The 115,343-nt window shown below is 70.2% G+C and carries 104 protein-coding genes and 1 pseudogene (2 of these 105 cut by a window edge); 70 read left to right on the top strand and 35 right to left on the bottom strand.

What is annotated here, in order from left to right; genetic code table 11:
• From OG246_RS02030 to OG246_RS02005, 6 genes are all read left to right on the top strand, one after another.
• Positions 1-963: the 3' portion of a hypothetical protein gene (locus tag OG246_RS02030; RefSeq protein WP_266454908.1), read on the top strand. It extends 126 nt beyond the left edge of the window; the window shows 963 of its 1,089 coding nt (coding positions 127-1,089); its start codon lies off the left edge, out of view; the stop codon is at positions 961-963.
• Positions 964-1,016: 53 nt separating this feature from the next.
• Positions 1,017-1,880 (top strand): DUF3592 domain-containing protein, encoded by an 864-nt coding sequence (locus tag OG246_RS02025; protein WP_266454905.1) that lies wholly within the window; start codon positions 1,017-1,019, stop codon positions 1,878-1,880.
• A gap of 152 nt (positions 1,881-2,032) precedes the next feature.
• The gene (locus OG246_RS02020) at positions 2,033-2,962 is read left to right on the top strand and encodes an ABC transporter ATP-binding protein (RefSeq protein WP_266454902.1); all 930 of its coding nucleotides are present in this window, start codon (positions 2,033-2,035) and stop codon (positions 2,960-2,962) included.
• The gene (locus tag OG246_RS02015) at positions 2,962-3,798 is read left to right on the top strand and encodes an ABC transporter permease subunit (RefSeq protein WP_266454899.1); all 837 of its coding nucleotides are present in this window, start codon (positions 2,962-2,964) and stop codon (positions 3,796-3,798) included. Before OG246_RS02020 ends, OG246_RS02015 begins: the two co-directional genes overlap by 1 nt.
• Positions 3,799-3,821: 23 nt before the next feature.
• Positions 3,822-5,177, top strand: coding sequence for a sensor histidine kinase (locus tag OG246_RS02010; protein ID WP_266454897.1), 1,356 nt, complete (start codon positions 3,822-3,824; stop codon positions 5,175-5,177).
• The gene (locus OG246_RS02005; protein ID WP_266454894.1) at positions 5,174-5,842 is read left to right on the top strand and encodes a response regulator transcription factor; all 669 of its coding nucleotides are present in this window, start codon (positions 5,174-5,176) and stop codon (positions 5,840-5,842) included. Before OG246_RS02010 ends, OG246_RS02005 begins: the two co-directional genes overlap by 4 nt.
• A 3-nt stretch (positions 5,843-5,845) precedes the next feature.
• Here the strand turns inward: OG246_RS02005 and OG246_RS02000 are convergent, their stop codons facing one another.
• Positions 5,846-7,045, bottom strand: a complete 1,200-nt coding sequence (locus tag OG246_RS02000; RefSeq protein WP_266454891.1) for a serine hydrolase — start codon at positions 7,043-7,045, stop codon at positions 5,846-5,848.
• A 228-nt stretch (positions 7,046-7,273) separates the two neighbouring features.
• On the opposite strand from OG246_RS02000, the gene OG246_RS01995 reads away from it, so the two are divergent.
• Positions 7,274-9,496 carry a DEAD/DEAH box helicase gene (locus OG246_RS01995; RefSeq protein WP_266454888.1) on the top strand — a complete coding sequence of 741 codons (2,223 nt, stop codon included), beginning with the start codon at positions 7,274-7,276 and terminating at the stop codon, positions 9,494-9,496.
• On the opposite strand, the gene OG246_RS01990 is transcribed toward OG246_RS01995, so the two are convergent.
• Entirely contained in the window at positions 9,493-10,596 is a 1,104-nt protein-coding gene (locus tag OG246_RS01990) for a pyridoxal-phosphate dependent enzyme (protein ID WP_266454885.1), read from the bottom strand. The genes OG246_RS01995 and OG246_RS01990 overlap by 4 nt on opposite strands.
• Before the next feature lie 258 nt (positions 10,597-10,854).
• Here OG246_RS01990 and OG246_RS01985 point away from each other — a divergent pair, with 258 nt between their 5' ends.
• The gene (locus OG246_RS01985; protein WP_266454882.1) at positions 10,855-12,423 is read left to right on the top strand and encodes a S8 family serine peptidase; all 1,569 of its coding nucleotides are present in this window, start codon (positions 10,855-10,857) and stop codon (positions 12,421-12,423) included.
• 28 nt (positions 12,424-12,451) lie between these two features.
• Here the strand turns inward: OG246_RS01985 and OG246_RS01980 are convergent, their stop codons facing one another.
• Complete coding sequence (locus OG246_RS01980; protein ID WP_266463770.1) at positions 12,452-13,651, bottom strand: serpin family protein; 1,200 nt, start codon at positions 13,649-13,651, stop codon at positions 12,452-12,454.
• A gap of 118 nt (positions 13,652-13,769) precedes the next feature.
• Here OG246_RS01980 and OG246_RS01975 point away from each other — a divergent pair, with 118 nt between their 5' ends.
• The 6 genes from OG246_RS01975 to OG246_RS01950 all read left to right on the top strand — a co-directional run bounded on the left by OG246_RS01975 (position 13,770) and on the right by OG246_RS01950 (position 20,485).
• Positions 13,770-15,059: a DUF4190 domain-containing protein gene (locus OG246_RS01975; RefSeq protein WP_266454879.1), complete on the top strand. Its 1,290-nt coding sequence runs from the start codon at positions 13,770-13,772 to the stop codon at positions 15,057-15,059.
• 147 nt (positions 15,060-15,206) lie between these two features.
• Positions 15,207-15,959 carry a GntR family transcriptional regulator gene (locus tag OG246_RS01970; protein ID WP_266454876.1) on the top strand — a complete coding sequence of 251 codons (753 nt, stop codon included), beginning with the start codon at positions 15,207-15,209 and terminating at the stop codon, positions 15,957-15,959.
• Between the two features lie 373 nt (positions 15,960-16,332).
• Positions 16,333-16,515: an SPOR domain-containing protein gene (locus tag OG246_RS01965; RefSeq protein ID WP_266454873.1), complete on the top strand. Its 183-nt coding sequence runs from the start codon at positions 16,333-16,335 to the stop codon at positions 16,513-16,515.
• A 53-nt stretch (positions 16,516-16,568) separates the two neighbouring features.
• Entirely contained in the window at positions 16,569-16,985 is a 417-nt protein-coding gene (locus OG246_RS01960; protein WP_266454871.1) for a (deoxy)nucleoside triphosphate pyrophosphohydrolase, read from the top strand.
• A gap of 163 nt (positions 16,986-17,148) precedes the next feature.
• On the top strand, positions 17,149-17,580 hold the full coding sequence (locus OG246_RS01955) for an ATP-binding protein (RefSeq protein WP_266454868.1): 432 nt from the start codon (positions 17,149-17,151) through the stop codon (positions 17,578-17,580).
• A 265-nt stretch (positions 17,581-17,845) separates the two neighbouring features.
• A complete protein-coding gene (locus OG246_RS01950) occupies positions 17,846-20,485 on the top strand; it encodes a SpoIIE family protein phosphatase (protein WP_266454865.1) in 2,640 nt (879 codons plus the stop codon).
• A gap of 177 nt (positions 20,486-20,662) precedes the next feature.
• On the opposite strand, the gene OG246_RS01945 is transcribed toward OG246_RS01950, so the two are convergent.
• Entirely contained in the window at positions 20,663-22,051 is a 1,389-nt protein-coding gene (locus OG246_RS01945) for a hypothetical protein (protein WP_266454862.1), read from the bottom strand.
• Between the two features lie 711 nt (positions 22,052-22,762).
• Here OG246_RS01945 and OG246_RS01940 point away from each other — a divergent pair.
• The 4 genes from OG246_RS01940 to OG246_RS01925 all read left to right on the top strand — a co-directional run bounded on the left by OG246_RS01940 (position 22,763) and on the right by OG246_RS01925 (position 26,231).
• Positions 22,763-24,259: a hypothetical protein gene (locus OG246_RS01940; protein WP_266463767.1), complete on the top strand. Its 1,497-nt coding sequence runs from the start codon at positions 22,763-22,765 to the stop codon at positions 24,257-24,259.
• 42 nt (positions 24,260-24,301) lie between these two features.
• Complete coding sequence (locus tag OG246_RS01935) at positions 24,302-24,613, top strand: hypothetical protein (protein WP_266454860.1); 312 nt, start codon at positions 24,302-24,304, stop codon at positions 24,611-24,613.
• Between the two features lie 93 nt (positions 24,614-24,706).
• On the top strand, positions 24,707-25,030 hold the full coding sequence (locus OG246_RS01930; protein WP_266454858.1) for a hypothetical protein: 324 nt from the start codon (positions 24,707-24,709) through the stop codon (positions 25,028-25,030).
• A gap of 259 nt (positions 25,031-25,289) precedes the next feature.
• Positions 25,290-26,231 carry a class I SAM-dependent methyltransferase gene (locus OG246_RS01925; protein WP_266454857.1) on the top strand — a complete coding sequence of 314 codons (942 nt, stop codon included), beginning with the start codon at positions 25,290-25,292 and terminating at the stop codon, positions 26,229-26,231.
• A 28-nt stretch (positions 26,232-26,259) separates the two neighbouring features.
• Here the strand turns inward: OG246_RS01925 and OG246_RS01920 are convergent, their stop codons facing one another.
• From OG246_RS01920 to OG246_RS01905, 4 genes are read right to left on the bottom strand one after another with little or no spacing between them, the layout of a single operon-like run.
• Complete coding sequence (locus tag OG246_RS01920) at positions 26,260-27,036, bottom strand: succinate dehydrogenase/fumarate reductase iron-sulfur subunit (protein ID WP_266454856.1); 777 nt, start codon at positions 27,034-27,036, stop codon at positions 26,260-26,262.
• Positions 27,033-28,973, bottom strand: coding sequence for a fumarate reductase/succinate dehydrogenase flavoprotein subunit (locus tag OG246_RS01915; RefSeq protein WP_266454854.1), 1,941 nt, complete (start codon positions 28,971-28,973; stop codon positions 27,033-27,035). The genes OG246_RS01920 and OG246_RS01915 overlap by 4 nt, the downstream gene beginning before the upstream one ends.
• A complete protein-coding gene (locus tag OG246_RS01910; protein ID WP_266454852.1) occupies positions 28,973-29,794 on the bottom strand; it encodes a hypothetical protein in 822 nt (273 codons plus the stop codon). The genes OG246_RS01915 and OG246_RS01910 overlap by 1 nt, the downstream gene beginning before the upstream one ends.
• Positions 29,795-29,845: 51 nt before the next feature.
• Positions 29,846-30,133: a hypothetical protein gene (locus OG246_RS01905; protein WP_266454850.1), complete on the bottom strand. Its 288-nt coding sequence runs from the start codon at positions 30,131-30,133 to the stop codon at positions 29,846-29,848.
• 520 nt (positions 30,134-30,653) lie between these two features.
• On the opposite strand from OG246_RS01905, the gene OG246_RS01900 reads away from it, so the two are divergent.
• The 8 genes from OG246_RS01900 (at position 30,654) to OG246_RS01865 (ending at position 42,729) form a co-directional block, all read left to right on the top strand.
• Positions 30,654-32,897, top strand: coding sequence for an ABC transporter family substrate-binding protein (locus OG246_RS01900; RefSeq protein WP_266454848.1), 2,244 nt, complete (start codon positions 30,654-30,656; stop codon positions 32,895-32,897).
• A 127-nt stretch (positions 32,898-33,024) separates the two neighbouring features.
• On the top strand, positions 33,025-33,681 hold the full coding sequence (locus tag OG246_RS01895) for a hypothetical protein (protein ID WP_266454845.1): 657 nt from the start codon (positions 33,025-33,027) through the stop codon (positions 33,679-33,681).
• Positions 33,682-33,839: 158 nt separating this feature from the next.
• Positions 33,840-35,747, top strand: a complete 1,908-nt coding sequence (gene typA, locus OG246_RS01890) for a translational GTPase TypA (protein ID WP_266454843.1) — start codon at positions 33,840-33,842, stop codon at positions 35,745-35,747.
• A 692-nt stretch (positions 35,748-36,439) separates the two neighbouring features.
• Complete coding sequence (locus tag OG246_RS01885; RefSeq protein ID WP_266454840.1) at positions 36,440-37,468, top strand: ABC transporter permease; 1,029 nt, start codon at positions 36,440-36,442, stop codon at positions 37,466-37,468.
• A gap of 102 nt (positions 37,469-37,570) precedes the next feature.
• Complete coding sequence (locus tag OG246_RS01880) at positions 37,571-39,367, top strand: ABC transporter substrate-binding protein (protein WP_266454837.1); 1,797 nt, start codon at positions 37,571-37,573, stop codon at positions 39,365-39,367.
• Between the two features lie 86 nt (positions 39,368-39,453).
• On the top strand, positions 39,454-40,431 hold the full coding sequence (locus OG246_RS01875) for an ABC transporter permease (RefSeq protein ID WP_266454835.1): 978 nt from the start codon (positions 39,454-39,456) through the stop codon (positions 40,429-40,431).
• A 100-nt stretch (positions 40,432-40,531) separates the two neighbouring features.
• Complete coding sequence (locus OG246_RS01870) at positions 40,532-41,596, top strand: ABC transporter ATP-binding protein (RefSeq protein ID WP_266454832.1); 1,065 nt, start codon at positions 40,532-40,534, stop codon at positions 41,594-41,596.
• A 35-nt stretch (positions 41,597-41,631) separates the two neighbouring features.
• A complete protein-coding gene (locus OG246_RS01865; RefSeq protein WP_266463765.1) occupies positions 41,632-42,729 on the top strand; it encodes an ABC transporter ATP-binding protein in 1,098 nt (365 codons plus the stop codon).
• Here the strand turns inward: OG246_RS01865 and OG246_RS01860 are convergent.
• Entirely contained in the window at positions 42,677-43,513 is an 837-nt protein-coding gene (locus OG246_RS01860; protein ID WP_266454829.1) for a bifunctional 2-polyprenyl-6-hydroxyphenol methylase/3-demethylubiquinol 3-O-methyltransferase UbiG, read from the bottom strand. The two genes, OG246_RS01865 and OG246_RS01860, sit on opposite strands and share 53 nt — an antisense overlap.
• A 99-nt stretch (positions 43,514-43,612) precedes the next feature.
• On the opposite strand from OG246_RS01860, the gene OG246_RS01855 reads away from it, so the two are divergent.
• From OG246_RS01855 to OG246_RS01840, 4 genes are read left to right on the top strand one after another with little or no spacing between them, the layout of a single operon-like run.
• The gene (locus tag OG246_RS01855) at positions 43,613-44,245 is read left to right on the top strand and encodes an HAD family phosphatase (RefSeq protein WP_266454825.1); all 633 of its coding nucleotides are present in this window, start codon (positions 43,613-43,615) and stop codon (positions 44,243-44,245) included.
• A 41-nt stretch (positions 44,246-44,286) separates the two neighbouring features.
• Positions 44,287-44,793: a DinB family protein gene (locus OG246_RS01850; RefSeq protein WP_266454822.1), complete on the top strand. Its 507-nt coding sequence runs from the start codon at positions 44,287-44,289 to the stop codon at positions 44,791-44,793.
• An 11-nt stretch (positions 44,794-44,804) separates the two neighbouring features.
• On the top strand, positions 44,805-45,197 hold the full coding sequence (locus OG246_RS01845) for a VOC family protein (protein ID WP_266454820.1): 393 nt from the start codon (positions 44,805-44,807) through the stop codon (positions 45,195-45,197).
• Between the two features lie 2 nt (positions 45,198-45,199).
• A complete protein-coding gene (locus tag OG246_RS01840) occupies positions 45,200-45,676 on the top strand; it encodes a GNAT family N-acetyltransferase (RefSeq protein WP_266454817.1) in 477 nt (158 codons plus the stop codon).
• 626 nt (positions 45,677-46,302) lie between these two features.
• Here OG246_RS01840 and OG246_RS01835 read toward each other — a convergent pair.
• The 5 genes from OG246_RS01835 to OG246_RS01815 all read right to left on the bottom strand — a co-directional run bounded on the left by OG246_RS01835 (position 46,303) and on the right by OG246_RS01815 (position 52,444).
• Entirely contained in the window at positions 46,303-47,349 is a 1,047-nt protein-coding gene (locus OG246_RS01835) for an ABC transporter ATP-binding protein (protein WP_266454815.1), read from the bottom strand.
• A gap of 26 nt (positions 47,350-47,375) precedes the next feature.
• On the bottom strand, positions 47,376-48,413 hold the full coding sequence (locus tag OG246_RS01830) for an ABC transporter ATP-binding protein (protein WP_266454813.1): 1,038 nt from the start codon (positions 48,411-48,413) through the stop codon (positions 47,376-47,378).
• 52 nt (positions 48,414-48,465) lie between these two features.
• Positions 48,466-49,446, bottom strand: coding sequence for an ABC transporter permease (locus OG246_RS01825; protein WP_266454810.1), 981 nt, complete (start codon positions 49,444-49,446; stop codon positions 48,466-48,468).
• A gap of 129 nt (positions 49,447-49,575) precedes the next feature.
• Positions 49,576-51,336, bottom strand: a complete 1,761-nt coding sequence (locus OG246_RS01820) for an ABC transporter substrate-binding protein (protein WP_266454808.1) — start codon at positions 51,334-51,336, stop codon at positions 49,576-49,578.
• Between the two features lie 79 nt (positions 51,337-51,415).
• Positions 51,416-52,444 (bottom strand): ABC transporter permease, encoded by a 1,029-nt coding sequence (locus OG246_RS01815; protein WP_266454805.1) that lies wholly within the window; start codon positions 52,442-52,444, stop codon positions 51,416-51,418.
• Between the two features lie 523 nt (positions 52,445-52,967).
• On the opposite strand from OG246_RS01815, the gene OG246_RS01810 reads away from it, so the two are divergent.
• From OG246_RS01810 to OG246_RS01790, 5 genes are read left to right on the top strand one after another with little or no spacing between them, the layout of a single operon-like run.
• A complete protein-coding gene (locus tag OG246_RS01810) occupies positions 52,968-54,605 on the top strand; it encodes an ABC transporter substrate-binding protein (RefSeq protein WP_266454802.1) in 1,638 nt (545 codons plus the stop codon).
• A 55-nt stretch (positions 54,606-54,660) separates the two neighbouring features.
• Complete coding sequence (locus tag OG246_RS01805) at positions 54,661-55,584, top strand: ABC transporter permease (RefSeq protein WP_266454799.1); 924 nt, start codon at positions 54,661-54,663, stop codon at positions 55,582-55,584.
• A gap of 31 nt (positions 55,585-55,615) precedes the next feature.
• Positions 55,616-56,599, top strand: coding sequence for an ABC transporter permease (locus OG246_RS01800; RefSeq protein ID WP_266463762.1), 984 nt, complete (start codon positions 55,616-55,618; stop codon positions 56,597-56,599).
• A gap of 5 nt (positions 56,600-56,604) precedes the next feature.
• On the top strand, positions 56,605-57,591 hold the full coding sequence (locus tag OG246_RS01795) for an ABC transporter ATP-binding protein (RefSeq protein WP_266454797.1): 987 nt from the start codon (positions 56,605-56,607) through the stop codon (positions 57,589-57,591).
• Entirely contained in the window at positions 57,572-58,666 is a 1,095-nt protein-coding gene (locus tag OG246_RS01790) for an ABC transporter ATP-binding protein (protein ID WP_266454794.1), read from the top strand. The genes OG246_RS01795 and OG246_RS01790 overlap by 20 nt, the downstream gene beginning before the upstream one ends.
• Positions 58,667-58,907: 241 nt before the next feature.
• On the opposite strand, the gene OG246_RS01785 is transcribed toward OG246_RS01790, so the two are convergent.
• Entirely contained in the window at positions 58,908-61,025 is a 2,118-nt protein-coding gene (locus OG246_RS01785; RefSeq protein ID WP_266454792.1) for a S9 family peptidase, read from the bottom strand.
• A 188-nt stretch (positions 61,026-61,213) separates the two neighbouring features.
• Here OG246_RS01785 and OG246_RS01780 point away from each other — a divergent pair, with 188 nt between their 5' ends.
• From OG246_RS01780 to OG246_RS01740, 9 genes are all read left to right on the top strand, one after another.
• Positions 61,214-61,408 carry a hypothetical protein gene (locus OG246_RS01780; RefSeq protein WP_266454790.1) on the top strand — a complete coding sequence of 65 codons (195 nt, stop codon included), beginning with the start codon at positions 61,214-61,216 and terminating at the stop codon, positions 61,406-61,408.
• A 28-nt stretch (positions 61,409-61,436) separates the two neighbouring features.
• Positions 61,437-62,363: an N-acetyl-1-D-myo-inositol-2-amino-2-deoxy-alpha-D-glucopyranoside deacetylase gene (gene mshB, locus OG246_RS01775; protein ID WP_266454788.1), complete on the top strand. Its 927-nt coding sequence runs from the start codon at positions 61,437-61,439 to the stop codon at positions 62,361-62,363.
• Positions 62,363-62,782: a DUF6113 family protein gene (locus OG246_RS01770; RefSeq protein WP_266454785.1), complete on the top strand. Its 420-nt coding sequence runs from the start codon at positions 62,363-62,365 to the stop codon at positions 62,780-62,782. Before mshB ends, OG246_RS01770 begins: the two co-directional genes overlap by 1 nt.
• Positions 62,783-62,942: 160 nt before the next feature.
• A complete protein-coding gene (locus OG246_RS01765) occupies positions 62,943-65,417 on the top strand; it encodes a hypothetical protein (protein WP_266454782.1) in 2,475 nt (824 codons plus the stop codon).
• A gap of 55 nt (positions 65,418-65,472) precedes the next feature.
• Positions 65,473-66,084, top strand: a complete 612-nt coding sequence (locus OG246_RS01760; protein ID WP_266454780.1) for a hypothetical protein — start codon at positions 65,473-65,475, stop codon at positions 66,082-66,084.
• A gap of 97 nt (positions 66,085-66,181) precedes the next feature.
• The gene (locus OG246_RS01755) at positions 66,182-67,117 is read left to right on the top strand and encodes an ABC transporter ATP-binding protein (protein WP_266454778.1); all 936 of its coding nucleotides are present in this window, start codon (positions 66,182-66,184) and stop codon (positions 67,115-67,117) included.
• Positions 67,114-67,884 (top strand): ABC transporter permease, encoded by a 771-nt coding sequence (locus tag OG246_RS01750; protein WP_266454775.1) that lies wholly within the window; start codon positions 67,114-67,116, stop codon positions 67,882-67,884. The genes OG246_RS01755 and OG246_RS01750 overlap by 4 nt, the downstream gene beginning before the upstream one ends.
• Positions 67,881-69,065: a sensor histidine kinase gene (locus tag OG246_RS01745; protein ID WP_266454772.1), complete on the top strand. Its 1,185-nt coding sequence runs from the start codon at positions 67,881-67,883 to the stop codon at positions 69,063-69,065. The genes OG246_RS01750 and OG246_RS01745 overlap by 4 nt, the downstream gene beginning before the upstream one ends.
• The gene (locus tag OG246_RS01740) at positions 69,062-69,676 is read left to right on the top strand and encodes a response regulator transcription factor (RefSeq protein ID WP_266454769.1); all 615 of its coding nucleotides are present in this window, start codon (positions 69,062-69,064) and stop codon (positions 69,674-69,676) included. The genes OG246_RS01745 and OG246_RS01740 overlap by 4 nt, the downstream gene beginning before the upstream one ends.
• Before the next feature lie 107 nt (positions 69,677-69,783).
• On the opposite strand, the gene OG246_RS01735 is transcribed toward OG246_RS01740, so the two are convergent.
• Both OG246_RS01735 and OG246_RS01730 read right to left on the bottom strand, forming a co-directional pair.
• On the bottom strand, positions 69,784-70,635 hold the full coding sequence (locus OG246_RS01735) for a transglutaminase-like domain-containing protein (RefSeq protein ID WP_266454767.1): 852 nt from the start codon (positions 70,633-70,635) through the stop codon (positions 69,784-69,786).
• 329 nt (positions 70,636-70,964) lie between these two features.
• Positions 70,965-71,951: pseudogene (locus OG246_RS01730) on the bottom strand (GNAT family N-acetyltransferase); the annotation flags it as partial.
• A 141-nt stretch (positions 71,952-72,092) separates the two neighbouring features.
• Between OG246_RS01730 and fdxA the strand changes: the two are divergent.
• Both fdxA and OG246_RS01720 read left to right on the top strand, forming a co-directional pair.
• The gene (fdxA, locus tag OG246_RS01725; RefSeq protein WP_019058397.1) at positions 72,093-72,413 is read left to right on the top strand and encodes a ferredoxin; all 321 of its coding nucleotides are present in this window, start codon (positions 72,093-72,095) and stop codon (positions 72,411-72,413) included.
• A 165-nt stretch (positions 72,414-72,578) separates the two neighbouring features.
• Positions 72,579-73,676: a bifunctional succinyldiaminopimelate transaminase/glutamate-prephenate aminotransferase gene (locus tag OG246_RS01720; RefSeq protein ID WP_266454761.1), complete on the top strand. Its 1,098-nt coding sequence runs from the start codon at positions 72,579-72,581 to the stop codon at positions 73,674-73,676.
• A gap of 111 nt (positions 73,677-73,787) precedes the next feature.
• On the opposite strand, the gene OG246_RS01715 is transcribed toward OG246_RS01720, so the two are convergent.
• The gene (locus OG246_RS01715) at positions 73,788-74,258 is read right to left on the bottom strand and encodes an ATP-binding protein (RefSeq protein WP_266454758.1); all 471 of its coding nucleotides are present in this window, start codon (positions 74,256-74,258) and stop codon (positions 73,788-73,790) included.
• Between the two features lie 352 nt (positions 74,259-74,610).
• Positions 74,611-75,594, bottom strand: coding sequence for a heavy metal transporter (locus OG246_RS01710; RefSeq protein WP_266454755.1), 984 nt, complete (start codon positions 75,592-75,594; stop codon positions 74,611-74,613).
• 85 nt (positions 75,595-75,679) lie between these two features.
• Here OG246_RS01710 and dapE point away from each other — a divergent pair, with 85 nt between their 5' ends.
• Together dapE and OG246_RS01700 are read left to right on the top strand one after the other, a co-directional pair.
• Positions 75,680-76,759 (top strand): succinyl-diaminopimelate desuccinylase, encoded by a 1,080-nt coding sequence (gene dapE / locus OG246_RS01705; protein WP_266454753.1) that lies wholly within the window; start codon positions 75,680-75,682, stop codon positions 76,757-76,759.
• 118 nt (positions 76,760-76,877) lie between these two features.
• A complete protein-coding gene (locus tag OG246_RS01700; protein WP_266454751.1) occupies positions 76,878-77,636 on the top strand; it encodes a TIGR00730 family Rossman fold protein in 759 nt (252 codons plus the stop codon).
• Between the two features lie 116 nt (positions 77,637-77,752).
• Here OG246_RS01700 and folP read toward each other — a convergent pair whose 3' ends face one another.
• Positions 77,753-78,613 (bottom strand): dihydropteroate synthase, encoded by an 861-nt coding sequence (folP, locus tag OG246_RS01695; RefSeq protein ID WP_266454749.1) that lies wholly within the window; start codon positions 78,611-78,613, stop codon positions 77,753-77,755.
• Between the two features lie 182 nt (positions 78,614-78,795).
• Between folP and OG246_RS01690 the strand changes: the two genes are divergently transcribed.
• Both OG246_RS01690 and OG246_RS01685 read left to right on the top strand, forming a co-directional pair.
• Entirely contained in the window at positions 78,796-79,152 is a 357-nt protein-coding gene (locus OG246_RS01690; RefSeq protein ID WP_266454746.1) for a DivIVA domain-containing protein, read from the top strand.
• The gene (locus OG246_RS01685; protein WP_266454743.1) at positions 79,149-79,724 is read left to right on the top strand and encodes a DNA-3-methyladenine glycosylase I; all 576 of its coding nucleotides are present in this window, start codon (positions 79,149-79,151) and stop codon (positions 79,722-79,724) included. The genes OG246_RS01690 and OG246_RS01685 overlap by 4 nt, the downstream gene beginning before the upstream one ends.
• A gap of 56 nt (positions 79,725-79,780) precedes the next feature.
• Here OG246_RS01685 and OG246_RS01680 read toward each other — a convergent pair whose 3' ends face one another.
• Positions 79,781-80,587 (bottom strand): enoyl-CoA hydratase/isomerase family protein, encoded by an 807-nt coding sequence (locus OG246_RS01680; RefSeq protein ID WP_266454740.1) that lies wholly within the window; start codon positions 80,585-80,587, stop codon positions 79,781-79,783.
• Positions 80,588-80,959: 372 nt separating this feature from the next.
• Between OG246_RS01680 and OG246_RS01675 the strand changes: the two genes are divergently transcribed.
• Complete coding sequence (locus OG246_RS01675; protein WP_003966491.1) at positions 80,960-81,127, top strand: DUF3117 domain-containing protein; 168 nt, start codon at positions 80,960-80,962, stop codon at positions 81,125-81,127.
• A 121-nt stretch (positions 81,128-81,248) separates the two neighbouring features.
• Here the strand turns inward: OG246_RS01675 and OG246_RS01670 are convergent, their stop codons facing one another.
• On the bottom strand, positions 81,249-81,950 hold the full coding sequence (locus OG246_RS01670) for an O-methyltransferase (protein ID WP_323178306.1): 702 nt from the start codon (positions 81,948-81,950) through the stop codon (positions 81,249-81,251).
• 215 nt (positions 81,951-82,165) lie between these two features.
• On the opposite strand from OG246_RS01670, the gene sigE reads away from it, so the two are divergent.
• The 5 genes from sigE (at position 82,166) to OG246_RS01645 (ending at position 87,330) form a co-directional block, all read left to right on the top strand.
• A complete protein-coding gene (gene sigE / locus OG246_RS01665; RefSeq protein ID WP_266463759.1) occupies positions 82,166-82,867 on the top strand; it encodes an RNA polymerase sigma factor SigE in 702 nt (233 codons plus the stop codon).
• Entirely contained in the window at positions 82,864-83,856 is a 993-nt protein-coding gene (locus tag OG246_RS01660; protein ID WP_266454734.1) for a zf-HC2 domain-containing protein, read from the top strand. The genes sigE and OG246_RS01660 overlap by 4 nt, the downstream gene beginning before the upstream one ends.
• Positions 83,857-83,995: 139 nt before the next feature.
• Positions 83,996-85,861, top strand: a complete 1,866-nt coding sequence (locus OG246_RS01655; RefSeq protein ID WP_266454732.1) for a trypsin-like peptidase domain-containing protein — start codon at positions 83,996-83,998, stop codon at positions 85,859-85,861.
• A 191-nt stretch (positions 85,862-86,052) separates the two neighbouring features.
• Entirely contained in the window at positions 86,053-86,487 is a 435-nt protein-coding gene (locus OG246_RS01650; RefSeq protein ID WP_266454729.1) for a sec-independent translocase, read from the top strand.
• Between the two features lie 186 nt (positions 86,488-86,673).
• Positions 86,674-87,330 carry a hypothetical protein gene (locus OG246_RS01645; RefSeq protein ID WP_266454727.1) on the top strand — a complete coding sequence of 219 codons (657 nt, stop codon included), beginning with the start codon at positions 86,674-86,676 and terminating at the stop codon, positions 87,328-87,330.
• A gap of 169 nt (positions 87,331-87,499) precedes the next feature.
• On the opposite strand, the gene OG246_RS01640 is transcribed toward OG246_RS01645, so the two are convergent.
• The 3 genes from OG246_RS01640 to OG246_RS01630 are packed head-to-tail and all read right to left on the bottom strand — an operon-like array spanning position 87,500 to position 90,541.
• Positions 87,500-88,636, bottom strand: a complete 1,137-nt coding sequence (locus OG246_RS01640) for an Mrp/NBP35 family ATP-binding protein (protein WP_266454724.1) — start codon at positions 88,634-88,636, stop codon at positions 87,500-87,502.
• A gap of 44 nt (positions 88,637-88,680) precedes the next feature.
• Positions 88,681-89,265, bottom strand: coding sequence for a DUF1003 domain-containing protein (locus OG246_RS01635; protein WP_266454721.1), 585 nt, complete (start codon positions 89,263-89,265; stop codon positions 88,681-88,683).
• A complete protein-coding gene (locus OG246_RS01630; protein ID WP_266454718.1) occupies positions 89,255-90,541 on the bottom strand; it encodes a CBS domain-containing protein in 1,287 nt (428 codons plus the stop codon). The genes OG246_RS01635 and OG246_RS01630 overlap by 11 nt, the downstream gene beginning before the upstream one ends.
• Before the next feature lie 175 nt (positions 90,542-90,716).
• On the opposite strand from OG246_RS01630, the gene OG246_RS01625 reads away from it, so the two are divergent.
• Complete coding sequence (locus OG246_RS01625) at positions 90,717-91,475, top strand: hypothetical protein (RefSeq protein WP_266454715.1); 759 nt, start codon at positions 90,717-90,719, stop codon at positions 91,473-91,475.
• A gap of 14 nt (positions 91,476-91,489) precedes the next feature.
• On the opposite strand, the gene OG246_RS01620 is transcribed toward OG246_RS01625, so the two are convergent.
• Positions 91,490-92,032, bottom strand: coding sequence for a hypothetical protein (locus OG246_RS01620; protein ID WP_266454707.1), 543 nt, complete (start codon positions 92,030-92,032; stop codon positions 91,490-91,492).
• A gap of 24 nt (positions 92,033-92,056) precedes the next feature.
• The gene (locus OG246_RS01615) at positions 92,057-93,169 is read right to left on the bottom strand and encodes a magnesium and cobalt transport protein CorA (RefSeq protein WP_266454704.1); all 1,113 of its coding nucleotides are present in this window, start codon (positions 93,167-93,169) and stop codon (positions 92,057-92,059) included.
• 583 nt (positions 93,170-93,752) lie between these two features.
• Here OG246_RS01615 and OG246_RS01610 point away from each other — a divergent pair.
• Positions 93,753-94,337: a suppressor of fused domain protein gene (locus OG246_RS01610; RefSeq protein WP_266454701.1), complete on the top strand. Its 585-nt coding sequence runs from the start codon at positions 93,753-93,755 to the stop codon at positions 94,335-94,337.
• A gap of 50 nt (positions 94,338-94,387) precedes the next feature.
• On the opposite strand, the gene OG246_RS01605 is transcribed toward OG246_RS01610, so the two are convergent.
• Positions 94,388-95,641 (bottom strand): MFS transporter, encoded by a 1,254-nt coding sequence (locus tag OG246_RS01605; protein ID WP_266454699.1) that lies wholly within the window; start codon positions 95,639-95,641, stop codon positions 94,388-94,390.
• A gap of 183 nt (positions 95,642-95,824) precedes the next feature.
• Here OG246_RS01605 and OG246_RS01600 point away from each other — a divergent pair, with 183 nt between their 5' ends.
• From OG246_RS01600 to OG246_RS01590, 3 genes are all read left to right on the top strand, one after another.
• Positions 95,825-96,466: a DUF6758 family protein gene (locus tag OG246_RS01600; RefSeq protein ID WP_266454696.1), complete on the top strand. Its 642-nt coding sequence runs from the start codon at positions 95,825-95,827 to the stop codon at positions 96,464-96,466.
• Between the two features lie 115 nt (positions 96,467-96,581).
• Positions 96,582-97,448: a PHP domain-containing protein gene (locus tag OG246_RS01595; RefSeq protein ID WP_266454693.1), complete on the top strand. Its 867-nt coding sequence runs from the start codon at positions 96,582-96,584 to the stop codon at positions 97,446-97,448.
• Positions 97,449-97,508: 60 nt separating this feature from the next.
• Positions 97,509-98,114 (top strand): MarC family protein, encoded by a 606-nt coding sequence (locus tag OG246_RS01590; RefSeq protein WP_266454691.1) that lies wholly within the window; start codon positions 97,509-97,511, stop codon positions 98,112-98,114.
• A 72-nt stretch (positions 98,115-98,186) separates the two neighbouring features.
• Here the strand turns inward: OG246_RS01590 and OG246_RS01585 are convergent, their stop codons facing one another.
• A complete protein-coding gene (locus OG246_RS01585) occupies positions 98,187-98,339 on the bottom strand; it encodes a hypothetical protein (RefSeq protein WP_105968294.1) in 153 nt (50 codons plus the stop codon).
• Positions 98,340-98,591: 252 nt separating this feature from the next.
• Between OG246_RS01585 and OG246_RS01580 the strand changes: the two genes are divergently transcribed.
• The gene (locus OG246_RS01580) at positions 98,592-99,488 is read left to right on the top strand and encodes an NYN domain-containing protein (RefSeq protein ID WP_266454689.1); all 897 of its coding nucleotides are present in this window, start codon (positions 98,592-98,594) and stop codon (positions 99,486-99,488) included.
• Here the strand turns inward: OG246_RS01580 and OG246_RS01575 are convergent.
• Both OG246_RS01575 and OG246_RS01570 read right to left on the bottom strand, forming a co-directional pair.
• Positions 99,485-100,357: an alpha/beta fold hydrolase gene (locus OG246_RS01575; RefSeq protein WP_266454687.1), complete on the bottom strand. Its 873-nt coding sequence runs from the start codon at positions 100,355-100,357 to the stop codon at positions 99,485-99,487. The two genes, OG246_RS01580 and OG246_RS01575, sit on opposite strands and share 4 nt — an antisense overlap.
• 498 nt (positions 100,358-100,855) lie before the next feature.
• Positions 100,856-103,360, bottom strand: coding sequence for a DEAD/DEAH box helicase (locus OG246_RS01570; protein ID WP_266454680.1), 2,505 nt, complete (start codon positions 103,358-103,360; stop codon positions 100,856-100,858).
• Between the two features lie 276 nt (positions 103,361-103,636).
• Between OG246_RS01570 and OG246_RS01565 the strand changes: the two genes are divergently transcribed.
• Positions 103,637-104,398, top strand: a complete 762-nt coding sequence (locus OG246_RS01565) for a ferritin-like fold-containing protein (RefSeq protein WP_266454677.1) — start codon at positions 103,637-103,639, stop codon at positions 104,396-104,398.
• Between the two features lie 103 nt (positions 104,399-104,501).
• Here OG246_RS01565 and OG246_RS01560 read toward each other — a convergent pair whose 3' ends face one another.
• The 4 genes from OG246_RS01560 to OG246_RS01545 all read right to left on the bottom strand — a co-directional run bounded on the left by OG246_RS01560 (position 104,502) and on the right by OG246_RS01545 (position 106,440).
• A complete protein-coding gene (locus OG246_RS01560) occupies positions 104,502-104,771 on the bottom strand; it encodes a hypothetical protein (protein ID WP_266454675.1) in 270 nt (89 codons plus the stop codon).
• Positions 104,772-105,007: 236 nt separating this feature from the next.
• Complete coding sequence (locus OG246_RS01555) at positions 105,008-105,235, bottom strand: DUF3107 domain-containing protein (RefSeq protein ID WP_028801993.1); 228 nt, start codon at positions 105,233-105,235, stop codon at positions 105,008-105,010.
• Between the two features lie 158 nt (positions 105,236-105,393).
• Positions 105,394-106,035 carry a TetR/AcrR family transcriptional regulator gene (locus OG246_RS01550; protein WP_266454671.1) on the bottom strand — a complete coding sequence of 214 codons (642 nt, stop codon included), beginning with the start codon at positions 106,033-106,035 and terminating at the stop codon, positions 105,394-105,396.
• A gap of 183 nt (positions 106,036-106,218) precedes the next feature.
• Positions 106,219-106,440, bottom strand: a complete 222-nt coding sequence (locus OG246_RS01545) for a hypothetical protein (RefSeq protein ID WP_266454664.1) — start codon at positions 106,438-106,440, stop codon at positions 106,219-106,221.
• A gap of 297 nt (positions 106,441-106,737) precedes the next feature.
• Between OG246_RS01545 and OG246_RS01540 the strand changes: the two genes are divergently transcribed.
• From OG246_RS01540 to moeZ, 7 genes are all read left to right on the top strand, one after another.
• The gene (locus OG246_RS01540; RefSeq protein ID WP_266454662.1) at positions 106,738-107,733 is read left to right on the top strand and encodes an alpha/beta fold hydrolase; all 996 of its coding nucleotides are present in this window, start codon (positions 106,738-106,740) and stop codon (positions 107,731-107,733) included.
• A gap of 8 nt (positions 107,734-107,741) precedes the next feature.
• Positions 107,742-109,346 (top strand): DUF3152 domain-containing protein, encoded by a 1,605-nt coding sequence (locus OG246_RS01535; protein ID WP_266454659.1) that lies wholly within the window; start codon positions 107,742-107,744, stop codon positions 109,344-109,346.
• Between the two features lie 323 nt (positions 109,347-109,669).
• Positions 109,670-111,463, top strand: coding sequence for a DUF3492 domain-containing protein (locus OG246_RS01530; protein ID WP_266454657.1), 1,794 nt, complete (start codon positions 109,670-109,672; stop codon positions 111,461-111,463).
• Positions 111,463-112,905, top strand: coding sequence for a hypothetical protein (locus OG246_RS01525; protein WP_266454654.1), 1,443 nt, complete (start codon positions 111,463-111,465; stop codon positions 112,903-112,905). The genes OG246_RS01530 and OG246_RS01525 overlap by 1 nt, the downstream gene beginning before the upstream one ends.
• Before the next feature lie 285 nt (positions 112,906-113,190).
• Positions 113,191-114,150: an NAD(P)-dependent oxidoreductase gene (locus tag OG246_RS01520; RefSeq protein WP_266454651.1), complete on the top strand. Its 960-nt coding sequence runs from the start codon at positions 113,191-113,193 to the stop codon at positions 114,148-114,150.
• On the top strand, positions 114,138-114,887 hold the full coding sequence (locus tag OG246_RS01515) for a spherulation-specific family 4 protein (protein WP_266454648.1): 750 nt from the start codon (positions 114,138-114,140) through the stop codon (positions 114,885-114,887). The genes OG246_RS01520 and OG246_RS01515 overlap by 13 nt, the downstream gene beginning before the upstream one ends.
• A 63-nt stretch (positions 114,888-114,950) precedes the next feature.
• On the top strand, positions 114,951-115,343 hold the start of the coding sequence (moeZ, locus tag OG246_RS01510) for an adenylyltransferase/sulfurtransferase MoeZ (protein WP_266454646.1). Its footprint extends 786 nt past the window's final position; the window shows 393 of its 1,179 coding nt (coding positions 1-393); its start codon is at positions 114,951-114,953; its stop codon lies beyond the right edge, outside the window.

Here is a 115,343-nt window from a genome sequence, read left to right as displayed (position 1 = left end):
GTGGCGCTGATCGTCACGGGCCTGGCCCTCCCCGCGGTCTACGGGCTGCTCTACTTCCTGGCCGGCATACCTCGGCGTGCCCGGGAGGCGGCCGTCGTACCCCGCACGGCCCTCGCGATGATCGAGAGCCTGGAGGCCATCGGGAGCGAGTCGAGCGACGTACCGGTGCGGTTCGACCTCACCGTCGCGCCGGACGACGCACCGGCGTACCGCGTCGAGATCTCGCAGAGCATCAACCTCGTCGAGCTGCCCGACTACCGGCCGCGCGGCATCGTGGTGGTCCAGTACCCGCCGGACCGGCCGTGGCGGGTGCGGATAGTGAAGCGGCCGACGCCCGAGTGGGAGGGCCGGCTGGCCGGGGCACACCTCGACTCGGCGCCCGCGTCGGCCAGGGTGAGCGCGCCCCCGGAGGGCTGTGCCGTCGGTTTCGTCGGGCTCCTGGGGCTACTCCTCGGCGCGGCCGCCGTGATCCTGCTCTTCCGCGCCGACCTGTTCGGCCAGGAGACCACCGCGCAACCGCCCTCCTCCACGCCGTCCGTGTCCTCCACCTCCTCGACCACCGTCGTGACGTCGGCGTCCGGCACCGTCACCCTCGGCCCGGGCCAGTCGTTCCTCGACAAGGGCGAACTGCGCCGCGCCATCGACTCGCTCACCCAGGGCAAGGACTCGCGCCAGGCGCTCACCGTCGTCGTGCAGGAACGCCTGCTGTCGGTCGTATTCGCTCCCACCGGCACGCAAGCCCCGCAGTTCGACCCCGATTCCCTGCCCTACGAACGCTTCCCCGCCCTGATCGAGGAAGCCAGAACCACCCTCGGCATCCACTCCCCGGGGACCTGGCAGCTCACCGCCGACCGCCTCACCGGCACCCTCACCATCAGGGTCGGCGTGACCGGCTCCGAGGGCACGGCCTCACTGGAGGCGGACGGACAGGGCGAGGTGGTGCGGCGCACCCCGGCACGCTGACCGTCGATCGGTGTGTTCGGCAGGCCGTTCCCGAAGTGGCAGGAGGAAGACGCATGGGCTGGCACGGGTATCTGGCGTTGTGGTGCGGGGTGTTCGGCGCGGTTGCGCTGATCGGGTACGGGCGGTCGTTGGCCGGAGTGACCCGGACCCAGCGGATGGTCCGGGTCATGGGACGGATCGAGCAGGTGCGGGAGCCCAGACACGGCAGCTCCGGGAAGGACGGGATACCCGTGGTCGTCTCCTTCCAGGACCCGTCCACCGGGCAGGAGTTCACCGTGACGAACGACGGTGAGCACGGCGAGAGGATCACCACGGCCTGGACGGGCCGGGAGATCGGAATCCATTACCCGCGCGGGAGACCCCATGCCTTCCGGTTCACCGGCGACCTCTGGGGAGGGCGGTACGGACTCGGCCTGCCGAACTTCGCGGTCTTCCTGATCTACGCCGGGCTGGTGGCCGTCGCCGCGATCGACTGGGGCTGGCCGTGGGCTCTGATCGGCTTCGGCGTGCCCTGGACCATCTCCGGCGTGTACCACGTGCCCGCGAACGCGCGTGAGATGAGTCGCCGTATCGACAGGCTGACCTCCGCGGCCCCCGTCCCGGGCCGAGTCGTCGCCGTACTCAAGGACGTCAGCGTCGACGCGGACGACGGCCACGTCCGCACCAGCCACACACCGGTCGTCACCTTCACCACCCACGAGGGCACGGCCGTCACCGCGTACTGGCCGACCGGGCTGACGGCCCCCGCCGGCCCGCACGGCCGGGACGTCACGATCCACTACGCCGCCGACGACCCGGTCGTCTTCACCCCGGCCCTCGCAGACGAACACCACTCCCGGAAAGTGGACATCGTCTCCGGCGTCCTGTTCCTTCTCATCGGAGTTGCGGCGGTCGCCGTGGGAGCGATCATGCTGTGACCGGCGGGGGTGTGGGTGAGTGGTACCGCGGTACCACTCACCCACCGAAGATTCCCCCTGGGGCCCACGGTCCGGGACCGTCCCGCTCTTAGCGTCGAACACAGACACCGCGGCGTATCCGCGGCCGAGTTCGACGCGGGAGAGGCGCCCCCATGATCGAGGCACGTCAGCTGACGAAGCGGTACGGCGACAAGACGGTCGTCGACAATCTGAGCTTCACCGTCAAGCCCGGTGAAGTGACCGGCTTCCTCGGGCCCAACGGCGCGGGCAAGTCCACGACCATGCGCATGGTCGTCGGCCTGGACTCGCCCAACACAGGCTCGGTCACCGTGAACGGCCGCCCCTACGCCCGGCACCCGGCGCCCCTGCACGAGATCGGCAGCCTGCTGGAGGCCAAGTCCGTCCATCCGGGGCGCACCGCGTTCAACCACCTGATGGCGCTCGCGTACACCCACGGCATCGCCCGCAGCCGGGTGGACGAGGTCATCGAACTGGCGGGGCTGACCAGCGTGGCCGGCAAGCGCGTGGGCGCCTTCTCCCTCGGCATGGGCCAGCGGCTCGGCATCGCCGCGGCCCTGCTCGGTGACCCGGCGATCGTCATGCTCGACGAACCGGTCAACGGCCTCGACCCCGAGGGCGTGCTGTGGGTGCGCAACCTCCTGCGTCGACTGGCCGACGAGGGCCGCGCCGTGATGCTCTCCTCGCATCTGATGAGCGAGACCGCGCAGATCGCCGACCATCTGGTGATCATCGGACGCGGTCGGCTGCTCGCCGACACCACCGTCGACGACTTCATCAGGGACGCAGGCAGCGGAGGGGTGAAGGTCGCCACCGCCGACACCGCCAGGCTGCGCTCACTGCTGGTCGGCCCCGGCGTCACGATCACCTCCACCTCCACCGATGAGCTCATGGTCCACGGACGCGAAGCCCGGGAGATCGGCGCCATCGCGGCCATGCACGGGGTGGCGCTCTACGAACTCACCCCGCAGGCCGTCTCCCTGGAAGAGGCGTTCATGGACCTCACCCGCGACTCCGTCGAGTACCAGAGCGCTCCGGCCGACACCGCACGAAAGGCGGCGTGATGACTGTCACCGACCTGTCCCCGGCCCCGCCCCGCACGATCGTGCGCAAGGTGACCGGACCTCGCGTGCTGCGCTCGGAGTGGGCCAAGTTCTGGACACTGCGCTCCAGCTGGATCACCCTGGGCGTCGCCGTGTTCCTGCTCATCCTCTTCGGGACCATCGCGGCCCACACCTACAGTCCCCAGGAAGTCGGGGACGGCGGCGGACCGCTCGGTCCCGACGCGGGCAGCACCGACGCCGTGAGCCTGGCCCTGACCGGCGTGACCTTCGGGTCGCTGGCCATCGGCGTGCTCGGTGTGCTGCTCTCCGCGGGCGAGTACAGCACCGGCATGATCCGCTCCACGCTCACCGCGGTCCCGCGCCGGCTGCCGGTCCTGTGGGCCAAGGCCGCCGTGATCGCGCCCGTCGTCCTGGTCCTCGCCACCCTGGGCGTCCTGGCCGCGTTCCTGCTCGGAGCACCGGGCCTGGACGGCGAGAGCATCTCCCTGTCCCTGGGCGACGACGGTGTGCTGCGCAGCCTGGCCGGCGCCGGCGTCTACCTCGCCCTGGTCGCCGTGTTCGGTGTGGCGCTGGGCATGCTGATCCGCTCCTCCGCCGGGGCCATCGCGACCCTGGTCGGCATCCTGCTGATCCTGCCCGGGCTGGCCTCCCTGCTGCCCGATTCGTTGTACGACACGCTCAGCCCGTACTTCCCCAGCACCGCGGGCCAGGCCGTCTACGCCCTGGAACAGTCCTCCGACGCCCTCTCGCCGGGGGCGGGGCTCGCCGTCTTCGCCGGCTGGGTGGCCCTGGCCCTTGCCGGGGCGGCCTACCGGCTCGTCCGCACCGACGTCTGATCGGGTACGGGACAATGGTGGTCATGAGCCCGCACCACGCGGCAGCTGCCACGGACACCGGCCGGGGAGTGGCAGAGGCGTCGCTCTCCGGGTTCGACGCCGTGTGGGCGCGCCCGCTCCTGGACCGGCTGCTGGGCGACCGAAGCCGCCGGCCGGGTCTTGGCGGCCGGCACCCGTGGCTGCTCGACACCGCGTTGGTGCTGTTCATCGTGGCCATCTCCCTGCCCAACCTGATCCACAACAGCTCAACCCCGACGTCTCCCTTCGGCGACACCGAACCCGGTCCCCAGCTGTCGACCGGCATCCTGTGCCTGCTGGCCGCCGCGCAACTCGTTCCCCTGTGGTGGCGCCGCAAGGCCCCGACGACCACGTTCCTCGTGATCGCGTTCGTGTCCGTCGCGCAGTGGTCGCTGGGTGTGTGGCTCCCCACGGGGATCGCCGGGCTCGTCGCCCTGTACACGCTGGCCCGCTACGGTTCCGTGCGGGTACTGGGCTGGGCCGTCGCGCTGGCGGCCGTCGAACTGCTCCTTGCCGCCTTCGTGCTGGTCCCCGGCAGGGCCGATCACCCCATGGTCGGCGGCTTCTTCCTGCTGGCGACCGCGACGGCGGCCGTCGCGGTCGGCCTGGCGGTCCGGATCCTGCGGATGTACCTGGTGGCTCTGGAGGACCGTGCCAGACGTCTGGAGGTCGAGCAGGAGCAGCGTGTCCGGCTCACCGCCGCCGCCGAGCGCTCCCGGGTCGCCCGGGAGATGCACGACATCGTCGGCCACAACCTCTCGGTCATGGTCAGCGTCGCCGACGGCGCCGCGACCCTCGCCGCCAACCGGAGCGAGCGGTCGGCCGAGGCGCTGCGCGTCCTCGGCGACACCGGCCGTCAGGCCATGAGCGAACTGCGCCGGGTGCTGGGCGTGCTGCGCGAGGAGCAGGAGGGCGAACGCCTGCTCGGCCCGCAGCCCGGGATCCGTGAGCTGGACCCCCTCATCGCACGGGTGCGCACGGCCGGACTGTCCGTGACGTACCGGACGGTGGGTGATCTCGACGCCCTGGGCAGCGGCGTGCAGCTCACCGTGTACCGCGTCGTCCAGGAGTCTCTGACCAACACCCTCAAGCACGCGGGAACCGGTACGTCCGCCGAGGTGACCATCGCGGTCGAGGCGGGGCAGGTACGGATCAGGATCGCCGACACGGGCGTACCGCCGGGGGCGCCTCCGCGCGCGAGGCCGGAAGGGCACCACGACAATTCAGGCCACGGCCTGGTCGGGATCCGCCAGCGGGCCGCCATGTACGGCGGGACCGTCGTCCTGGGGCCGGGTGACACCGGCCACGGCTGGACGGTGGATGTCGTGCTCGACGTACCGCCGGGAGAGCAACTGCCATGACCACCGTGCTCATCGCCGACGACCAGCCCCTGCAGCGCATGGGCGTCCGCATGCTCATCGAGGGGACCCCTGGCCTGGACGCGGTCGGCGAGTCCGAGCACGGCGCCGAGGCCGTCCGCATGGCCGCCGAACTCCGCCCCGACGTCGTCCTCATGGACATCCGCATGCCCGGCATGGACGGCCTCGAGGCCACCCGCCGCATCGTCGCCGCGGGCGGCCGCACCCGCATCCTCATCGTGACCACCTTCGACCTCGACGAGTACGCCTACGAGGGCCTGCGGGCCGGTGCCAGCGGCTTCCTGCTCAAGGACGCCCGCCCCGAGGAACTCGTCGCCGGCATCCGCGCGGTCGCCACCGGCGACGCCGTCGTGGCCCCCCGCCTGACCCGCCGTCTGCTGGACGCCTACGCCCACCAGGTCCTCGCACCGGCCGGCGAGCCAGCCCCGGACGATCCCCGGCTGCGGACCCTGAGCGACCGCGAACGAGAGGTCCTCGTCGCCGTCGCCCAGGGCTGGACGAACACGGAGATCGCCGAGCACCTCGTCCTCACCGAGTCCACGGTCAAGAAGCACGTCGGCCGCGTCCTCGCCAAGATCGGCGCCCGCGACCGCATCCAGGCCGTGATCATGGCGTACGACGCCGGGCTGGTCAGGGCGAAGCCGTAGGGCCTAGCGCGGGGGGACCGGGCGGTCGTAGACGTTGTCCGGGGTCACGATCTCGGTGATTGCGCGGCCGAGGAGTGAGGACGGCTCGGCGCCCTCGTGGGTGATGTCGGTGTTGATGAGGATCACCAGGGTGGCCTTCTTGGAAGGCAGGTAGACGGTCACGCTCTCGTATCCGGGGATGGAGCCGTTGTGCCCGATCCAGCCGTCGGAATTGAGGATGCCGAGGCCGTAGCCCGTGCCGGGGTAGCCGGTCGGCAGCGTCTTGAGCCGCTCCTTCTGGGTCTCAGGGCTGAGCAGCGTCCCGGTGGCGACGATCCTGGCCCAGCGGCGCAGGTCGTGCAGGTCAGAGATCATCGCCCCGGCCGCCCAGCCCCAACTGGGGTTCCAGTCCGTGGAGTCCTCGACCTCGCCGCTCAGTGTCTGGTTGGTGTAGCCGCGCGGGTGCGGCTCGGGGAACTCGGCGCCCTCGGGGAACAGCGTGCGGCTCAGGTGGGCCGGGCGGAGCACCTCCCTGTCGAGGAAGTCGACGAAGCGGTGACCGCTGACCTTCTCGATCACCAGGCCGAGCAGGACGTAGTTGCTGTTGGAGTACTGGAACTGCGCACCCGGCTTGAAGGTGTTCTTGTGCTTGTAGCCGTACGCGAGCAGCTCCTGCGGGGTGAACGAACGGCTCGGGTCGCTCAACAGGTCCTGCACGAAGCCGGGGTCGGCGCTGTACGGGAACAGTCCGCTGCGCATCTCGGCCAGATGACGCAGCGTGATCCGGCGGCCGCCCGGCACGCCGTCGATGTACTTGGAGATCGGGTCGTCCAGCCGGATCCGATGGTCGTCGAGCAGCTTCAGCAGCGCGGTGACCGTGAAGGTCTTGGTCTCGCTGCCGATCCGGAAGAACGGACCGGTGGTCATCGGCTCGCCGGTGGCCTTGTCGGCGACCCCGGTCGCCCGGACGTAGTTTCCTTTGCCCGGCATCCACAGTCCGACGACGACGCCGGGGATGCCGGCCTCCTGGCGGACGTCCTCGATGGCCTTGTCCAGCCGGGCGGTCAGCTCGGGACCGAGACCGTCCTGCGGGCACTTGTGCTTGTCGCACCGGTCGACGCCCGCGGTGTCGACGGCCGTTGCGGGAATCGCTGTCATCGGGGCCAGCACCGACGCCACGAGCAGCGTTGCGGCGAACAGACGGCGGGAGGGGGTACGTCGCATGTCGGGGCACCTCTTCCAGGTCAAGGGTTCGGACGGCAACGTCACCATCCGGACCCCAGCTGGAGACCTCCGTCCGGTAGGCCTTCCCGCGAGTCCACTCGTTCGGCGCCACCCGGGTTTCGGGGGCGGCCCCGGCCCGGCCCCCCGGCGGGCCAGCAGGACCACTGGCTGTCAGTGCTCCGTGGAAAGATGCGCGCATCGGGGCGGATGGCACAAGAGGGGCGCGGCATGGCGGGTGTCGAGGGGAGTGGAAGGCCGGGGAGCGGCGGCGAGGCCCCACCGGTCGGGCGGCGGGTCAGAGAGCTGGTCTCGGTGGGTGCGCGGTTGTACGAGGCCGCGCGGGCGGTGCTCGCCGATCATGCGCGGGCGCTTGACGCGGTTCGGGCGGCTCTGGCGCCGATACATGCCGAACTCGTCGGCGTGGAGCTCGAGTCCATCCCCGTCTCGCGGCTGAAGGACGTCACCGAGGGGCGGCTGCGGCTCAGCGCGCTCGAGGCGGCCGGGTTCGCGTCGGTGGGGGCGGTGTACGGGACGAGCCGGTACGGGCTGCGCCAGGTGCCGGGGGTGGGGGCGCAGACCGCCGACCGGGCGCTCGCCGCGGCGCGCCAGATCGCGCGGGCGGTGGAGGACACCGTCTCCGTGCGGATCGACGTCGATCACCCGGAGCCCCGGACGACCGCGCTGGTCATCGCGTTGCGCACACTCGTCGAGGCCGGTCCGGAACTGCGCCGGGCCGTGGACGCCGCCACCCGGCTCGACGAGCGGCTGGGTGCACTGCTGCCGGTGGCCTGGCCTGCCAGAGGGCGGCTGCGGATGGCGCTCACCGGGAGGGAGCGGCGCGAGAGAGCGCTCGCGGCGGTCGCGGAACTCCGTGAGCTGACCGCCGACGCCGCCGCCAAGGACGTACGACTGCTGCTGGCCCAGGCGTCGGCGGACCTGCTGCGCGAACCCGCCTCCGACATCGAGGCGTGGGTCGACTTCGAGCTGCGTTCCGCGGAGTACTACAGCCAGCTCGCCGAGATCTCGCGGCAGCGTCCCGATGTCGAGGCCTCCGAGGGGTTCCTGCCATCGGAGGTCGCCGAGCGGGTGCACGCCCAGGAGCTGGACGACACGCATCGGCGGGTCTCGCTGCGCGGCTATCAGGCCTTCGGCGCGCGTTTCGCGCTGGCCCAGCGGCGGGTCGTCCTCGGCGACGAGATGGGGCTCGGCAAGACCGTGCAGGCCATCGCGGCGCTCGCCCATCTCGCGGCGGACGGGCACAGCCACTTCCTGGTCGTCTGCCCGGCCAGCGTGCTGATCAACTGGACGCGGGAGATCGGCGCGCGCAGCACCCTGCGGGCCCTGCCGGTGCACGGCTCCGAACGGCTCGACGCGTACGAGGAGTGGCGTGAGCGCGGGGGCGTCGCGATCACCACGTACGACGTGCTGCACCGACTGCCCGAGCCTGACGGCAGCAAGGGCGGCAAGGGCACCAAGCCGGGGATGCTCGTCGTCGACGAGGCGCACTACGTGAAGAACCCCGACACCCGTCGCTCCAAGGCGGTCGCGGCCTGGACCGGACACTGCGACCGTGTCCTCTTCCTCACCGGTACGCCCATGGAGAACCGCGTCGAGGAGTTCCGCACCCTCGTCCGCTACCTCCAGCCCGGCCTCCTCCCCAGCATCCACAACGGCACCGCGGCCGCGGGCCCGCACGCCTTCCGCAGGTCCGTGGCCCCCGCGTATCTGCGCCGCAACCAGCAGGACGTCCTCACCGAACTCCCCGCCCTCCTCCAGGTCGACGAGTGGGAGGAGTTCGGCGCGGCGGACCGGCAGGCGTACCGGAAGGCCGTCGAGGAGGGGAACTTCATGGCGATGCGCCGCGCCGGGTACGCCGGCGCGGAGAAGTCGGCGAAGCTGCAACGGCTGCGGGAGCTGGTGGCCGAGGCGGCCGAGAACGGGCTGAAGGTCGTCGTGTTCTCCTACTTCAAGGATGTTCTGGCGACGGTTGAACAGGCTTTGGGGGAGCGGGTGTTCGGCCCGATCTCCGGTGCTGTTCCGGCCGCGCGCAGACAGCGACTGGTGGACGACTTCACGGCCGCTCCCGGGCACGCGGTGCTGCTCTGCCAGATCGAGGCCGGCGGCGTCGGCCTCAACCTGCAGGCGGCGTCGGTGGTCATCCTCTGCGAGCCGCAGGTCAAGCCGACCATGGAGCACCAGGCCGTGGCCCGCGCCCACCGCATGGGGCAGGTCCGCCCCGTGCAGGTCCACCGCCTCCTCGCCACCGACAGTGTCGACCAGCGCCTTCTGTACATCCTCAAGAACAAGACCCGGCTCTTCGACGCCTACGCCCGCCGCAGCGACACCGCCGAACACACCCCGGACGCCGTCGACGTCTCGGACAGCGGCCTCGCCCGCCGGATCGTGGAGGAGGAACAGCAGCGCCTGGCCGGCGGGGTTTCCCGTACCTAAGCGGCCAGCCCCGTCTTCACCCCCGCCCCGCACAACGGCACCACCGCCGACCGCTCCCCGAGCACTCCCTCGCGGACAGCCGCCCAGCACGCCACCCCCGTCGACTCCACGTACAGTCCCCGCGACGCCAAGTCCGTCTGGGCGTGCCGGATCTGGTCCTCCGTCACCGTCAGGAACGTGCCGCCGGAGTCCCGTACGGCGCGCAGGATCTGGCGGGCCCGGGGCGGGCGCGGGATCGCGATGCCCTCGGCGAAGGTGGGGGCCGCGGGGGTTACGCCGACCAGGTCGTCGGCTCCCGCGCGCCACGCCTCGGCGAGCGGGGCGACCGCGGCGGCCTGGACGGCGTAGAGGGCCGGCCGCCGGTCGATGAGGCCGGCGGAGTGGAGCTCCGCGACGGCGAGGGCGGCTCCCAGGAGCAGCGTGCCGTTGCCGACGGGGACGACGATGACGTCGGGGAGGCGTCCGCCGAGGTCCTCCCAGAGTTCGTGGACGTAGGTCTTGGTCCCGGCCAGGAAGTAGGGGTTGTAGACGTGGGAGGCGTAGAACACGCCCTCCTCGTCCGCCGCCTCCCGCGCGGCCGCCGCCGTGGCTTCACGGTCGCCGTCGATCACCCGCACCCGCGCCCCGTGTGCCCCGATCTGCTCCAGCTTCTTCGGTGAGGTGCCCTCGGGGACGTATACGGTGCACGGCAGCGCGGCCCGTGCGCAGTACGCGGCGATCGCCGTCCCCGCGTTGCCGCTGCTGTCCGCGAGCACCTGCCGGGCCCGCAGCCGCAGGGCCAGCTCGGCCAGGAGTACGGCGCCGCGGTCCTTGAAGGACAACGTCGGCATCAGGAAGTCGAGCTTGGCGGAGATGCCGTCGCGGAGCGGGACCAGCGGTGTGCGGCCTTCACCCAGGCTGACCGTGGGGGCCGTCAGGGGCAGGCACTCCGTGTAGCGCCAGAGTGAATTGACCCGCCCCGCAAGGGACTTGAGGGACGCCGGGGTCGGGGCGAAGTCCAGGTCGAGCGGGCCGCGGCAGGCCGGGCAGCACCAGGCGAGCGAGCCGGCGGGGACGCGTGTGCCGTCCACCGGGCAGAAACAGTCCGGCAAAGATGTCATGTGCGCAGGTTAGATGCGCCGTTTGGTGACGTTGTGTCATGGCTGGCATATGGCACCTGTGTTACGTCCCTGCAGGGCTCTTGTGCAATTCCTGTGGAAGCCGCAATCTTTCGGCTGACGCACAGGGAACGCACAGCAGGTTGACATGACCCTGCCTCTATTGCTGTCTCTTTCGCGTCTGTGCACCCCCCACCAGCGCACCACCGATTTCTGTACCACCCCCCACCAGCGCACCACCGATTGAGGAGGATCCCTCAGATGGCAGTGATGCGTCACACCCGCCGAAGACTGGCCGGCATAGCAAGCGCGGCCCTCGTCCTCGGAGTCGTCTCCGCTCTCCCCGCGAACGCGGCACCGGAGCGAGTAGGACAGATCCAGTACGCGGGCGCGGCCAACGCGGTCGCCGACAGCTACATCGTGACCCTCAAGGCGGACGCCGCGAAGGCCGGTTCCACCGAGGGCAAGGCTCTCGCCAAGGAGTACGGCGCCACGATCGAGCGTACGTACAAGAAGGCGCTCAACGGCTACGCGGTCGAGGCCACCGCGGCCGAGGCGAAGGCGTTCGCCGCCGACCCGGCCGTCGCCTCCGTGGTCCAGAACCGCACCTTCCACATCAATGCGACGCAGCCCAGCCCGCCCTCCTGGGGCCTGGACCGCATCGACCAGAAGACCCTCCCGCTCAACAGCAGCTACACCTACCCGGATTCGGCCGGGACCGGCGTGACCGCGTACATCATCGACACCGGCGTACGCATCACCCACAGCGACTTCGGTGGCCGCGCCTCCTACGGCTACGACGCGGTCGACAACGACAACACCGCGCAGGACGGCAACGGCCACGGCACGCACGTCGCGGGCACGGTCGCCGGAACCTCGTACGGTGTCGCGAAGAAGGCGAAGATCGTGGGCGTCCGCGTCCTCGACAACGCCGGCTCGGGGACGACCGCGGGTGTCGTCGCGGGCATCGACTGGGTCACCCAGAACGCGGTCAAGCCGGCCGTCGCCAACATGTCGCTCGGCGGCGGCGCGGACAGCGCGCTCGACACGGCCGTCCGCAACTCCATCGCATCCGGCGTCACCTATGCCATCGCGGCGGGCAACAGCAACGCGAACGCGTCGAGTTACTCGCCCGCGCGCGTCACCGAGGCCATCACGGTAGGCGCGACCACGTCGACCGACGCCCGCGCCAGCTACTCCAACTACGGCTCGGTCCTGGACATCTTCGCGCCGGGCTCCTCGATCACCTCGTCCTGGAACACCAGCGACACGGCCACGAACTCCATCTCAGGTACGTCGATGGCGACGCCGCACGTGGCGGGCGCGGCGGCGGTCTACCTGGGCGACAACCCGACGGCCACGCCCGCCCAGGTGGCGACGGGTCTGATCAACAACTCGTCGACCGGTGTGGTCACCAGCCCCGGCACCGGCTCGCCGAACCGGCTGCTCAACGTCGTCGGCGGTACGACGACTCCGCCGCCGACCGGGCCGCGCTTCGAGAACACCGCGGACTACGCGATCGCCGACAACACCACGGTCGAGTCGCCGATCACGGTGAGCGGCGTCACCGGCAACGCTCCCGCGGCGCTGAGTGTGCCTGTGAACATCGTTCACACGTACATCGGTGATCTGCAGGTGCAACTGATCGCGCCCGACGGTACGGCGTACACGCTGAAGGCGTACAGCACCGGCGGCAGCTCCGACAACATCAACACCACGTACTCCGTGAACGCCTCCTCCGAGGTCGCCAACGGCGTGTGGAAGCTGCGGGTCAGTGACAACGCGGCGCAGGACGTGGGGCGGATCGACTCCTGGGCCCTGCAGTTCTGATTCTTGAACCCTGATCAGCGGTAATCGATCACTCGTCCTCGCGGTACGGCTCCGGGTCCGTGACCCAGCCCGCCGCGAGGACGAGGCGCGAGGTGCGGTGCAGGGCGAGGAAGCCGAAGGGGCGGTCGAAGACCGCGTCGATCTCCGTCGTCACATGGCGCGGTGCCGGGCGCTCGGAGGGCGCCGCGCCGCCGACTGCGGAGATCGCCGTCACGGCGGCGGCGTGGAAGCCCTTGTCGTTGAAGGAGGTGGTGGCCGCCTGCCTCGCGGAGCCCACCGCCAGAGGCTCGGCGCTGATGCCGGGGAAGTGCCCTCGGGAGTCGTCCCTGGCCGTGCCGAGTCCGAACAGCCGGGGCTGCTCCAGCAGATCGTGCTCGGCGGAGAAGTCGAAGGCGACGGTCGCGACGGTCAGGCTGGGCGGTGTCGGGCGGTGGCGGCGCACCCGCCGGACGTCCAGCCCCGGACCCGCCTCCCCGTACGGCAGTTGGTCACCGGGTACGGCCCGATGGCGCCGTCCGAGGATGTCCACGCCTGCCGCGAGCACCTGGCCCGCGCTCATCCGTTCCTCGCCGAGGAGCAGGTGGATGTCGACGCCGGTGGTGCCGAGCACCTTGAGCTCGGTGACGGCTCCCTCGGGGGTGTCCGCCACACCGATCCGGTCCAGCAGGCTGGTCGTCCTCCAGAGCCCGGCCAGTCGCCGGTCCTTCCAGGGACCCGAAGCGGCCGACATGCATTCGGGCTCGAAGGGCCGCAGCCACTGCGTACGCAAGGCCAGCGCACTCGCGAGCACCAGCAGGGTTTCCTCGTGCAGCGGTACGGGCATCCGCTCGATCAGCCCGCCCGTCCGCTTGGCCGCCCACGCGTCGAGCGCCGCCTTGTCCGCCGCGACGTCCCCGCTGAGCACACCGAAGGTGTCCGCGGGCAGCCCCGCCGCCCACTCCTCCCGCACCGGCAGTGTCCGCCGGGTCCACAGCCCCAGCGCCGCGTCCACGCCCCGTATGCCGCCCAGGGCGCCCAGCAACTCCCGTCCCGCACCGGCCGCTTCACCGGCCGGCAGACCCACCGCCTCCGCCAGCTCCGCCCGGGCCGCGCCGCCCGCTCCGTCCGCGAGGAAGGCGAGCAGCGGCCACACCCCGGCCGCCGAGAACACCGTGCCACCCGAAGTCTGCCCCGCCCATCGCGCGGTCAGCCCGTTGACCGCCCGAATCGTCGCGTTGGTGACCCGCATTCCGCCCCCGCCCGTGCCGCGCTTACGATGCGCCCAGCCGTACGACAGTTCGCACGGAAGTCCGTACGACAGCTCGTACGCAACTCCCGCACCCGCCTGGACTAGGAGCAAGGTACTCGTGGCCATACCCCCGCCGCCCGGCCCCCAGCAGCCTGAGGGCCAGTACCCGCCTCCGGGGATGCCTCAAGGAACGCCACAGGGGACCCCACCGGGCCCTTACCCGCCGCCGTACCCCCAGGGCCCGTACGCCCAGGGCCAGTACCCGCAGGGCCCCTATCCCCAAGGCCCGTACCAGCAGCAGCCGTTCCAGCAGCCCTACCAGCCCTGGGGCTCCGGCTACTCGCCTTACAACCGCCCGGTCCCCGTCAACGGGCTCGCGATCTCCGCGCTCGTGCTCGGGGTCCTCTGCTTCCTGCCCGGCGTCGGGCTGCTCCTCGGGATCCTCGCGCTGGTGCAGATCAAGAAGCGGGGCGAGCGCGGCAAGGGGATGGCGATCGGGGGCATGGTGCTGTCCTCGCTCGGCATGGTGCTGGCGCTGCTCGTGGTCGCCACGGGCGGTGCGGGTGAGTTCTGGGACGACTTCAAGGACGCGGCACGCGACTCGGGCGGCAGCGCCTTCTCGCTCGTCAAGGGCGATTGCTTCGACGTGCCGGGCGGTTCGCTGGAGGGCATGACGTACGACGTCGACAAGGTGCCGTGCGCCGGGGAGCACCAGGGCGAGGTGTTCGCGAACTTCGAGATGAGCGAAGGCGACTACCCGGGCGACAGCACCGTCACGGACACCGCCGACGACAAGTGCTACACGCTCCAGGACGCGTACGCGATGGACACCTGGGCCGTCCCGGACGACGTCGACCTGTACTACTTCACGCCGACCCGGCAGAGCTGGCGCATGGGCGACCGGGAGATCACCTGCGTGTTCGGGAACGTCGACGCGGAGACGAGCCTGACCGGCTCGCTGCGCGAGGACGGCACGACGCTCGACCCGGACCAACTCGCCTATCTGGAGGCCGCGCACGTGCTCAACGCGGCGATGGACTCGGCGCCCGCGACGGAGTACGTCGAGGACGATCTGCCGGGCCACCAGAAGTGGGCGACCAGGGTGTCGGACGCGCTCACGGAGCAGGCGGGCATGCTCCGCGGCCACACGTTCGCCCCGGATGCCGCCGAGCCCGTCGCGACCCTCGTGAAGGACCTCGAGGCGGCGCAGAAGGAGTGGGCGAAGGCGGGGGAGTCGGAGGACGCGGACACCTTCTACGTGCACTACGAGAAGGGGCTGGACCTCACCGACCCCGAGAAGACGGTCACCACGCGCGAGGCTCTGGGCCTCGCCACCACCCCGCCGACGTACGGCACGGACGACGGCTCGGTGGACGACGGCGGAGATGGCACCGGCCAGGAGGTGTGACGGCCGCTATAACGGGGAGAAAGTGCCTGGGTAAAGCCCTTGGGGGGCGCAAGTCATCACATCGAGTGATTCTCTGGCCTTTGCTTGCATGGCACAACCCACGGTTGCCAGGCTGTTGCTGTCTGTACAACCTGATGGGAGCGGCCAGTGACTTTCGGTGAGCAGCCGGCGTACCTGCGTGTCGCGGGTGATCTCCGCAAGAAGATCGTCGACGGTTCGCTGCCACCGCACACCCGCCTCCCCTCGCAGGCCAGAATCCGAGAGGAGTACGGCGTCTCGGACACGGTCGCGCTGGAGGCGCGGAAGGTGCTGATGGCCGAGGGCCTGGTCGAGGGCCGTTCCGGGTCGGGCACGTACGTGCGGGAGCGTCCGGTGCCGCGCAGCGTCGCCCGCACCGGGTACCGCCCGGACAGCGGTGCGACCCCGTTCCGCCAGGAGCAGGCCGACGTCACCGCGCGCGGCACCTGGGAGTCCCACAGCCGGCAGGTCGAGGCGAGCGTCGCGATCGCCGAGCGGCTCTCCCTCCGGCCCGGCGACCGCGTGATGTGCACGAACTACGTCTTCCGGGACGCGGGCGAGGCGATGATGCTCTCCACGTCCTGGGAGCCCCTCGCCGTCACGGGCCGTACGCCGGTGATGCTCCCCGAGGAGGGCCCGCTCGGCGGCATGGGCGTGGTCGAGCGCATGGCGGCCATCGACGTGATCGTGGACAACGTCACGGAGGAGGTGGGGGCGCGCCCAGGTCTCGCGGAGGAACTCCTCGCGCTGGGCGGTGTTCCCGGGCACGTGGTCGTCGTCATCCAGCGGACGTTCTTCGCGTCGGGGCGTCCGGTCGAGACGGCGGATGTCGTCGTGCCGGCGGACCGGTACCGGATCGCGTATCACCTGCCGGTGAAGTAGTCGCCTGTCGGTGATTCAGCGGCCTGTCGGTGAAGTGGCCGCCTTCGTGAAGTAGCCCTCCAGTAGGGCCCGGTCTTCGTGAAGTAGTCCTCAGTAGGGCCCGGTTGGAATCTGGCCTTTCTCAATGGCCTTGCCCCGCTTTGGCTTTGCCCTGCTGAGGGGCGCGTGGAGAGTGGTCGACGGCGCGTTCGACGGCGTGCGCCCCCGTGCTCAAGTCCACATCCTGGCTTGTTGCGTACCCCGTTGTGTACCTCTTTGTGAAAAGCCGTATTCGCTGCGTGAAGGTTAGGCGTAGGCTCGGGCATATGCGGATTGCGGTTTCGTTAGAGGGCGGGGCACGGCGGGGGCCCGGGGCGGGAAGTGGAGGGGTTTGATGAACGACGGCACGATCACTCTTCCCTGGCTCGTCATACGACAGGACGACAACGGCAATCGCTACCGCGTGGGCAGGTATGCGACCAGGGCCGAAGCCCAGAAGATCGCGGACAGCCTCGACGACCGCGGACACAAGCAGTTGTACTGGGTCGAGCGGATCGGGCAGAACGGAACCAGGTGATCCGGCAGGGCGGGCGCCCGGGAGGCGGGGGCCGCTCCCGTAGGCTCCGGCGCATGACCGAACGGATCGTGGTGGTCGGAGCCGCTCTGCTGAACGGCGGTCGACTGCTGGCCGCCCGCCGGAGCGCGCCCCCGGAGCTGGCCGGACGCTGGGAGCTCCCCGGCGGCAAGGTCGAACCGGGCGAGACCCCCGAACAGGCTCTGGCACGCGAACTGCACGAGGAACTCGGCATCGCGGCGGCACCGGTCGGCCGCGTCCCGGGGGAGTGGCCCCTGAGGCTGCCGTACGTCCTCCAGGTGTGGACCGCGCGACTGCTCCCCGGTTCGGACGATCCGAAGCCGCTCCAGGACCACGACGAGCTCCGCTGGCTGACGCCGGACGAGATCTGGGACGTGGACTGGCTGGACCAGGACGTGCCCGCGGTGAAGGCGACGCTGCTCGGGTGGGGCAGCGGGGCCCAGGCGTACTGACCCCCTCGCGGAGTCGGCCTCCGTCCGCGATCGGGAGGTGAGCGGGCGCGTTCGGCGGCCTTTGTTCGTCGGTTCGTACGCCGTTCGTGCCACAGTGCGCCATCGAGTGCGGTAAGGCTTCCCGTATATCGGGTATGTGCCCATTAACCCCACGAAACCGGACATGGGTGTATTCCAGGCCTGGGAAGTGATCGGCGTGATCGACACCGAAGGCGACTGCGCCGAGTGGAGCTTCCCCGCGGAGCCGGGTGCCGTCCGCACCGCTCGCGCCGTCGTCCGGGGCCAGCTGCGCGACTGGGAGTTGGAATCCCTCGCCGATATCACCGCGCTGCTGGTCAGCGAGCTGGTGACGAATTCCCTCCGGCACGCCACGGGCCCCATCGGCGTACGCCTGGTGCGGCCCGCCGGAATGCCGGACGCCCTGCTGGTGGAGGTCTCCGACCCGCTGCCGGACCCGCCCCGCGAACGGTCCGCCGACGCCGACGACGAAAGCGGCCGCGGACTCCAGCTCGTGGCCCGTTCCTCGCGGCGCTGGGGCACCCGTCCCGGGGACACCGGCAAGACCGTCTGGTTCGAGCTTGCGGTGCCCGGGTGATGGGGATCGATGTCTGGGTGAGTGTGATCGGTGCGGGGAGCCGGGTGACCGAATGGTTCAGGCCACTGGAACTGGCCGGACTCTTTGATTCGACGGGGTGCCACCTGGTTAGAAGACTGGGAGTATGTCGCGGCCGGTCCAAAAACCATCGGGACCGTGCTGTGATCGTGAACACCGTGTTGTGCGGCGCCGTAGTGCTGGATACTGCGGGCAGCCGCCCCCGGTGACCGGTGCCGGACGCGGTGAGCTGGAGGGGACGGTTCGCGTGAGCGAGATACCAGCGAAGGCCACGGAGTCCGAGGACCCGTCGGGCGGCGCGAGGGCTGACGCCGTGGGCGATTCCGCCGTGGGTGACTCCGTTGTGGGCCGATCCGCCTTGGACGAGGGGATGGGCGACGCCAGAGGCGACAGGGCGGGCGACGCGATGTGGCAGAGCAGTCCGCCCGGCTCGATCTACGACTACATCAAGGTCGCGTCGTTCTCCATAGGTGCCGACGGGCTGGTCGACCAGTGGAGTCTGCGTGCGGAGCAGCTCTTCGGGATATCCGCGGAGCACGCCGTCGGCATGGACCCCATCGCCGCGTTCGTCGCACCCGACCGGCGTGACTTCGGGCACCGCAAGATGGCGGAGATCCTGGACGGCCGCGAGTGGACCGGCGTGGTTCCCTTCCGGATGCCCCCCACCGAGGGGGACCAGGAGGGCGCCGAAGGCCTCGCCGAGGTCTATGTGATGCCTACCACTACGGAGGACGGTGAGCGGGCCGCCGTATGCATCGTCGTCGACGTCCGCACCCTCCGGCGGATCGAGACCGACCTCGCCGCATCGCAGGCAATTTTCGGCCAATCTCCGTTCGGCTTCCTCCTGATCGACACGGACCTGCGGGTCCGCCGCGCCAACCAGCGGTTCGCCTCGACCTTCGGCGGCACTCCCGCCGACCACCGCGGGCGCGGCGTCCACGACTATCTGCCGCGTGCGGAGGCCGAGCGGGTCGCCGCCACGCTGCGCCGGGTCCTGGAGACCGGCGACTCCATCACGGACATGCACGTCACCGGCCATGTGCCCGGATCCGACGAACGCCGGCACTGGTCCATCAACCTCTACCGCGTGCACAGCGGCAGCGGCCGCCCCATCGGCATCGCCTGGCTCGGAACCGACATCACGGCCCGCCGTGCAGCAGCCCGTGAAGCGGCCTCCGCGCGGCGCAATCTCGCCCTTCTGAACGAGGCCGGCGCCCGCATAGGCAACTCCCTCGACCTGGAGACCACCGCCCGCGAACTCCTCGACGTCGTCGTCCCCGGCTTCTGCGACCTCGCCACCGTCGACCTCTACCAGGGACTCCTGGCCGGCGACGAGACCCCGCCCGGGCTCGCCGACGGCAGCGCCGAACTGCGCCGCGTCGCCTTCGCCAGCGCCGTCGGCGACCCCGTCGCTGGCGGACCCGCGCCCGGCGCCGTCCATCACTTCCCGTTCAACTCGCCCTGCGCGGACGCCCTGCGCACCGCCCGGCCCCAGCACATCCCCGCCGAAGAGGGCGGCCTCATCCAGTCCACGCTCGCCGTGCCGATGGTCGCCCACGACACCGTGGTGGGCCTCGTGCAGTTCTCGCGTACGAAGGGCAGCGAGCCGTTCGGGGAACGGGACCGGTCGCTCGCGGTGGAACTCGCCGCGCGCGCCGCGGTCTGTATCGACAACGCGCGCCTGTATCGCCGTGAGCACGAGCGCGCGCTGATCCTGCAGCGGTCCCTGCTGCCCCCGGGCGACCCCGAGGCCTCCGGCCTGGACATCGCCTGCCGGTACCTGCCCGGCAACGCGGCCACCGAGGTCGGCGGCGACTGGTTCGACGTCATCGAACTCCCCGGCCACCGCACCGCGTTGGTCGTCGGCGATGTCATGGGGCGCGGTCTGCGTGCGGCCGTGGCGATGGGCGAACTGCGTACCGCCGTACGGACTTTGGCCCTTCTCGACCTCGAACCGGCCGAAGTCCTCTCGGCGCTGGACGAGATCGCCCGCGGGCTCGGTACGCCGGGCGGTGTCCAGCAGGCCACCCGTACGGCCCGGACGTCCCGCGACGCCGATCTCTCCGAGGTCTACCTCGCCACCTGCGTGTACGCGGTCTACGACTCCGTCACCCGCCGGTGCACCTTCGCCAACGCGGGGCATCTGCCGCCGGTCCTGGTGGAGCCCGGTGAGGCCGCGCTGATGCTCGACGTGCCGCCCGGGATGCCGCTGGGCGTCGGCGGCGAGCCCTTCGAGGAGGTCGAGGTCGAACTTCCCGAGGGTGCTCTTTTGGCGCTCTACACGGATGGACTGGTCGAATCGCGCGACCATCCCCTCGACGAGGGCCTGCAAGCCTTCGTCGGCGCCCTGACCGACCCCTCCAGCCCCCTGGAGGACGTCTGCGACCACGTCCTCAACACCCTCGACACCCACCACGGCGAGGACGACATCGCCCTTCTCATGGCACGTGTCCAGGGGCTGCCCGCCGACTCCGTCGGCGACTGGACCCTGCCTCGTGAGCCGCGCAGCGTGGGGCGCGCCCGTGAGTACGCGCGCACGCAGCTGGTGGCCTGGGGCCTCGAGCCGCTCGTCGACACCGCCGAACTGCTCGTCAGCGAACTCGTCACCAACGCCCTCCGCTACGGCGAGGGCGAGATCAGACTCCGCCTGCTCCTCGACCGGACGCTGGTCTGCGAGGTCTGGGACGCCGGGCTCGTCCAGCCGCGGCGGCGCCGGGCGCGTGACACCGACGAGGGCGGGCGGGGGTTGCAGCTCGTCGGGCTCCTGTCCGCCGGGTGGGGCTCGCGGCGGACGCCGCGCGGCAAGACGGTGTGGTTCGAACTTCCGTTGCCTGATGGGGGAGCGGGGCTGGCAGATCCGGCGGAGGCGTTGCTGAGCCTGTTCTGACTCGGGGGTGGGTTTTTCGCCCCCTCCGCCCCTGCCCGTCCCGATCCTGGGGGGGGCTGCCGGGGTGAAGGTGTTCAGCCCCTCCGGCGTTTGAGGAGCGGGGGCTTGGGGGCGGAGCCCCCAAGGGACGGGAATGGGTAGGGGCGGAGGGGGCGAAAAACCCACCCCCGGCCCCCTCTACGGCGCCGCCCTCCGCCCCCGTGTCCGGCGTCCACCGAAGCTCGCGGGCCCACCGCCCGGCAACAGGATCCCCCCGAGCACGGCCCCACCCACCCCGGCCCCCTCCAGCAACGGATGCCCGTACGCCCGTACATCCCGCTCGGCGAGCACCCGCGCCCGCAGGGCGAGAACATCGGCAGCCTGAGCCTCGGAGAGATCACGCCCGAGGCACCGCTCCGCCTCGGCCAACCGGACACGCGCCTCACAACCCACCGCCCCTCGATGCGTACTGACGAAGTCGGCCGCACCGGCAACCGCACTGCGCGCCGGAATGAGGGCACGGTCGACGACCCCGTCGGCGAAATCCGCACCGGCCCGCACCACGCGGCGCAACGCGTCGAGCGGATCGTACGGATCCCCGGCGGACAGCGAACGCCGCACGCCGGCGACGACCGACTCGGCGCGTGCGACACGGCCGGGCAGCTCGGGCGAACCGACGGCGGCGCTCTCCAGGTGGCCGCGCGCCTTCGCGAGCCCGGTCTCCACCGCGGCGAGAGCGGCGGGCAACTGCTGATCGGCCACGGCCAGTTCGCCGGCGAGCCGGTCGATGCCGTCGACGAGGACCGCCGCCTGCTCGATGGCCCCCTCCGCGGCACGCAGATACGCGGCGGCCCGATCCCCGTCGCCCCGGTCGAGCGACTGCCGCGCCTGGTTGAGGTGCGTCGTCGCGAACAGGAGCCGGTCCTTGGCCTGTTCGACGTGGCCCAGCACGGGGAGGGACGCGGAGGGGGCGTACCGATTGTGGAGTTCGCCGAGCGTCGCCTCGGCGGCCGGCGTGCGCGCGGCGAGCTCACGGAAGCGGGTCTCGGCGTACGCCAGCGCGGCCGGTGCGTTCCGCTCCAGGGCGCGCAGCTGGTCGAACCCGGCGGCCTCCGCGTCCAGCCGTCGCCCGGCCTCCGTGCAGCGCGCGACGACCTCCTCCAGCAGGCGCCGGGTCTCGTCGGGCTCCGGTGCCGCGTCGACCGTCCGCAGCCGCAGCCGGAAGGCCACCGCCAGCTCGGCCTTCGCGAACGCCAGCGCGTCCGTGTACGGCTTCACCGCCTCGCCGCCGAACTGGGCTGTGACGTAACCGAGTTCCTCGGCGCTGGTGTGGACGCAGTCGTCGGTCTCCACCAGCAACTGCTGGGCCTGCCGGTCGAGTTCGGCAAGGGGTACGACCCGTGGAGTCACCCCGCCCGGTGTCGTACGGGTCCGCGCGCGCCGCCTGCGCCGCGTGTAGGTGTACGCCGTCAGCACCCCCGCCGCACCCACCGCGACGACCGGCAGCACGAGATCGCCGGAGTCCGTCGCGTCGTCGCCGGGGGCGGCCTCGTGCGTCGGCGCCCCCGCACTCCGTGCCGCGGTCACCCGATCGTGATCATCGGCATCCACTCGCGCAAGCGGCAGTACCAGCCACCCCACGGCCACCAGCCCGCCGACCACGCCATATACCCCTCGCGCGGCTATGTGCGACGCCGCTCGGCGCGACCGGTTCCGACTCTGGGACGACGTCACATTTGGGAGCGTATGACCGCCCGCCCGCCGCCGCGACCGGGGTGCGCCGAGGTGGGGATGCTTAGGGTACGGAGGATGCGGGGGCGTACAGGAGGGGGCGCGGGGATGGACACGGGGCGGGTGGAAACCGAGGCGGAGGACCGGGCGGGGAGGCCCGGGACGACGGCGGAAACGGGGGCGGGGGCCGAGCCCGAGGAGCAGGCTCGGGAGAGCGGGGGTGGGCCGGACGCGCCGGGGCCAGTCGCACGGCCGGATGCTGCTGTCGAGGGGGCGCCTGATCCCGAGTCCGGTCCCGAGTCCGGTCCCGAGTCCGGTCCCGAGTCCGGTCCCGAGTCCGGTCCCGGTCCCGAGTCCGAGTCCGGGTCCGGGTCCGGGTCCGGTCCCGAGTCCGGGCCCGAGGCCCAATCCGAGCCTGCGCCTGTACCTACACCTGCGCCTGACTCCGAGTCCGTGCCGGACTCCGACTCGGAGTCCGCGACCGCGGCTGCGCGCGAGATTGCGATCGGGCCTGCACCTGCGCCCGACCCTGGGGCCGGGCCTGCACTCGAGCCTGGGCCTGTGCCTGTGGCCGAGCTCGGGTCTGCGTCTGCGTCTGCGCCTGCGCCCGAGCCTGGGCCTGTGCCTGCGGCCGAGCCCGGGCCTGCGCCTGCGCCTGCACCCGAGTTTGCGACCGGACCTGCGCCTGAGCCCGGACCTGAGGCCGGGTCCGAACCTGAGGTCGAGCCCGATCCTGAGGTCGAGCCCGATCCTGAGGCCGGGCCCGACCCTGAGACCAGGCCTGCACCCGAGCCTGGGCCTGCGCTTGAGGCCGGGCTTGCGCCTGCGCTTGCGACCGGGCCTGAGCCCGAGCCCGAGCCTGCGACCGGGCCTGAGCCCGGGCCTGCGCTTGCGGCCGGGCCTGAGCCTGCGCCCGAGCCCGGACCTGCGACCGCACCCGCCCCCAACCCCACCCCCCAAGCCACCCACCCCACCCCCAACTCCGACCCGGACCCCGACACCCCCGAAGCCCAAACCCCCGACCCCGACCCCCACCCAGCCCTACGCGCCTGGCGCCACCCCCGTCTCCGCTGGCCCAAGCGCATAGCCCTCGGGCTTGTCCTCCTGCTCCTCCTCCCGGCTCTCGGGGCCGGGATCGCGTTGCGGGTGAACTACGCCGGAGACCCGGGTCCCGGTACGCAGACCAGGAACCGTGACGCTCTCTGGCTGGGCCATGCCTGGATCGACGGGCGGAAGGTGGACGCGGATGTCGAGGCGCTCGCGGAGCGGTTGCGGGACAGTGGGATACGGGATCTGTATGTGCACGCGGGGCCGTTGGAGCATGACGGGACCTTGCCCGAGTCGGCGTACCCGCAGGCGGGTTGGCTGATCGAGGCCGTGCATCGTGAGTTGCCCGGCGTACGGGTGCAGGCATGGCTGGGGGATGTGCTGGCGAGTGAGGGGCCGGACGGGCTGCGGCTGGAGCGGGCGGAGACGCGGGCCGCCGTGGTCGGGTCCACCGAGCAGATCCTCGAGGCCGGCTTCGACGGTGCCCACTTCGACCTGGAGCCGTTGCACTCGGACGACCAGGACTACCTCTCCCTCCTCGACGACCTGCACGCGGTCACCCAGGACCGCGGGGTCCCCCTCTCCGTCGCCGCCCACCAGATCGACCCCTTCCCGGCGGCCAACTCCATCAGGGGCACCCTCACGGGCCACCCCAAGTGGTGGTCCCAGGCCTACTTCGGCCAAGTCGCCCGCCGCGTCGACCAGATCGCCCTCATGTCGTACGACACGGCACTCCCGTTGGAGAGCCTGTACGGCGGCTACGTCGCCCAGCAGACCTCCCTCGCCCTCGAAGTCACCCCGGAATCAACGGACTTGCTGATGGGCCTGCCGTTCTTCCACGAGGACGACCTGAGCCACCACGAGAACGCAGAGACGGTCGAGGCGGCCGTACGCGGCACCCGTCTGGGCCTCTCCCGCACGGACCGCGACCGTGAGCGCTTCGGGGTCGCGCTGTACGTGGACTTCGCCGCGAAGGAGTCGGACTGGGCGGCGTACAGGGAGGGTTGGGTGTCATGATCGGACGGCGTGCGTGACGTACGCCGGTTCGGGGGAGCTTGGATGGACCAGTACTGGTACTGGGCAGCGACTGCGGTCCTGCTCGCCTCGTTGAGTTCGGGCCTGTTCGGAGTGCTGGCGATCGCGACCGGTCGGATGCCGTCGTGGCTGCGGCGCCGTACGCCCCGCCGGCCGCGGCTGTGGGGCTACGGCACGGTCTGCTCCAGCGCGGGGCCGGTCCTGTGGTCCGTGTCGTTCATGGTGATCGACTCCGATATCGCCTTCAGTGTCGTCGCCCTTGTCGGATTGGTGCTCATGATCGGGGGCGGCCTGCTCCAGTTGCTCGCCGAGCAGCCCGCCCCGGCCCAGCCATGACGGGCGAAGGCTCAGCAGACCCTCCCGCTCCTGGAGGCCCACCGCCCCGCGTGTCATCCTCGGGTTGAGAACGGGCGCACGAGAGGCGGGGCCATGGACTGGCGTTACATGTTGGGACTGGCCGAGGGAGTGGTCCTGGGTGTGTTGTTCTCCGCCGGGATCGCCGCCGTGCGTGGCGGCTGGGTGCCAAGGGCGACGCGGGGGCGTGTCATCCGGCGACGCTTGTGGGGTCAGGGGCTCCTGGTGCTCACCGCTTCCCTCGCGCTTCCGCTGATCGCCCTGGCCCTGCTCGGCGCCGGCGCTCTCTACTTCGCCGCCTCCCTCGCGGGCGGCACCGGAATGATCACCGGTGCCGTGCTGATGCACCGCGCGACCCGCGACCGCCGCCGCGGCCCGGCCACGGCTCGCGCTTCCTGACCTCCCACCCCGGCTCCGCCACGACTCGCCCCACCCAACGCCCCCACACCGACCGGGTAACCGCCCCGTCGCCCAGACGTCATGCGAGGTTTCCCTGATCAGTCGCTCGTGTTTGTTGTGACTCTGCTGTGGGCGCCCTACGTTCCTTCGAACACCGCGCCTCCACCGTGCCTGTACGTCGCACCACGGGCGTGCGCACTCCGCCCCCTCGCGCAGGCACCGCAGCACCTCTTCCTATTCCTGTGAGGATCACGGATTCATGCGAGCGTTACTGACCAGCAAGGCTGCCCGGCGCACTCTGCGCCCGATCCTCGAGCTCATCGACCAGCGCATCGAGCGCCAGGTCCGCCGGGCCGTCGCGGACCGCCCCACCGTCGCGCTGAAGAGCGAGAACGGCGCGCTGCAGCGGGAGTTGCAGACGCTGCGCAACCGCCAGCGCCCACTGGAGCTGTTCTTCGACGGGACCGGACGCGGCGCGTCACGGCTGCCGTCGGCGCCCCATCTCAACCGCACGATCAAAGAACTGGCGGAGGTGGCCGGCGGGGACAAGGCCGACGCGGAGCGCAATGTCGCGCAGGCGTTCCGGCTGCTGATAGCCCTGGAGGCGCTCGGGGTCGGCAGGATCGCGGGCGGCACCATGAACATCGTCGGCAAGCTCGCCGCCGTACCCCTGCTCGACCCGCCGAACGACGAGATGCTGGAGATCGGCACCCTGTACGGAATGTTCGGCGCGGGCCTGATCCGGATGATGGAGCGCGCGGGCCGCGACCCTAGCCTCACGATCGTCGACCCGCTCGCGGGCCTTCAGTTGCAGCCCGGCACCACCATGGGAGGCGATGTGACGGGCACGCCGGTGCGCGAAGCAGCCGTGCGCACCAATCTGGCCATGGCGGGTGCGGCCGGCGCCGCCGCCCGTATCCAGCAGGGCTTCTCCGAGGACCCCGAGGTGCGCGCCCAGGTCTCCGACCGCTCCTACGGAGTGATCATCGTCGACGGTGACCACTCCGCCGCCGGTGTCCTCGCGGACCTGGAGTGGGCCGAGCAGATCGTCGCCCCCGGCGGCATCGTCGTACTGGACGACTTCGGGCACCCCAAGTGGCCCGGAATCAAAGAGGCCTTCGAGAAGCACATGACCACCGACACCCGGCTGAAGTTCCTCGGCCAGGTGGCGCACTCGGGCTATCTGCGGGCGGCGGAGTGAGGGCGCGCACCTGAGAGGGGCGCGCGCCTCAGGGTGACTTGGGCCGTCGGGCGATCTTCGACCCCAGCCACACCAGCGGGTCGTACTTGCGGTCGATGGCCCGCTCCTTCAAGGGGATCAGCGCATTGTCCGTGATCTTGATGCCCTCGGGGCAGACCTCGGTGCAGCACTTGGTGATGTTGCAGTAGCCGAGGCCGTGTTCGTCCTGGGCGGTGCGTTTGCGGTCCAGGCCGGACTCGGCAGCGGCGTCCAGTGGATGCATGTCGAGCTCGGCCACGCGCATCAGGAAGCGCGGGCCCGCGAACGCCGTTTTGTTCTCCTCGTGGTCCCGGACGACATGGCAGGTGTCCTGGCACAGGAAGCACTCGATGCACTTGCGGAACTCCTGCGAACGGTCCACGTCCGCCTGCTGCATCCGGTACTCGCCCAGGCCCAGTCCGGCCGGCGGTACGAAGGCCGGGACCTCGCGCGCCTTGGCGTAGTTGAAGCCCACGTCCGTGACGAGATCCCGTATGACGGGGAAGGCGCGCAGGGGAGTGACGGTGATCGTCTCCTCGGGCGTGAACACCGACATCCGCGTCATGCACAGCAGTCGCGGGCGCCCGTTGACCTCGGCGGAACACGAACCGCACTTGCCCGCCTTGCAGTTCCAGCGCACGGCGAGGTCCGGGGCCTGGGTCGCCTGGAGGCGGTGGATGATGTCAAGGACCACCTCACCGTCGTTGACCTCGACCTCGAAGTCCTTCAGGCCGCCGCCCTTCACATCCCCGCGCCACACCTTGAAGCTGGCCTTGTAGCTGCTCACTCGTAGAGCTCCTCTTCGGCGAGGTACTTGACCAGCTCCTCCTTCTCGAAGAGGGCCAGCAGGTCGGGGCGGATCGGTTCGGTGGTGTCGCGGGTCAGGTCGATCTGGCCGTGCACGGGGTCGGTCGCCGCCAACCCGCCTGTCGGGTCGGTCAGTTGGCACAGGAGGTTGATGCGGCGCCAGGCCCGGTCCATCGCCGGGTGGTCCTCGCGGGTGTGGCCGCCACGGGACTCCGTGCGCTCCAGGGCGGCTCGTGCGACGCATTCGCTGACCAGCAGCATGTTGCGGAGGTCCAGGGCCAGGTGCCAGCCCGGGTTGAACTGGCGGTGCCCCTCCACCCCGGCCCGGCGTGCCCGTACCCGCAGATCCGCGAGTTTCTCCAGGGCCGACTCCATCTCCGCCTCCCGGCGGATGATGCCGACGAGGTCGTTCATCGTCTGCTGGAGCTCCTGGTGGAGGGTGTACGGGTTCTCCGGCGGGCGCCCGTTCTCCTGTCCCGGTTCGGGGCCCTCGGCCGAGAAGGGCCGCAGCGCCTCCGCCGCCGCCGTGTCGACCTGGATCTCGTCCACCGGGGGCCGCTCGCCCAGATCGGTCGCGTACTGCGCCGCGTGCAGTCCCGCCCGGCGCCCGAACACCAGCAGGTCCGAGAGCGAGTTGCCGCCGAGCCGGTTGGAGCCGTGCATGCCGCCCGCGACCTCACCGGCCGCGAAGAGCCCGGGTACGCCGCGTGCCGCCGCCGTGTCCGACTCGACCGCGATGCCGCCCATGACGTAGTGGCAGGTGGGGCCGACCTCCATCGCCTCGGCGGTGATGTCGACGTCCGCCAGCTCCTTGAACTGGTGGTACATGGAAGGGAGTCGGCGCCGGATCAGCTCGGCGGGCATCCGGGTGGAGACGTCCAGGAAGACCCCGCCGTGGGGTGTCCCGCGGCCGGCCTTCACCTCGGAGTTGATGGCGCGCGCCACCTCGTCCCGGGGCAGCAGTTCGGGGGGACGCCGGTTGTGGTCCGGGTCCTCGTACCAGCGGTCGCCCTCCTCCTCGGACTGCGCGTACTTCTCCTTGAAGACGTCCGGGATGTAGTCGAACATGAACCGCTTGCCCTCGGAGTTCTTGAGCACTCCGCCGTCGCCGCGCACCGACTCGGTGACAAGGATGCCCTTCACCGACGGAGGCCAGACCATGCCCGTCGGGTGGAACTGCACGAACTCCATGTTCAGGAGCGGGGCGCCCGCCAGCAGGGCCAGGGCGTGCCCGTCGCCCGTGTACTCCCACGAGTTCGACGTCACCTTGAAGGACTTGCCGATGCCGCCGGTGGCGATCACGACCGAGGGCGCTTCGAGGACGAAGAAGCGGCCGGACTCGCGCTCGTAGCAGAAGGCCCCGGAGACACGGCTGCCGTCCTTCAGGATCCTTGTGACGGTGCACTCCTGATACACCTTCAGGCGACTCTCGTAGTCACCCGTCTCCTTCATGTCCTCCTGCTGGAGGGACACGATCTTCTGCTGGAGGGTCCGGATCAGCTCGAGGCCCGTACGGTCGCCGACGTGCGCGAGCCGCGGGTACTCGTGCCCGCCGAAGTTGCGCTGCGAGATACGCCCGTCCTTCGTACGGTCGAAGAGGGCACCCCAGGTCTCCAACTCCCATACCCGGTCCGGGGCTTCCTGCGCGTGCAGCTCGGCCATCCGCCACTGGTTGAGGAACTTCCCGCCCCTCATGGTGTCGCGGAAGTGGACCTGCCAGTTGTCGCCGGAGTTGACGTTGCCCATGGCGGCCGCGATACCGCCCTCGGCCATCACCGTGTGCGCCTTGCCGAACAGGGACTTGCAGATCACGGCCGTACGGGCGCCACGCTCGCGCGCCTCGATGGCGGCACGCAGTCCGGCGCCCCCGGCACCGACCACGACGACGTCCCACTCCTGGCGATCGACCACGGACATCAGAAGAACCTCGGATCGTCAAAGGCGCCGGACGCGAGCAGGAAAACGTAGAAGTCGGCGAGCGCCACGCTCACCAACGACGCCCAGGCGAGCAGCATGTGATGGCCGTTCAGTTTCCCGACCCACTGCCACATCCGATAGCGCACGGGATGCTTGGAGAAGTGCTTGAGCTGCCCGCCGACGATGTGCCGGCAGGAGTGGCAGGACAGGGTGTACGCCCAGATCAGCACGATGTTGAGCAGGAAGACCAGGGTGCCGAGGCCCATGTGGCCCCAGTTGTAGTTCTCGTCGCGGAAGGCGAGCACCGTGTCGTACGTGAGGATCCCGGCGACGAGGATCGCCGCGTAGAAGAAGTACCGGTGCAGGTTCTGGAGCACCAGCGGGAAGCGGGTCTCGCCGGAGTACTTCTTGTGCGGCTCGGCGACCGCGCAGGCCGGCGGGCTCGCCCAGAAGCCGCGGTAGTAGGCCTTGCGGTAGTAGTAGCAGGTCAGCCGGAAACCGAGCGGGAAGATCAGGATGAGGACGGCGGGGGAGATGCCCCACCAGCTCCCGAAGAGGTCCGCGTTGGGTCCGGCGTGCATGGGCTCGCAGCGGTCCGCCAGACACGGTGAGTAGAACGGCGAGACGTAGGGCGCCGCGTAGTAGTCCGTGTCCGCGAACGCCCGCCATGTCGAGTAGACGATGAAGGCCAGCAGACCGGCCGTGGTGGCGGCGGGCGCCAGCCACCAGCGGTCCGTCCGCAGGTGCGGGGCGGTGATCGCGGCGCGGGTACCGGCGCGTACGCCGCCGCTTTTGGGATGGGGTTCCGTACCAGTGGCCAACTCATGACTCCGGTCGGGTTCGCGTTCGGGTTCCGGATCTCGGGTTCCGGTTCAGGGGGCGTGGCGGTCGCGGGCGCCGAGTCCCTCGTCGTCCGAGTCCGTCCACAGGGTCGTGTCGTACGGGGTGTCGGGGATCGTGACGAGGTCGGGGCGCCGGGAGGTGGTCAGGCCTGGGGCGGCCTCCTTCAGCAGCGCGACGCTCTCGCGCAGGTGGTCGGCGTCGGTGCGTACGCGGCGCATCTCCAAGCCGCCGCCTATCTGCTGCTCCAGGCGTCCTACCGACCTCGCGAGGTCGTCTAGGCAGCGCTGGACTGACGTCAGGTCGTCTTGCACGGACATGACTTGCCCTCACTTCCGGGGCGGGTCGGCCCGTTGGCGGCAACGTTCATGCGCCTGCGAGTGTTGCGCGTCACATGAGCCCGTGTGAAGGCGTGTGCATGGATTGATGGATCGCGCGCCTCCGTGCGCCGGGGCCGGGGGTGGGTTTTCTCGCCCCCTCCGCCCCTTCCCGTCCCGTTCCTGGGGGCTGCCGCCCCCAGACCCCCGCTTCGGCCTGAACGGCCTCGTCCTCAAACGCCGGACGGGCTAGGAGTAGCCCCTCCGGCGTTTGAGGAGCGGGGTCTGGGGCGGAGCCCCAGGAACAAGGGACGGGTAGGGGCGGAGGGGGCGAGCACCCCCAAGCCCGGCCCCGCCCCCGGGTTCGTTGCGCCGCACGGGTGGGGTTCCGTCCTCCTGTCGCCGTGTCGCGGCCGACGCACCGCCCCCCTCCCCTTCAGTGGGCGCATACATCTGATCAGCTCCATATACCGCCAAACGTGATCAGAAGCCGACAGTAGAGCGTCCCCCGGAGGTTGCAGTGATGTCCCACGACGGCGTCGGACTGCGCGCGGTGATGCGCTCGGTCGCGTTTCTCACCGCGGGCGCGCTCGCGGTACCCCTTCTCTCCGCGTGCAGCGCGGAGGACCCGGCGGGGAAGCCGGTCGCGGGGCAGGACATCGGGCCCGCGACCCGCGACCTGATCGCAGACGGCGGGACCCTCCGCTGGGCCGTGGACGCCGTACCGGAGACGCTGAACACGTTCCAGGCGGACGCGGACGCCGCGACGTCGAGGGTCGCCGGCGCCGTACTGCCCTCGATGTACCGGCTCGACCAGAACGGGCGCCCGCAGGTCGACACCGACTACCTGGAGACCGCGAAGGTCGCCGAGCGCGAGCCCAAGCAGGTCGTGCTGTACAAGCTCAACCAGCAGGCGGTCTGGAGCGACGGCCGCGAGATCGGCGCCGCCGACTTCGCCGCCCAGTGGCGCGCCCTGTCCGGCAAGGACACCGCGTACTGGACGGCCCGCAACGCCGGCTACGACCGCATCGAGAAGATCGAGCGCGGCGCCAACGACCTGGAGGTCAAGGTCACCTTCAGCCGCCCGTACGCCGACTGGAAGTCGCTGTTCTCCCCGCTGTACCCGAAGGACGTCATGGGCACCCCGGACTCCTTCAACGACGGCGCGCGCCGCAAGCTGAAGGTCACCGCGGGCCCCTTCGCGCTGAAGAAGGTCGACCGCGAGGACGGCAAGGTCACCCTCACCCGCAACCCGCGCTGGTGGGGCCGCCCCACCAAGCTCTCCGAGATCGTGCTGCGCGCCGTCCCCCGCGACGAGCGGGCCGCCGCGCTCGCCGACGACAAGGTCGACCTGGCCGAGATCGACCCCGCCGAGGCCCAGCGGATCACACTCGCCGCCCGCGCCAAGGGCAGCACGCCCCTCCAGGGTCCCGGCGCCGCGCTCAGCCCCGCCAAGTCGCTGCGTTCCTGGGCCCGCGCGCACGGCTCCGACGAGGAGGCCGCGGGCGAGGAGATCAGCGCCCGCGAGAAGCGGCGCGAGGCGATGGCGGAGTACGCCGACCAGCAGTCGGCCCTGCGCGGTTTCGTGGTCCGCAAGTCCCTCGAACCCGCCTACACACAGCTCGCCCTCAACGGCTCCGAGGGCCCCCTCGCCGACGAGCGCGTCCGCCGCGCCGTGGCCCGTGCCCTGGACCGCGAGGAACTCGCCAAGGCCGTCCTGGAACCGCTCGGGCTGCCCGCCGTCCCCGTCGGCAGCCACCTCGCGCTCTCCGGCCAGCAGGCGTACGCGGACAACAGCGGCGCCCTCGGCGGGCAGGACACCGCGGAGGCGCAGGCGCTGCTCGCGGACGCCGGGTGGGTGCCCGGCGGGCCGGTCAAGGAGCAGAAGAAGAAGGAGAAGGCGGCCGGGTCCGAGGGCGAGAAGGCGGACGCGGACTCCGAGGAGGGCTCCGGCGACGGGACGTACATCGTCGGTGACGACAACAAGCCCGCCGAGGCCGACCGGGAGAAGAAGAAGGACCCCAAGGACCACTCCAAGAAGCAGTCGGGGCAGTACGCGGACGAGCGCGCCGGCAAACACCTCGACGGCAAGCAGTACGGGCGCAAGGAAGCCAAGCAGGGCGGAGCGCCCGGCGCGTACGCCCCCAAGGGCACGGCCGCCCCTGCTGGCGCCGCGGCCGCAGCGCTCGCCAAGGACGGCAAGCCGCTGACGCTCCGCTTCGTGGTGCCCTCGGGCCCCGGTTCGGAGTCGCTGCGCACGGTCGCCGACCGCATCTCGCGGATGCTGGAGCGCATCGGCATCCGTACGGAGATGACCAGGGTCCCGGACGACAGCTACTTCAAGGACCACATCGCGTCCGGCGAGTACGACCTGGCGCTGTACTCCTGGCCCGCCTCCGCCTTCCCGGCCACCGACGCCCGCCCGATCTACTCCAAGCCGGTACCGGCCGCCGACGGCTCCCTCACCGTCGAGCAGAACTACACCCGCGTCGGCACCGACCAGGTCGACCAGCTCTTCGACCAGGCCATCGCCACCCTCGACGAGGCCGAGGGACGCTCCCTGGTCCGCAAGGCCGACGCCCGCATCTGGGCCGCCGCCGGATCGATTCCCCTCTACCAACGCCCCCAGCTGACAGCCGCCCGCACCAACCTCGCCAACACCGGCGCCTTCGGCTTCCAGACCCCCGTCTACGAGGACATGGGCTTCCTGAGGAAGGGCGCGAAGCCCGCGGAGAAGTCACCGGGGGCGGAGAAGAAGGACAAGTAGTCCTCCACTCTCAGTTTCTCCTCGCTCAGATCATCCTCAAGCCGAGTGCCGGGCGGGACCCGGCTGGGCAGAGTGTCCCCGACGGCCAGTGATCACCACCGGCCGCGGGGGACACCGGGGGATCACCATGCGCGAGCACGCTCTCAGGAACACGGCGGCGGGTCTCGCCGCAGCGGCGCTGCTCGTCGGCGCCGCGGGCTGTTCGAGCGGCGGGGCGGGCGATGACAAACAGGACAAGGCCGCGTCGTGCACACAGGGCACGTACGCCTGGTCCGGCATCGAACGCGAGCAGAAACTGACCGGGCTCGCCGACCCGATCCGGCTGAAGAAGAAGACGGACTCCGTGTCGGTGGACCTCGAGCCGCTGAGGGGCGTCAGTTACAAGCCCCACATGACCTCCATGGCCCCTGGGGTCCGCGCGGCCGACGCCATCAAGGCGCTGGGCCGGCATCTCAAGGCGGCGCAGCCCCTCGCGGCACCCTCGGAGCCGGCCGTGCCGAGCGAAGTCGGGGAGCACTTCGAGGCACATACAGGTGACCTCCAGGGGGCGTACTACGCATGGACGTACGTCGATCTGGTCGAGGCCGATTTCACGTACACCTGTCGCGGCGGCGGCGCCGACCCGGTCACGGGCCATGTACTGACCTGGGAGACCACCGGCACCGGGTTCCTGACCTGCGGCGACCCCATCGACGCCGCAGACCTCGCCTCACCGGACGCCGCCGAGCGCAGCGCCGCCCGGCAGACCTGCCCCGCAGATTCGCCCGCCGCGAAGACCGCCTGACCAGGAGCCCGAGACCGCGGCCGCGGGCCCGCGCGCACGGGCCCGCGGAGGCCGTCCCTGTCAGGGCCACGTACGATGGGGTAAGGCCGTGGCGTGTTCAGCCCGGCAGGCCCCGCACAGCGGAGGCCGTCCACTCACTCCGGGAGAAGCGCCTCAATATGGCCACGCGCCACGACATCCGCAACGTTGCCATCGTCGCCCACGTCGACCACGGCAAGACCACTCTGGTCGACGCCATGCTCAAGCAGGCCGGTGCCTTCGCCGCGCACGCCGCCGAGTCGCTTGACGACCGCATGATGGACTCGAATGACCTGGAGCGTGAGAAGGGCATCACGATCCTGGCCAAGAACACGGCCGTGAAGTACCACCCGAAGGATGGCGGCGACGTCATCACGATCAACATCATCGACACCCCCGGCCACGCCGACTTCGGCGGCGAGGTCGAGCGCGGTCTGTCGATGGTGGACGCGGTCGTGCTCCTCGTCGACGCCTCCGAGGGCCCGCTGCCCCAGACCCGCTTCGTGCTGCGCAAGGCGCTGCAGGCCCGCCTGCCCGTCATCCTGTGCATCAACAAGACGGACCGCCCCGACTCGCGCATCGACGAGGTCGTGAACGAGGCGTACGACCTCTTCCTCGACCTCGACGCCGACGAGGAGCAGATCGAGTTCCCGATCGTCTACGCGTGTGCGCGTGACGGCGTGGCCTCGCTGACCAAGCCGGAGAACGGCACCGTCCCGGCCGACAGCGACAGCCTGGAGCCGTTCTTCTCCACGATCCTGTCGCACGTCCCGGCTCCGGAGTACGACGAGGCGGCCCCGCTCCAGGCGCACGTCACCAACCTGGACGCCGACAACTTCCTCGGCCGTATCGCGCTGCTCCGCGTCGAGCAGGGTGAGCTGCGCAAGGGCCAGACCGTCACGTGGATCAAGCGCGACGGCACGATGTCCAACGTGCGCATCACCGAGCTGCTGATGACCGAGGCGCTCACCCGCAAGCCGGCCGAGAAGGCGGGCCCGGGTGACATCTGCGCGGTCGCGGGTATCCCGGAGATCATGATCGGTGAGACCCTCGCCGACCCCGAGAACCCCATCGCGCTGCCGCTCATCACGGTCGACGAGCCCGCGATCTCCATGACCATCGGTACGAACACCTCGCCGATGGTCGGCCGCGGCGCCACCGGCAAGGGCGCGGACGCCAAGGCCGCGGTCAAGGACCGCAAGGTCACCGCCCGTCAGGTCAAGGACCGCCTGGACCGCGAGCTGATCGGTAACGTCTCGCTGCGCGTGCTCGACACCGAGCGCCCCGACGCCTGGGAGGTGCAGGGCCGTGGTGAGCTGGCGCTGGCCATCCTGGTCGAGCAGATGCGCCGTGAGGGCTTCGAGCTGACCATCGGCAAGCCGCAGGTCGTCACGCAGATCGTCGACGGCAAGGTGCACGAGCCGGTCGAGCGCATGACGATCGACGTGCCCGAGGAGCACATGGGCGCCGTCACGCAGCTCATGGGCGTCCGCAAGGGCCGCATGGACAACATGTCGAACCACGGCTCCGGCTGGGTCCGCCTGGAGTTCGTCGTCCCCTCCCGCGGCCTCATCGGCTTCCGTACCGAGTTCCTGACCGGTACGCGCGGCACGGGCATCGCCCACTCCATCCACGAGGGCCACGAGCCGTGGTTCGGCACGCTGACGACCCGTAACAACGGCTCGCTGGTCGCCGACCGCTCGGGCGCCGTCACCGCGTTTGCGATGACGAACCTCCAGGAGCGCGGTGTGCTCTTCACCGACCCCGGCACCGAGGTGTACGAGGGCATGATCGTCGGCGAGAACTCGCGCGCCGACGACATGGACGTGAACATCACCAAGGAGAAGAAGCTCACGAACATGCGGTCGGCCGCGGCCGACTCGTTCGAGGCGATCGTCCCGCCGCGCAAGCTCTCCCTGGAGCAGTCGCTGGAGTTCTGCCGCGACGACGAGTGCGTCGAGGTGACCCCGGAGGCCGTTCGCATCCGCAAGGTCGTCCTCGACCAGAAGGAGCGCGGTCGCTCCGCCAGCCGCGCCAAGCACGGCTGATCCTTCGGCCGTCCTGTACGTCCGGTACGGCTTTGTCCGTACCAACTGAGCCCGGGTTCCCCCATGATGGGGAGCCCGGGCTTTTTTGCTGCGAAGGGCGCGCAAAGGGTGCGCGAAGGGCGAGGTGGTGGCTGTCGCGGCGGCCACCGCGAAGGACGCTGCGCAAGATCTAGCCGTCCCGGATGTCGCTCGCAACCGGTTTTCCCGTCGCCGCGTGTCCGAAATGCGGTTCGTCCCGCCCGATACGCATGTAACAAGTCCGTTTCGCGGGCTTCTCTCTCAGATCATTTTGTCCAGATTTTGGAAGATGTACGCGTCAGCTGTGATGGAACCGAGACCTAAAGGCAGTGGTCGGTATCTGGCTCATGTCAGATAGTTAGCCGCGTAACGCTCGGGTCAATGGGTCATGCGCTGCACGGGGCAGCGCCGACTCACGAGCACAGTGGGGTGCTTGACCCTCCGTCAGGGGTGTCGGAGGTCAAGCAAGAGCCCCTCCTGTCCGTGCACCGGTTGAGTCATGAGGAGGCACAAGATGCCAACTACGCGTGTTCACCTGCGAGTTGTCGCTTGCCGGGCCCTGGCGCCCAGCGACCACTAGGCATACGTCTCTCCTGATCCGCATGGTCCGAACCGTGGCCGCCCAAACTCTGTGGCGGCCCGCGGACTCGGCGTACCCATGAAATGGACGAATCATGACCAGTCCGATCGAGATCGAGGGCGCGGAAGCCTCCACCGACGTCGACGAGAAGGCCGAGCCGAAACGTTCCGAGCAGCCGGAGAAGCTGGAGGGGCGATCGCCCGGCCAGCTGATGTGGCGCCGGTTCAAGCGTGACCGCACCGGTGTGGTCTCCGCGTACATCGTGCTCTTCTTCTTCCTGATCGCCGCTGTGGCTCCGCTGATCTCGAAGGTGTACGGCAAGAATCCGTACACGCTCTACGGGCAGGAAGACCCCACGCTCCTGAACGACTTCAACATGCCGGCGGGTCCCAACGGCGGCATCACGTCGGAGTACTGGTTCGGGATCGAACCCACCCTGGGTCGCGATGTGTTCATGCAGCTCCTGTACGGCATGCGCACCTCGCTGTACACGGCGCTCGCGGCGACCGTCGCCATGGTGGTGATGGGCATTGTGATCGGCCTGGTCGGCGGGTACTTCGGCGGCAAGGTGGACTACTGGCTGGGCCGGTTCACGGACTTCATGCTGGCCTTCCCCAACCAGCTGTTCATGATCGCGGCGATGCCCGTGATCACGGTGGTCTTCGTCGCCCCCGACGAGGAGACGCCCACCTACATCCGCACGCTCGCCATCGTCGGCGTGCTGTGGTTCCTCGGCTGGATGGGGCTCTCCCGGCTGATCCGGGCGGTCACCCTGTCGCTGCGCGAGCGTGAGTTCGTCGAGGCCGCGAAGGTCGCCGGCGCCTCCCCGTGGCGGATCATCCGCAAGGAACTGCTGCCCAACCTCGTCACACCGATTCTGGTGCAGGGCACGTACATGCTGCCCAGCACCATTCTCTCGGTCGCGTTTCTCTCTTTCGTCGGCGTCGGGTACACCGAGCCGACGCCCGACTGGGGCCGGATGTTCGCCATTGGGTCGGACATCTACGAACAGGACCCCGTCTACATGTTCTTCCCGGGTGTCGCCATGGTCGTCTTCGTCGTGGCGTTCAACCTCCTCGGGGACTCCGTCCGGGATGCCTTCGATCCCAAGACGGGCCGCTGATTCCAGCGAGGGCCGCTGCCACCCGGGAGCCGGCGACGAACCGGCCGTGCACTGCAAGGCAGCACCAGTGATCACTACTCACAGGCAGGTGGACTCAACTCCATGAGCATCCTCAGTTCCCGCAGAGGGCGGACCGCAGTCGCCGCGGTCGCGGTCGGCGCCCTGGCGCTGGCCGGCTGCAGCAGCAGTGACAGCGGCAGCAACAACGACAAGAGCCAGCAGAAGGAAGACGCCGCCGCACAGTCCAACGCGGTGAAGATGGGCACCGCCGCGGACTCCACGGGTCCCGCCGAGGAGGTCGCGGGTGCCAAGTCCGGCGGCACCATACAGGTCTACAACGAGACCGACTTCTCGCACCTGGACCCGGCGCAGATCTACGTCAGCGACGGCGGCCTGCTCTCGAAGCTGATCTACCGCGGTCTGACCACGTACGTGGAAGACGGCAAGGGCGGCATCACCGTCGTCGGCGACCTCGCCACCGACCCGGGCAAGGTTTCCGACGGCGGCAAGACCTGGACGTTCACGCTGAAGGACGGCGTCAAGGACGAGACCGGTCATGTGATCGACTCGGCCGACGTCCGGCACACCTTCGAGCGGCTCTACGACCCGTTCATCACGGACGGCCCGTCCTACATCCAGCAGTGGCTGTCGGGCTCCGGCACCGCCTACCGCGACGCGTACGAGGGTCCGTTCAAGGGCAAGCACCTGCCGGACACCGTGCTGGCCACGCCCGACGCCAAGACCGTCGTCTTCAAGTTCAAGACCCCGCAGCCCGACCTGGCGCAGGCCCTGGCCATGGCCGGCTACTCCATCGTGCCCGAGAAGACGGACACGAAGGAGAAGTACGACACCGACCCGGTCGCCGTCGGCCCGTACAAGATCTCGGAGTTCAAGCCCGGCAAGAGCGTGACGCTGGTCAAGAACACCAACTGGGACCCGAACACGGACCCGATGCGCCACCAGTACGTCGACGGCTTCGACATCGAGGTCAACCACGACGACGAGGACCAGACCAAGACGCTCCTCGCCGACCGCGGCGACGCCAAGAACGCGATCATGATGACCGGCCAGGTCGCCACCACGCAGGTGCAGAAGGTTGTGGCCGACCCCGCGGCGATGAAGCGCACGGTCCAGGGCTACGCGCCGTACGTCTGGCAGCTGAACTTCAACCTGGACCGCATCAAGGACAAGAAGATCCGCGACGCGATCACCCTGGCCATGCCGGCCACGTCGGTCTTCAGGGCCGACGGCGGTAACTACGGCGGTGAGGTCGCCAACAGCCTGATGTCGCCGACCACTCCGGGTTACGACAAGGCGTACGACCCCTTCAACCGGGCCAAGAAGCCCAACGGTGACATCGCGGCGGCCAAGAAGCTGATCGAGGAAGCCGGCGCCACGGGCAAGAAGGTCGTCTACGCCTACTCCAACACCCCGGTCCGCCAGCAGCAGGCCCTCCTCATCGAGGACGCCCTCACGAAGATCGGCCTGGACGTCCAGAAGAAGGAGATCGACTCCGCCACCTGGTACGAGCAGGTCGGCAAGGTCGACAACGGTCTCGACCTCTACATGACCGGCTGGGGCCAGGACTGGCCGTCCGCCAGCACGGTCTTCCCGCCGCTGTACGACGGCACGCAGATCCAGGACGGTTCGTCGAACTACGCGCACATCAACGACGACCACGTGAACTCCGAGATCGTCCGCATCCAGAAGATCACGGACGCGGTGGAGGCCACGAAGGCCTGGAACGCCCTCAACCAGTACATCAGCGAGAAGGTCAATCCGGCCGCCCCGATCTACTACACCAAGGTGTTCCAGATCGCCGGCTCCAACATCGGTGGCCTGCGCTACTCCACCGTGACCAGCTACACCGACCCGACTCGGGTCTTCCTCAAGAGCTGACCACGGTCCCGGGGGCGCACTCAGCGGAGTGCGCCCCCGGGTGCTCCTGTCCCTGGCCGCAGCCGTCCTGAGAGCAGCGTTCCGCCATGCTTCGATTCATCCTTCGCCGGACGTTCGGCGCGATGCTCATCCTTCTGCTGATCAGCGTCGTCACGTTCATCATGTATTACGCCATCCCCCAGGACCCGGCGACGCTTTCGTGCGGCAAGAACTGCACTCCGGACGCCCTGGCGATCATCCACAAGAACCTGGGCATGGACGATCCGCTGCCCGTGCAGTACTGGAAGTTCCTCTCCGGCGTCTTCGTCGGACGTGACTTCGCCGTGGGGCACTGCCCCGCGCCCTGCTTCGGCGTCTCCTTCCGCGACCAGCAGATGGTCTGGGACACGATCATGGACCGCTTCCCGCTGACGCTGTCCCTCACGGTCGGCGGACTGGTCGTCTTCCTCATCGTCGGTCTCGGCACCGGCATGATCGCCGCCCGTTTCCGTGGCACCTGGCTGGACAAGGCCGTCAGCACCTTCTCGCTGGTGCTCAGCTCGTTCCAGATCTACTTCCTCGGCCCGATCGTCCTCGGCATCTTCGTCTACAGCACGGGCTGGCTCGACAAGCCCAAGTACGTGCCGCTGACCGAGGATCCGTGGGGCTGGTTCATGGGCCTGCTGATCCCCTGGCTCGTGATGTCCGTGATCTTCACCGCCAACTACACGCGTATGGCACGCTCGACGATGATCGAGCAGCTCCAGGAGGAGCATGTGCGCGCGGCCCGGGCGAAGGGCATGGCGGGCAGATACGTCTTCCTGCGGTACGCCTGGCGCGGCTCGCTCATCCCCATCCTCACCATCCTCGGCATGGACCTCTCCGCACTGCTCGGCGGCGCCATCGTCACCGAGTTCACCTTCGGCCTCGCGGGCCTCGGCCGGCTCGCGGTGGACTCGGTGGTCGGCAAGGACCTGCCGAAACTGATGGGCGTGATGCTCGTCAGCGCGGCGTTCATTCTTCTGCTCAACGTCATCGTGGATGCCCTGTACGCGGTGGTCGATCCGCGCATCCGGCTGGCGTAGTCCCGTAGTTCCGAGTTCTGTAATTCCGTAGTAGCTCTGCCGTAGTAGCTCTGCCGTAGTCCTGCTCGTCGTCCTGCTCGTAGTACCGGGAGAAACCGCAGTGACCACTCTCACCAAGCCGGAGGACGCGCCGGCTCCCACCGGATCCGACGCGTTCCTCTCGGTCCGCGACCTGCACGTGCGGTTCTCCACGGAGGACGGCGACGTCAAAGCGGTCGACGGTCTCTCCTTCGATCTGGAGCGCGGTACGACCCTCGGCATCGTCGGCGAGTCCGGGTCCGGGAAGTCCGTCACCAACCTGACCATCCTGGGCCTGCACAGCCCGCTGAACACCACCGTCGAGGGCGAGATCGTCCTCGACGGCAAAGAGCTGACCACCGCCACGGAGCACGAGCTGGAGAAGCTCCGCGGCAACAAGATGGCGATGATCTTCCAGGACGCGCTGACCGCCCTTTCGCCGTACCACACGGTCGGCCGACAGATCGGTGAGCCGTTCCGCAAGCACACCGGGGCCTCCAAAAGGGAGGCGAAGGCGCGGGCGATCGAGATGCTGACGAAGGTCGGCATCCCGCACGCCAAGGAGCGTGTGGACGACTATCCGCACCAGTTCTCCGGCGGTATGCGCCAGCGCGTGATGATCGCGATGTCCCTGGTCTGCAACCCGGATCTGCTGATCGCCGACGAGCCGACGACGGCCCTCGACGTGACCGTGCAGGCGCAGATCCTGGACCTCCTGAAAGACCTCCAGCAGGAGTTCGGCTCCGCCATCATCATGATCACCCACGATCTCGGGGTGGTCGCGAACATGGCGGACGACCTGCTGGTGATGTACGCGGGCCGGGCGGTGGAGCGCGGCACGGTCCGCGAGGTGCTCAAGTCCCCGCAACACCCGTACACCTGGGGACTGCTGGGATCCATGCCGCGCCTCACGGCCGACGTCGACGAACCGCTGACCCCCATCCCGGGCGCGCCCCCGTCGCTGCTGAACCCGCCCTCGGGGTGCCCGTTCCATCCGCGGTGCACCTTCACGCGTGAGGTCGAGGGCTCCGACCGGTGCGTGGACATCCGGCCCGAACTCCCGGTGGGGCGTGGCTCGGCCTGCCATCTGACACCGGACCAAAAGAGCCACATCTTCACCGACACGATTCGGCCCAGGCTGGGCTGAGGGGACTGACTGTGAGCGACGAGAAAACCGCGGTCGTGACCGACGCGATCCCCGGGCAGCGGGAAGAGACACGCGAACCGCTGCTGAGTGTCACCGACTTGAAGAAGCACTTCCCGGTGAAGGGAGGCTTCCCGATCAAGCGCACGGTCGGCGCCGTCCAGGCCGTGGACGGGGTCTCCTTCGACGTGTTCCCCGGCGAGAGCCTGGGCCTGGTGGGCGAGTCCGGCTGCGGCAAGTCCACCACCGGACGGCTGCTGACCCGGCTCCTGGAGCCGACCGGCGGCACGATCTCCTACCGCGGAAAGGACATCAGCCGCTCCACCCGGCGCCAGCTGCGCCCGATCCGCTCCGAGATCCAGATGATCTTCCAGGATCCGTACGCCTCCCTGAACCCCCGGCAGACGGTCGGCACGATCATCTCCGCCCCGATGGAGATCAACGGCGTCAATCCGCCGGGCGGCCGCGAGGCCCGGGTGCGGGAGCTCCTTGAGACCGTCGGCCTCAACCCCGAGCACTACAACCGCTTCCCGCACGAGTTCTCCGGCGGACAGCGGCAACGTATCGGCGTGGCAAGGGCGTTGGCGCTCGCACCCAAGCTGATCGTGGCGGACGAGCCGGTGTCCGCGCTGGACGTCTCGATCCAGGCGCAGGTCGTGAACCTGCTCCAGGAGGTCCAGCGGGAGATGGGCATCGCGTTCGTCTTCATCGCCCACGACCTGGCGATCGTCCGGCACTTCTCGCAGCGCGTCGCGGTCATGTACCTCGGCAAGATCGTGGAGATCGCCGACCGTACGTCGCTGTACACCGGCCCGCGCCACCCGTACACCCACGCGCTGATGTCGGCCGTCCCCGACGCCGACATCGATGCCGAGAAGAAGGAACGCATCCGCCTCGAGGGTGACGTGCCTTCCCCCATCAACCCGCCGTCCGGCTGCCGCTTCCGCACCCGCTGCTGGAAGGCGCAGGACAAGTGCGCGCAGGAGGAGCCGCCGCTGGTCCGCCTTTCGGGTAACGCCGAGGGGCATTTGACGGCCTGTCACTTCCCGGAGGACCCGACGACCGGGGCCCGCGCGCAGGACATCATCCTGGATCCGGCGCTGGCGGCGCTGGAGGAAGAGATCGCGAAGGACTGAGGAGACCGCGGCCCGTCGGGCGGGCCACGGTGATGATCTCCGGGGCGGTGGGGGTGAGCGGCCCCCGCCCCCAGTCCCCGAACCGTTCGGCCACGGCGAAGCCCGCCTCGGTGAGGAACCCGTCGAGTGCGTCCGGGTCCAGGAACCGCAGAGTGCTGCTACTGACCCGCGGGTGCTCCCACCCCGGGTGGTCGAAGGTCTCGGTGAACGTGACACGGTCCCCGGCCTCGGGTGTCTCGGCCTCGTGCCAGACGCGTACGACTTCGCCGTGGGCGTCCGTCACCTCGCGGACCTGCTCCGGAGTCCACCTCTCCCAGGCGCGGGCGGCGGGGTTGCGGGTCTCGAAGACGAAGTGGCCGTCGTCGGAGAGTGCCTGGCGTATCGCGGCGAGGGCGCCGCGTAACTCCTCATCGCCCAGCAGTACTTGAAACGCGTGGCCGGTCATCACGACGAGGTCGAACTCCCGCTCCCAGTGCGCCGCTGTGAGATCGCCGAGCACCCACTCGACGGCCGCTCGTCGATCGCGGCCAGGGCCCCCGCCTCCCGCGCCCGCCCGCCGCCGCGCCTGCACCAGCATGGCCGCGGCGGGATCGAGCCCGCACAGCCGCCCCTCGTGCCCGGCCTCCAGAGCCCGCCCGAGCAGCCGACCCGTGCCGCACCCGACATCGAGCACGGACCGCGCGGACAGCACAAGGTCCAGGTAGAAGTCGTCACTTCGTCCCCACGGATTGAGGGCGTCGTACAGGGCGGCCAGTGAGAGGTCACTGAACGAACGGTCAGCCATCGAAGCAGTCTCTCAGCCCGTAGGTTCGCCCGAACCACTGATGGGGACACTGGCGGCCGCTCGCGAGACTGCCGGTAACTGCGGGGAGGAACGCGGGAGTTGGCAGAGAGCGCGGTGGGGGCCGTCCTCTTCGACGTGGACGGCGTACTGATCGACACCGCGGACGCGCACGGACGGGTCTGGCGCGCCTGGGCCCGGCTGCGCGGCCTGGACCCCGAGGAGGTCTGGGAGGCCACGCAGGGCCGACGCCGGACGGACATCCTCCGGCTTCTCGCCCCGCAGCTGGATCCCGCTGGGGAACACCTGGTCCTGGACCGGCTGATGGCCGCCGAGGAACCCGGGTTCCGTGCCTTCGACGGCGCTGCCGCGCTGCTGCGGTCCCTGCCGCCGCACCTGTGGGCGGTCGTCACCTCCAGCCGCGCGCACCCCACCGCGGCCCGCCTCGCCCGTACCGGGCTGCCCGTTCCCGGCGTACGGATCTGCGCCGAGGACGTCTCCGAGGGCAAGCCCTCGCCGGAGGGCTACCTCACCGCCGCCGCCCGGCTGGCGGTCGACCCGGCCCGCTGCGTGGTCGTCGAGGCGGGGCTCGCCGCCGGCTGCACGGTGTACGCCGTGGCCTCCACGCACCGCCCCGCCGAACTGGCCCGTGCCCACGTCTGCTTTCCCTCGCTGTCGGAGGCGGGCCGGGCGCTGACCGCCGTACACCGGAGCCGACTCGACGACGGCTGTTAATGGCTCGACATCGAACGGGCGACCGGGGATGCTTCACCCCGATGACGACGCGAACAGACACGCCTCCCGCCTGGGACGAGCGCACACAGCTGGCCACCTTCCTCGACTACGTGCGCGCCACGGCCCACGCCAAGTGCGAGGACGTCTCCGCGGAGGACGCCCGCAAGGCCCCGCTGCCCGGCTCCCCGCTGATGACCCTGTGCGGACTGATCAACCACCTTCGCTGGGTCGAGTACTACTGGTTCCAGGTGGTGTTCCTCGGTGAGGAGGACGAGGGTCCCTGGACGGACGAGGACCCCGACCGCGAGATGCGCATCGCCGTCGACTTCCCGCTGGCGGACCTGCTCGCCCAGTACGAGGAACAGTGCGTCCGCTACCGCCTGCTGGTGGCCGAGCACGACCTCGACACCAACGCCAAGCGGGTCCGGCGCGAAGGGCGCGCCGTCGACCTCCGCTGGATCCTCCTCCACCTGATCGAGGAGACGGCCCGCCACAACGGCCACCTCGACATCCTGCGCGAACTGGCCGACGGCCGGACCGGCGACTAGACCACCAGACCATGGGAGAGACAGGGTTGTTGAACCCCACCATCCGCACCCTCACCTTCGACTGCACCGGAGATCCGTACGATCTCGGCCTCTTCTGGAGCGAGTTGCTCGGCCGCCCACTGGACGACGACGACAAGCCCGGCGATCCGGAGGCGGTGATCCGGGACCCGTCCGGCGGACCCACCCTCCTCTTCGTCCATGTCCCGGAGGGCAAGGCGGCCAAGAATCGCGTCCACCTGGACCTGGAGCCGCACGGCCGGACAAGGGCGGCGGAGGTCACCCGCGCCCTCGCCCTCGGCGCCCGCCGGATCGCGGACCACACCCGCCCGGACGGCGGCGGCTGGGTGGTCCTGGCGGATCCCGAGGGCAACGAATTCTGTGTGGAGCGGGGGGAGTTGGGTTGAGAATGGCGGACCTTCGCCTGGAGAAGGTGACCCCGGACAACATCGACGCGGCCATCGCCCTGAAGGTCAGGCCGGAGCAGGAGCGCTTCGTCTCTCCGGTGGTGAACTCGCTAGCCGAGGCGTACGTGCATCCCGAGAAGGCCTGGCCCCGACTGATCTTCGACGGCGACGACCTGGTCGGCTTCGTCATGGCCTTCTTCGACATCCGCTTCAACCCCGAAATCCCGGACGACCGGCCGCGCTCCGGCCTCTGGCGCCTGAACATCGCCGACGGCCGGCAGGGGCGTGGATACGGGCGGTTCGCCGTCGAGGCCGTGTGCGAGGAGATCCGCACGCGTGGCCGCCAGTCCCGCGCCACGGTGACCTGGGCCGAGGGGGAGGGCGGGCCCGAGGGGTTCTATCTGGGGCTCGGGTTCCGGCGTACGGGGGAGATGAGCGGGGATCAGGTTGTGGGGGAATTGGAGCTGGCTGCGGTGTGAGAGCGCCGGGGTGACATCCCTTGCGATGTCGTCCATGCCCTGCCGTGGTGGGCGCGGGTTGCGACGTGACCGTGGGGCCGCCCGCTTCTTGGGCAGTGTCGTGCTTCCGCGGTCCGAGTAAAGGGCGCTCCGCTGCGCTACGCGTCGGCTGCGCCGATTCCGCTTCGCTCCACCCTTGACTCGGCCCGCTCCAGCACGGGGGAGAAGCGAGCGGGCGGCAGGGGGTGAGGGGTCCCCGGGGATGGGGAGTTGGCCGGAGGGGGTGTGGCGCGTACGCGCCTCGCCGGCACGCGGGGTGTGCTCAGCGGCGGGTCCGTGGCCTCCGACGTTCAGGCCCGTTCACCGACCCCCTGCGTCCCCCGATCCCCCCGCCTCGCGGGCACCGTGATTGGCAGATCCGTTCCACTGGAGGACGGGATGGTCCCTGCTCAGGCGGCTCATGCCTGGTACGAATCTGCCAATCGCATCCCATCTCGCCGACGCCCCCGCCCCCGGTCAGGACAAAGGCCCGCACCCAGGAAGGGTGCGGGCCTCCGTTCCCCGGGGACCGGAAGTTCGTCTGCTCGGGTCAATGGGCCGGCGAAAATCGGGTCCCGTGGGTCACGGGCTGACGGAATTGGGGTGTGTCAGGCCGTGACCTCGGGGTCCTTGGCGAGGCGGGGAGCCGGGACGGTCTCCTTGACCTCGGGGTAGTGGCAGGCCGTCAGGTGACCCTCGCTGCTGCCCTCGATGTGGACCAGCGTCGGGGCCTCCGTCGCGCACTTGTCCGTCGCCTTCCAGCAGCGGGTGCGGAAGCGGCAGCCGGACGGCGGGTTGATGGGGGAGGGCACGTCGCCGGTGAGGCGGATGCGGTCGCGGGCCGGGGTGTCGTCCGCCCTGGCCTCGGGGACGGCGGAGAGCAGCGCGCGCGTGTAGGGGTGGCGCGGGTTGTCGTACAGGTCCGCGCGGTCGGCGATCTCGACGATCTTGCCGAGGTACATGACCGCGACGCGCTGCGAGAAGTGCCGGACGATCGCCAGGTCGTGGGCGATGAAGACGAACGCGATGCCCAGGTCCCGCTGGAGCTCCTGGAGCAGGTTCACGACCTGCGCCTGGATCGAGACGTCGAGGGCCGAGACCGGCTCGTCCGCCACGATCAGCTTCGGCTCCAGGGCCAGTGCGCGGGCCACGCCGATGCGCTGGCGCTGTCCGCCGGAGAACTCGTGCGGGAAGCGGTTGTAGTGCTCGGGGTTGAGGCCGACGGTCTCGAGCAGCTCGCGTACGCGCTTCTCGCGGCCGCCCGCCGGGTTGATGCCGTTGACCTCCATCGGACCCGAGATGATCTTGCCGACCGTGTGCCTCGGGTTCAGCGAGGCGTACGGGTCCTGGAAGATCATCTGGATCTCGGAGCGGACCGGCGCGAGCTGCTTGCGGTTCGCGTGCGTGATGTCCTGGCCGCGGTACTTGATCGTGCCGGCCGTCGGTTCCAGGAGCCGCGTGATCAGCCGGCCCGTCGTCGACTTGCCGCAGCCGGACTCACCGACCAGACCCAGGGCCTCGCCCTCGGCCACCTGGAAGTCCAGCCCGTCCACGGCCTGGACCGCACCCACCGTCCGGCGGATGGGGAAACCACCCTTGATCGGGAAGTGCTTGGTCAGACCGGTGACGTCCAGGAGGGGGTTCGTTTTGCTCATGATCGTGAAATCCCGTCAGGTGTACGTCAGTTGGACCGGCTGCCGGCGAATTCGGCGAAGAAGTCGCGGCGCTGGTCGGCGGTCAGGTGGCAGGCGGAGCCTCGTCCGTCCGTGATCTCGAGAAGGGGGCGCTCGGAGGAGCAGCGCCCGTCCCCGACCTTCTCGGTGAAGCTGCACCGGGGGTGGAACCGGCAGCCCGTCGGCGGGTTCAGCAGCGAGGGCGGCGAGCCCGGGATCGGCGACAGCGGAACGTCGACCGGACCGTCCAGCGTCGGCATCGAGCTGAGCAGCCCCCAGGTGTACGGGTGCTGCGGCGCCCGCAGCACCTCCCGCTTGGTCCCGCGCTCCACGCACCGGCCGCCGTACATCACCAGCACCTCGTCCGCGATGTCCGCGATGACACCGAGGTCGTGGGTGATGAAGATGATCGCCGTGCCGAACTCCTTCTGGAGGTCCTTGAGGAGGTCCATGATCTGGGCCTGCACGGTGACGTCGAGCGCGGTGGTCGGCTCGTCCGCGATCAGCAGCTCCGGGTCGCAGACCAGCGCCATCGCGATCATCGCGCGCTGGCGCATACCGCCGGAGAACTGGTGCGGGTAGTCGTCCACGCGCACATCGGGCTGCGGGATGCCGACGCGGGTCAGCATCTCGATGGCCCGCGCCCGGGCCTCCTTCTTGGAGCAGCCGGTGTGCTTGCGGTACGTCTCACCGATCTGCCTGCCGATGGTGTGGTACGGCGACAGCGAGGTCAGCGCGTCCTGGAAGATCATCGACATCTTGTTGCCGCGCAGCTTCTCCAGGGTCTTCTCCGGAGCGCCGTTCAGCTCCTGGCCGTCGAGGGTGATGGAGCCCTCGACGGTCGTGCTGTCCGGGTTGTGCAGCCCCAGGATGGTCAGGTTGGTGACCGACTTGCCGGACCCCGACTCGCCCACGATGCCCAGCGTCTTGCCGCGTACGAGGTCGAACGAGAGACCGTCGACGGCCTTGACGGTGCCGTCCTCGGTCGAGAAGTGCACCTTCAGGTCCTTGACGGACAGGAAGGGCTGCTGGTCGGTGCTCGTCACGGGGACGCTCCTGAGGGGGTGATGCGGGGTAGCTGGTGGGGGCGGCGGCGGATCAGGCGAGCCGGATACGCGGGTCGATCAGGGCGTACAGGGCGTCCACGACGATGTTGGCGACGACCACGAAGGAAGCGGTGATCACCATGATGCCGAGCAGCATGGGCAGGTCGCTCGTGGTCACCGACTTCACGGCGAGCATGCCGACGCCCTGGAGGCTGAAGGTCTTCTCGGTGATCATCGCGCCGCCGAGGAGGACGCCGAGGTCGATGCCGAAGATGGTGACGATCGGTCCCATCGCGCCGCGCCAGGCGAAGCGGAAGAAGACGTTTCTGGCGGAGAGGCCCTTGGCCCGGGCGGTGCGGACGTAGTCCTCGTTGAGCTGCTCGACCAGTTGGGAGCGCGTCATACGGGTGTAGTTCGCGGTCCAGATCAGCGCCAGGACCAGCCAGGGAAGCATGAGTCCGTTGGCCCAGGACGCTGGGTTGTGGGTGAAGTTGGTGTACGAGGGCTGGTCCAGGATGTGCCACTGGTACACGAAGAAGTACAGGGCCAGCGTGCCCACGAAGTAGATCTGCATCGACGAGGCGATCAGCGAGGCGCTGCTGGCGAGCTTGTCGGTGGCCTTGCCCTGCTTCACGGCGGCGAGCATGCCCATACCGATGCCGAAGATCAGGAACACCACGGAGGAGCCGATGGCGAGGGAGACCGTGGTCGGGAACCGGTCCAGGATCGTCGCGAGGACGGGCTCACGGTTGACGAACGAGTAGCCCAGGCACGGCGCGTCGCAGTGGCCGAAGGACGCGAAGTCCCGGCCGAGGAAGATGCCCGACAGCCAGTGCCAGTACTGCACGGGCAGCGGGTCGGTGATCCCCATGTTGTGGCGGATCAACTGGAGCGTCTCCGGGGTGCAGAGCTTGCCGCAGGCCAGTCGGGCCGGGTCGCGCGGCACCGCGTAGAAGAGCATGAACGTGACGGCGCTGATGATCACCAGCGTTATCACGGCGCCGAGGATGCGGCGGACGAGAAAGCGAAGCATGGGGAGTGGCTTTCCTGGGATGGGCCGTCGTGCGGAGCGAATGCGGACCGGGTGTGACGAGAGGCCACGGAAGGCGGGGCCGAGGGTGGGGCGGCCTGGGCCGCCCCACCCGTCAGTTGTGGATCAGAACTACTTGACGTACAGCTTGTAGAGCATGCAGCCGTCGAAGTTCGGGTCCATCTTCACGTTGCCGAGCTTGGAGCCGTGAAGGTAGATGCGCTTCATGTACACGTCGGGGACGAAGGCGCCGGTCTCCGTGACCTGCTTGTCCAGGGCGGCCCACATCTTGTTGGCCTTGTCCTGGTCCGTCTCGGCCGTGGCGGCCTTGATGGCGGCGTCGACCTTCGGGTCCTTGAGGTGCGCGTAGTTCGAGCCGCCGTCGGTGATGGTGCTGCTGTCGAACAGCGGCTGGAAGACCGAGTAACCGGTCGGCCAGTCGGCGGACCAGCCACCCCAGTAGACGTCGTACGGGTTGTCGACCTTGCCGATCGCGTCGTACCAGGTGGTGGAGTCGATGCCCTTGGTGACGACGTCGAAGCCGGCAGCCTTGAGGGCGTTCTCGACGACGACCTTGATCTTCGTCTGGGTGTCGTCGATCTGGTACGCGTAGACGATCTTGTAGTTGGCCTTGCCGGCCTTCTCCAGGATCTTCTTCGCGGCCGCCGGGTCGCCCGCGGGGGTCTTGAGCTTGCCCCACACGTCCTGCGACTCGTAGCCGGCCACGAGCGGGCTCATGATGCCGGTGGCGTAGTCGCCACGGACGCTGCCGCCCTGCAGCTGGCGGATCTGCGCGGTCGGCCAGGCCTTGATGATGGCCTCGCGGACGGCCAGGTCCTTGACCCGGGTGGTGTTGACCCAGTAGACGCTGACGCCGCTGCCGAGCTCCTCGAAGACGCGGTCCTTGGCCTCTGTCTGGGCCTTCGTGACGCGCTCCTGGGGGATCGTGCGCCAGCTGACGGCGTACTGGTCCTTGCCGGAGTCCGCCAGCAGGCGGTCGATGGCGGTCAGCTGCTCGATGCCGAAGGCGAAGTCGAACTGGTCCGGGTAGGCGTTGCGGATCGGGTCGGTGGCCGGGTCCCAGTTCTCGTTGCGGACGAAGACCATCGACTTGTCGGTGACGTGGGACTTCACCCGGTAAGGACCGTTGGAGTACGGCTTCTTGTCGTAGTTCTCCTTGGTGTCGTGCTTCACCGGGGTGGGAGCGTACGACTGCATCGCGACGACGTAGTTGAAGTCGGGACGCGCCTCGGAGAGGTGGAAGGTGACCGTCTTGCCGCTGGTCACGACCGACTTGAGGTGCTTGCCGCTGTACGGGCCCGAGTACGACTTGCGGTAGTCCTGCGAGCCGGTCAGCCACGACTGGACGTACATGGCGCCCTCGGTGATGAAGCTGGCGAAGGCGCGCTCGATGCCGTGGCGGACGTCGTCGACGGTGACGTCGGAGCCGTCCTCCCACTTGACGCCGTCCTTCAGGGTGAAGGCCCAGGTCTTGCCGCCGTCCGACATGGTGCCCGTGTCGGTCGCGAGGTCGCCGACCAGCATCTGGGAACCGTCGTCGGCGATCTTGTAGCCGGTCAGGGTGCGGGAGAGGACGATCGCGGCGAGCGAGTTCCACGCGTAGTAGATGCGCTGCGGGTCGAGGTGCGAGACGTCGTCGTCGTTCAGCAGGTAGACGGTGCCGCCCTTCTTCGCACCGGAAACCTCGGGGGCCGGGCCCGTGGAGTCGGCCTCGGTGCCGATCTTCACCACGGTGGCTTCGGCCTTGGCGGCGTTCTGCTTACCGGTGGTGCCGCCGCTGCCGGAGTTGCCGCTGCTGCACGCGGAGAGCACGGAGCTCGACGCGGCCACAACACCGGTGGCTATCAGGAAGTTTCTGCGCGAAAAAGACATCGCATCCTGCCTTGAAGTGAGTGAGATGAGAGAAAGCCGGCACCCGGCGTCGTTGCCGTGGTCCTGAAAAGGGCCGGAGTCAGCGCTTGGTCTTCGGGTCGAGTGCGTCACGCACCGAGTCGCCGAGGAGGTTGAACGCCAGGACGAAGATCACCATCGTCAGCCCCGGGAAGAGCAGGTAGGTGATGTCTTCCTGGTAGACCTGGGCGGCGCGCCCGATCATGACGCCCCAGTCGGGGGTCGGGTCCTGGATGCCGACGCCGAGGAAGGCGAGACCCGCCTCCGTGGTGACCATCAGCGGCAGGTTGAGAGTTGCCTGGATGAGGATCGGCGTCCACAGGTTGGGGAGCAGTTCCTTGAAGATGATGCGGGCCGGCGACGCGCCCGTGACCTTGGCGGCCTCGACGAACTCCCGCTCGCGCAGGGCCAGTACCTGGCCGCGCAGAAGTCGGGCGATGGAGGCCCAGCCGAAGGCGGTGAGGATGCCGACGAGAGTGGCCACGGTGAGCCAGACCGGCGTGTTCTCGTCTGCCGACACGAACAGCGCGAGCACCACGGGGGTGAAGGCGACGAAGAACAGCTGGGAGGGGAAGGCGAGCAGGATGTCGATGACCCGGCCGATGAACCAGTCCGACTTGCCGCCCAGATAGCCCGCGGTGACACCCACGGCCACACCGATGATCACGACGAGCACCGTGACCGCAGTGGCGATCAGCAGCGAGTTGCGGATGGCGTAGAGCAGGAAGGTGAAGACGTCCCGGCCGAGCCCCGGCTCGATGCCGAACCAGAAGTCGCTGCTCATACCGCCGTTCGGCAGGACGGGGTAGCTGTTGTCGGCGAGCAGGCCGGGGAGGTTTATCCCGTATGTCGTGTACGGGTCCTTGCCGTACAGCTTGGCTATCAGCGGAGCGGCGATCGCGATGACGAAGAAGAAGATCACGATGAACGCCGATATGACGCCCGTGCGATCCCGTTTGAAGCGGAGCCATGCGAGCTGTCCCGGGGACCGGCTCTCGTTGGCCTTGGGAGCGGGAGAAGTGATCGACTTCTCGACGCTCTCGTCGGTCACCTCAAGCGGGGCGGCCGCGGAAGGAGTAGGGGGGGTCATGGTGCTCCGTGCCCGTGGGGTCAAGGGCTCCGCAGGGCGCTCCCTACGGGCTACGCCGGACTTTTTCAACGCAATTCATGCAAGGTCAATAAAATCTGGCTCCCCTTGGGTTTCTCTTTACTTTCTTTGCCTGCACTTGACCTCGACGTAACTACGCGTGTAGCGCTCCGTGGCCGATCCGTGTCCAGAAACGGACCAACTGCCCTAATCGGGCAAGGGGTTCGATATGCGGACGCTCAAGTCTCGGAATGCGTACATCTGGTGCACGCAATCCAACGGTTCGGCATCGAACAATGAAGATCCATTGCGTCGGCCGTCCGGAGCGTTTGCGTCCGGTCCGCCGACAACCGGAGTGCTGGATTCCGGGGTGCGTGCATATGGCTGGCACTTCCACTCGGAAGGGTGGGCTGGATATGCGATATGGCCGGTATCGCCGGATATTGAGCGCTAAAGGCACAGCGCACCGGAGCCGAGAGCGTTCGACCGGCGCCGGCGGCACAGCGCACTCTTGAGGAGGCACTCCATGCGTGGAGCCACGCACGCCAAATGGGCCGCATGCGCGGCGGCGGTAGCCCTCGCGGCGACCGCCTGCGGAGGCGGGGACAGTGACAGCGGCGGCGGCGGCGGCGACGGCACCGGCGTCGTGAGTTCCTCGTGGGGAGACCCGCAGAACCCGCTGGAACCGGCCAACACCAACGAGGTCCAGGGCGGCAAGGTCCTCGACATGATCTTCCGCGGGCTCAAGCGGTACAACGCCAAGACCGGCGCGGCCGAGGACATGCTCGCCGAGAAGATCGAGAGCACGGACTCGCAGAACTTCACCATCACGATCAAGGACGGCTGGAAGTTCAGCAACGGTGAGGCCGTCACCGCGCAGTCCTTCGTCGACGCGTGGAACTACGGGGCCAGCCTGAAGAACAACCAGAAGAACGCGTACTTCTACGGGTACATCGACGGCTACGACAAGACCCACCCCGAAAAGGGGGCGCAGAGCGCCGACACCCTCTCCGGGCTCAAGGTCACCGGCACCAACACCTTCACCGTCAAGCTCAACCAGAAGTTCTCGACCTTCCCGGACACCCTCGGCTACGCGGCCTACTCGCCGCTGCCCAAGGCGTTCTTCGACGACCACGCCGCCTGGCTGAAAAAGCCCGTCGGCAACGGGCCGTACACCGTGGACTCGTACACCAAGGGCTCGCAGATGTCCCTGCGGAAGTGGGACGGCTACTCCGGCGAGGACAAGGCGCAGAACGGCGGGGTGGACCTCAAGGTCTACACCGACAACAACACCGCCTACACCGACCTCCTGGCCGGCAACCTCGACCTCGTCGATGACGTACCCGCCTCCCAGCTCAAGAACGTGCAGAGCGACCTCGGTGACCGGTACATCAATACGCCCGCCGGCATCATCCAGACGCTCGCTTTCCCGTTCTATGACAAGAATTGGGACAAGGCGGGGATGGAGAAGGTCCGTCAGGGACTGTCCATGGCGATCAACCGCGAGCAGATCACCGACACGATCTTCCAGAAGACCCGCACCCCGGCCTCCGACTGGACCTCACCGGTGCTCGGGGAAGAGGGCGGCTTCAAGGAGGGGCTGTGCGGTGACGCCTGCGAGTACAACGCGAGCGAGGCCAAGAAGCTGATCGAGGAGGGCGGCGGCCTTCCCGGCGGGCAGATCAAGATCTCGTACAACGCGGACACCGGCTCGCACAAGGAGTGGGTCGACGCCGTCTGCAACTCCATCAACAACGCCCTCGGCAACGACAAGGCCTGCGTCGGCAACCCCGTCGGCACCTTCGCCGACTTCCGCGACCAGATCACCTCGGACAAGATGTCGGGCCCCTTCCGGGCCGGCTGGCAGATGGACTACCCGCTGATCCAGAACTTCCTGCAGCCGCTGTACTACACCAACGCCTCCTCCAACGACGGCAAGTGGACCAACGCGGACTTCGACAAGCTCGTCGACGAGGCGAACGCCGAGACCGACCAGGCCAAGGCCGTGAAGCTCTTCCAGCAGGCCGAGGAGGTCCTGCGGGACGACATGGGCGCCATCCCGCTCTGGTACCAGAACGGCAGCGCCGGCTACTCGGACAAGGTCTCCGACGTGGCGCTCAACCAGTTCAGCGTCCCCGTCTACAACGAGATCACCGTCAACTGAGCCGCGCCGGGCGGCCCCCTCGACGGGGCCGCCCTCACCCACCCCCGGAGCCCTCATGGGACGGTACGTAATCCGGCGCCTGCTGCAGATGATCCCGGTCTTCATCGGCGCCACCCTGCTGATCTTCCTCATGGTCAACGTGATGGGCGACCCCATCGCGGGCCTGTGCGGGGACCGGGCCTGCGACCCCGCCACCGCCGCCCAGCTGGAGAAGGAGTTCGGCCTCGACAAGCCGGTGTGGCAGCAATACCTGACCTACATGGGCAATGTCTTCACCGGCGACTTCGGTACCGCCTTCAACGGGCAGCCGGTCACCGAGCTGATGTCGACCGCCTTCCCGGTCACCATCCGGCTGACCATCGTCGCGATCCTCTTCGAGATCGTCATCGGCATCGCGCTGGGCGTCATCACCGGCCTGCGCCGCGGGAAGCCCGTCGACACCGGCGTCCTGCTGGGCACCCTCGTCGTCATCTCGGTGCCCGTCTTCGTCACCGGCCTGGTGCTCCAACTGCTGCTCGGCGTCGAATGGGGCTGGATCAAGCCGTCGGTCTCCTCCGACGCCACCTTCGGCGAACTGATCGTGCCCGGCCTGGTCCTTGCCTCCGTCTCCCTCGCCTACGTGACCCGGCTGACCCGGACCTCCATCGCGGAGAACAAGCGGTCCGACTACGTCCGTACGGCGATCGCCAAGGGCCTGCCCCGGCGCCGGGTGATCACCAAGCACCTGCTGCGGAACTCACTCATCCCCGTGGTCACGTTCATCGGCACGGACATCGGCGCGCTCATGGGCGGCGCGATCGTCACCGAGCGGATCTTCAACATCCACGGCGTCGGCTTCCAGCTCTACCAGGGGATCCTCCGGCAGAACACGCAGACCGTCGTCGGTTTCGTGACCGTCCTGGTCCTCGTCTTCCTGGTCGCCAACCTGCTCGTCGACCTGCTGTACGCCGTACTCGACCCGAGGATCCGCTATGCCTGAACCCCAGCCACCGGAGTCACCGGAGCCCTGGATGTCGGGCGGCGGCCGCGCCCCGGAGGACGGCGCGATCGCCGCCACGGGCATGGGCGGCGCCATGGACCTCGCCATGAGCGAGGCGGAGACCCTGGAGAAGACACCGGGAGGACCCGAGGGCACCGGCCCGCAGGAGAAGCCCCGGAGCCTCTGGTCCGACGCCTGGCGCGATCTGCGGCGCAACCCCGTCTTCATCATCGCCGGGCTGGTCATCCTCTTTCTGGTGGTCATCTCGCTCTGGCCCTCGCTGATCGCCTCCCAGAACCCGCTCAACTGCGACCTGGCCAAGGCGCAGGAGGGTTCGCAGCCCGGACACCCCTTCGGGTTCGACGGACAGGGCTGCGACGTCTACACGCGCACGGTGTACGGCACGCGCGTCTCGATCTCCGTCGGTGTCTGCGCCACCCTCGGGGTCGCGATCCTCGGATCGCTGCTCGGCGGGCTCGCCGGCTTCTTCGGCGGGGTGTGGGACTCGGTCCTGTCCCGGGTCACGGACGTCTTCTTCGCGATCCCCGTGGTGCTCGGCGGCCTGGTCCTCCTCTCCGTGGTGACCAGCAACACGGTCTGGCCCGTCATCGGGTTCATGGTGCTGCTCGGCTGGCCGCAGCTCTCCCGCATCGCACGCGGCTCCGTCATCACCACCAAGCACAACGACTACGTCCAGGCCGCCCGTGCCCTCGGCGCCTCCAACTCCCGGCTCCTGCTGCGGCACATCGCGCCGAACGCCGTCGCGCCGGTGATCGTCGTGGCGACCATCGCGCTCGGCACGTACATCTCTCTGGAGGCGACCCTCTCCTACCTCGGTGTCGGCCTGAAGCCCCCCACGGTCTCCTGGGGCATCGACATCTCCTCGGCGTCCGCGTACATCCGCCAGGCCCCGCACATGCTCCTGTGGCCCGCCGGAGCCCTCGCGATCACCGTCCTGGCGTTCATCATGCTCGGCGACGCGGTGCGCGACGCCCTCGACCCGAAGCTGAGGTGACGGCCGTGCTGCTCGAAGTGCGCGATCTGCACGTGGAGTTCAGGACCAGGGACGGGGTCGCCAAGGCCGTCAACGGGGTCAACTACAGCGTGGACGAGGGCGAGACCCTCGCCGTGCTCGGCGAGTCCGGCTCCGGCAAGTCGGTGACCGCGCAGGCCGTCATGGGCATCCTCGACATGCCGCCCGGGAAGATCACCGGCGGTGAAGTCCTCTTCCAGGGCCGGGACTTGCTCAAGCTCAAGGAGGAGGAGCGGCGCAAGGTCCGCGGCGCCGAGATGGCGATGATCTTCCAGGACGCGCTGTCCTCCCTGAACCCGGTGCTCTCCGTGGGCGACCAGCTCGGCGAGATGTTCACCGTGCACCGCGGGATGTCCCGGAAGGACGCCCGGGCCAAGGCCATCGAGCTGATGGAGCGGGTGCGGATCCCGGCCGCCGCCGAGCGCGTACGCGACTATCCCCACCAGTTCTCCGGCGGTATGCGCCAGCGCATCATGATCGCCATGGCGCTGGCCCTCGAACCCGCCCTGATCATCGCCGACGAACCGACCACCGCGCTCGACGTCACCGTCCAGGCCCAAGTCATGGACCTGCTCGCCGAGTTGCAGCGCGAGCTGCACATGGGGCTCATCCTCATCACCCACGACCTCGGCGTGGTCGCGGACGTCGCCGACAAGATCGCCGTGATGTACGCGGGCCGGATCGTCGAGTCGGCGCCGGTCCACGACATCTACAAGGCCCCCGCGCACCCGTACACCAAGGGCCTCCTCGAGTCGATCCCGCGCCTGGACCAGAAGGGCCAGGAGCTCTACGCCATCAAGGGCCTGCCGCCGAACCTGATGCACATCCCCCCGGGCTGCGCCTTCAACCCCCGCTGCCCGATGGCCCAGGACATCTGCCGGACCGACGTGCCCCCGCTCGCGGAGGTCGACGAGAACCGCAGAAGCGCCTGCTTCTTCTGGAGGGAGTGCCTCGATGACACAAGCAGCCACTGAGGCGACGCAGGCAGCCACCGAGGCGATTCTGGAGGTCAGCGGGCTGGTCAAGCACTACCCGCTGACCCAGGGCATCGTCTTCAGGAAGCAGGTGGGGGCCGTCAAGGCCGTCGACGGCGTCGACTTCCACCTCGCCCGGGGCGAGACCCTCGGCATCGTCGGCGAGTCCGGCTGCGGCAAGTCGACGGTCGCCAGGATGCTGGTCAACCTGGAGAAACCGACGGAAGGGACGATCAAGTACAAGGGCGAGGACATCACCAGGATGTCCGGCAAGGCGCTGAAGGCCGTACGGCGCAACATCCAGATGGTCTTCCAGGACCCGTACACCTCGCTCAACCCACGCATGACCGTCGGCGACATCATCGGTGAGCCGTACGAGATCCATCCCGAGGTGGCGCCGAAGGGCGACCGGAGGCAGAAGGTCCAGGACCTGCTCGACGTGGTCGGACTGAACCCCGAGTACATCAACCGCTACCCGCACCAGTTCTCCGGCGGCCAGCGCCAACGCATCGGTATCGCACGGGGGTTGGCGCTGCGCCCCGAGATCATCGTCGCGGACGAACCGGTGTCCGCGCTCGACGTCTCGGTACAGGCGCAGGTGATCAACCTGCTCGACCGACTCCAGGACGAGTTCGATCTGTCGTACGTCTTCATCGCGCACGACCTCTCCATCGTGCGGCACATCTCCGACCGGGTCGGCGTGATGTACCTCGGGCGGATCGTGGAGACCGGCAGGGACGCCGAGATCTACGACCACCCGACGCACCCCTACACGCAGGCGCTGCTCTCCGCCGTGCCCGTCCCCGACCCCGAGGCCCGTGAGCACCGCGAGCGGATCATCCTCAGCGGGGATGTGCCGTCCCCGGCGAACATCCCGTCCGGCTGCCGCTTCCGCACCCGCTGCTGGAAGGCGCAGGAGCGCTGCACCCTTGAGGTGCCGCTGCTCGCGGTGCCCGCGGAGTTCCGGCTCGTCGAGGGGCCGGCCGCGCACGACTCGGCCTGTCACTTCGCGGAGGAGAAGCAGGTCGTCCCCAGCGACGAGACGCCGGACGATCATGCGGAGGGATCGTCATAGACGTACAAATGTGCACCAATTGCGTTTACAAGCAGGCAACTTAGCGGAAGCGGTACCGATATACGGACGCGTCAGTCTCTACAACGTACGGCCGTGCGGGTGCCGTAAACGGGCCGGGAGCGCCATGTCTCCCGGCCCGTTGCCCCTCTTTGCGCCTAAACCGGCGCCGCTCTCGCGGACCGGGTGCTCGCCGTCGTGGTTCCTCAATTGATGGTTGCGGTGCTCTGTGGATATTTTCCGCTCAGCCCAGCTTGAGGGCACGCTTGAGAAAGTCCACCTGGAGCAGCAGCAAGTTCTCCGCGACCTGCTCCTGTGGGGTCATGTGGGTGACGCCGGACAGGGGCAGTACCTCGTGCGGGCGGCCGGCGGCCAGTAGGGCCGAGGACAGGCGCAGGGTGTGGGCCACCACGACGTTGTCGTCGGCGAGGCCGTGGACGATCATCAGTGGGCGGTGCGGCTCGGCGGGGGAGGAGAGCCCGTCGTCGGTGATCAGGGAGCTCTTCGCGTACGTCTCCGGGCTCGCCGCCGGATCGCCCAGGTACCGCTCCGTGTAGTGGGTGTCGTACAGCCGCCAGTCCGTGACCGGGGCGCCCGCGATGCCCGCGTGGAAGACGTCGGGGCGGCGCAGGACCGCGAGCCCCGCGAGCCAGCCGCCGTACGACCAGCCGCGGATCGCCACCCGCGACAGGTCCAGCGGGAACGTCTCCGCGAGGCCCTGCAGTGCGTCGATCTGGTCGTCGAGGGAGAGCGTGAAGTCGTCGCGGACCGCCTTCTCCCAGGCGGGGGACCGGCCCGGAGTGCCCCGACCGTCCGCCACGACCACCGCGAAACCCTGGTCCGCGAACCACTGCGAGGTGAGGTGCGCGTTGTGCGCCGCCAGCACCCGGGGGCCGTGCGGGCCGCCGTAGGGGTCCATCAGGACGGGCAGGGGAGCGTCGCCGCGGTAGTCCGTAGGCATAAGCACGGCGCATGGGATTTTCCGTGCGCCCCCCTGCGTGAGGGTCACGCGCGGGGACAAACCCGGATCTTCGGCGTAAGAGGTGATCGTCGCCGCACGCTTTCCCTCGCGCAGTACCTGTACTTGGGTGCCCGGCTGGTCGAGCACCGCGGAGACGAGGACGGTCACGCCCCCGGCGCGCACCGCCGAGTGCACGCCGGGCTCCTGCGAGACGCGCTCCAGGCCGAGTTCGTTGACCCGGTACACATGCACTTCGCCGGTCTCGGGCGTGGCCGCCGCCTCGCCCGCCGACGCCGAGACCAGCACCTCGTCGTCCGACACGTCGAGCACCGCACGGACATGCAACTGCGGTCCTGTGAGCGGGCGTTCACCGAACGCGAGGACCCGCGCGCCGCCCTCGTCGGCGATCCGCACGAGCTGCCCTCCGGGGCTCCAGCACGGCACACCGGGGAAAAGATCCAGCCATTGTGGATCTTCGTCCGCGTGCACCATCCGGGTCGCCCCGGTGTCCGGATCCACGGCCAGGAACAACTGACTCCGCTGGTCCCGCGCCTGTACCAGAATCAGCGGCGCACCAGCCGCTGACCAGTGCACATGCGCCAGGTACGGGTACCGCGCCCGGTCCCACACGACCTCCGTGCGCACCCCGTCGAGACCGAGGACGAAGAGGCGTACGTCCGCGTTGGCGCTTCCCGCCACCGGATACGCGACCTGGTGGGGATCGCGTTCAGGTTGTGCGGGATCTGCGATCCACCAGCGGCGTACGGGCGCGTCGTCGGCCCGCGCGACCAGCAGCCGGTCTCCCTCCGGCGACCACCAGAAGCCGCGCGAACGCCCCATCTCCTCGGCCGCGATGAACTCGGCCAATCCATAGGAAACCGTCTCCGCCTCAGGCTCCGCGAGCGCCCGGTCGTCCGCACCCTCGGCGCCGACGACCCGCAGGGCGCCCCCGGCGACGTACGCGACAAGCCGTCCGTCGGGCGAGGGGCGCGGGTCGATCACCGGTCCGGGGACGCGGAGTTCACGTGCCGTGCCGGCCCGCAGCTCGGCCGTGAAAAGCCGCCCTGACAAGGCGAAAGAGGCCAACTCCACCGCCGTGTCGGTGGCGTAGCCGACGACCCCGGCACCGCCCTCCCGGCTGCGCTCGCGGCGTGCCCGCTCCGCCGCCGACAGGTGCTCCGAGGCGCCCCCGAGCAGCGCCTGCGGGTCGGCCGCGACGCGCTCCGCGCCGTCCGCCACATCGAGCACCCAGAGCAGATTCGCCCGGTCCGTCCCGGAGCGGGAACGCAGGAACACGACTCGGGAACCGTCGGGGGCCACGGCGAAGGCGCGCGGCGCGCCGAGCGTGAACCGCTGGGTACGCGCGTGCCGTCGGGGGAAGGAGAGAGGCTCGGTCGTCATCCCCCGACCATATTGGCCATGCGCCCCCTTGTGCGGCCGTGCGCCGATCGATGCGCGCGTACGGATAGTTATGATCACTAGCGCTGCGTGGGTATGAACCCGCTGGCTGCTGTATGGATTTACCGACCCCCCATGTCCGACCCCCATACCGGACCCCGAGTCCCTGGGATCTTTGGAGGTGAGCCGCCGTGGCACTCTCGATTTCGGCGGTGGTGCTGCTGGCGATCGTCGTCTTCATCCTGGTGAAGAAGTCAGGACTGAAGGCGCCACACGCCATCGTGTGTGTCCTGCTCGGTTTCTATCTCGCCTCCTCGACGGTCGCTCCCACCATCAGCGAGCTGACCACCAACATCGCGGGCATGATCGGCAGCATCAAGTTCTGACCGTGTTCCCACCTCGTAGGGTGGTTCCATGACGGAACTGCCCGACCGGCGTCTGCTCCTGGTGCACGCGCACCCGGACGACGAGTCGATCAACAATGGCGCGACCATGGCCAGGTACACGGCCGAGGGCGCCCATGTGACGCTGGTGACCTGCACTCTCGGCGAGGAGGGTGAGGTCATCCCGCCCGGCCTCGCGCACCTCGCACCCGACCGGGACGGCGGGCTCGGCCCGCACCGGATCGGCGAGCTGACCGCCGCCATGAAGGAACTGGGCGTCACGGATCACCGCTTCCTCGGCGGCCCCGGGCGCTACCACGACTCCGGGATGATGGGCGTCGAGCAGAACCACCGCCCCGGCGCCTTCTGGTCCGCCGACGTGGACGAAGCCGCCGGACACCTTGTAGAAGTGATCCGAGAGGTACGCCCTCAGGTGCTCGTCACCTATGACCCCGACGGGGGCTATGGGCACCCGGACCACATCCAGGCCCACCGCGTCGCCATGCGCGCCGCCGAGCTGGCCGCGCTGCCGGACTTCCGCACCGATCTCGGCGAACCCTGGGAGATCGCCAAGATCTACTGGAACCGGGTCCCGCGTTCTGTGGCCGAGGCCGAGTTCGCGCGGCTTCGCGAAGCGCTGCCGGAGCTGCCGTACACGAAGTCGGCCGCCGTCGACGACGTGCCGGGTGTGGTCGACGACTCGGAGATCACCACCGAGATCGACGGAACGGCCCACGCCGCCGCCAAGGCCGCCGCGATGCGCGCGCACGCCACCCAGGTCGAGGTGGCCGAACCCTGGTTCGTGCTGTCCAATGAGCTCGCTCAGCCGCTGTTCACCACGGAGTACTACGAGTTGGTGCGCGGGGAGCGGCCGAAGGCGCCTGAGAAGGCGCGTGAGACGGATCTGTTCGCGGGGATCGCGGGGACCGACCGGCAAGAGCGAGAGGCGGGCGTGTGATGAGTACGACGGGACAGCGGGGGAGCGCGCTCGCTCAGCCGGTGACGGCGCCCTCGGGCGGACGGATCGCCGCCTACCTCGGACTCTTCGTGCTCGGCGCCGTGATCGGAGCCGCCGGAGCGCTGGTCCAACCCGGCTGGTTCCCGGGCGGGTTGCTGCTCGCCCTCGTGGGCGCGGCCGGGCTCTTCCTGGGCGGGGCACAGGCAGTCGGCACCAGGGGTGGGGCCGTCGCGCCCGCCGCGGGCTGGATGGTCGCCGTCGTCCTGCTCACCGCCAGCCGCCCGGAGGGCGACTTCCTCTTCGGCGCGGGATTCGGCTCCTACCTCTTCCTGCTCGGTGGTATGGCTCTGGCTGTGATGTGCGCCACGCTTGGCCGGGGGCGGCAACCTGGTGGCTCCGCCGTCCGACTTGGCAAGTGACGTACCACTTCGCCGTATCCGGCAGGTGCGGGTCCCGTGGGGGTTTCCTTCGCGGGCGAGGTTTGCGGGCCGGACATGGCCAGTATGGTGGTGCGCGCCGCCGAGCTGCCCGAGATGAGGTCGAGTAAACGGGCGGCGGAGCCAACCGGGAGAACTTGCCTTGAGTCGTGAAACTGACAGTTCGTCCTCCGGGCCCAACGGGCGCGGTGGAGCCGCGTACCCGTCGGGGACGCCGCCGTACGGGACCCCCCAGGTCACCGAGAGTGGTGCCGACGCGGGCCGTTCGGCCGCCGGCGCCCCTCCGGAGGAGCGCAAGACAGAGACCACGCTGACGACGCGGATCCGGATCAACATCCCCGGATCGCGGCCCATCCCGCCCGTCGTGGTGCGCACACCGGTCACGGACACCGATGTGTCCGCCGAGGGTGCCGACAGCACGGGCGGCGCACCGCGCGGTGGCGCGGAGGCGCCGCGTGCCGTGAGTTCGCCCACCGGCGGGCCCGCGGTCGTGGAGGCTCCGGCGGGTGCCGCTCCGGCCCCCGCGGCTGCCGCCGCCGAGGAAAAGACGAGCGACTGGTTCGCGCCGCGCAAGTCCGGTGCGCCCAAGGGCGGGCCGGGGGGTGGGTCCACCAACGGGGCGGGCCTGCCCGGCGGTTCGGGGCCCGCGGGTGCCGCCGGTCCGCCGGGACCGCAGGGTTCGGGTGGCCCGGGCGCCGGAAGCGGCCGCCATGGTGCTCCCGGCGGTGCGCGTCCCGGCGGGAGCAGCGGCGGGAACGGCGCAGGTCCGCAGGGCGCCCCCGGTGGTGCCCGGCCCGGCGGGGCCAACGCGCCCCGTCCTGGCGGTACGAACGGTGCCGGGCTGCCCGGTGCCACCGGTGCCGGACCCGTGGCGCCAGGCCACGGCGGCGGCACTGGTTCCTTCGACGTGTCCGGAGCGCTGAGAGACACCGGCTCCTTCCCGGCCATCGGATCCGGCAACGGCAACGGGAACGGCAACGGGAACGGCAACGGCACCGGCGAACAGCGGCGCGACGATCTCCCGTACTTCGCGGACTTCCCGGACGGAGGTCGGCGTGGTCCCGGTAACGGCACCGGTCCCTCGGGGCCGACCGGGGGTCCGGTCACCGGTGACGGTCCGCTGGTTCCGCCGATGGGTCCGGGCGTGGCTCCCGGCAGTCTGGCCGCGGGGCCGGGCGGGCCGGGGCGGGGACCTGGCGGGCCCGGAATGGGTCCGGGCGGGCCTGGAGCGGGCCCGGGTGGACCTGGAGTGCGTCCGGGTGGGCCTGGCGGGGCGCCGGGCGGGCCCGGCATGGGCCCGGGGTATCCCGGTGGCGGCCCCGGTGGTCCGGGAGGACCCACGGGTCCCGGCGGCCCCGGAGGTCCCGGCGGTCCAGGAGCCTCGGGCTACCCCGGCAGCACGGGCAGCAGTTTCTCCGGTGGTCTCAGTGACGACACCGCGATCCTCACGCCGCAGAAGCCGGCCCCCGAGCCGGGCGCCGGTGGCTACGGCGGCGCCGGGGAGAACGTCTCCGGACACACCCTGACCAGCGGCATCCCCGTCGTACCGGGCACCCAGAACTCCCCGTTCGGGCCGGGCGCACACCCCGACGGGCCGCTGCCGCACACCCCGCCGAAGCTGCCCGAGCCGGTCCAGGAACCCGCGCCCACGGCCAGGCGGAGCAAGAAGAAGGGCCGCAGCAAGCTGGTGCTTCTCGGCGTCGGCGTGTTCGTCATCGGCGGCGGTGCCTACGGCGCCGGGCTGCTCATGAACCACTCGGACGTGCCCAAGGGCACCACCGTGCTCGGCGTCGACATCGGCGGCGGCACCCGCGACGAGGCGGTCAAGAAGCTCGACGACGCCTTCGGCGACCGTACGAACAAGGCCCTCAAGCTGTCGGTCGACGGCGACACGGTCTCGCTCAAGCCGGACCAGGCCGGGCTCCAGCTCGACACCCAGGCCACGGTCCGCGCCGCCGCGGGCAGCGACTACAACCCCGTCTCGGTGATCGGCTCGCTGTTCGGCCAGGAGCGGGTCGTCGAGCCCGCGATGCCCGTCGACGAGGAGAAGCTCAAGGTGGCTCTGGAGAGCGCCGCGGGTGGCTCCGGTTCGGCGAGCGACGGCACGATCAAGTTCGAGTCCGGCAAGGCCGTCGCCGTGTACGGCAAGGCGGGCAAGGGCATCGACGTCGCGTCCTCCACGCAGGCCGTCCAGGACGCGTACCGCGCGCAGGTGGAGACCGGCACGGGCACGGCGGTGAAGGTGGCCACGGCCACCCAGCAGCCGACGGTCACGAACGCCGAGGTGGACCGCGAGATGAAGGCGTTCGCCGAGCCGGCGATGTCGGATCTCGTGACCGTGCAGACGGACGCCACGCACACCGTGTCGTTCAGCCCGGAGAACACCCTCTGGAAGTTCATCGCGGTGAAGGCCGTCGACGGCAAGCTCACCGACACCTACGACCTCGATGCGCTCAAGGAGCTCTACGGCAACACCTTCGACGGTGTGACGATCGCGCGGGCCAACGGCGAGAAGACGGCGGTCACGCCGCAGGACGTGGTCGGCGCGCTGCGCCCCGCGCTCCTCGGCAAGACAGCCGCCGACCGCATCGGCGTGATCGAAACGAATCCCAGCTAGCAGACCCGCTTTCCGAGAGGGCGCCCGGCCATGACTCCCATGGCCGGGCGCCCTCTTGTCGTACGCCGGTCGCCGATGCAGCGTTGCCGCAAGGGGACCGCATCCGTACGCCCTCCCCGCCGATGTCGCCGCGGCGGCGGGCGTCCCCGTGCTCGCCCTCGCGGTGGGCGGCGACACCAGCCTGCCGCGCATCCTGTCCCGCTTCGCCGAGCTGGCCCACGCACTTGGTGGCGAACCCGCCAGGCAGCAGGGCCAGTTGGCGGCAGCCGAGGAGGCCGTACGGTCCGCGGTGAGCCCGCTGAAGGTGCTCGCGCTGTCGGCTGCCGGGTCCGGGCAGGTGCACCTCGCGCGGCCTCGGGCAGGGCCGGAGCTGCGCCATCTCGCAGAGCTGGGCGTCGAGTTGACCGACCCCGGCGCGGGAGGCGTGAACTGGTCCACCACCGACTGGGAGCACGCCGCCGCGCTCGCCCCCGACCTGGTCCTCGCCGACAGTCGCGGAAACGCCGTCCCGGCAAGGGAGTTGGACTCGGTCCCCGGCTGGCGCGCTCTCACCGCGATCGCCACCGTGGAGCCCTGGAATCCCGAACTGCCGTGCAGCGGCGCGGCCTGTGCGGCCTTCCTGCACTCGGTCGCGGACGCGCTGGAGGTGCTGCGCGCCAAGCGGTGAGCGGGCGACGGCGTACGTCGCGTATGACATCTGTCATCCGCGAATGACGACACGGGACACTGCCGAGGACGGGGCCCGCGTCGCCACGATGGATCTCATGACAACGACAGCGGCGATCGCAGGGGCGACCACCACCTCGGTGGTCGCGTTCGAATCGGTGACCAAGAGCTACGGCGGCGTCCGGGCCGTGGACGGGCTGACGCTCGAGCTGCACCCGGGCGAGACCGTCGCCCTCCTCGGCCCCAACGGCGCGGGCAAGTCGACCACACTGGACCTGCTCCTCGGACTCAAGCGCCCCGACAGCGGCGTGGTCCGGGTGTTCGGGGCCGGCCCGCGCGAGGCCATCGTCGGCGGCCGGGTCGGGGCGATGCTGCAGAGCGGCGGGCTGATGGACGAGGTCACCGTCGGCGAGCTGGTGAGGCTCGCGTGCGATCTGCACCCGAAGCCGTTCCGCGTCACCGACGTGCTGGCCCGCGCGGGCATCTCCCCGATCGCCGACCGCAAGGTCAACAAGCTCTCCGGCGGCCAGGCCCAGCGCGTCCGCTTCGCCCTCGCCACCGCCGGTGACAGCGACCTGATCGTCCTCGACGAGCCCACCACCGGCATGGACGTCACCGCCCGCCAGGCCTTCTGGTCCACCATGCGCGAGCAGGCCGACCAGGGACGTACGGTCCTGTTCGCCACGCACTACCTCGAAGAGGCCGACGCCATAGCCGACCGCGTGCTCGTCCTGCACCGTGGACGCCTGCTGGCCGACGGCACCGCCGCCGAGATCAAGGCGAAGGCGGGCGCGCGACGGATCGCCTTCGACCTGGAGGGCCCGATCGACGAGCCGGCCCTGCGCGCCCTTCCCTTCCTGACCTCGGCCGACGTATCGGGCCACACGGTCCGCATCCAGTCCACCGACGCCGACGCGACCGTCCACGCGCTGTACGGGCTCGGCGTCTACCCCCGCAACCTCGAAGTCGCCGGGCTCGGTCTCGAGCAGGCCTTCGTCGCCATCACGGCCGCCGAGGAGGCGAAGCAGAAGTGAACAGCCTCATCAAGCTGGAGATCACCCGCGCCCTGCGCAACCGCAAGTTCCTGTTCTTCTCGGTGATCTATCCCTCGGCCCTGTTCCTGCTGATCGCGGGCAGCGCCGACAGCACGACCATGGTGGACGGCACCGGACTCACCCTGCCGACCTTCTACATGGTCTCCATGGCCTCCTTCGGCGCCCTGACCGCCGTCCTGATGGGCAACAGCGAGCGCATCGCGAAGGAGCGCGAGAGCGGCTGGGTACGGCAGTTGCGGCTCACCCCGCTCCCGGGCCGCGGCTATGTGCTCGCGAAGACGGCGAGCGCGGCCGTCATCAGCCTGCCGTCGATCGTGGTCGTCTTCGTGGTCGCGGCGGCCGTGAAGGACGTACGCCTCGACGCCTGGCAGTGGGCGGCCCTCACCTTCGCGATCTGGGCAGGCAGTCTGGTCTTCGCCGCGCTCGGCGTCGCCATCGGCTACCTCGCCAGCGGCGACGCGGTCCGCCCGATCACGATGATCGTCTACTTCGGTCTGTCGATGCTCGGCGGCCTCTGGCTGCCGACCACGACCTTCCCCGACTGGCTGCAGAGCATCGCGAAGTGGCTGCCCACCCACGCGTACGCTGCCCTGGGGCAGTCGATCGAACTGGGCAACGCCCCGCACGCGACGGACCTCGCCATCCTCGCCGTCTCCTTCGTCCTGTTCGCGGGAGGCGCGGCCTGGCTGTACCGGAAGGACACTCCCCCAGTGCCTGAAGGGCTTGGGGGGACCCCCAAGGCGTGAGCGGCGTCGGCATCGGGCAGCGCCCGCAGAACCGCAAGCAGCAGATGGTCAAGTCCCTGTGGACCGGCATCTGGCTCATCTACCTGAGCGCGCCCGTCAGCGACCTGCTGAACGGCGGTCACAGCACCGGCGTCCGGATCCTCGGCTGGCTCGGCCTGGTCGTCTTCGTCGGCTGGTACATGATCCTGGTCTTCCGTACCGGCCGCGGCGAGACCAATGCCGTGGTGCTCGGCTCCCTCGCGGTCCTCGCCGCCCAGTCCACCCTCCTGTCCCTCACCCTGGGCCGGGAATGGCTCGTCCTCTTCGTGTACGTCTCGATCGCGTCCGGCGCGGCGCTCCCGCTGCGGCTGGCGCGCTGGACCATTCCGGCCACGTCCGCCCTGCTGACGGCGATCGCCCTGGCCGTCCCGGACGGCACGGCGTATCTGGCGGGGCTGCTCATCCCGGCGTTCCTCGGCGGGTTCGCCATGACCGGCGTACGCGAACTCGTGCGGACGACCATCGCTCTGCGCGAGGCCCGCGCCACCGTCGCGCAGCTCGCCGCGAACGAGGAGCGGCTGCGACTGGCACGTGACCTGCACGACCTACTGGGACATTCGCTGTCGCTCATCACGCTCAAGAGCGAGCTGGCCGGGCGCATGCTCCCCGACCACCCCGACAAGGCGGCCCAGCAGGTCGCCGACATCGAGAACGTCAGCCGCCAGGCCCTCGTCGACGTACGCGAGGCGGTCACCGGCTACCGGCGGCCCCGGCTGGCCGGTGAACTCGCGGGCACACGCGTCGCGTTGACTGCGGCGGACGTCATCGCGGACCTGCCGGACGAGCCGGACCTCAGCGGGGTCCCCGAGGAGAGCGAGTCAGCGCTGGCCTGGGCGCTGCGCGAGGCCGTCACCAATGTCGTACGGCACAGCGGGGCCCGGCGCTGCGTGGTGGGGCTCGTACGCCGCCAGACGCTGGACGGGCCCGTACTCGAACTGTCCGTGGAGGACGACGGGTCCGGGGGCCCGGGCAGTGGCCCCGGCAACGGTCTGACCGGGCTGACCGAACGCCTGGAGAAGGCGGGCGGATCCTTGGAGGCGGGACGGGCGCGGAGCGGGTTCCGACTGGTCGCGCGGGTGCCGACGGGCGACGCGGGCAACGCGGCCGGCCGACTGACCGGACCCGTAGGATCCGAGGCATGAGCCGAACGATCAAGGTCCTGCTCGCCGAGGACCAGTCGATGGTCCGCGAGGCGCTGGCCGCGCTCCTCGGCCTTGAGCCGGACATCGACGTCGTCGCCCAAGTGGCCCGCGGGGACGAGGTGTTGGCCGCCGCGCGCGAGCACGACGTGGACGTGGCACTCCTCGACATCGAAATGCCGGGGCAGACAGGCATCGAGGCGGCAGCCGAACTCCACAGGGAGATCCCCGGCCTCAAACTCGTCATCCTCACGACCTTCGGCCGCCCCGGCTATCTCCGCAGCGCCATGGAGTCCGGCGCCGACGCCTTCCTCGTCAAGGACGCTCCGGCCGCCCAACTCGCCGAAGCCGTACGGAAGGTACTCGCCGGCGAACGGGTCATCGACCCCACCCTGGCGGCCGCCGCCCTCGCCGAGGGCGCCAACCCGCTGACCGACCGCGAACGCGAGGTACTGCGCGCGGCGGCCGACGGCTCCACCAACGCCGAACTCGCCAAAGCCCTCCACCTCTCCCAGGGCACCGTCCGCAACTACCTCTCCACAGCCATCCAAAAACTGACGGCACGCAACAGAGCGGAGGCGGTGAGGATCGCGAGGGAGAAGGGCTGGCTGTAAAACCCCGGCCAGGGTGCGCCCCTCGGGGGCGCGGGGAACTGCGCGACCAGCCACGACGAGGGCCGTGATCGCGCGACGGCACAAGCCCCTACGGCGATGGGGCGAACTCAGTTGAGCATCGCCCGCGCGGCATGCGCCTGCCGCCGCACCCGATCCGCGGCCGCTTCGTCAACGGCGGCCACCACATCGGCGTACGCGTCGAGTTCCGCGGAACCGCCGAGGAAGTCGCCGCGCTGCACAAGCAGCTGAGCGCGCTCATACCGCAGCCGCGCAGGATGCGAAGGCAGCAGCAGCGCCAGCTCCACGGCCCACAGTGAGACATCGGACCGCTCGGGCCGAGTGGCAGCCCACGCCCGGATGTTGTTCAGGATGCGCATGACGACGTCGAGCGGTTCGGCGGGGGAGAGCATCGCCGGGTCGAGCGGCGCCCCGGTCGCCCCCGCGACGAGCAGCTCGGCGTCGGAACCGGTGAGTACGCGCCCTCCGTCGAAGGGATCGGCGAGTACCTGCTGCTCCGGGGGCCCGAAGCCGACGACGAAATGCCCCGGCAGCGCGACCCCGTACACGGGCGCGCCCGCCCTGCGCGCGACCTCCATCCACACCACGGAGAGCAGGATGGGCAGCCCGCTCCGCCGCCGCAGCACCTCGTGCAGCAACGAGGACCGGAGCCGCTGGTAGTCCCCGGGCGAGCCCCGGAACTCGCAGCGCCCGCCGAGGAGTTCACCGAGCGCCGCCGCCCAGGACCGAGGCCCGCCGGGCCGGAAGGGCAACAGCCCCGCCAGCCGGTCCAGCTCGATCTGCGCCGCGTCCATCCCGGCCTCGTCGAGGCCGCCGTCCGCCGCCGCCCCCACCAGCAGACACAGCACCGCCAGATCGGGCCGCTCGGCCCGCGCCTCGTCACCGAACCGCCGCCGCACCTCGGCGGCCCGCTCCGGCTCCGGAGGATGAGGGGGACGCATAGCAGCCTCGTGCCCGTTCACGACGATCGATACCGGTCGGTGCCGGGTACTTGTGGCGTTTGCCGGGATTGCTCGCCGTTCGGCAGTGGGGCCTGGAGGGACGGGTCGCCGCTCGGAACTGGTGTTTGCGGGGGCGGGCCGCCGCCCGGTACCGGGGTTTGCCGGGCCGGGCCGCTGCCGGGCGATGATGCTTGCCCGGACAGGTCGCTGCCAGGCGATGGCGTCCCCCCAGACAAGTCGCTGCCAGGCGATGGCGTCCGCCCGGACAGGTCGCTGCCGGGCACCGGTGTCTGCCGGGACCCGTCGTCGCCGGACGCTTCTGACGTCTGCGGCCCTCGGTAGTGGTGGTACGCGTGATGCGCCCCGAACCCCATCCGCTCGTACAGCGCCCGCGCCCCCGCGTTGTCCATCTCCACCTGGAGCCAGCCCGCCGAGGCGCCCTCGTCCAGGGCCCGCCGGGCCAGCGCCGCCATCACGGTCGTCGCGAGCCCCTGGCGGCGGTACGCCGGGTCGACCTCGACGGCGGCGAAACCGGCCCACCGCCCGTCCACCACGCACCGCCCGATCGCGGCCGGAGCCGCACCCCCGGCACCGGGCACCGTCGCGAACCACACCGACGGCCCGCTCCCCAGCACTTTCAGGGCCACCTCGCTCACCCCCTTGCGCTGGTACCGGCCCAGCCACGCCGCATCCGCCTCCCGCGACAGCACGACCCCGGGAGCCTCGCGATCCCCGACCGGCGCGAGCGCCCCGATCCACAGCTCGGCCGTCACCTCACGCGCCCACCCGCGCGCCTCCAGCTCCGCGCACAGCAGCTCCTGCGTGCCCTCGGCCCCGGTGGCGGTCTGGATGTACGCGGGCAGGTCACGGGCGGCGTACCAGCCCCGTACGTACGTCAGCGCCTCGTCCAGCGGCAGTCCGGGATCACCGAGCGGCAGCACGGAGTTGGCGCGCCGGGTGAACCCGGAGGCCGCCCGCAGTTCCCAGTCGCCGAGCCGCTCGCTCTCCACCGGCCGCCAGGCCCGTGCGGCGACCCGCGACAGCTCCTCGTACGAGGCCGCCGGGCCCCGCCGCCGCGCCGGAGCGGACGGCACGACCTTGCCCGCGACCAGCGAGGATTCCGAAATCCGGACACGCTCACCGGTCCGCCGTGTGATCGTCAACACACCGTCGTCCCATGATGTGAGAACACCCACCGTGTCGGTGAATTTCTCCCCGTCGGCGGCATCCTCGTACAAGCGCCGAACAGAGACACGTTTGCCCACGTCAGCAGCGGTGATGCGGACCTCGAGACGGCCAGACGCAGAGATTTCCACAGGTCGGTGCACCCCTCCTGTTCGGATCAGGACCAAGAACGGAGATACTAGGGGCGGGCATCGACGACGCCGCGCTCCCGCGCGCCAGGCGGCGGGAGCCTACGAAGGCCCGCCAGCGCCCTATCGAGGAGGAACGACAGCGTGACCTACGTCATCGCGCAGCCTTGTGTCGACGTCAAGGACAAGGCGTGCATCGAGGAGTGCCCGGTCGACTGCATCTACGAGGGCTCCCGGTCCTTGTACATCCACCCGGACGAATGCGTCGACTGTGGAGCCTGTGAGCCGGTGTGCCCGGTCGAGGCGATCTTCTACGAGGACGACACTCCCGAAGAGTGGAAGGACTACTACAAGGCGAACGTCGAGTTCTTCGACGAACTCGGCTCGCCCGGCGGCGCCAGCAAGCTCGGCCTGATCGAGCGCGACCACCCCTTCGTCGCAGCGCTCCCGCCGCAGAACCAGTAAGCGGCCCGGCATACGCGCCGCCTCGGTCCCGTACGGCCTGATCGCCTTGATCGCCGTACGGGACCGAGGCGTTTGCCGTACCGGTGAGCGTGGCGAGTACAGCGAGTACCAGCGATACGTACGGGTCGAAGGCCGCCGTACGTGCGAGAAAGTGAGCCAGATCCCGTGTCCGCAGTCACCGACCGGCTTCCCACCTTCCCCTGGGACAAGCTCGAGCCCTACAAGGCGACGGCCGCCGCCCACCCGGACGGCATCGTCGACCTGTCCGTCGGCACCCCGGTCGACCCGGTGCCCGAGCTGATCCAGAAAGCTCTGGTCGCGGCCGCGGACTCGCCCGGCTACCCCACGGTGTGGGGCACGCCCGAGCTGCGCGACGCGCTCACGGGCTGGGTGGAACGCCGGCTCGGCGCGCGCGACATCACGCACCACCACGTACTCCCGATCGTCGGTTCCAAGGAACTGGTCGCCTGGCTCCCGACCCAGCTGGGCCTTGGCCCCGGGGACAAGGTGGCGTTCCCGCGCCTGGCCTACCCGACGTACGAGGTCGGCGCCCGCCTCGCCCAGGCGGACCACGTGGCGTACGACGACCCGACGGACCTGGACCCCACGGACCTCAAGCTCCTCTGGCTGAACTCCCCGTCGAACCCCACGGGCAAGGTCCTCTCCGCGGCGGAACTGACCCGGATCGTCGCCTGGGCACGGGAGCACGACATCCTCGTCTTCGCCGACGAGTGCTACATCGAGCTCGGCTGGGAGGCCGACCCGGTCTCGGTCCTCCACCCGGACGTGTGCGGCGGCTCGTACGAGGGGATCGTCTCGGTCCACTCGCTGTCGAAGCGGTCGAACCTGGCGGGCTACCGCGCCGCGTTCCTCGCCGGCGACCCCGCCGTCCTCGGCGACCTCCTCCAGATCCGCAAGCACGGCGGCATGATGACCTCCGCGCCGACCCAGGCCGCCGTGATCGCCGCCCTGTCCGACGACACCCACGTCCGCGAACAGCGCGAGCGCTACGCGGCCCGCCGTACGGCCCTGCGGGACGCCCTTCTCCAGCACGGCTTCCGCATCGAGCACAGCGAGGCCAGCCTCTACCTCTGGGCCACCCGCGACGAGTCCTGCTGGACCACCGTCGCCCACCTCGCCGACCTGGGCATCCTCGTAGCCCCCGGCGACTTCTACGGCCCAGCAGGCGACAACTTCGTACGAGTGGCCCTCACAGCAACGGACGAGCGAGTGAACGCAGCGGTAGCCCGCTTGCAGCGATAACCGCTACCGCTACCGCTGTGGTCCAGTGCAGCTCCGGTCAGGTGCAGAGCACAGACGAGGGGGTCCAGGGAACGTACGTTCCCTGGACCCCCTCGCCGTTCAGACCCGGCGTCAGCCGAGCGGCAGCCCCTTCAGCGGCAGCTGCCCGGTCGGCAGCCCACCCTTGGTGACCGCGTCGGTCGGCAGCCCCTTGGTAACCGCGTCCGTCGGAAGACCACCCCCCGCCGACTTGGCGGTTTCACCGACCAGGCCACCGGCCTGCCCCGCGGTGTCCCCGGCCACCTGCTGCGCCGCCGGCGTCGCCGTCTTGGCGACCTTCCCGCTGGTCTTGCCCGCGGCCGGCACCGCCTTCTTGACCGCGTCGCCGCCGGACTTGCCCGCGAGCCCGGTCACGTTCTGAGCCGCACCGTCGACCGTGTTGCCGACGCTCGCCCCGTCCAGGGCGGTCAGTCCGCCGAGGTTGGGGGTGGCCGGCAGTTCGGGGGCCGCGCTGGCGGAGCCGGCCGCACCGACCCCGGCTGCCGCTCCCGCTGCGACGAGCAGCGCGGCACGGGCGATCCGGCGGGTCAGGGGGAGGGACATGATGCTCCTTAGACGGAAGAGAACGGTGAAATGTCCATCCAGGCCCGGCAGTTGACCGACTGGCTGTCGGCAGACCGTCGACCGACCGAAGGTGATCGTTCCGGACTCGGACGCAGTGACTACCGCTCGAAGCCCGCGAAGGTTGCGGTGACCCAACGTAAAGAGTTGGTAATGCGTCGCATAATCATCTGCGGACAAAGACGGCCAAAGAACACCCGGTCGGAAAGTCTGCCGAATCCCTACGGCCCTTTGTTTCCAAGGGATTCGGCGGAAACGGGAGTGACCGCGCGAAAACCTGCGCACTGGCGCGACCGCCCGCTACGCGACCCACCCCAACGGGTGAGGACTCGTACTACTGCCCAGTGACGATTCGGACCTCGGCGGTGGACGCCTCCGCGGCCGAGCCCCCGTTCGCGTCGGACGTACCCCACTCGCTGTCGATGCTTTCGGCCGTCCACTCCCGCCCCGCGTACGAGACCCGCTCGATGTGCAGTGCCGAGGAGTTGGCCACGGCCCAGTGCGCCAGCTCCCAGCCGCGCTGCCGGACGCCGGTCCCGGCGGCGTTCGTGGACACGGGTACGGACACGGTCCGGCTCGTGGTCGTCGGCGAAGGGGAAGCCGTGGCGGCCGCCGTCGGCGAGGCGGAAGCACCCGAGGCGCTCACATCCGCGCCGGCCTCCTGCAGCACGTCACGCCCGAAGTCCCGTACGAGCGCGGCCCGCACCGAGTCCGTGCCACCGGCGGGGGTCGACTCGGCGGGCCCCTGGCAGGTCAGCGTGGCCGCCGAGCGGCCGGTCAGGGCCGCGGCAAGGAGCGTGGCGTCCGGCTCGTGCTTCGCGTACGCGTCCGGGTAGGCGCTGCGCTGTACGCGCTGCGCGGCAACGGTGAGCGGCAGCTGCGCATAGCCCTTCACCTTGGCCAGGTGCTCGTAGAAGATGTCCGCCGCGTACGCCGGATCCAGGATCTCCTTCGTCGTCCCCCAGCCCTGCGAGGGCCGCTGCTGGAAGAGGCCGAGCGAGTCCCGGTCGCCGTGCTGGATGTTGCGCAGCCCCGACTCCTGGAGCGCCGTCGCGAGGGCGATCGTCACGGCACGCTCGGGCATGCCGCGGTTGGTGCCGACCGCCGAGATCGTCGCCGCGTTCACCGCCTGCTCCGGCGTGAACTCGTACGACTCGCCGTCGCTCTTTCCCGAGACGACCGTGCAGCGGGGCACTCCGGGCCCCCCGGTGAGGTACTGCACCGTGAGATAGCCCGCGAGCGCGAGCAGGACCACGACGGCCCCTCCGAAACGGAGGAGGCGGCCGCGCCGGACGGGGGTGGGGGACGGCTCTGACACGTCGTACAAGGTACTGGAGGCCGCTGTCGGCGACCGGCGGGGCTGTGGATAACCCTGCGGAGCCCGGAGCGCTAGGGTCGACGGCATGGCCGACACCCCCCTTGACCTCACGCTGGACGCTGCCGAGCTGACCGCGCGGCTCGTCGACTTCCCCTCGGAGAGCGGCAACGAGAAGCCGCTCGCGGACGCCGTCGAAATCGCGCTGCGCGCCCTGCCGCATCTGACGGTCGACCGGTACGGCAACAACGTCGTCGCGCGGACGAACCTGGGCCGCGCCGAGCGCGTCGTCCTCGCCGGCCACATCGACACGGTCCCCATCGCGGACAACGTCCCCTCCCGCCTCGACGAGGACGGCGTGCTCTGGGGCTGCGGCACCTGCGACATGAAGTCGGGGGTGGCGGTCCAACTGCGTATCGCGGCCACGGTGCCCGCCCCCAACCGCGACCTCACCTTCGTCTTCTACGACAACGAAGAGGTCGCCGCACACTTGAACGGCCTGAAGCATGTCTCCGAAGCCCACCCCGATTGGCTCGAGGGCGACTTCGCGGTCCTCCTGGAGCCGACGGACGGTCAGGTGGAGGGCGGCTGCCAGGGCACACTCAGGATGTTCCTGAAGTTCACCGGCGAGCGGGCGCACTCCGCGCGCGCGTGGATGGGCTCCAACGCGATCCACGCGGCGGCCCCGGCCCTGGCCAGGCTCGCCGCGTACGAGCCGCGCACACCGGTCGTGGACGGCCTCCGGTTCCACGAGGGCCTCAACGCCGTCCGCATCGAAGGCGGCGTCGCCACCAACGTCATCCCCGACGCCTGCACCCTCGTCGTCAACTTCCGCTACGCACCCGACCGCAGCGAGGCCGAGGCCGAGGCCTTCGTCCGCGACTACTTCGCGGACTGCGGCGTGGACGAGTTCGTCGTCGACGACCACACCGGCGGGGCCCGCCCCGGCCTGACCCACCCGGCAGCGGCGGCCTTCATGGCGGCCGTCGGCGGTGAGGCCCGCCCCAAGTTCGGCTGGACCGACGTCGCCCGCTTCAGCGCACTCGGGGTGCCCGCGGTGAACTACGGCCCCGGTACCCCGCTCCTGGCCCACAAGGTGGACGAGCGGGTCAAGGCCTCCATGATCCCGGAGGCCGAGGAGCGGCTGCGAGCCTGGCTGACGTCCTAAGGCGCGGCTGAGACGCGGCTGAGCCGTGCTGGTGCTCGGCGGACATGCTCGCGTCCCCCCTCCGTAACCCGCGTAGATCTACGCTGGGGTGGAACGACCGCAAGCGGAGGGAGCGCACATGGCTACTGGCAACCCCGAGGGCAAGAGGCGGCCACCGGAGGAACAGCGCCTGGGACCGGTGCTGCGCAGGCGGGATCAGGTGCAGGCGAGCACAACCGACCAGCGACTCCTGGACGCGGGCGGGCCCTCCGACTGGGTGCACACCGACCCCTGGCGGGTCCTCCGCATCCAGTCCGAATTCATCGAAGGCTTCGGCACACTGGCCGAACTCCCGCCCGCGATCAGTGTGTTCGGATCCGCTCGTACGAAGGCGGACTCGCCCGAGTACGAGGCGGGCGTGGCACTCGGCCGCGGTCTCGTCGAGGCAGGCTTCGCCGTGATCACCGGCGGTGGCCCGGGCGCCATGGAAGCCGCCAACAAGGGCGCCTGCGAGGCCAAGGGCATCTCCGTCGGCCTCGGCATCGAGCTGCCCTTCGAGCAGGGCCTCAACCAGTACGTCGACATCGGCCTCAACTTCCGGTACTTCTTCGTCCGCAAGATGATGTTCGTCAAGTACGCGCAGGGCTTCGTGGTCCTCCCCGGCGGACTCGGCACACTGGACGAACTCTTCGAGGCCCTGACCCTGGTCCAGACCCAGAAGGTCACCCGCTTCCCGATCGTCCTCTTCGGCACCGAGTACTGGGGCGGCCTGGTCGACTGGCTCAAGAACACCCTCATCGCCCAGGGCAAGGCGTCCGAGAAGGACTTGCTGCTGTTCCACCTGACGGACGACGTGGACGAGGCGGTGTCGTTGGTGTCGAAGGAGGCGGGGCGGTAGAGCTTTTCAGCCCGTCCGGCGTTTGAGGACGAGGCCGTTCAGGCCGAAAGCGGGGGTCTGGGGGCGGCAGCCCCCAGGTACGGGACGGGCAGGGGCGGAGGGGGCGAAGAAACCCCCTACGCCAGCCCCCGCCGAGCCACAGCCGGTGGCCGGTGTCCGGCGATGGACGCGACCATGTCCAGCACCTGCCGCGTCTCCGCGACCTCATGGACCCGGTACACCTGAGCCCCCAGCCAAGCCGAAACGGCAGTCGTCGCCAACGTCCCCACCACCCGCTCCTTCACCGGCTTGTCCAGCGTCTCGCCCACGAAGTCCTTGTTGGAGAGCGAGACAAGAACGGGCCACCCGGTGGACACCATCTCGCCGAGACGCCGAGTCGCCTCCAGACTGTGCCGCGTGTTCTTCCCGAAGTCGTGCCCGGGGTCGATCAGAACGGACTCCCGAGGCACCCCCAGCGACACCGCCCGCTCGGCAAGACCGAGGGTCACCCGGAGAATGTCGGCCACGACATCGTCGTACGCGATCCGATGGGGACGCGTACGCGGCTCGGAGCCCCCGGCATGGGTGCACACCAGCCCCACCCCGTACCGCGCGGCCACCTCGGCCAGCCGCGGATCCACCCCGCCCCACGCGTCGTTGAGCAGATCCGCCCCCACCTCGCAGACCGCCTCGCCGACCTCGTGCCGCCAGGTGTCGACGCTGATGATCACGTCGGGAAACCGCCGCCGCACCTCGGCGACGAAACCGACCGTACGACGCGCCTCCTCGTCGGCGGTCACTTCTTCCCCCGGCCCCGCTTTGACCCCGCCGATGTCGATGATGGCGGCGCCCTCGGACACCGCCTGCTCCACGCGGGCGAGCGCGGGCTCGTCGCGGAACGTGGACCCCTGGTCGTAGAAGGAGTCGGGGGTCCGGTTCACAATGGCCATGATCACCGGCTCATGCGGGTCGAATTCATGCCTGCCGAGCCTGAGCATCCCCTGTGACCTCTCCCAGTAAGTCCCGCTGATGAGCCGCCTGCGACCCTAACTGTCAGACTCGCATGGCACGATCGGACCCGACACTTCAGCTTCAGCACCAACCGCTTCAGCACTGTCCGCTGCAGCGCTATCCACGCCGACGCGCCCCGCGTCGGCACCAGAGCGTGGGGACCTCAGCGATGTTCATGTTCTTGTTCCTGGTCGTCGCGCTCGCCGTTGTGGTCGCCGCGGTGACAGTGGCCGTGGTGGGCGGCGGCGAGAGCGCGCCCCTTCCCGAGGCCGGACCGGAGCGGCTGGTGGACCCGTTTCCGCTGGACCGGCCGGTGAACCGGGAGGATGTCGAGACGCTGCGCTTCCCGCTCGCCGTACGCGGCTACCGCATGGCGGACGTCGATGACGCCCTCGGCCGCCTCGGCGCCGAGATCGCCGAGCGGGACGCCCGTATCGCCGACCTGGAGGCCGCGCTCGACGGCGCCAGGGCGTCCACTGCCCCCTCAACCTCGCTGCACAAGCACGCCGAGGAGGATCACCAGTGACCGACGCACTCGCGGGCCCGGACGGCGCGCTGCGCTGCCCCTGGGCGCTGTCGACCGAGGACTACGTGGCGTACCACGACGAGGAGTGGGGCCGCCCGGTCCACGGCGACGACGCGCTGTACGAGCGGCTGTGCCTGGAGGCCTTTCAGTCGGGCCTGTCCTGGATCACCATCCTGCGCCGCCGCGAGGGGTTCCGGGCCGCTTTCGCCGGCTTCGAGATCGCCAAGGTGGCGACCTTCACCGACGCGGACAAGGAGCGCCTGCTCGCCGACCCGGGCATCATCCGCAACCGCGCCAAGATCGAGGCGACAGTCGCCAACGCGCGCGTGCTGACCGACTGGGCACCGGGCGAGCTGGACGAGCTGATCTGGTCCTTCGCCCCGGCCACCCGCCCGGCCCCGAAGAGGCTGGCCGACGTCCCGGCCGTCACCGACGAGTCGACCGCCCTCTCCAAGACCCTCAAAAAACGCGGCATCCGCTTCGTGGGCCCGACCACGGCCTACGCCTTGATGCAGGCCTGCGGCCTGGTCAACGACCACTTGGCAGATTGCACGTCCAGGAGCGTCCCGTAGGGGCGCGGGGAACTGCGCGACCAGCCACACCGGGCCCGCAGTTCCCAATCAAACGGTCACCGCCCCAAGTACTTCGGCTTCTCCTTGTTCACGAACGCCTGAACAGCGATCAAGTGGTCCTCTGAAGCCCCCGCCCGAGACTGAAGCTCGTCCTCCTTCTCCAGGGACTCGTCCAGGGAGTGGGAGAGGGCATAGGCAAGGGACTCCTTGAGGGCGGCATACGCCAGCGTCGGCCCTTCGGCCAGCGCACGGGCCACCTTCACGGCCTCGGAGGCCAGCTCCGAGGAGGGCACGAGCCGGTTCGCAATCCCCAGCTCGTACGCCTCCTGAGCGCTGATGCTGCGCGGAAAGAGCAGCAGATCGGCGGCACGGCTCGGGCCGACGACCCGAGGCAGCGTCCAGGAGATACCGGAGTCGGCGGTCAGCGCGACCCCGGCGAACGACGTGTTGAACGCAGCCGTATCGGCCACGATCCGGTAATCCGCCGCGAGCGCGAAGCCGAACCCGGCCCCCGCCGCGACGCCGTTCACCGCGGCCACCACCGGCTTCGCCGCCCCGGTCAGGGCCCGCACGATCGGGTTGTAGTGCTCCTGCACGGTGCTCATGACACCCTCGCCGGCGCCCGACTCGCGGGCCGCGAGCAGCCCGCCTACGTGTTCCTTGAGGTCCTGGCCCACGCAGAACGCCCGGTCACCGGCGGCGGTCAGCAGCACGGCCCGTACGGAGTCGTCGGAGGCGGCGGCCTCTGCCGCGTCCCGGAAGGCGACCTTGGTCGCGATGTTCATCGCGTTCATCGCCTCGGGGCGGTTCAGCGTGATCGTCGCGAGTCCGTCGCTCACCTCGTAGAGCACGGTGTCGGCCATGGTGGGTCCCCTCCGGTGTCGCGGCTCCGTCGTACCCGCCTACCCGCCGGTACGTCCTGCTTCCGAGGACAGCATGACGGAGATCACTGACAGTGGAGCCGCTCGGACATGTGACCTGCGTCAAAGAATTCGTGACCTTGGAGGGTCGTGCGGCGGCGCAGTATCGCAGTCACATCGCCGAATTGAGTGGTTTTGCTCAAGCGCGTTGCGCAAGCGATGCCGACTGATGTTGGTCATCGGGTCCTGAGATGCGGGATAATGGCCTGGAAGCAATGTGTTCGATGCCGGTGACGCGTGTCCTATGAGGGGACGGGCGTGCCCTTCTAAGGGGCCGTCGGCGACGATGAGCTGGTTTCAGGAAGGGGAACGAGCATGGCGGCCATGAAGCCGCGGACGGGCGATGGCCCGCTCGAGGTGACCAAGGAGGGGCGGGGCATCGTCATGCGCGTTCCGCTCGAAGGCGGCGGTCGGCTCGTCGTCGAGCTGACCCCTGACGAGGCCGACGCGCTCGGCGACGCCCTCAAGAAGGTCGTCGGCTGACGCGGGACGCGACCATACCCCTACAGCTGCCCTGGCATCGTACGCGGTGCCGGGGCAGCTGTTTTTCATGGGTACGGGACCGACGTAACCCCTGGTCAGAGGCCCAGGCGGGTGCCCTGGATCAGCGTTTGACCGCGCACAGCAGGCCGTCGCCCACGGGCAGTAGCGAGGGCACCAGATCCTGGCTCTCGCGCACTGCGCGCAGCAGCTCCCGCAGTCGCCCGACCTCCGCCGGCTGCGGTCCCGCGTCCACCGTGCGGCCGTCCGCGAAGACGCCCTCGAAGACGACGAGCCCGCCCGGACGAAGCAGGCGCAACGATTCAGCGAAGTAGTCCAGGCACTCCAGACGGTCGCCGTCGCAGAAGACGAGGTCGTACCCGGAGTCCGCGAGCCGGGGCAGGACATCGAGGGCGCGGCCCGGGATGAAGCGGGCGCGGTTGCTGGCGAAACCGGCGGCGCGGAAGGCCTGGCGGGCGAACTGCTGGCGCTCCGGCTCCGGATCCACGGTGGTCAGTACCCCGTCCGGCCGCATGCCGTTGAGGAGATGGATTCCGGAGACTCCGGTCCCGGTCCCGATCTCCGCCACCGCTTTCGCGTCCACGGTGGCGGCGAGCAACCGCAGCGCGGCGCCTGTACCGGGCGACACCGAGCGCAGCCCTGCTTCCTGGGCCCGGTCCCGGGCCCAGAGCAGTGCTTCGTCCTCGGCGACAAAGGCGTCGGCGAACGCCGCCCAGCTTGGCTGCCGGTTGCCGGTAATGACCCTCTCCTGTCCCCGTAGTTGCCTGGCCGTGACTGTATCCGTTGGTGCCGGGAACCCGCAGATGGGACCAGGCGTTTAGAGGGGTGGGGAAACGCACTGGGGGGAAGCACGTGGATCAGGACGCCGAGCAAGTGCTGACGCAGCGATATGAGCACGTATCAAATTCTCGTAAAACCGCTTATCCGGAGCTAACGGGCGAGGTGGCTATGGTAGGGGCTCCACTGGACACCACCAGAGCCGACAGGGGAGGTGCGGCTGCGCCTGTGGATCGGGGAGGAGTGCTGCGGCGCTTTCTCAGGTCGGCGGGTGAGCCGAAATCCGTGACCAACACCGCTGACCGTATCCACAGTGCCGACTCCGGGCAGACCGCGACGTTTTCCACCGACGCGGAGTCGCAGGCGTGGACTCCGCCCACCTGGGAGGAGATCGTCAGCACGCACAGCGGCCGGGTCTACCGGCTCGCCTACCGCCTGACGGGCAACCAGCACGATGCCGAGGACCTGACACAAGAGGTCTTCGTCCGTGTCTTCCGCTCCCTGTCGACCTACACGCCCGGCACCTTCGAGGGCTGGCTGCACCGCATCACCACGAATCTCTTCCTGGACATGGTGCGCCGCAAGCAGCGCATCCGCTTCGACGCCCTCGGCGACGACGCGGCCGAGCGACTGCCCAGCCGTGAGCCGTCCCCGCAGCAGGTCTTCAACGACGCGCACTTCGACGCGGACGTCCAGCAGGCGCTGGACACCCTCGCGCCCGAATTCCGCGCCGCGGTCGTCCTCTGTGACATCGAGGGACTTTCGTACGAGGAGATCGCCGCGACCCTGGGCGTCAAGCTCGGCACGGTCCGCAGCCGGATCCACCGTGGCCGCTCGCAGCTGCGCAAGGCCCTCGCACACCGGTCTCCCGAGGCCCGTGCCGAGCGCCGCGGCTTCGCGGTCACCGGTGTGCCCGCGCTGGGAGGAGGGGGCGCGACCGCGTGAGTGGATCACGGCCGAACCCTGCCCAGCGGCGCGTTGCCGATCAGCATCTGGGAGACCGACTGTCCGCCCTCGTGGACGGAGAGCTCGGTCATGAGTCGCGCGAGCGCGTCCTGGCCCACCTCGCCACCTGTGCGAAGTGCAAGGCCGAGGCGGCCGCCCAGCGCCGACTGAAGAACGTGTTCGCGGAGATGGCCCCGCCGCCGCCCTCCGAGAGCTTCCTGGCCCGCCTCCAAGGGCTCCCCGGCGGAGGCGACTCCGACGCAGGCATGGGCTCGCCGTTGGGCGGGGGTGCCTTCGGCGGAAGAATCCCCGGTGGCTCCGCCGGCACCGGCGTCTTCGGAGTGAGGGGCGAGCCCTTCGGTTACGTCCCCGCCGAACCCCACGCCGACGTGCTGCCCCCCTCCTCGGGGCGCGGCTTCCGCATCCATGACGTCAGCCGTCACGAGGCCGAGCGGTCGGCCTCACGCGGGCTGCGCTTCGCCTTCGCCGCGGCCGGAGCGGTGTCGCTTGCCGCCGTCGCGCTCGGCGGGGTGTCGACCGGGACCACCGGTGACACCACGGCCGCGCGGGGCGAATCCGGTACCGGAAGCAATGTGACGCCGACGCGTCCGCCGGGCGCGGGGGCCTCGACTGCTCCCGAGTCCCAGCGACGCCGGTCCGTCGGGCCACTGCTCGCACAGGGCGAGCGGACGCTCGGCCAGAGCACGGTGGCGCCCACCGAGGTGTCCGCGCCGCTGCTCCCCGGAGTCCCCGCTCCGCCCGACCGTGCCCAGGAGGTCATGCACACACTGACGGCCCCCATGGTCGCCGGTGCCGCCGTGATGTCCCCGCTCATACGTCCGTTCACCGAAGTCGAGCCGATCGCTCTGACCTCGTGGTCCACAGCCCCGGACGTCACGACTCCGGGCCTGCTCGCCGCCCCCGCCCCCCTCTCGTCCCCCTCTTCCTCCCCGTCCCCCACCTCCCCCTCCTCAGGCACCCTCCGCTGACCCCGCCCTCTGCGCGGCGGCCCGTGAACCTGGTTGAATCCGGGGTGGGCCGCGTCCGCCGGAGGGATTCCGGACGCGGAGTCGACAATCTGTGGCAACCGTCGGTGAGTTGTGCCCGGGGGCCAGGTGTGGGGAGAGCATGAACGAGGGGAAGCCCACGAAGGCGAAGTGGTGGAGCCGACCCCGGCCACCGGTCCCCCCGGGGGATGCCGGGGCGGGCTCGCCCGCGGACGTACGGATGGCCGAGGGCGATTTCGAGTTGGCCCGGCCTCTCGGTGACGGTGAGTTGGCGGCGTCCGGCGCCGATGCCGACTCGACAGGGTTCGGCGTCCACGCCGACTCGACGGGGTCCGGCGTCGACGCCGACGGCGACTTCGAGTTGGCCCGTCCTGCGGCTCCGGCCCACCACGACAGCGAGTCGGACGGCATCCCTGCTGTTCCTCCCGCCGACCTCTCCGCCACTCCTGCCACCGGCCTTCCCGCCGTTCCTGCAGCTCCTCCCAACGGCCTTCCCGCTGTTCCCCCCGCTTCCCCCACCCCCCTTCCTTCCGACGCTGTCCCTGACGATCAGGCCCCCGCCGACCGTCCCAAGCCTCTGCACGACCCCGACCCCTACAGCACCCCGCCCTACGGCGAACCGGGCCCCTGGGCCCCGGCCCCGCCCGTCCAGCACCCCGCGGCCACGCCCGCACACGGCACCCACGTCCCGGCGGCGCCCCCGGCTCAGGACACACACGTACCGCCCGTGCCCGTGCCCGCGGTCTTCGCGCAGAGCCCGGGCCACCAGCCGCCCGCCGCCGCCTCTCCCTCCCCCTGGCAGAACTACGACCCCTGGGCCGCCCCCGGCCCCCTCCAGCAGAACGGCGCGGCCGTGGCCACCAAGGCCCAGCGGCGCAAGCGGGCCACCAAGGTGTTGGTCCTCGGGGCCGTGGTGATCGCTCTGGTCTCCGGAGGCGTCGGAGGCACCGTAGGGGCCTATCTGGAGCGGAACGGCGGGGGGAGTGACATCGAGCTGCCGCAGGCCGTGAGGGAGGTCCCGGAGCGGGCTCCGGACAGCGTGGCCGGGATCGCCGCCCAGGCGCTGCCCAGCGTCGTCACCCTGCATGTCAGCGGCTCCGAAGAGGAGGCCACCGGCACCGGCTTCGTGCTCGACGGCCAGGGGCACATCCTCACCAACAACCACGTGGTCGAACCGGCCGCCGACAGCGGCGAGATATCCGTGACGTTCAGCAGCGGCGACACGGCAAAGGCCAAGGTCGTCGGGCGCGACAGCGGGTACGACCTCGCCGTCGTCCGGGTGACCGGCGTCAGCGGCCTCGACCCCATGCCGCTCGGCAACTCCGACAACGTCCAGGTCGGCGACCCGGTCGTCGCCATCGGCGCCCCCTTCGACCTCGCCAACACCGTCACCTCCGGCATCATCAGCGCCAAGGAGCGGCCCATCACGGCGGGCGGGGAGAGCGGCGACGGGAGCGACGTCAGTTACGTGGACGCGTTGCAGACCGACGCTCCCATCAACCCCGGCAACTCCGGCGGACCCCTTCTCGACTCCAAGGCCCAGGTCATCGGCATCAACAGCGCCATCCGCTCCGCCGACAGCGGCTCCGGCCTGGAGAGCGGTCAGTCCGGTTCGATCGGGCTCGGTTTCGCCATCCCCATCAACCAGGGCAAGCGCGTCGCCGAGGAGCTGATCAACACCGGCAGGGCGACCCACCCCGTGATCGGCGTGACGCTCGACATGGACTACACGGGCGACGGCGCCAAGGTCGGGACGCAGAGCGGCGACGGCGGCCCGGCGGTCACCGAGGGCGGCCCCGGCGCCAAGGCGGGCATCGAGCCGGGCGACATCATCACCGAGATCGACGGCCGTCCCGTGCACTCCGGTGAGGAGCTCATCGTGAAGACCCGCGCGCACCGCCCCGGCGACACGCTCCGGCTGACCGTCCTGCGGGGCGGCACGGAGAAGCAGATCAGCCTGGTCCTCGGCTCGGCCGACAGCAACTGACAGGAACTTCACAGAAAGTCGGCCCGGGCCCGCCCTGAACGGCAAACTTCGCGGAAAACCCGCCGTGTACATGAACCCGGAAGCCCCGGGACAGTTCCGGACGGACAGGATGGCCGGGTACCGTGGACACGGCCCGGACCACGGAAGACCTGCCGAGGGCCGAGGACCGAGGACATCGCAAGGAGCTTCAGGTGTTCAATGACATAGGACCGCTCGAGGTCGTGGCGCTCGTTGTCCTCGCCGTGCTCGTCTTCGGTCCGGACAAGCTCCCCAAGCTGATCCAGGATGTCACGCGCACCATCCGCAAGATCCGTGAGTTCTCGGACAGCGCCAAGGCGGACATCCGCGAGGAACTCGGTCCGGAGTTCAAGGACTTCGAGTTCGAGGACCTCAACCCCAAGACGTTCATCCGCAAGCAGCTGGACAATGACGAGCTGGGGCTCAAGGAAATCCGCAACGGCTTCGACCTGAAGAAGGAGATGGCCGAGGTCACGGACGCGGTGCACGGCCGCGAGTCCGAATCGTCGGCCACCCCGTCCGGCGGCTCCGTCGACATGACGAAGAAGCGCGAGAAGCTCGACCTCGCCAAGGACGAGCGCCCGCCCTTCGACGCGGACGCCACCTGAGCCGTACACGGCTCGTGCCGCACGTGAGCTGAGTCTCACGCGGCCTGAAAACGTACCCACGCGCCGGGCGGTTTCCCGGCTGCTCGGAGCGGTGTGGCTATGCTGCCCAGTTGTTGTGCGGACCGATACGGACGCCCGAGGGGGGCGGGCCCGTCGGTCCGACGAGAGCTAGGAGGCGTCCGGCAGATGGAGACGACAAGTCGGGTAGGCGCGCAGGCGCCGGCCGCGGAGGGCGGACAACAGGTCCCCTCCGCCCGGCGCACGGTCGACGGCTACCTGCTGGCGCCCTTCCCTTGGTACGGCCTCGACGAGGCCTTCACGGGGCCGCGCTGGCTGATGCAGGTGGGTACCTCGGCGGACGGTGCCGTCGAGCACGGTTCGATCGGGCACGGTGAAGAGCCCACCGTGCGCGGTGAGACGACGGAGGACAAGGAACGCTTCGCGGTGGTGGTCACCGTCGCGGCCAGCCCCGTACGCCGCAGCGCGGACGGTACGGGCCTGCTGGAGGCCACCTCGGTCTCCTCCGCGGCCTGGCTCGCGGGAGTGGGGCTGCTGTCCTTCACCTGGCCCGGCCAGATGGACCACACCCTCCGGGACGACTGGCTGGACCAGCAGACGGAAACGGCGTGGGTCCTGGCCGACGACCTGACCGGCTCCGACTGGTCCTCCCTGTCCCTCCCCGTGGACGGCGTTCCCACGCCCTTCCACTACCGCGAGTCCGAGTTCGGCTGGGTGCTTGCGGGTTCCACCCAGGAGGGCGTGCATGTGGGCGCGTACGGGCGGGGGATGAGTGCGTATGGTCTTGGGTTCTCAATGATCAAGGACATCGGCGCGTACGCCTAGGCGGCGGGCATACGGGGATGGGGGCGCCGTCTTGAGTGACGGCGCCCCCATCCCCGTATGCGATCCGAGGTGCTCTGGAGCGTTTGAACCTGCGGGTGCGTCGTGGTTGCTCGCGCAGTTCCCCGCGCCCCTGAAGGGGCGCCCCTGACGGGGCTGCCCCTAGCGCTCGTTAAAACTTGTTCCTCGGGGTGATGCCCAGGGACATGCCCGAGAGGCCTCGGGCTCGGCCGCCGAGTTTTCCTGCGATTGATCGTAGGGCGGCGCCCGCCGGGGAGTCGGGGTCGGTCAGGACCACCGGCTTGCCCTCGTCGCCGCCTTCGCGGAGGCGGACGTCGATCGGGATGCTGCCGAGGACCGGGACGTTGGTGCCCGTGGTGCGGGTCAGGCCCTCGGCGACGGACTGGCCGCCGCCGGTGCCGAAGACGTCGACCATCTCGCCGCAGTGCGGGCAGGGCAGGCCGGACATGTTCTCGACGACGCCGACGATCTTCTGGTGGGTCTGGACGGCGATGGAGCCCGCGCGCTCGGCCACCTCGGCGGCGGCCTGCTGCGGAGTCGTCACGACGAGGATCTCGGCGTTCGGGACGAGCTGCGCGACCGAGATCGCGATGTCGCCGGTGCCCGGCGGGAGGTCCAGGAGGAGGACGTCCAGGTCGCCCCAGAAGACGTCCGCCAGGAACTGCTGGAGGGCGCGGTGGAGCATCGGGCCACGCCAGACGACGGGCGCGTTGCCCGGCGTGAACATGCCGATCGAGATGACCTTCACACCGTGCGCGGACGGCGGCATGATCATGTTCTCGACCTGGGTGGGCTTGCCGTCGACGCCCAGCATGCGGGGCACGGAGTGGCCGTAGATGTCCGCGTCGACGACACCGACCTTGAGGCCGTCGGCGGCCATCGCCGCCGCCAGGTTCACCGTCACCGAGGACTTGCCGACGCCGCCCTTGCCGGAGGCGACCGCGTACACGCGGGTGAGCGAGCCCGGCTGGGCGAAGGGGACCTCGCGCTCGGCCGTCCCGCCGCGCAGCGCGGCCGCGAGCTCGCGGCGCTGCTCGTCGCCCATCACGTCGAGGGTCACGTCGACGTGCGTGACGCCCTCGACCGCCGCGACAGCCGCCGTCACGGTGTCCGTGATGGTCTGGCGCATCGGGCAGCCGGAGACGGTCAGATAGACAGTGACCGCGACCGCACCGTCCGCACTGATCTCAACAGATTTGACCATCCCCAGTTCGGTGATGGGTCGCTGGATCTCGGGATCGTTCACCGTCGCCAGTGCTTCACGCACCGCGTCTTCCATAGCCGCCATACCGTCGATGGTACGGGGCACCCCATGGGCCCCGGAAAGCCCCGTCACAGGTCGTCTGTGTCACGTCCCCGAGCGGCCTCGGACGGGAATACGCGATGCCCGTCCACACGCTGCTCCTCCAGCTCCTTGACCAGGTCCTGCAGTTCGGAGCGGATCCAGTCGCGGGTGGCGACCTCGCCGAGGCCGATACGCAGCGTGGCGATCTCCCGGGTGAGGTACTCGGTGTCCGCGATCGACCGCTCGTTCTGCTTGCGGTCCTGTTCCAGGTTGACGCGGTCGCGGTCGTCCTGCCGGTTCTGCGCGAGCAGGATCAGTGGGGCGGCGTAGGAGGCCTGGAGCGACAGCATCAGCGTCAGGAAGATGAACGGGTAGTTGTCGAAGCGCAGGTCACGCGGCGCGAAGACGTTCCACAGCACCCACACGACAACGACGACGGTCATCCAGACGATGAACCGCCCGGTGCCCAGGAACCGCGCGATCCGCTCCGAGAACCGTCCGAACGCCTCCGGGTCCCACTCCGGCAGCAGCCTGCGGCCCGGCAGCTTCGGCTGGTCGAGCCGGTTGCGCGACCGGGGGGCCGCGGTCGCCCCGGAGGCGGTGCGTTCCCGCGCCTCGCGTTCAGCCGCCATCGGCCGCCCCCTCGTCGTCTTCGTCGAGGTGGAACTCCGTCTCGCGCCAGTCCTCGGGCAGCATGTGGTCCAGTACGTCGTCCACGGTCACCGCGCCCAGCAGCGAGCCGCTCTCGTCGACGACGGGCGCCGCCACCATGTCGTACGTCGCGAAGAACCCGGCGACGACGGGCAGCGCGGCGTCCGGGGAGAGGGGCTGCAGATCGCCGTCGAGGATCGAGCTGACCAGGGTGTACGGCGGGTCGCGGAGCAGCCGCTGGAAGTGCGCGGTGCCCAGGTACTTGCCGGTGGGCGTCTCGTCCGGCGGGCGGCACACGTACACCTGGGCGGCGAGCGAGGGGGAGAGGTCGGGGTTGCGGACCCGGGCGAGTGCGTCGGCGATCGTCGCGTCGGGCCGCAGCACGATGGGCTCGGTCGTCATCAGACCGCCGGCGGTCCGCTCCTCGTATGCCATCAGCCGCCGTACGTCGGCCGCGTCGCCGGGCCGCATCAGCGTCAGCAGCCGCTCCACGTCGTCCTCGGGAAGTTCGGCGAGCAGGTCGGCCGCGTCGTCCGGGGCCATCGCCTCCAGGACGTCGGCCGCGCGCTCCTCCTTGAGCTTGCCGAGGATCTCGATCTGGTCGTCCTCGGGGAGCTGTTCGAGTACGTCGGCGAGGCGGTCGTCGTCGAGTGCGGCGGCCACCTCCCCGCGCCGTTTCGGCGACAGGTGGTGCATGACGTTCGCGAGGTCGGCGGGGCGCAGCTGCTCGAAGGTGGCGAGCAGGCTCTCGGCGCCCTGTCCCTGCTCGTCCAGCGAGAACCCGGTGACGGCGGACCACTCGACGGTCAGGGTCTCGCCCTTGGTGCGCCTGAACGCCCCGCCGCGGCCCTTGCGGACGAAGACCCGGTCGATCTCCCAGTCGCGCCGCGCCGGAAGCTGCTGGATGGCCACGTCGAGCACGGTCACCTCCTCGCCCCCTTCGACGAGCGTGAGGCGCTGGTCCAGGAGCTCGCCGAACACGAGCCGCTCGGTGGGCCGCTGCTCGAAGCGGCGCACGTTGAGGACGCCGGTGGTGATGACCTGGCCGCTCTCGATGCCGGTCACCCGGGTCATGGGCAGGAAGATGCGGCGGCGCGTGGACAGCTCGACGACGATGCCGAGCAGCCGGGGCGGCCGGCGCCCGACACGCAGCATGGCGACCAGGTCCCGCACACGGCCCACCTGGTCACCGTTCGGGTCGAACACGGCGACGCCGGCGAGGTGCGAGACGAAGATCCGGGGGGCGCCTGCGGCCATGCGCGCGCCTCCTGTTCCTGCCGTTTTGTCCGCTCGGGTGGGCTTCAGGCTAGCCCGTCCCGGTCGGATACGCCCTGGTGGGCGCTCCGGACGGACCCCTTCCGCGGGGCCCCGGGAGCACCGGTACGCTGCCCTACGCCGCCGCCCGGACCCCCGCACGAAAGGCGTCCCACCTGTGACTGCAATTCCCCAGGGTCGTACCCGCAGGGCCGCACTGGTGAGCGCGATGTGCGCACTGGTAGTGACGGGGACAGGACTGACGGGGTGCGGCAGTGACGACCCGGACGCGGGCACGAACGGGGTCGGCAAACTGACCGCCGCCCAGATCCAGGCGAAGACGAAGAAGGCGGCCGACGCAGCGGAGACGGTACGGCTCGCCGGGACCGTCGTGACCAACGGGACCACGTACACCCTCGACATGCGCCTCAAGGGCGACGGCGGCACCGGCTCCGTCACCTCGAAGGAGTCGACCTTCCGGCTGCTGCGGGTCGGCGAGCACCTCTACCTGAAGGCCGACGCCGACTTCTGGACCGACCAGGACGGCAAGGGCGGCGCCTCCTCGTCGGACACGGCCGTCGCCGACAAGCTCGACGGCAAGTACGTGAAGGTCCCGACCGACGACCCCACCTACAAGCGCTTCAGCGGCTTCACCGACAAGAACGTCCTCCTCGACGGCCTGCTCACCCTGCAGGGCGCCCTCGCGACCGACGGCTACCACGAGCAGTCCGGCACCCGCACCTTCCGCATCACCGGCGGCGACGGCTCGGGCGGCTCCCTGGACGTCTCCCTGGAGGGAACCGCGTACCCCCTCCGCCTGGTCCGCGCGGGCAACGCCGGCACCCTCCGCCTCACGGACTGGGGCAAGGACTTCGCCCTGGAGGAGCCCTCCAAGAACGAGACGGTGGACTACGGGCAGCAGCTGCCGTCCTCGTAGACCTAGCGGTACACCTAGCGCCGCTTGCGCTTCTTGAAGAGCAGGCCGGGCAGGGCCCCCGGGGCTGGTTGCCGGGTGGTGGCGGGGGTGGGCAGCGGCGGCGCGGAGAGTGAGCCGTCGGGGAGTTCGGAGGTGCCGCCCGTCGGCTCGAGGCGGAGCACCCGGCACTCCCGGGCCCAGCGCCCGGTCATGGCCTCGCCGTCGGGGGCGTTCAGGCGCTTGCCCTTGAGCTCGGCGACCGCTTCCTCCCACTCCGGGGAAGCGGGCGTCAGCTCCACGACCTTCGCCGCCCAGGACACCAGGCGCCCGCCCTTGTCCTTGCTGCGTACGGTGACGACCGCGTCGCCCCCGTCGACCAGGCCCGGCAGCGGCTGCTCGCCGGGCCCGTCGCCGATCAGACAGGCCCCGCCGTCGTGCCACACGTGCCACAGCGCGCGCGAGGGTGCTCCGTCACCCTGGCCGTGGAGCACCGGCACCCCGTTGCCCCGCACCCAGATCAGCCCGGACTTCTTGGTGGCTTCCTCGACGAGGGCCCGGTCGAGCAGCTGTTCCGTCATGGGGGCAACACTATCCAGCCGGGGTCACAGCCAGCCGTTGCGCTTCAGCGTGCGGTGGATCCCCAGACAGATGGCGACCGTGACGCCCAGGATCACCGGGTAGCCGTACCGCCAGTGCAGCTCGGGCATGTGCTCGAAGTTCATGCCGTACACGCCGCACACCATCGTCGGTACGGCGATGATCGCGGCCCAGGAGGTGATCTTGCGCATGTCCTCGTTCTGCGCGACGGACGCCTGCGCGAGGTTGGCCTGGAGGATCGAGTTGAGCAGCTCGTCGAAGCCGAGGACCTGCTCCTGCACCCGGGCGAGGTGGTCGTGGACATCGCGGAAGTACTTCTGGATGTCGGGGTCGATCAGCCGCATCGGCCGCTCGCTCAGCAGCTGCATGGGGCGCAGAAGCGGCGACACCGCCCGCTTGAACTCCAGCACCTCACGCTTGAGCTGGTAGATCTGCCCGGCGTCCGTGCCGCGCGGGGTGCCCTTGCGGCCCGGCGAGAAGACCTCGGTCTCGACCTCGTCGATGTCGTCCTGCACGGCGTCGGCGACCGCGATGTACCCGTCGACGACATGGTCGGCGATGGCGTGCAGCACGGCGGAGGGCCCCTTGGCGAGCAGCTCGGGGTCGTCCTGGAGCCGGTGCCGCAGCGCCCGCAGCGAACCCTGCCCGCCGTGCCGGACGGTGATGAAGAAGTCCCGCCCGGTGAAGCACATGACCTCGCCGGTCTCGACGATCTCGCTGGTGGCGGTCAGCTGGTCGTGCTCGACGTAGTGGATGGTCTTGAAGACGGTGAAGAGGGAGTCGTCGTACCGCTCCAGCTTGGGCCGCTGGTGGGCCTGGACCGCGTCCTCGACGGCGAGCGGGTGCAGTCCGAACTCGCTTGCGATACCGGAGAATTCGGCCTCCGTCGGCTCGTGCAGACCGATCCACACGAAGCCGCCGTCACGGTGCACCTGGCGCATCGCCTGGTGGGGCGTCAGGGGCTCGCGGGTCTCGACGCGCGCACCGTCGCGGTAGATGGCGCAGTCGACCACGGCGGAGGGGGTCCCGGGGTCACGGGTGGTGTCGTACGAGCCACTGTCCTTGCGCAGCGAGGGACGGGGGCGGACCGCGGCACGGAGGTCACGAATCATCGACATGGGCAGGCTCCTTCGCAACGGAGGCGGCCGGCGACGGTTGGAACTACCCGGAATGGGGACGTCCTGACTGCGGATGTTTGGCACGTCCACAAAGCGGGGAGCACCGCACCGTCGCGGTGGCAGCTTCGCTACTGACTCGGATCAGGCAGATCACGTCTCGATCAGACGGATCACGTTCGGATCGGACGGATCAGGCGGGAACGAAGCGCTCTTCCGTGGTGCACCGGGCAACGCTGACACGTATGCACATGTTTCGCAGGAGGCGACAGCCAGCAGGACTACAGAGCCAGCTAAAGAACTCAGCGACCGGAAGAGCGGGTAGTACTGCACGGATGACTTCGGTCCATTGCAGCCCCACCTCCTCCGGTCGGTCCCCCGTGAGGGACGATCCATCCCCCGTAGGGGGTCCAGCTCCCTCCACAGGGGAGTCGGACAGTTCCCCCAGTGGGGGAGTCAGCCTCAGTGGGCCGGGACTTGAGAGCGACGCTTCTGCGTGCTGCCCCGGCCAGCGGCCAAGACTATCAGCGCACCGAAGCGTCAACGTGCCGCTTTGCGCGCTCCTGACGAGTTCTATGCTCGGTTCATGGCTGATGTTCTTCCTCTGGTCGAGGCCCGGTTGCGTTCCGCGCTGGGCGAATCCGACGCGCGGGCCGCGGTCACCTTCCTAGGCACCGACCGTGTCGAAGTGCTGCGTTTCACCGAGGGCGACATCGTCCGCTACGCGACGCTCGGCATGTCCGCCCAGCCGATGGCGGACCCCACCTCGGTCGTCGCCGACCCCGTGAAAGGCCCGCGCGCCGAGCTGATCCTCTCCGTGCGCGCCGGCGCCGCCGACACCGACAAGGTGCTCCGCCCGCTCGCCGTACTCGCCGCGTCTCCGCAGGTCGAGGGCCTGATCGTGGCTCCCGGCGCCTCGCTCGACGTGGGCGAACCCCTGTGGCCGGGCGCGCCGTTCACCTCCGTACTGGTCGCCGAGCCGGGTGGTTTGGTGGAGGACCTCGACCTGGACGAGCCCGCCGACCCCGTACGGTTCCTGCCCCTGCTGCCCATGACGCCGAACGAGGCCGCGTGGAAGCGCGTGCACGGTGCGGGTGCCCTCCAGGAGCGCTGGCTGAGCGGTGGAACGGACCTGCGCGATCCGCTGCGCAAGTCCGTTCCGCTGGACTGAGTTCTTTCTCATATCTGGCTGATCCCGGCTCAGGCCCTGGCCGAAATCAGTCAGTTGGCAAAAACGGTGACGCTGTCCTCCGTGGCGTGCCGAGGCTCCAGCTCCTCGGCGTCGTGCGTCAGCGCGTCCCGCCGTACGAAGACCACCGCGGCGCCGATCACCGCCGTGAGGGCCGCGACCACGAACGGGATGTGGATGTCGCTCCACTCCTCGATCTTCGGCGCGAAGTACGGCGCCGCCGCGGCCGCGAACCACCGCACGAAGTTGTACCCGGCGCTGGCCACCGGGCGCGGCGCGTCCGAGACGCCCAGGGCGAGTTCCGTGTAGACGGTGTTGTTCACGCCGATGAAGGCGCCGGACAGGATCGTGCAGACGACGGCGGTGGTGTGGCTGCCGTACCCGAGGACGAGGACGTCGGCGGCGAGCAGGATCAGCGAGCCGCCGAGCACCTTCAGCGAGCCGAAGCGGGCCTGCATGCGCGGGGCCACGATCACCGAGAAGAGGGCCAGCAGCAGGCCCCAGCCGAAGAAGACCGCGCCCGACTTGTAGGGGGTCATGTTCAGTACGAACGGGGTGAAGGCCAGCACGGTGAAGAACGTGTAGTTGTAGAAGAACGCCGAGACGGCCGCCGAGGCGAGGCCGCCGTGGCCGAGCGCCCTGATCGGGTCGAGCAGCGAGGTCTTCTTCGCGGGCTTCGGCTGTTCCTTCAGGAACGCCGTGATGCACAGGAAGCCGACCGCCATCAGGAACGCGGTGCCGAAGAAGGGGTAGCGCCAGCTGGCGTTGCCGAGCAGCGCGCCCAGCAGGGGTCCGCACGCCATGCCGAGGCCCAGCGCCGACTCGTACAGCAGGATCGCCGCGGCGCTGCCTCCCGCCGCCGAGCCGACGATGACGGCGAGGGCCGTGGACACGAAGAGCGCGTTGCCCAGGCCCCAGCCGGCCCGGAATCCGACGAGTTCGCCGACCGACCCGGACGTGCCGGCGAGGCCCGCGAAGACCACGACGAGCGCGAGGCCGAGCAGCAGGGTCTTCTTGCCGCCGATGCGGCTGGAGACGAAGCCGGTCACCAGCATCGCCACGGCGGTGATCAGGAAGTACGAGGTGAAGAGCAGCGAGACCTGGCTGGTGGTGGCGTCCAGGCCCTTGGCGATGGACGGCAGGATCGGGTCGACGAGCCCGATGCCCATGAAGGCGACGACGGACGCCCCGGCCGTCGCCCAGACGGCCTTCGGCTGGCGCAGGATGCCGCCGGCTCCCGCGTCGAACGGGTCCGCTTCGGCGGCTTCTCCTGCTGTGGTGCGCATGTGTGGTCCTCGCAGTCCTCGACCAGATCGTTGGCGTATACATATATTAGTTAGGTCGACTAAATAATGCAAGATGCATCTAGTTTTCCGGGGTGACGGCCGGAGCGGTCCCGGGTGATGTGCACACGCCGGACGGGTGATCGTCCTTGACGCGGCGAAGGACGGGGAGGACCGTTGGGCTCTATGAGGGGCGAACCCAGTTGCCCGAAGTGTGGTGGCCGGGTCAGGGCTCCCGGCCTCTTTGCCGACTCCTGGCAGTGCGATGTGCACGGGACCGTGCACCCGCTGCAGCCCGTGATCCCGCCCAGCGTCGAGGCCCTCGGTGTAGTGGTGCACCGTGCCCGGGTGCCGGTGTGGATGCCGTGGCCACTGCCGGTCGGATGGCTGTTCACCGGCGCGGCCTTCGCCGGTGACGACCGCAGCGGCGGGCGCGCGACCGCCGTCGCCTGCTCCGGACCCGGACCGCTCGGCGGCATAGGGGAGCTGGTCCTCATCGCCGAGGAGCTCGGCGTCGGCCTCGGCGCGCGGTACGCGGGTGTCGACGGGCCCGACCCCGGCCCGTACATGAGCGTCGAGAAACCGCCCCAGGCGAAGGTCCTCGCGGCCGGCCGCCCCACCCCCCTCTGGCATGTGGCCGGCGCCCCCGACGACCGCGCCGTCTTCGCGGGCGAGGCGCGCGGGCTGTGGCTGTGGGCGGTCGTGTGGCCCGAGCAGTCGGGGCTGCTGATGTACGACGAGCTCGTGCTGACGGATCTGCGGGACGCGGGCGCCGAGGTCGATCTGCTGCCTTGTGGGGCGTTGTCGCCGCGGATTCTTGAACCGTAGGGCTCACAGGCGGTTCGTAGGGGGCGCAGCCCAGGTGCGGGTGTGACAGGGGAAGGCTGGATTCCCGTTATCCTTGGGTGTCCCCTTCCGTCCCGTCATCGCCAGGAGTCCGCGAGTGCGCATCGATCTGCACGCCCACTCCACCGCCTCCGACGGTACGGACACCCCGGCCGAGCTGGTCCGCAACGCTGCCGCCGCCGGTCTGGACGTCGTCGCGCTGACCGACCACGACACGACCCGCGGGTACGCCGACGCGATCGACGCGCTGCCTGCCGGGCTGACGCTGGTCACCGGGGCCGAGCTCTCCTGCCGCCTGGACGGCGTCAGCATGCACATGCTGGCCTACCTCTTCGACCCCGAGGAGCCCGAGCTGCTCGCCGAGCGCGAACTCGTACGGGACGACCGGACGCCGCGCGCCCAGGGCATGATCGCCAGGCTTCGGGAGCTCGGCGTGCCGATCACCTGGGCTCAGGTGGCGCGCATCGCGGGCGACGGTTCGGTGGGACGGCCCCATATCGCCTCCGCGCTGGTCGAGCTCGGTGTCGTACCGACCGTGAACGACGCCTTCACCGAGCAGTGGCTGTCCGACGGGGGTCGGGCCTTCGTCGAGAAGCACGAGACCGACCCCTTCGAGGCGATCCGGCTGATCAAGGGTGCGGGCGGCGTTGCCGTCTTCGCGCATCCGGCCGCCGCCAAGCGGGGCCGGACCGTGCCGGAGTCCGCGATCGCGGAGCTCGCGGCCGCGGGGCTCGACGGCATCGAGGTGGACCACATGGACCACGAGCCGGAGACTCGGGCGCGGCTGCGGGGGCTCGCGGCCGAACTGGGGCTGCTGCCCACCGGGTCCAGCGACTATCACGGCAGCCGCAAGACGTGCCTGCTCGGGGAGTTCACGACCGATCCCGAGGTGTACGGAGAGATCACTCGGCGCGCCACCGGGGCGTTTCCGGTGCCGGGGGCGGGCGGGAACCAGGGCGTGTAGTTCCCCTCCCTGGTTTCGCTCTTTCTGGTTTTCCCGCTCAATACACGCAAGGCCTCACCCATGTTCGACGTCGCCGTCTTCGGCTCCCTCTTCCTCACCCTCTTCGTGATCATGGATCCCCCCGGGATCACCCCGATCTTCCTCGCGCTCACCGCGGGCCGCCCCGCCAAGGTGCAGAAGCGGATGGCCTTCCAGGCCGTCTGCGTGGCCGGCGGAGTGATCGCCGTGTTCGGGCTGCTCGGGCACCAGATCCTGAACTACCTGCATGTGTCCGTGCCCGCGCTGATGATCGCGGGCGGCCTGCTGCTCCTGCTGATCGCCCTCGACCTGCTGACCGGCAAGACCGACGAGCCGAAGCAGACCAAGGACGTCAACGTCGCCCTCGTACCGCTGGGCATGCCGCTGCTCGCGGGTCCCGGCGCGATCGTGTCGGTGATCCTTGCGGTGCAGAAGGCCGACAGTGTCGCCACGCAGGTGTCCGTGTGGGTCGCGATCCTCGCCATCCACGTCGTGCTGTGGATCGTGATGCGGTACTCGCTGCTGATCATCCGCGTCATCAAGGACGGCGGTGTGGTGCTGGTGACGCGGCTCGCGGGCATGATGCTGTCGGCGATCGCGGTTCAGCAGATCATCAACGGGGTCACGCAGGTTATCCAGGGGAGTTGAGCGGTCGCGCCCACATGTGCAGAGCCCCGCACGGCATGGTTGCCGTGCGGGGCTCTGAAGTCTGTCCGCGTGTTATGAAGCGGATGAGTCGGCCGGGCGGATCCAGAGGCGCTGTCCTATGGCGGCGGCCTGCTGAACGATCCGGTTGACGGAGGCGGCGTCTACGACGGTGCTGTCCACGGGGGTTCCGTCGACATCGTCAAGTCGCATGATTTCGAAGCGCATGGGCTTCTCCCTTCGTCTGGTCATCCTCCTGAGGAGAACTACTTGTGTGTGGTGCGTGAGGCATCGGCGCCCCTCGCTCCATACGGATTCAACGGGATGCGTGTTACAAACATTCCCTACGCTAAGGAAATTTTTCGAGAAGCTAATTACCTGTGGGTAGCTGGGCGGTTTGGCGGGGTGACTGACGGGGTGTGTGGCGGACTGACCGGGACCGGTTGTGTTCGAAGCGTGACCGCCGGGACAATGGAGGCGATGAACGACGACCTCGTGGCGCTCGGCGCCCGCATCGACCGCACCAACGAGCTGCTCCAGCGCATGCTCGCCGAGGTGGCGAAGACGCCTTCCACGCATGCGATCTTCGTCGACGCCGGATATCTGTACGCGGCCGCCGGTCGGCTTGTCGCCGGGACCGAGGACCGTCGCTCCTTCGACCTGGACACCGAAGGTCTCATCGAGGCGCTCATCGACCGGGCCCGCACGATTTTCGCGGACAGCAGGCTGCTCCGGGTGTACTGGTACGACGGCGCGCGGCGCCGTATCCACACGGCGGAACAGCAGTCCATCGCCGAACTGCCCGACGTCAAGGTGCGGTTGGGCAACCTGAACGCCAACAACCAGCAGAAGGGCGTCGATTCACTCATCAGGTCGGACTTGGAGTCCCTCGCCCGGCACCGCGCCATCAGCGACGCCGCGCTGCTCGGCGGCGACGAGGACCTGGTGTCCGCGGTCGAGGCGGCGCAGGGGTACGGGGCGCGGGTCCACCTCTGGGGCATCGAGGCGCCGGAGGGCCGCAACCAGGCCGAGCCGCTGCTCTGGGAGGTCGACAGCCAGCGGACCTTCGACCTCGACTTCTTCAAGCCGTACGTGGCACGGCGGACCGGCGCCACGTACGACGCGACGGCGGCGGCCCGGCCCACGCGCGACGACGTGCGGTTCGTGGGCGCGCAGGTCGCCGCGAAGTGGCTGGCCGCGCGGGGGCGGGAGGCGCTGGTCGACCTGCTGCCCGGGCATCCGTATCTGCCCGGCTCGGTCGACCAGGATCTGCTGGTCGAGGCGGAGGGACTGCTGCAGTACTCCCTGCGGGGGCAGGCGGATCTGCGGCGGGCGCTGCGGGACGGGTTCTGGGAGCACCTGCGGGCGCAGTACTAGCGTCCTTGGATGTCGTTCCAGAAGTCTGCGAGGGCGCGGGCCGTCTGCTCCGGGCGGTCCGTGTTCGGGGAGTGCTCCGAGCCGTGGACGACCGTGCGGCGGGCGTTGAGGCGTACGGCCATCTCGTCGAGGAGCGGGAGCGGCCAGGTGTTGTCCTCGTCGCCGGACAGGACGTGCTTCGGCAGGGGGACGGCTGCCAGTTCGGCGACGCGGTCCGGCTCGGTGCACAGCTGGCGGCCGGTCGCGATGAGCTGGGCGGGGCTGTTGCCCAGCCAGCGGCGCCGTAGGTCGGCACGGTCGTCGAGGCCCGTGTCGAGGTCGCCGGTGTCGGTGTCCTCGGGCGGCTCCATCGCCTGGATCGCCTCCCACACCTGGGCCATGTCCATCACGGTGAGCGCGTCCCGGAGCAGTTTGACGCGCTGCTGCTGGGAGGCGGAGATCTGGGCGGGGCCCGAGGCGATGAGCGTCAGGGAGACGAAGGGGGCCGGGTTCAGGAGTACGGCTGCGCGGGCGATCTGGCCGCCGAGGGAGTGGCCTACGAGGTGTACGGGGGTGCCTACCGCGTCCGCCTGGGCGAGGACGTCCCTTGCCAACTCGCCCTGCGCGTACGCCGATTCGTCGTCCCGTGGGCCGGGGGACTCGTACTGGCCCCGGCCGTCCACGGCCACCGTGCGGTAGCCGTCCGCGGCGAGCGGTTCGTGCAGCGAGATGAAATCCTCCTTGCTGCCGGTGAACCCTGGCAGAAAGAGCACGGTCCCTCGCTGGTGCCCCTGCGCTGCCGCTTCGAGTACGGCGAATTCGCCGCGCGCGGTCTGGAGCCGGTGGGCGTGGGCGCCGGCGGGAGGGGTGAAGGTGATGGGCCTGCTCATGGGCTGAGGCTATCCGGAGGGGGGCGCCTGCTGTCCGGTGGGTGGGTCGGGGGCGTGCCGGTACGTCCGCCCGTCGCCGCCGGATCAGACGTTGGCCGGGTAGGGAAGCGTCCGGTGACGCGAACGTACGCGACGGGCTTTGGACGTACCGGCACGCCCCCGACCCACGCCGGTGGGCGGCTGCGGGGTGTCCGGTGGGGGCCCGCTCCTCGAACGCCTACGGCGTCCGGTGGGCGGGGCGGTGCCGTCCCGATCCCCCACCCACCCGCGGGGGCTGCGCTTTCAGCCCGGGTCAGGTATCTCCAGCCCGTCCGGCGTTTGAGGACGAGCCCTTCGGGCGAACGGGGGTCTGGGGGCGGAGCCCCCAGGTACGGGTTGGGTAGGGGCGGAGGGGGCGAAAGACCATCCCTTACGCCAGCCCGGGAGGCGGCCCGCAGGGAACGCCGATGGCCCGGCCCCACGCGAGGTGGGACCGGGCCATCGGGCAAGGGCGGGAGATCAGCCCTCGGAGGGCTCCGTAGCAGCGGCCTTGCGGGTGCGCCGACGGGGCTTCGACTCGGCCGTCTGGGCCGGGATCTCGGCATCGACGGCCGCGGCGGTGGCGGTCGTGGCCTTGGCGCGGGTGCGGCGCGGCTTGGGCTCCGCCTCGGTGGTGGCCTCGACCGCGGGGGTTGTGGCCTTGCGGGTGCGGCGCGGCTTGGTGGGGGCCTCTGTGACGGCCTCCGCCGTGTCGACCACGGTCTCCGCAACCTTGCGGGTACGGCGGCGCGGCGCGGCCTCGGGCTCCTCGGCCGTCTGGGCCGGAATCTCGGCCTCGACGGTCGCGGTGGCGGCCTTACGGGTGCGACGACGCGGCTTGGCCTCAGCGGCTTCGGCCGTGTCCACGGCGGCCTCGGCGGCCGCCTCGGTGGTGGCCTTGGCGCGGGTGCGGCGCGGCTTGGGCTCCGCCTCGGTGGTGGCTTCGGCCACGGGGGTTGTGGCCTTGCGGGTGCGTCGCGGCTTGGTGGGGGCCTCTGTGACGGCCTCCGCCGTGTCGACCACGGTCTCCGCAACCTTGCGGGTACGGCGCCGCGGCGCGGCCTCCGTGACGCCTTCAGCGGTGTCGACCGCGGTCTCCGCAACCTTGCGGGTGCGGCGGCGCGGTGCGGCCGGGGCCTCGGGGGCTTCGGAGGCTTCGGCAGCTTCCTGGGTGACGGCGACAGCTTCGGCCACGACGCTCTCGGCCGTCGCTTCCACCGGCTCCGCGGCCTTGCGGGTGCGGCGGCGGCGCGGCTTGGCCGGCTCGTCCGTGAGGCCCTCGGCCGTCGCCACGGCGGTCTCCGCCGCTGCGGTCGACGGCTCGGCAACGGCCTCGGCCACGGCGACCGGCTCCGACGCGCCGTTGCGCGTACGGCGACGGCGGCGCGGGGTGCGGGGCTCGGTCACGGTCGGGGTCGCCTCGGCGACGGCCTCGGTCGTCACCTCGGGAGTCGTGGCGGCCTCGTCCATCGGTGCGCCGTTGCGCGTACGACGGCGGCGGCGCGGCGTGCGCGCCGGGCGCTCACGCTCGACGGCAGGCGCAGCGGCGGCCGGGGCGGCGGAACGGCCACCGCGGCCACGCGGGCCACCACGGCCGCCGGTCTCGCCGAGGTCCTCGACCTGCTCGGCCGCGAGGCCGGCGCGGGTGCGCTCGGAGCGCGGCAGGACACCCTTGGTGCCGGCCGGGATCTTCAGCTCCTCGAAGAGGTGCGGGGACGTGGAGTACGTCTCCGGCGGGTCCGGGAAGCCCAGGTCCAGCGCCTTGTTGATGAGCTGCCAGCGAGGGATGTCGTCCCAGTCGACGAGGGTGACGGCGATGCCCTTGGCGCCCGCGCGGCCCGTACGGCCGATGCGGTGCAGGTACGTCTTCTCGTCCTCGGGGGACTGGTAGTTGATGACGTGGGTGACACCCTCGACGTCGATGCCGCGGGCGGCGACGTCGGTGCAGACGAGGACGTCGACCTTGCCGTTGCGGAAGGCGCGCAGCGCCTGCTCGCGGGCGCCCTGGCCGAGGTCGCCGTGGACCGCGCCGGAGGCGAAGCCGCGCTGCTGGAGCTGGTCGGCGAGGTCCGCCGCCGTCCGCTTGGTGCGGCAGAAGACCATCGCGAGACCGCGGCCGTCGGCCTGCAGTATGCGTGCGACGAGCTCGGGCTTGTCCATGTTGTGCGCGCGGTAGATGAACTGCGCGGTGTTCGCGACCGTCGCGCCCTCGCCGTCGGGCGAGGTGGCGCGGATGTGCGTGGGCTGCGACATGTAGCGGCGCGCGAGGCCGATGACCGCGCCCGGCATGGTCGCCGAGAACAGCATCGTCTGACGGCGGGCCGGCAGCATGTTCATGATCTTCTCGACGTCGGGCAGGAAGCCCAGGTCGAGCATCTCGTCGGCCTCGTCCAGGACGAGCGCCCGGATGTGCTTCAGGTTGAGCTTCTTCTGGCCCGCGAGGTCCAGCAGACGGCCCGGGGTGCCGACGATGACGTCGACGCCCTTCTTGAGCGCCTCGACCTGCGGCTCGTACGCACGGCCGCCGTAGATGGCGAGAACGCGTACGTTGCGGACCTTGCCCGCGGTCAGCAGGTCGTTCGTGACCTGCTGGCACAGCTCGCGCGTCGGGACGACGACGAGGGCCTGCGGGGCGTCGGTGAGCTGCTCGGGCTGTGCCCGGCCGGCCTCGACGTCCGCGGGGACGGTGACGCGCTCGAGGAGCGGGAGACCGAAGCCCAGCGTCTTGCCGGTGCCGGTCTTGGCCTGGCCGATGACGTCGCTGCCGGAGAGGGCAACGGGGAGCGTCATCTCCTGGATGGGGAAGGGATTGATGATGCCGACGGACTCAAGGGCCTCGGCCGTCTCGGAAAGGATCCCGAGATCGCGGAAAGTCGTAGTCAGGGTGCTGCCTCTTCTGTGTACGCGGTGCGAGGCGAGCGCGGGGGTCGTGACGGGACCGTGCCGGGGACGTCGGCCGCTCTTGACGGGCGGGCCGAGTGGCATGGGACCACTGCCGACGCTCGAGCTCTCGTACCACTGAGGGTTCCCTCCGGGTGTCGTACGCAATGTGCCGTACCGACGTGGAGGGCTGTCAGGTCGGAGCCGATCGGGCCACCGACCGGGCATCCTCATTCATGCGGCCCGTCGAATAGTCGCCGGGCGCATTACCACCATACCCCGGAATCGCGCATATGCGATGGCCGATTTGGTCACGTAGTGGTCGTCACACTGATTGACCAGGGACTTCCGTGTTGCTGTCAGCGGGCTATTGTGCGCTTCATGACGACGCCCGACAAAGCCGCTGACAAACCCGCCGAGGCCACGGACGACACCGCTCCCGCGGCCACCGGAGTCGCCGCGCAGGGCTGGGACACGGCCTCCGCCGACCCCCAGTACCGCGCCGCGGTCGTGGACCTGCTCGGAGCGCTCGCGTACGGCGAGCTGGCGGCGTTCGAGCGGCTCGCGGAGGACGCCAAGCTGGCGCCCACGCTGAGCGACAAGGCGGAGCTGGCGAAGATGGCGTCGGCCGAGTTCCACCACTTCGAGCAGTTGCGGGACCGGCTCTCGGCGGTCGGCGCGGAGCCGACGCAGGCGATGGAGCCGTTCGTCGCCGCGCTCGACGGCTTCCACCGGCAGACCGCGCCCTCCGACTGGCTGGAAGGGCTCGTCAAGGCGTACGTCGGCGACTCGATCGCCAGTGACTTCTATCGCGAGGTCGCCGCCCGGCTCGACTCGGACACCCGCAGCCTCGTGCTCGGCGTACTCGACGACACCGGGCACGCGAGCTTCGCCATCGAGAAGGTGCGCGCCGCCATCGACGCGGACCCGCGGGTGGGCGGTCGGCTCGCGCTGTGGGCGCGACGGCTGATGGGCGAGGCCCTGTCCCAGTCGCAGCGGGTGGTCGCCGAGCGTGACGCACTGTCGACCATGCTCGTGGGCGGCGTCGCGGACGGGTTCGACCTCGCGGAGGTCGGCCGGATGTTCTCGCGGATCACCGAGGCGCACACGAAGCGGATGGCTGCGCTGGGCTTGGCGGCGTGATGCTCCCGCAGGCGGATCGGTAAGTGCGGGTTGCGGGGGGCTGAGCGCGCAGTTCCCCGCGCCCCTTACAGGGCGCCTTCGTCCCCGGGATCAGAATCCCGGGTTACGCCGTCGCCGAGTGGCGGCGAAAATTTTCCGCCGGGCGCAGCAGCAGGGACAGCGACGCCGTGGAGACGGCCACCGCGCCCAGGAGGATCACCAACAGGTGGCCGGCGCCCAGCGCGGTGTGCGTCAGGAAGGCGCCGAACAGGGCTCCGGCGACGCCGGTCGGCAGGACCAGCGTGCGGCTCGGGAGACGGTGCGGCAGGCGGTACGCGGCCGCCCATGCCAGTGCCAGACCGAGCATCGCGGAGCCGAGCGTTTCCAAGAGCATGGTGGGGGTCCCTCCCGCACGGCCGGTGCAATTCGGTCGTAGCCGGTCCTACCCCTGACGTGCGGAATACAACCCTCCTCTGTGGTGGATCTGTGCTCCATCTGTGGTGAACATCTGAGTTGAGCGCGGTATCCGGCCACCTACGCGAGTGCGCGGCGGACCGCGTGCGCGATGACGTACGAGAAGGGGGCCCGGTGGCAGTGCCACCGGGCCCCCTTCTCGTCTGCTCGCCCGAACTACAGCGCGCTGAATCCCACCTTGCGCTGGGTGGGCTCGCCGAGCTCCACGTACGCGAGGCGGTCGGCCGGAACCAGGACCTTGCGGCCGTGGTCGTCCACGAGGCTCAGCAGCTGCGACTTGCCGGCCAGCGCTTCGGACACCGCGCGCTCGACCTCTTCCGGGGTCTGACCGCTCTCCAGAACGATCTCGCGGGGCGCGTGCTGCACGCCGATCTTGACCTCCACGGCTTTGTCCCTCCGACGGTCAGTGATGTGCGCGTGTGTCCGCGCCGTACGCAGCACACATTAGCCCGGTGAGGGGACGTGCACGCTCCGCCCAAGAACGCCAGGAGCGAACAGTGGGCGGGAACAAATGAACGGCCGGTGGTGACCGGCGCGAACCCTCAGTGGTGATCCGTGCCGTGCAGCGGGAAGCCCGCGATGCCCCGCCAGGCAAGCGAGGCCAGCAGCTGGACCGCATGCTCGCGCGGGACGCTGCGGTCGCTGTGCAGCCAGGACCTGGCCACCACCTGGGCCAGACCGCCGAGGCCCGAGGCGAGGAGCATCGACTCGTCACGCGAAAGGCCGGTGTCCTCCGCGATGACCTCGCAGATCGCCTCCGCGCACTCGTGCGTGACCTTGTCCACGCGCTCGCGGACCGCGGGCTCGTTCGTCAGGTCGGACTCGAAGACCAGCCGGAAGGCGCCGCCGTCGTCCTCGACGTACGCGAAGTAGGCGTCCATCGTCGCCCGTACGCGCAGCTTGTTGTCCGTGGTGGACGCGAGTGCCGTCCGCACGGACTGGAGCAGGGACTCGCAGTGCTGGTCCAGCAGGGCGAGGTAGAGGTCGAGCTTGCCCGGGAAGTGCTGGTAGAGGACCGGCTTGCTGACGCCCGCGCGCTCGGCGATGTCGTCCATGGCGGCCGAGTGGTACCCCTGCGCAACGAATACTTCCTGGGCGGCGCCGAGGAGCTGGTTGCGTCGGGCACGGCGCGGCAGGCGAGTGCCCCGCGGGCGTGCCGCCTCTGTCTGCTCGATGGCTGTCACGCCGCCTCCCAAAATTGTCCACATGCGGTGAGCGCCGCGCCGCCATCGTACTTTTCGGTAACCGTGGTGTGCGCGGTGCGAGCGCACAATTTCACGTACCGGACGCCTGGTGATATCGGCACGGACCGTGCCAAACGGGGATGAAGTGGGCGCATCGGTGACGGTCGCGTCACCGGTGGGCCGTCACCGGTAGTCGTCCTCGTCGAGTTCTACGACCCTGGCCTGCTCGGCCAGGTCCCCTTCGTCCGCGCTTGCGGGGTCGCCGACCGTCAGCGGGCCGTCGTCCTCCTGCGGTTCCAGGCCCTTGCGCTGTTCGGCCGCGTCGGCCTCGGGGGCCTCGGGGTCGAGCTCCTCGGGTTCGTCGTCGTTCGCGAAGGTCTCGGGGTCTGCCGGGTCGACTGTCATGGTTCCTCTTCCCGAGTGGTGCGCGTGCGCCCCTGTACGAGGTGCGCTCCTGGTGAGATTCGCTCCTCTACGAGATACGAGTGCCCTCGTCCGAGCCTAGGAGACACCCGATCGGGGCGCTATGCGATCTGTTCGCCATTTGCTCGCGATCCGTGACGGCGAACAGATTTGGAACGCCGATTTGTGACGCCCGACAGACCTGTTTTGCGATGCCCAACAGACCTGTTCTGTGACGCCGAACAGATCTGTGACGGCGAACACACGAACCACTGCGTGATCGTCTCGTAACATTGCCGCATGTCTTCGACCGAGCTGCCGTCCGTGCTGGCCACCACTGTCACACCAAAGGTGGGCGCCGTCAGGGTTGCTGAGGGGGAGCGGCTGCGGTCGGTGGGTCTGCCCGGGATCACGCTGACGGTGCGGTCGAGGCCGCCCGTGCGTGCGGGGCTGCCGCCCGCGTTGTACGTCCATGGCCTCGGCGGTTCCTCGCAGAACTGGTCGGCGCTGATGCCGCTGCTCGACGGGCTCGTCGACAGCGAGGCCCTCGATCTGCCGGGCTTCGGGGACTCGCCGCCACCGGACGACGGGGACTACTCGGTCACCGGGCACGCGCGCGCTGTCATCCGCTATCTCGACGCGTCCGGGCGCGGGCCCGTGCACCTCTTCGGGAACTCGCTCGGCGGAGCCGTTACGACGCGTGTCGCGGCCGTACGGCCCGATCTCGTCCGTACGCTCACGCTGGTCTCGCCCGCGCTGCCCGAACTCCGGGCGCAGCGCACCGCGTGGCCGACCGTGATGATCGCGCTGCCCGGGGTGGCGGGGCTGTTCACCAAGCTCACCAAGGACTGGAGCGCCGAGCAGCGTGTACGCGGGGTTCTGGCGCTCTGTTACGGGGATCCCGGCATGGTGACGCCCGAGGGGTTCCACGAGGCGGTCGAGGAGATGGAGCGGCGGCTCGCCCTCCCGTACTTCTGGGACGCCATGGCGCGGTCGGCGCGCGGCATCGTGAACGCGTACACGCTGGGCGGCCAGCACGGGCTGTGGCGCCAGGCCGAGCGGGTCCTCGCGCCGACGCTCCTGGTCTACGGCGGCCGCGACCAGCTCGTCGCCTACCGCATGGCGCAGCGGGCGGCCCGCGCCTACCGCGACTCCCGGCTGCTGACGCTGCCGGACGCGGGCCATGTCGCGATGATGGAATACCCGGACACGGTGGCCACGGCCTTCCGCGAACTCCTCACGGAATCAGGCGAGTTGACGTCACCTTCCGCCGCTTCCACCGGTGCGGGGAGCTGAGGCGGGGCGTGGGACGTCATAGCCGTCGCGGGCGGTCCGACAAGGTCGAGAAGACCGCCAAGGTCGACACGGTCGACAAGAGGGATCCGAACGAGCTGGCTGCGGTGCCGGTGCCGGCACCCGGGGCGGGTGCGGGTGCGGGTGCGTCGCAGGGTGTCGGCCGGGGGTCCGGTTCGGCTTCCGTGCCGGGCGCGCCGGGTCCGAGGCCTCCGATGGGCGGGGCGCCGGGGCGTGGGGGTCCGCTTCTCCCGGACGGGACGCCCGCGCATGGGGTGCCTCGTTTTGCGGACGGGACTCCGGCGCACGGGGTGCCTCGCTATGCGGACGGGACGCCCGCGCACGGGGTGCCTCGCTTTCCGGATGGGACTCCGGCGCATGGCGTGCCGCGGTTCCCTGACGGGACTCCGGCGCACGGCGTCCCCCGTTTCCCCGACGGGACGCCCGCGCACGGTGTACCGCGGGTGCGTGGTGGTCACCCCGAGCAGCGTGAACCCGGTGGTGCCTGGGGGCAGGCGAGGGGTCGCGGTCCGCAAGGTGGTCCCCAGGGCGGTCCTCAAGGTGTGTTGGCAGGCGCTCCGTCCGGGCATCCCGGGCCCCGGATACCGGCGCAGCGCCAGACTTCCGCGCCGGGACCCCGGCAGACCTATGTCGACGCCTTCGGCGGCAGCCTCGGAGAGGAGGACGACGTCTTCGCGCCCCGCACCCCCACAGCGCACCGCAGCGACCCCTATGCCTCCGTCGCCGACTGGGACACGGACGTCGACGAGAAGCCGCTGCCGGAGACCGAGGAGCCGGAGAAGGGCAAGAGCGGCAAGGGACGGGCGTTCACCGGGATCGCGGCGGCCGCCGTCACCACCGTGCTCGCCGTCGTCGTGGCCGGACAGGTGGTGACCGGGCGGGAGGACAACGCAGGCCAGGACTCCGGCGTACGCGCGCAGTCCACCGCCGGCGGTCGTGGCGCCCTCGCAGCCTCGGGGGCGGCGTCCCCGTCGGTGACACCGAGCGCGAAGACACTGACGTACGACGAGAAGATGGGCGAGAAGTACGCGCTCGGCGCGACGCTCGACGGATCGGGGAAGTTCGACGCCGTCCTCGGGCTCGACAAGGCGCCCGGCAAGGGGCAGAAATACACCTATCGCGTCGACGTGGAACACGGGCTCGGTCTCGACGCCGCGCTCTTCGCACAGGCCGTGCAGAAAACTTTGAACGACGACCGGAGTTGGGCCCACAACGACGGACGTACCTTTGAGCGCATTTCCTCCGGGAAGCCCGACTTCGTGATTACTCTGGCGAGCCCGGGCACCACCGCCGAATGGTGCGCCAAGTCCGGCCTCGACACGACCGAGGACAATGTGTCGTGCGACTCGGCGTCGACCGAGCGCGTCATGATCAACGCGTATCGCTGGGCGCAGGGCTCTGAGACCTACGGCGACAAAATGCAGGCGTACCGGCAGATGCTGATCAACCACGAGGTCGGCCACCGGCTCGGCTACAGCCACGTCACCTGCGACAAGGACGGCGAACTCGCCCCCGTCATGCAGCAGCAGACCAAATTCCTCGACCACGACGGGATCCACTGCAAGGCCAACCCCTGGCCGTATCCCGGGAGCTGACCGAGGTTCCGACGAGGTGTACGAGTCCCCGCAGGGCCCGTACGCGAAGCGACTGTCGGCCGCCGTACCAGCGCTCGAACCGGACGTCGCGGCCCGGCGTCGTACCGCCCGCCGGGCACTGGCCGTGGTCTAACGAAACGTAACTGCTTGATCCCGTAGCGCGATCGAACGCGGCCTGTGCGGGAAAGTTACGACCGTTCACCCCTTTTGGTGGCGTGATGGACAACCGTCCGTCGCGCCACCGCCATGTCCGCATACGTTCGTCCCGCTGCGAGCCGCCGGGTCAACGGCGGCTCCCCACAAGGGAGATCGGGGGTGCACTCGTGCGCATCGGACTGCTTACGGAGGGTGGCTATCCGTATGTGAGCGGTGACGCCAGGCTCTGGTGCGACCGGCTCGTACGCGGGCTCGGGCAGCACGAGTTCGACATCTACGCGCTCAGCCGCAGCGAGCGCCAGGAGGACGAGGGCTGGATCCAGCTGCCGCCGCAGGTCAGCCGAGTACGGACGGCACCGCTCTGGATGGCTGAGGACGACGGCGTGGTGTACGGGCGGCGTGCGCGACGGCGGTTCGCGGAGGCGTACGGGGAGTTGGCCGCGGCGGTGTGTGAGGGGCCGGGATCGGGAGTGGCGGCTGTCGGCGCGGGGGCATCCGGTGACGCGGGGGCTGCTCGCGGCTCGGTGTCTTCCGGCGACGCGGGCGTCGGTACTGCGGGGATTTCCGGCGGAGTCGAGGCGGACCGTTTCGGCAGCGCGCTCTACGAGCTCGCCGAGCTCGCCCGCGACGAGGGTGGACTGACCGGGGCACTTCGCTCCGAGGTCGCTGTGCGGGCGCTGGAGCGCGCGTGTCGTGCGCCCGGCGCACTCCGTACGGCGCGCGCCGCGCGTGTGCCCGATCTGCTGGCGGTCGCCGCCCACTTCGAGCGGGCGCTGCGCCCCCTGTCCCTCGACTGGTACGAGGGCGACGGGCTCGACTCCGTCGACCTGTGCCACGCGACGGCCGGCGGTACGGCGGCCCTGCCCGGCCTCCTCGCGCGGCATTTCTCCGGAGTGCCCCTGCTCGTCACCGAGTACGGCGTGCCGCTACGGGCGCACTACCTCGCGTCCGCCTCCGTAGGGGACGCTCCCGCGGCACGGGCACTGCTCGCCGCGTTCCACGGCAGGCTCACCGCCGAGGTGTACCGCGCGGCCGCTCTCATCACGCCCGGCAACACGCACGCCCGCCGCTGGCAGGAGCGGTGCGGTGCCGACCGCGCCAAACTGCGCACCGTCTACCCCGGCATGGAGGCCTCCCGCTTCGCGGAGGTGGGGGAGGGGGCGGAGAGCTCCGGGTGCGCGGACCCGGACACCCTGGTGTGGGTCGGCCGCATCGAACCCGCCAAGGACCTGATGTCGCTGCTGCACTCCTTCGCGGAGATCCGCAAGGACGAGCCGAAGACCCGGCTGCGGATCGTCGGGGCGCCCGCCGACGGACCGGACGGCGCGACCTACCTGGCCCACTGCAAGGCCCTGGCCGCGCAGCTCTTCCCCGACGAGGCGGAGGGCGTCCACGCGGTCGGCGACAACCCGGTGTCCTTCGAGGAGATCGGCGGCCCGGAGGTCCCCGGCCTCCCGGAGGCATACGCCTCCGGGGCCGTGATCGTCCTGTCCAGCGTGGTGGAAGGCTTTCCGATCAGTCTCGTGGAGGCCATGTTCTGCGGTCGCGCCACGGTGTCCACGGACGTGGGCGCGGTCGTCGAGGTCATCGGCGGTACGGGGCTTGTGGTGCCGCCGCGCAATCCGCGGGCGCTCGCCGAGGCGTGCGTGGCGCTGCTGCGCGACCCCGAGCGCCGTGAGCGCCTCGGGGCGGCCGCCCGCGCACGCGCCCTCGAACTCTTCACCGTCGAGCAGAACATCACGGCATTTCACGGCATTTACCTGGAGATCGTCTCGCACTCGCCGGTACGACACGTGCTCGTGGACGAGGCCGGGGAGCCGCTTCCCTTCGGAGTCCCCGCGGAGGCGCACGTGCCCGGCCGCTGGACCGAGGCCCGCCTGATGCCCACGGGCCGCCCGCGCTGGGCGGCGGGCTCACCGGTGCGCGCGACGGTTCCCGTCCCCGCCGGGGAGGGCGCGTGATGAACGAACTCGGAGAACTGGACCGGCCGGGGCGCCCGAGCAGCCCCGGCGCCTGGGACGCGCGGTCGGAGGAGTGGCTTGTGACGGGGGTTGGCGAGATGGGCGTACGGGTTGGCGGGGATGAACGGGTTGACGGGGATGAGGGGGCGTCGGTGGCGGAGGCGACCGACGGCTCCGATTTCGGGTCGGGGTCCGGGTCCCGGTCCGGCTCCGGCTTCGGTTCCGGTGGGGCATTGCGCGAGGGTGTGGACGGCGCACGCGCCGGTGTAGGGGGAGTGCGTGAGGGTGCCGGTGAGGCGAGTGAGCCTGTTGAGAGGGCGCGTGAGACGCCTGGTGGGGCGCGCGACGGTCTAGGTGGCGCCCCGCGTAAATCCAGCGGCCGACGCGGCGCCGCGGACCCGGTGAAAGCCCTGATGCACCGGCACCGTGACCTCTGTGAGAGGGCCGTGGACCCGCTGGAGATCGCGGCGGGGCTCGAGGCGCACGGGGTGACCGACCGGACCGCCGCGCGGTTCCGGCACCGGGACGTGTTCTCGCTCGCCGAGGAGATGTACGCGCGCGTGTCCCGTGACGGGGAGCCCGCGCAGCGTCCCGCGCCCCCTGGGCGCCCCGGCGTGCGCCCCGATTGGGCGGCGCTCGCCCTGCTCCCGGGCGTTTTGTGCGCGGCGACCGTGATCGGGGTGCGACTCACCGAAGGCCAGCCTCGTCTCGCCGTCGCCGCGGCCGGCGCCCTCGCCGTGGCGCTCGGCCTGCGCGTCGCCGTCCGCCGCGGCCCCCTGAGCGTCACTCACTACACGACGGGTGCCACGCGCGCGTGGACGTGCTGGCTGATCGCATACGCACTCCTCGGCGACGGGCTGCTGGGCGCCGGTGTCGAGGGCGGCCCGGACGGCCCTTGGCCCCTGGCCACCGCACCGGTCCTTGCCCTCGCCCTGGCCTGCGCCCCGGCGGCCTGGTGCGCCCATTTCTTCGCCGTGCGCGCCCGTCGCAGGCTGACCGCCAGCCGCGGTCTCGAGGAGTTCGCCGCCTCCGTACAACCCCTGCTCCTCGGGATGTTCGGGCTCTACCTGTGCGCTCTCGGCGGGCTGCTCGCGCTGTGCGCGGCGGTGCTCGGCGAGCCCGCCGCATACGCCGGAGCCGGTGCCCTCGGCACTCTGCTCCTGCTCGCCCGGCTGCTCGCGGCACGCGGCTTCAACCACGCCCCGGCCGTCGTCCTCGCCACCGCGGGGGCGGCCGAGGCGACCTCCCTGGCCACGGTCTTCGCGGGCCGCCTCCCTGGCTGCGCGTTCCTCTCCGCGCCCGTCGAGACCGTCGTCGGCGCCTGGGGACCGGGCGCCGTCCCCGCCTTGGTGTGCGGCGCGGCCACCCTCGTCCTCCTGATCCACTCCACCCGCACGCTGACCCGGGCCTCGGCCCACGCCCTGCCTTGTGGGGAGGCATGAGCCGCCGGTGGGGCGGCGAGCGCCCCGCCCGAGCCCCGGCTCACGGGCCGACACGTGCCGCGGCTCACCGCCATCGGTGCCGTGCGCCGCGATCCGAAACCTGGCTCGTGGCGTCCCCCACCTCCCTGAGCCGCGCCCGGCGGCCCGGGGTCGTCCCCCGTCCCGGGCACATCGCTCCCGCGGGGCCGACACCGCGGGCCCTCTCCCCGACCCACGGCATCACCTTGAAGGAGAACGCCAGATGATCACCTCCCGAACCGGAGAATCCGCCCCGGGAGCCGCCCGATGAGGGTCCTGCTGATCGGAGCCAACGGATACCTCGGCCGCTTCGTCGCCGACAGGCTGCTCGCCGACCCGGCCGTGCAGCTCACCGCGCTCGGCCGGGGCGACGACGCCGACGTACGGTTCGACCTCGCCTCGGGCAGCCCGGGCGCGCTCACCCGCTTCCTGGACGCGGTACACCCCGGAGTCGTCGTCAACTGCGCCGGCGCCACCCGCGGCGGCGCCCGCGAACTCACCCGGCACAACACCGTCGCCGTCGCCACCGTCTGCGAGGCCCTCCGCCGCAGCGGCTGCGGGGCACGACTCGTGCAACTCGGCTGCGGCGCCGAGTACGGGCCCAGCCAGCCCGGCTCCTCCACGGCCGAGGACGCGGTGCCGCGCCCGGGCGGCCCCTACGGCGTGAGCAAGCTCGCCGCCACCGAACTCGTCCTCGGGTCCGGCCTGGACGCCGTCGTGCTCCGGGTGTTCTCACCCGCGGGGCCAGGCACCCCGGCCGGATCCCCGCTCGGCCGCCTCGCCGAGGCCCTGCGCCGCGCCATGCAGTCCGGCGACGGAGAACTCAAACTCGGCGGACTCGGCGTCCAACGCGACTTCATCGACGTACGCGATGTGGCCCGCGCCGTCCACGCCGCCTCGCTCTCCGCCGCCCAGGGCGTCATCAACATCGGCTCGGGCCGAGCCGTGCGGCTCCGTGACGCCGCCGCCGTCCTCGCCCGCGTCGCCGGCTACGGCGGCGCGCTGCACGAACTCGACGGGCCTCCCAGCCCCGTCAGGCCATCCATCGGCCACCCGCGAACCGAACCAGACCACGCGGCCCCGGTCGCGTACCCCTATCCGGACGGCTGCGGCAGCTGGCAGCAGGCCGACGTGCGCACCGCACGCGACCGGCTCGGCTGGCGGCCCCGGATCAACCTCGAGGAATCCCTCGCCGACATCTGGATGGAGGCGGCATGCCGTATCTGACCAGCACCACAACGGGCACCGCGAGCACGGACTTAGGCCTCGGCTTCGGCATCCCCGGCTATGCACACCCCCTCGTCGCTCCCGTGGAGTGGGGCGAACTCACCCGCCCCGGCACCCCCTTGCACTGGGTCGTCCTGAACGTGGCCAACGGTCCCGGCAGCCGCCCCGACCCGCACTGCCTGGAGGCGGCCGGGCGACTGCGCAACGCCGGCGTACGCGTCCTCGGACACCTGGACGCCACGTACGGCGCCCGCACCCTCGGCGAGCTGGTCTCCGACGCGCACCGGTATCTCGACTGGTACCGGTGTGACGGATTCCTCCTGGACCGCTGCCCCACCGAGCGCGCCGCGCTCCCCGAGGTCCGCCGCACAGTCACCACACTCCGCGCGCTCCTCGACGGCGCGCACATCGTGCTGGGCCACGGCAGCCAGCCGTACCCCGGATATGCCGAGAACGCCGACCAGTTGGTGACCTTCTCCGGCCCCTGGAGCGACTACCGCTGGTCGCAGGTCGCCGAGTGGACCGCCGACTATCCGCCCGAGCGCTTCTGCCACTTCGTGCACGGCGTACCGCGCGGCCATCTCGACGAGGCGCTGCGTATCGCCCGCTGGCAGGGAGCCTCGACGATCTACTTCACCGACCGCACGGACCGTGGCGGCCGCGCAGACCCCTGGGAGACCATGCCCGGCTACTGGGACGAAATCGTCTCGCGGATCGGAACGGGTGTCTCGGAATGAAGAAGGGCGTGGCAGTGTTACGGGGAGAACAACTGTAGTGATTGACCGACCAACGGAGTCCCCGTGTCGCTGCCACCCCTGGTCGAGCCCGCATCTGAGCTCACCGTAGACGAGGTTCGCAGGTACTCCCGCCACCTGATCATCCCCGATGTGGGCATGGACGGGCAGAAGCGGCTGAAGAACGCCAAGGTGCTCTGTGTGGGCGCCGGCGGCCTCGGATCGCCGGCGCTGATGTACCTGGCCGCCGCGGGCGTGGGCACGCTCGGCATCGTGGAGTTCGACGAGGTCGACGAGTCGAACCTGCAGCGCCAGATCATCCACAGCCAGGCGGACATCGGCCGCTCCAAGGCCCAGTCGGCCCGCGACTCCGTCCTTGGCATCAACCCGTACGTGAACGTCGTCCTCCACGAAGAGCGGCTCGAAGCCGAGAACGTGATGGACATCTTCAGCCAGTAC

It is taken from the genome of Streptomyces sp. NBC_00620 (assembly GCF_026341825.1).
Classification (GTDB): Bacteria; Actinomycetota; Actinomycetes; order Streptomycetales; family Streptomycetaceae; genus Streptomyces.
The sequence above is the reverse complement of the archived record's forward strand: the minus strand, read 5'-3'. Positions and strand labels throughout refer to the sequence as shown.

Coding starts and splice junctions, on each gene's coding strand:
- OG246_RS01955 (WP_266454868.1), top strand. CDS start 17,149: ATGGGTGTATTCCAGGCCTGGGAAGTGATCGGCGTGATCGACACCGAA.
- OG246_RS01715 (WP_266454758.1), bottom strand. CDS start 74,258: ATGTCCCTCCCCCTGACCCGCCGGATCGCCCGTGCCGCGCTGCTCGTC.
- OG246_RS01610 (WP_266454701.1), top strand. CDS start 93,753: ATGGCTGATGTTCTTCCTCTGGTCGAGGCCCGGTTGCGTTCCGCGCTG.
- OG246_RS01770 (WP_266454785.1), top strand. CDS start 62,363: ATGAGTACGACGGGACAGCGGGGGAGCGCGCTCGCTCAGCCGGTGACG.
- OG246_RS01840 (WP_266454817.1), top strand. CDS start 45,200: ATGGCGGACCTTCGCCTGGAGAAGGTGACCCCGGACAACATCGACGCG.
- OG246_RS01895 (WP_266454845.1), top strand. CDS start 33,025: ATGCGCGAGCACGCTCTCAGGAACACGGCGGCGGGTCTCGCCGCAGCG.
- OG246_RS01690 (WP_266454746.1), top strand. CDS start 78,796: ATGTTCATGTTCTTGTTCCTGGTCGTCGCGCTCGCCGTTGTGGTCGCC.
- dapE (WP_266454753.1), top strand. CDS start 75,680: ATGGCCGACACCCCCCTTGACCTCACGCTGGACGCTGCCGAGCTGACC.
- OG246_RS01790 (WP_266454794.1), top strand. CDS start 57,572: ATGACACAAGCAGCCACTGAGGCGACGCAGGCAGCCACCGAGGCGATT.
- OG246_RS01785 (WP_266454792.1), bottom strand. CDS start 61,025: ATGACGACCGAGCCTCTCTCCTTCCCCCGACGGCACGCGCGTACCCAG.
- OG246_RS01605 (WP_266454699.1), bottom strand. CDS start 95,641: ATGCGCACCACAGCAGGAGAAGCCGCCGAAGCGGACCCGTTCGACGCG.
- OG246_RS01565 (WP_266454677.1), top strand. CDS start 103,637: ATGACGACGCCCGACAAAGCCGCTGACAAACCCGCCGAGGCCACGGAC.
- OG246_RS01655 (WP_266454732.1), top strand. CDS start 83,996: ATGAACGAGGGGAAGCCCACGAAGGCGAAGTGGTGGAGCCGACCCCGG.
- OG246_RS01815 (WP_266454805.1), bottom strand. CDS start 52,444: ATGACCCCCCCTACTCCTTCCGCGGCCGCCCCGCTTGAGGTGACCGAC.
- OG246_RS01810 (WP_266454802.1), top strand. CDS start 52,968: ATGCGTGGAGCCACGCACGCCAAATGGGCCGCATGCGCGGCGGCGGTA.
- OG246_RS01735 (WP_266454767.1), bottom strand. CDS start 70,635: ATGCGTCCCCCTCATCCTCCGGAGCCGGAGCGGGCCGCCGAGGTGCGG.
- OG246_RS01915 (WP_266454854.1), bottom strand. CDS start 28,973: ATGTCCGTGGTCGATCGCCAGGAGTGGGACGTCGTCGTGGTCGGTGCC.
- OG246_RS01850 (WP_266454822.1), top strand. CDS start 44,287: ATGACGACGCGAACAGACACGCCTCCCGCCTGGGACGAGCGCACACAG.
- OG246_RS01740 (WP_266454769.1), top strand. CDS start 69,062: ATGAGCCGAACGATCAAGGTCCTGCTCGCCGAGGACCAGTCGATGGTC.
- OG246_RS01570 (WP_266454680.1), bottom strand. CDS start 103,360: ATGCCACTCGGCCCGCCCGTCAAGAGCGGCCGACGTCCCCGGCACGGT.
- OG246_RS01575 (WP_266454687.1), bottom strand. CDS start 100,357: ATGAGCAGGCCCATCACCTTCACCCCTCCCGCCGGCGCCCACGCCCAC.
- OG246_RS01615 (WP_266454704.1), bottom strand. CDS start 93,169: ATGTCGATGATTCGTGACCTCCGTGCCGCGGTCCGCCCCCGTCCCTCG.
- OG246_RS01520 (WP_266454651.1), top strand. CDS start 113,191: ATGAGGGTCCTGCTGATCGGAGCCAACGGATACCTCGGCCGCTTCGTC.
- OG246_RS02020 (WP_266454902.1), top strand. CDS start 2,033: ATGATCGAGGCACGTCAGCTGACGAAGCGGTACGGCGACAAGACGGTC.
- OG246_RS01590 (WP_266454691.1), top strand. CDS start 97,509: ATGTTCGACGTCGCCGTCTTCGGCTCCCTCTTCCTCACCCTCTTCGTG.
- OG246_RS01820 (WP_266454808.1), bottom strand. CDS start 51,336: ATGTCTTTTTCGCGCAGAAACTTCCTGATAGCCACCGGTGTTGTGGCC.
- OG246_RS01885 (WP_266454840.1), top strand. CDS start 36,440: ATGACCAGTCCGATCGAGATCGAGGGCGCGGAAGCCTCCACCGACGTC.
- OG246_RS01635 (WP_266454721.1), bottom strand. CDS start 89,265: ATGGCGGCTGAACGCGAGGCGCGGGAACGCACCGCCTCCGGGGCGACC.
- OG246_RS01515 (WP_266454648.1), top strand. CDS start 114,138: ATGCCGTATCTGACCAGCACCACAACGGGCACCGCGAGCACGGACTTA.
- OG246_RS01960 (WP_266454871.1), top strand. CDS start 16,569: ATGACCGAACGGATCGTGGTGGTCGGAGCCGCTCTGCTGAACGGCGGT.
- OG246_RS01805 (WP_266454799.1), top strand. CDS start 54,661: ATGGGACGGTACGTAATCCGGCGCCTGCTGCAGATGATCCCGGTCTTC.
- OG246_RS01845 (WP_266454820.1), top strand. CDS start 44,805: ATGGGAGAGACAGGGTTGTTGAACCCCACCATCCGCACCCTCACCTTC.
- OG246_RS01525 (WP_266454654.1), top strand. CDS start 111,463: ATGAACGAACTCGGAGAACTGGACCGGCCGGGGCGCCCGAGCAGCCCC.
- OG246_RS01905 (WP_266454850.1), bottom strand. CDS start 30,133: ATGTCCGTGCAAGACGACCTGACGTCAGTCCAGCGCTGCCTAGACGAC.
- OG246_RS01980 (WP_266463770.1), bottom strand. CDS start 13,651: ATGCGGGTCACCAACGCGACGATTCGGGCGGTCAACGGGCTGACCGCG.
- OG246_RS01620 (WP_266454707.1), bottom strand. CDS start 92,032: ATGACGGAACAGCTGCTCGACCGGGCCCTCGTCGAGGAAGCCACCAAG.
- OG246_RS01645 (WP_266454727.1), top strand. CDS start 86,674: ATGGAGACGACAAGTCGGGTAGGCGCGCAGGCGCCGGCCGCGGAGGGC.
- OG246_RS01630 (WP_266454718.1), bottom strand. CDS start 90,541: ATGGCCGCAGGCGCCCCCCGGATCTTCGTCTCGCACCTCGCCGGCGTC.
- OG246_RS01880 (WP_266454837.1), top strand. CDS start 37,571: ATGAGCATCCTCAGTTCCCGCAGAGGGCGGACCGCAGTCGCCGCGGTC.
- OG246_RS01755 (WP_266454778.1), top strand. CDS start 66,182: ATGACAACGACAGCGGCGATCGCAGGGGCGACCACCACCTCGGTGGTC.
- OG246_RS01700 (WP_266454751.1), top strand. CDS start 76,878: ATGGCTACTGGCAACCCCGAGGGCAAGAGGCGGCCACCGGAGGAACAG.
- OG246_RS01925 (WP_266454857.1), top strand. CDS start 25,290: ATGCGAGCGTTACTGACCAGCAAGGCTGCCCGGCGCACTCTGCGCCCG.
- typA (WP_266454843.1), top strand. CDS start 33,840: ATGGCCACGCGCCACGACATCCGCAACGTTGCCATCGTCGCCCACGTC.
- OG246_RS01585 (WP_105968294.1), bottom strand. CDS start 98,339: ATGCGCTTCGAAATCATGCGACTTGACGATGTCGACGGAACCCCCGTG.
- OG246_RS02015 (WP_266454899.1), top strand. CDS start 2,962: ATGACTGTCACCGACCTGTCCCCGGCCCCGCCCCGCACGATCGTGCGC.
- OG246_RS01965 (WP_266454873.1), top strand. CDS start 16,333: ATGAACGACGGCACGATCACTCTTCCCTGGCTCGTCATACGACAGGAC.
- OG246_RS01990 (WP_266454885.1), bottom strand. CDS start 10,596: ATGACATCTTTGCCGGACTGTTTCTGCCCGGTGGACGGCACACGCGTC.
- OG246_RS02010 (WP_266454897.1), top strand. CDS start 3,822: ATGAGCCCGCACCACGCGGCAGCTGCCACGGACACCGGCCGGGGAGTG.
- OG246_RS01680 (WP_266454740.1), bottom strand. CDS start 80,587: ATGGCCGACACCGTGCTCTACGAGGTGAGCGACGGACTCGCGACGATC.
- OG246_RS01995 (WP_266454888.1), top strand. CDS start 7,274: ATGGCGGGTGTCGAGGGGAGTGGAAGGCCGGGGAGCGGCGGCGAGGCC.
- OG246_RS01935 (WP_266454860.1), top strand. CDS start 24,302: ATGGACCAGTACTGGTACTGGGCAGCGACTGCGGTCCTGCTCGCCTCG.
- OG246_RS02000 (WP_266454891.1), bottom strand. CDS start 7,045: ATGCGACGTACCCCCTCCCGCCGTCTGTTCGCCGCAACGCTGCTCGTG.
- OG246_RS01860 (WP_266454829.1), bottom strand. CDS start 43,513: ATGGCTGACCGTTCGTTCAGTGACCTCTCACTGGCCGCCCTGTACGAC.
- OG246_RS01540 (WP_266454662.1), top strand. CDS start 106,738: ATGTCTTCGACCGAGCTGCCGTCCGTGCTGGCCACCACTGTCACACCA.
- OG246_RS02005 (WP_266454894.1), top strand. CDS start 5,174: ATGACCACCGTGCTCATCGCCGACGACCAGCCCCTGCAGCGCATGGGC.
- mshB (WP_266454788.1), top strand. CDS start 61,437: ATGACGGAACTGCCCGACCGGCGTCTGCTCCTGGTGCACGCGCACCCG.
- OG246_RS01675 (WP_003966491.1), top strand. CDS start 80,960: ATGGCGGCCATGAAGCCGCGGACGGGCGATGGCCCGCTCGAGGTGACC.
- OG246_RS01875 (WP_266454835.1), top strand. CDS start 39,454: ATGCTTCGATTCATCCTTCGCCGGACGTTCGGCGCGATGCTCATCCTT.
- folP (WP_266454749.1), bottom strand. CDS start 78,613: ATGCTCAGGCTCGGCAGGCATGAATTCGACCCGCATGAGCCGGTGATC.
- OG246_RS01800 (WP_266463762.1), top strand. CDS start 55,616: ATGTCGGGCGGCGGCCGCGCCCCGGAGGACGGCGCGATCGCCGCCACG.
- OG246_RS01835 (WP_266454815.1), bottom strand. CDS start 47,349: ATGAGCAAAACGAACCCCCTCCTGGACGTCACCGGTCTGACCAAGCAC.
- OG246_RS01930 (WP_266454858.1), top strand. CDS start 24,707: ATGGACTGGCGTTACATGTTGGGACTGGCCGAGGGAGTGGTCCTGGGT.
- OG246_RS01600 (WP_266454696.1), top strand. CDS start 95,825: ATGAGGGGCGAACCCAGTTGCCCGAAGTGTGGTGGCCGGGTCAGGGCT.
- OG246_RS02025 (WP_266454905.1), top strand. CDS start 1,017: ATGGGCTGGCACGGGTATCTGGCGTTGTGGTGCGGGGTGTTCGGCGCG.
- OG246_RS01580 (WP_266454689.1), top strand. CDS start 98,592: ATGAACGACGACCTCGTGGCGCTCGGCGCCCGCATCGACCGCACCAAC.
- OG246_RS01825 (WP_266454810.1), bottom strand. CDS start 49,446: ATGCTTCGCTTTCTCGTCCGCCGCATCCTCGGCGCCGTGATAACGCTG.
- OG246_RS01985 (WP_266454882.1), top strand. CDS start 10,855: ATGGCAGTGATGCGTCACACCCGCCGAAGACTGGCCGGCATAGCAAGC.
- OG246_RS01640 (WP_266454724.1), bottom strand. CDS start 88,636: ATGGCGGCTATGGAAGACGCGGTGCGTGAAGCACTGGCGACGGTGAAC.
- OG246_RS01545 (WP_266454664.1), bottom strand. CDS start 106,440: ATGACAGTCGACCCGGCAGACCCCGAGACCTTCGCGAACGACGACGAA.
- OG246_RS01560 (WP_266454675.1), bottom strand. CDS start 104,771: ATGCTCTTGGAAACGCTCGGCTCCGCGATGCTCGGTCTGGCACTGGCA.
- OG246_RS01900 (WP_266454848.1), top strand. CDS start 30,654: ATGTCCCACGACGGCGTCGGACTGCGCGCGGTGATGCGCTCGGTCGCG.